Below are 90807 nucleotides of genomic sequence, written 5' to 3'. Positions count from 1 at the left end.
TGGTTACTTTCTTTTGGCGAAGCAAAAGAAAGTGACTCGCCCGCCGGGGCGAGACCCGGCCAACAGCCTCAACAAAAAAACTGACAACCAGCCCGCCAAACGCAATTCAAATCATCGGCGTAACCGCCCCATCCATAGCCACGATAGCCCCCGTCACATAACTAGCCTTCCCCGAAGCCAGAAACAGCACCGTATTCGCCACCTCCTCCGGCGTAGCGATGCGCCCCAGCGGCAGCCGAGCGGTGGCCCGCTTCAGCGCTTCGTCGGTATCGATGCCCTGCAGCTTCGCGTCAGCCTTCATCCCTTCGGCAAGCCGCGCAGTCAGCGTGAGGCCAGGATTCACCGCATTCACGCGCACCCCCTTGGCGGCATAAGCCGCAGCCATCCCAGCACTGACCAGCATCAGCGCCGCATTGGCGGCCCCACCGGCCATGTGCACGGGGCTCGCGACCTTGCCGCCCTGCCCGATGACATTGACGATGGCGCCGCTGCCGCGCTGCCCCATGCGCTTGACCACCGGGTCGATCATGTGGATGTAGCTGAAGTACTTCGCGTCCATCGCGTCGTGCCAGGCGGCGGGCGTGAGGTCGTCGGGCGGGGTGCGGCGCGCGGCGCCGGCCGAGTTGACGAGCACGTCGACCGGGCCGAAGGCCTGCTCGGCGGCGTCGAGGGCGGCCAGGGCGGCCGCCGGGTCCTTGAGGTCGGCGGCGTGCAGCGAGACGCGGCCCTCGGCCTGCGCGTGGGCCGCGAGCAGTTCCTGGCGGCCCTGCTCCAGGTTGGCCGGATCGCGCGACACCAGGCTCACGCGGGCGCCCTCGCGCAGGAAGCCGAGCGCGCAGGCCAGGCCGATGCCCTTGCTGCCGCCGGTGATGAGTACGTGGCGGTCCTGGAGTTCGAGATCCATGAAGGTGTCCTTGGGTTGGTTGGCGGAGTCGCGTGGATTGAATCACCGCTCTAAGATCGCCGGATGAACGCTCCCACGGTATCCCTGCCCCGCTTCTGGTCACAGCTGTCCACGCGCGACTTCGCCGCGCTCGATGTGGCAGCCACGGTGGCGGTGCTGCCGCTGGGCGCTACCGAGCAGCATGGGCCGCACCTGCCGCTCGGGGTCGACACGGTGCTGGCCGACGGCATCGTCGCGGCGGCGCTGCCGCTGCTGCCGCCCGAGCTGCCCGTGCTGTTCCTGCCGACCCAGCAGATCGGCCTGAGTCCCGAGCACGCGCGCTTCGCGGGCACGCTCACGCTGTCGGCCGAGACGCTGATCCGCATGTGGAGCGAGATCGGCGCCGGGGTGGCGCGCGCCGGGGTGAAGAAGCTGGTGCTGTTCAACGCGCATGGCGGCCACGTGGGCGCGATGGACATCGTCGCGCGCGAGCTGCGCGCCGCGCACGGGCTGATCGTCTATTCCGCGAGCTGGTTCAACCTGCCGCTGGGCGAGGCGGGTGCCCGGTTCAGCGCGCACGAGCACCGCTTCGGCGTGCATGCGGGCGAGATCGAGACCTCGATGATGCTGGCGCTCGCGCCGGGTCAGGTGCGCATGGATGCGGCACAGGATTTCCGCTCCAGCTCCGAGCAGCGCGCGGCCGACTACGCGATCCTCGGCAACGGCAGGAGCGCGAAGCTCGGCTGGGCGATCGAGGACTACAACGCGCAGGGCGCGGCGGGCAATGCGGCGGCGGCCACGGCGCCGGCGGGGCAGGCGGTCGTCGATGCCGCGGCGGCGCAGCTCGCGCTGCTGCTGGCCGAGGTGTCGCGCCTGCCATTGAGCACCGCGAACACCGGCCCACTGCCCTGAAAAAGAGTGAGGGAAGAGCGGCGGCCGCTCAGTCCTTCGCCAGCACCTCGGCGAACATGCCCGAGTCGACGTTGCCGCCGGTCAGGCTGATGCCCACCGTCTTGCCGCGCCAGCGTTCCCGCTGCTGAAGCGCGCCCGCGAGTGCGGCGGCGCCCGCGCCCTCGGCCACGTTGTGGGTGTCGCTGAAGAGGATGCGCATCGCCTTGCCGACCTCCTCGTCGCTGACCGCGATCACGTCGTCGGCCTCGCGCAGCAGCACCTCGAGCGACTCGGGCACCGGCACGCGGCAGGCCATGCCGTCGGCCAGGCGCGTGCTCACCGGCGACTCGACCGGATGGCGCGCGCGGAACGAATCGAGGTAGGCGGTGGCATGGGCCGACACCACGCCGACGATCTTCGTGGCGACGCCGCAGTGCGCGCGCGCCGCGGCCGCGCCCGCGAAGCCCGAGCCCAGGCCGATGGGCACGAACAGCACGTCGGGCGGCGCGTGCTTCAGCGCCTCGAAGAACTCGACGTAGGCGGTCGACACGCCGCGCACCAGCTCGCGGTGGAACGAGGGCACGCGGTGCAATCCGTCGCGCTCGGCCAGCACGGCCGCATGCTCGGACGCGGCCTGGAAGTCCTCGCCGTGCTCGACCAGTTCGACGCCGAGCGCGCGCATGGCGGCGTTCTTCTCGACCGAGTTGCCGTGCGGCACCACGATGGTCGCGGCCAGGCCGTGGCGGCGCGCCGCGAAGCCCAGCGACTGGCCATGGTTGCCGCGCGTGGCGCTGATCACGTGGCGCGCCCCGGGCTGCTCGCGCGCCAGCGTCTCGAAGTAGGTCAGGCCGCCGCGGATCTTGAAGGCGCCGACCGGCGTGTGGTTCTCGTGCTTGGCCCACAGCTTCGCGCCCAGGCGCCGCTCGAGCAACGGCCAGGCGTACTGCGGCGTGGGCGGCATGGCCGCGTGCACGGTGGCGAGCGCGGCTGCCATTTCTTCGCGGGTGAATCGCATGGGGGTCACTTTCTTTCGGTCAGGGCCACGCGCACCGCCAGCGCGGCCAGCACGCTGCCCATCACGTAGCGCTGCGCGCGCAGCCAGCCTTCGCTCTTCGACAGCACGGCCGTGATGCTCGCGGCGCCGACGATCATCGTGGTGTTGACCACGGCGCTGCTGGCCATCTGCGCGGCGCCGAGCTGCAGGCTCTGCAGCAGCACCGAGCCGCGCTCGGGATGGATGAACTGCGGAAAGAACGAGAGGTAGAACATCGCCACCTTCGGGTTCAGCAGGTTGGTGAGGAAGCCCATGCGGAACAGCTTGCCCGGCGGGTCGGCCGGCAGCGCGCGGGCCTCGAAGGGCGCCGCGCCGCCGGGGCGCACCGCCTGCCAGGCGAGCCACAGCAGGTAGGCCGCGCCCGCGAAGCGGATCGCGTCGAAGGCCAGCGGCACCGCGAGCAGCAGCGCCGTGAGCCCGAGCGCGGCGGCGCACAGGTGCACCAGGAAGGCCATCAGCACGCCGCCCAGCGAGATCAGCCCGGCGCGGCGGCCCTGGATCAGGGTGCGCGAGACGCAATAGATCATGTTCGGCCCGGGCGTGAGCGCGAGCAGCAGCGAGGCGAGCGCGAACCAGGCGATTTCGGTCAGGGTCAGCATGTCAGAGTCCTCGGGATTCCAGGGTGACGGGGCCGCGCGGCGTGTCGAACACGGCCACGAGGTTCGGCGCCCCGGCCTCGACCTTCAGCGCGCGCAGGCCGATGGCCGAGAGCGCGGCCGACAGCGCCGGCGCGCGCGGATGGGTGGCATGCAGCGAGCGCAATGCGAGGCCCGAGGCCGGCACGGCGTCGACCGGATGCACCGGGCCCCACTGGATCAGCGTGGGCAGCGCACCGTAGAACAGCCGCTGGCCGTCGTCGCGCACCGCGATCTGCCATTCGAGCCGGCCGGCCGCGGTGTCGCGCGAGGCCTCGAGCAGGTGGCCGCGATCGATCTGCGCATGCTCCTCGCGCGCCAGGGCCTGGATGGCGGCGCGCGCATCGGGCACGCGCGCCACGAAGTGGATCAGCCGCGGGCCGTGCTGCGCGAGCCCGGCCTGCAGTTCGGCATCGTCGAGGTCGAACCAGCGGCGCGTGTTCGGGCGCGACGGCGCCTGGCCCGGTTCGATCGCGATGATCTCGGCATAGGCGCGCGGAAAGGCTTCGCTCGCGACGTTCAGCAGCCGGTTGTGCGTGCCCATCAGCGGATGCGCGCCGCCGGGCGCGGGCACGACGCCCAGCGTGGCCTCGCACCAGGCCACGCCCTCGGCCAGCGAGGCGGCGGCGATCACGAGGTGGTCGACTTCGGCATGCATCGCGGTGTCTCCGTTCAGAGCGCGACGCTGCCGTCGACGCAGGTCACGGCATCGCCGCCGACCCAGATCCGGCCCTCGGCGTCGCGCTCGATGTGGACGCGGCCCGCGCGGCCCAGGCACTGGCCCTGCGCCGCCAGGTAGCGCGCGGGCATGTGGCCGTCGGCGATCAACCATTCGGCCAGGCCCGCGTTGAGGCTGCCCGTGACCGGGTCTTCCTGCACGCCGATCGGCTCGGCGAAGGCGCGCACCTCGAGGTCGATCTTCGCGCCGTCGTCCAGCGGCACGGCGGGGCGGTTGCCGAAGGCGCGCGCCTCGCGGTTCGAGCGGCCGATCAAGAGCGAGGTGTCGTGCACCGTGGGCACGCCGGCCACGCCGGCCTTCACGCCCAGCTCCTTGAGCGCGCGATGGTCGGGCGAGAGCGCGAGCACCGCGTCGGCATCCTCGAGCAGCAGGCCGAACCAGACCGGGCCGTTGTCGAGCACCTGCGCGGCGATCACCTGCTGCGCCTTCAGGCCCAGCGCGCCGGCCACCTTGGCCAGCAGCGCGGGACTCGGCGCACTGCGCTTGAGCGGCGGCGCCGCGAAAGCCAGCCGCGTGCCCTCGCGCCGCAGCGGCACCAGGCCGGCGCCGCACTGCTGCACCACCTGGCCCGGGGCCTTGGGCTTGCCGCCGGCCTGCAGCCAGGCATGGCAGCTGCCGATGGTGGGATGGCCCGCGAACGGCAGCTCGCCGCTGGGCGTGAAGATACGCACCCGGTAGTCGGCCGCGGGATCGGTGGGCGGCAGCAGGAAGGTGGTTTCGGACAGGTTGGTCCACTGCGCGAAGCGCAGCATGGCCGCATCGTCGAGCTCGCTGCCATCGATCACCACGGCCAGCGGGTTGCCGAAGTAGGGATGGGCGGTGAAGACGTCGACTTGCTTGAACGGGCGGGTTTTCATTTCTTACTCGAGAGGGAGATCGAGCACGCCGCGCGCGCCCGGACGGATGAGCAGGTCGTTGAACCAGCGCTCGACATGGGGCCAGCCGGGCCGGCGGTATTCGGCGGCCGGCAGGTTGAACCAGCGGTGCGCCTCGCAGCCGATCGGGATGTCGGCCATGGTGAAGCGCTCGCCGGCGATGTAGGGATGGCGCGCGAGGTGGGCGTCGAGCAGGCCGAACAGTGCCTCGCTCTCGCGCACCGAGGCCTCGATCAGCGCCGGCTGGCGCTCGGCCGGCGGCGTGCGCACCCATTGCACGAAGGCATCGCGGCTCGCGCGGTTGAGCGTGGTCTGCTGCCAGTCCATCCAGCGCTCGGCGTCGAAGCGCGCGGGCAGGTCGGCCGGGTAGAAGGCACCGTGCGAGTACTTGGCGCAGAGGTAGCGCACGATCACGTTCGATTCCCAGAGCACCACGCGCTCCGCGCCCTCGCCGTCGTCGATGGTGGGCACCATGGCGTTGGGGTTCAGCGCCAGGTACTCGTCGGTTTGCACCACGCCGAAGCGGCCGCCGGCCTCGGTGCGCTGGAAGTCCAGCCCGAGTTCCTGCGCGCACCACACCACCTTGCGTACGTTGATCGAGCTGATGCGGCCCCAGATGTTGAGCATGTCGTCGTCTTTCCTTGAAGCTTGGGTGTTCGTGTTCGGGTCAGTCCCGCATGATGCGCGCGGTGCCCAAGACGCGGATCGAGCTGCCGGGCGCGGCCGGGATGTCGGCATGCAGGCGCGACAGCATGCCCATGTCCTCGCCCTGCACCACGTCGATCGCGCCGCCGTGCGGCCAGCCGATATCGCGCAGGTAGCCCGCCAGCGCGGCGGTGGCGGCGCCGGTCGCGGGGTCTTCGTAGACACCGCCCGAAGCGAAGGGATTGCGCGTGTGGAAGCGCTGCGCGCTCTCGGCATGCAGCAACACGATGGTCGTGAGATCGAAGCGGGCCATCAGCGCGCGGCCGGCCTCGAGCTCGTAGTGCATCGCCGCCAGCGCCGCGCGGCTCTCGAGCGCCAGCACCAGGTGATCGGCGCCCGCATGGGCGACGGCCGGTGGAATGCGCGCATCGAGCGCGGCCGCGTCGAGGCCGAACAGCGCCAGCGCGGCCGACAGCAGGGCCGGCACGGCGGCGGCGCTGCGCGTGGGCGGCGACTGCAGCGCGGCCTCGACGGTGGCGCCGTTGCGGCGGCCCTCGACCGTGATCCGCGCCTGGTTCAGCGTGAGCGGAAACACGCCGTCGCCCTGCTGCAGCGCGAGCGCCGCGCCGAGCGCGATCGTCGCGTGGCCGCAGAACGGCACTTCGGACTGCGGCGCGAAGTAGCGCACGCGCCAGCCGTCGCCGGTGCGCGCGGCGAAGGCGGTCTCGGAGAAGCCCACGTCGGCGGCGATGCGCTGCATCTGCGCCTCGGGCGGCAGGGCCTCGGCGATGACGACGCCGGCGGGATTGCCGCCTTGCTCGCCATCCGAGAAGGCCGCGATCTTCAGGACATTCATGAGGGATCTCTTCAGCGCGGCACGGGCCGGTCGAGGAACAGCAGGCGCACCGCGAGCGCCAGCATCACGGTGGCGAGCAGGCCGCGCTGGAATTTCTCGGCGCCGGGGCGGCGCTGCAGCCAGCGGCCGACCTGTCCGCTGCAGGCGCCCAGCAGGGTGTTGAAGCCCAGCGCGGCCAGCGACAGCACGATGCCGAGCTGCACGAGTTGCAGCGGCACGCTGCCGCGCGCGGGATCGACGAACTGCGGCAGGAACACCATGAAGAACAGCAGCGCCTTCGGATTGACCAGGTTGTTCAGCAGGGCCATGCGCACGATGCGGCCGAAGCCGGCCGGCCGCGCCTGCACGCCCGGGCGCAGGCCGCCGCCGCTGCGCAGCGCCTGCATGGCGAGCCACAGCAGGTACAGCGCGCCGGCATAGCGCAGCAGGTCGAAGGACGGCGGCCAGGCCGCCACCAGCGCGGTCACGCCGGTGGCGGCGAACAGCGTGTGCACCAGGTCGGCGGCCGAGATCCCGAGCGCCGCCGCGAAGCCGCCGCGCGGGCCATGGGCCACGCCGTGCGAGAGCACGAAGGCCATGTTCGGGCCCGGCGACAGGAACAGCGCCAGCACCGCGAGCATGAACAGCGAGAGCGTTGCGAGGCCGATCAAGGGAGGCTCCGGTGAATGCGCGCGCTCAGATCTGCGCGGCCGCGAGCTGCTTGTCGCCGGCCAGTGCGAGTTCCTCGCGCACGGTCTGCGCCAGCGCGGCGATCGCGGTGTCGATCTCCTCGACGCTCGCGGTCACGAACGACAGCCGCAGCGTGCGCGCATCGCCTTCGCCGGCATAGAAGGGCGCGCCCGGCACGAAGGCCACGTTGCGCTCGACCGCCTTGGGCAGCAGGGTCACGGTGTCGATGCCCTCGGGCAGCCGCGCCCACAGGAACATGCCGCCCTTGGGCGCGTTGAACTTCACGTCCAGGCCGGCCATCTCGCGCGTGAGCGCGGCGCTCATCGCATCGCGCTGGCGCTTGTAGAGCGCGCGGATGGTGGGCACGTGGCGCTCGAGGAAGTTGTCCTTCATCACGGCCGACACCATGCGCTGCGTGAAGATCGGCGTGTGCAGGTCGACCGCCTGCTTGGCCTGCAGCAGCTTCGGGTAGATGGACTTGGGCGCCACCAGGAAGCCCAGGCGCAGGCCGGGCGCCAGCACTTTCGAGAACGAGCCCAGGTAGATCACGCCCTCGGGGTTGCGCGCGGCCAGCGGCGGCGGCGGGGCTTCGTCGAACCAGAGCTCGCCGTAGGGGTTGTCCTCGACGATCGGCAGGCCGGCCGCGGCGGCGGCCGCCGACACGGCGGCGCGGCGCTCCTCGGTCATGGTGCGGCCGGTGGGGTTCTGGAAGTTGGGCAGCAGGTAGATGAAGCGCGCGTCCTTGGCCTTGGCGACCAGGTCCTCGACGATCACGCCGTCGTCGTCGCTGGCCACGCCCACGGGGTTGGGCTCCATCGGGCCGAAGGCCTGCAGCGCGCCGAGGTAGGTCGGCGTCTCGACCAGCACCTTGCTGCCCGGATCGATCAGCACCTTGGCGACCAGGTCGAGGCCCTGCTGCGAGCCGGTGGTGATCAGCACCTGCGAGGGATCGACGTTCCACGGCAGCATGTCGGCCACGGCCTGGCGCAGCGGCGCGAAGCCCTCGCTGGCGGCGTACTGCAGCGCGGCCTGGCCGTCGTTGTGCAGCACCTCGGCGCAGGCGTCGGCGAAGGCCTGGATCGGGAAGGTCTTGGGCGAGGGCAGGCCGCCGGCCAGGCTGATGATGCCGGGGCGCTCGGTGACCTTGAGGATTTCACGCAGCACCGACGGGTTCATCTTGGCGGCGCGGGCGGCGAGTTTCCAGTTCATGGGAGTCTTCTTTCTGACGGTGAGGGGCGATGCGAACGAACGGGGTGCGGATGCGAGGGTAAGACGGCGGGCGCGATCAGTCCACGGCGCCGATCGGCGCGCGCAGGACCGGGGCGGCGGGCGCCGCCGGCTGCGACAGCCGCTTGCCGACCACCACCGTGGCCACCACCGCGGCCGCGAAGCCCAGCGTGACCACGTCGAGCGGCTCGCCGAGCAGCGGGATCGACACCAGGATCGAGAGGAAGGGCTGCAGCAGCTGCGTCTGGCTCACGCGCAACGCGCCGCCGAGGGCCAGGCCGCGGTACCAGGCGAAGAAGCCGATCCACATCGAGAACATGCCGACGTAGACGAAGCCCAGCCAGGAGGCGGTGGCGATCGGCTGCGTGGGCCACAGCGCGAGCGTGGCCGGCAGGGTGACCGGCAGCGCCATCACGCAGACCCAGCAGATCACGCGCTCGGCGCCGAGCGCGGGCGTGACCTGCGCGCCGTAGATGTAGCCGAAGGAGGCGGCGATCACGGCGCCGACCAACAGCAGGTCGGCCCATTCGAAGCCGAAGCCGTGGCCGTTCTGGCTCGCGCGCACCAGCGAGAACACCACCACCAACAGGCTGCCCGCGATGGCGCAGAGCCAGAAGCCGAGCCGCGCGCGCTGGTGCAGCACCCAGGCCGCGACCGCGGCCGTGACCAGCGGCAGCAGCGCCGTCACCACCGCCGCATGGCTGGCCGTGACCACGCGCAGCGCATAGGCCAGCAGCAGCGGAAAGCCGACGCAGTTGCCGAGCACCGCGATGCCCAGCGGCTTCCACTGGTGGGGCGCCGGCCGCGGCGAGCGCGTGACCAGCAGGAACACGGCCGACAGCAGGCCCGCGAGCGCGGCGCGGCCGAGCGTGACGAACCACGGCGAGAGCTGCGGCTGTGCCTGCGTGCCGGTGGCCAGCCGCGTCATCGGCAGCGTGACCGCGAACAGCGCCACGCCGATCACGCCGAGCCACATGCCGAGGGTTTCGTCCTTGATCTTCATGGCGGCCCTAGACGCGCAGCATCCACCAGGCGGTGAGCACCAGCACGGCGGCCATCGCACGGTTGAACCAGGCGAGGCGCTGGCCCTTCGACAGCCAGTCGCGCAGCAGCGCGCCGGCCAGCGCATAGGTGAAGTTGCTCGCGAAGGCGTAGACCAGCATCACCGGCGCGACGATCGCGAAGCGGTGCAGCGGCTCGGCCTGGCCCGCGATCCAGCCGGCCACCAGCGTGAGCGCCAGCAGCCAGGCCTTGATGTTGAGGAACTGCAGCATCACGCCCTGCACGAAGCCGACCGACAGGTTCGCGTCGTCGGCGCGGCCCAGCGTGGTGCTGGTGGCGAGCTTGAACGCGAGGTACAGCAGGTAGGCGATGCCCAGCGCCTTGATCGCCCAGCGCAGCGCGGGCGCCGCCATCACCAGCGCGCCCAGGCCGGCCGCGCACAGCGCGAGCAGCAGGGTCCAGCCCACGGGCACCGCGATCACGAAGCGCATCGCGCGCGGCAGGCCGCCGTTGGCCGCGAGGGTGGTCGACAGCGTGGTGTTGGGTCCGGGCGAGAAGCTCATCGCCGTGGCCAGCACCAGCAGCGCGGTGAATTCTTGCCAGTTCATGACACACACTCTAAACTTTGGACCATTACAGTTCCAGTACAGATGGCCGTACACACAGTCAATCTGTATCGGCCTTGCGTACAACACAGATCGAACGTCGATGCTGACACGAACCTCGTCCCAGTCGCTGACCGCCCAGTTGGCCGATCGCCTGGCCGAACGCATCCGCAACCGCCTGCTGCTGCCGGGCGCACGGCTGCCCTCGGTGCGCGAATGCGCGCGCCAGCAGGGCGTGAGCCCCTACACCGTGGTGGCCGCCTACGACCAGCTGCTGGCGCTCGGGCTGGTGGAGGCGCGGCGCCAGCGCGGCTTCTTCGTGCGCGATTCGGGCCGCGATCCGGCGCGCGACCCGGCCCAGCCGGCCGGGGACCCGCTGCAGATCAGCGCGCTGTCGATGGTCACGCAGATGATGGCCTCGCGCACGCCGGCCGACGCCAGCTCGCTGATCCGCAGCATGTTCCACCGGCCGAGCGACAAGCCGCAGCCCGGCATGGGCGTGTTTCCGCCCGACTGGCTCGATTCCTCGTTCATGCCGACGGCGGTGCGGCGCATGACCAGCACCGCGATGCTGCAGGAGCTGTCGCTGCAGTACGGCGAGCCCGCGGGCGACGCGGCGCTGCGGCGCAGCCTGTCGCAGAAGCTGGTGGGCATCAACGTGCCGGCCGCGCCCGACCAGATCGTGACCACCATCGGCGCCACCCATGCGCTGGACATCGTGAGCCGCACCATGCTGCGCGCCGGCGATCCGGTGATGGTCGAGGAGCCCGGCTGGGCGCTCGAGTTCGCGCGCCTCGAGGCGCTGGGCATGCGCATCCTGCCGGTGCCGCGCCGCGCCGACGGGCCCGACCTCGACGTGATGGCGCAGTACTGCGCGCTGCACAGCCCGAAGCTGTTCGTCAGCGTGAGCGTGCTGCACAACCCGACCGGCTACAGCCTGTCGCCGAACAGCGCGCACCGCGTGCTCAAGCTGGCCAACGAGCACGACTTCCACATCGTCGAGGACGACACCTACAGCCACCTCGCGCCCGAGCACGCGACCCGGCTCAGCGCGCTCGACGGGCTGCAGCGCACCATCTACGTCAGCGGCTTCGCGAAGATCCTCGCGCCCAACTGGCGCATCGGCTTCCTGGCCGCCTCGCCCGCGCTCAAGGAGCGGCTGCTCGAGACCAAGCTGCTGGCCACCCTGACCTCGCCCGCGCTGTTCGAGCGGGCGCTCTCGTGGTGCATCGACCAGGGCCAGCTGCGCCGCCACGCCGAGCGCGTGCGCATCCGCCTCGAGGGCGCCCGCGCGCGCGCCGCCAAGCTGGTGCTGGCGCACGGCTGCACCTTCGCGTCCGAGCCCGCGGGGCTGTTCGGCTGGGTCGACACCGGCGTCGACACCGACATGCTGACCCAGCGCATGCTCGACCAGGGCTACCTGCTGGCGCCGGGCTCGCTGTTCCATGCGCGCCGGCCGCCCACCACGCTGATGCGCATCAACTTCGCGAGCTCGCAGGACGCGAGCTTCTGGAAGGTCTTCGCCAAGACGCGCGACGAGCTCTGATCCGGGGCGGGGCGGGCCCTGCCTTGGAGTAAGCTGGCAGCACAACACCCGCCAGACCGGAGACCTGCCGCATGAACAAAGCCAGCCAACCCTTCGATTTCAGCCAGTTCGTACCCGGCTTCGACTTCCTCAAGAACCTCGCGGCCGGCGCGAGCGGCGCCGGTTCCGTGCCCGGCATCCCGAGCCTGGCGAGCTGGGTGGCGCCCACCATGAGCGTGGAGGAGGTCGACAAGCGCATCCAGGAACTCAAGACGGTGCAGTACTGGCTCGAGCAGAACGGCCACGCGCTCAAGGCCACGATCCAGGCGCTCGAGGTGCAGAAGATGACGCTGTCCACCTTGCGCGGCATGAACGTGCGCATGGAGGACCTCGCGGGCGTGTTCACGCGGCAGGCGAATGCGGCGGCCGCTGCGGTCAGCCCGGCGCCGGCAGCCGCGCCGGCCGCGGCGCCCGAACCCGAGGTCGAGTTCGAGGACGAAGAGGAACTCGACGAGGAGGAGGAAGAAGAGGAAGAGGCACCGCCGCCGCGCCGCAAGGCCAAACCGGCCGCCAAGGCCACCTCGAAGTCCGCCGCGGGCGATGCCGCCGGCGGCGCGGTCGACCCGCTCAAGTGGTGGGGTTCGCTGACCGAGCAGTTCCAGCAGATCGCGAGCACCGCGCTGCAGGACGCGGCCCAGCTCAAGATGCCGGCCGTGACCCAGCCGCTGGCCGACGCCGTCGGCAAGGCCATGGGAACCCCGAGCGCCTCGCGCAAGTCCACCCCCCGCAAGGCCTCGACGGCCGCCAAGCGACCGGCGGCGAAGAAGCCGGCCGCGGCGCCCGCGGCCCGCAAGCGAACGGGCGGCCGACGCTGAGCCGCCTTGTCCTGAACATCGAACGAAGCAGGTTGGCACGATGAAGTTGTTTCCCTCCGGTCACGCCACCCATCCGCAATGGCGCATGGCGGCCGGCCTCGTGCTGGCCCAGCTGCGCGCGCAGATGGCGCTGCCCGACTACGCCTCGGCACCCACCCTCGGGCTGCTCTACATCACCGACCACTATGCGGTCGACGCGCAGGAGATCCTCGACCACCTGAGCGCCGAGCTGCCCGAGGTGACCGACTGGGCCGGCACCGTGGGCATCGGCGTGTCGGCCAACAATGCCGAGTACTTCGACGAACCCGGCCTGAGCCTGATGCTCTGCGCGCTGCCGAGCGACCAGTACCGCGTGTTCTCGGGCGTGGCGCCGCTCGCCAGCTCCGAGATGAGCGGTTTCGAGGCCCATACGGCGCTGGTGCATGCCGATCCCGCCACCCCCGACCTGACCGAGCTCATCGGCGAGATGGCCGGGCGCACCGACACCGGCTACCTGTTCGGCGGCCTCTCGTCGGGCCGCGGCGGCGCGCTGCAGTTCGCGGTCGGCGGCAACGGCAACATCCGCGGCCAGGGTGCGGCCGGCGGCGTGTTCTCGGGCGGCCTGTCGGGCGTGGTGTTCGGCGAGGGCGTGCGGCTGGTGTCGCGCGTCACGCAGGGCTGCCAGCCGCTGCGCTCGGGCAGCGCGCGCGAGCGCGAGATCACCGAGGCCGACGGCAACCTGGTGCTGCAGCTCGATGGCGAGCCCGCGCTCGACGTGCTGCTGGCCGACCTGCAGGTCTCGCTCGAGCGGCCGCAGGAAGCCATCGAGGCCGTGCGCGCCACCCTGGTGGGCCTTGTCGATGCCGGCAGCGACGGCATCCGCCGCACCGGCGACCTCGGCGCCGACGTGCTGGTGCGCCACATCATCGGCCTCGACCCCACGCGCCGCGGCATCGCGATCGCCGACGTGGCCGAGGCCGGCATGCGCCTGAGCTTCTGCCGCCGCAACGCCCAGGCCGCGCGCGCCGACCTGATGCGCATCTGCGCCGAGATCCGCGAGGAACTCGAACCCGAGGAACAGACCCTGGCCACCGCGCGCGCCGTCGCCGCCGGCGAGGCCGAGGCGGCGCCGCATCCCGCGCGCCGCATCGCCGGCGCCGTCTACGTGAGCTGCTCGGGCCGCGGCGGCCCGCACTTCGGCGCACCCGGCGCCGAGCTGCAGATCGTGCGCCATGCGCTGGGCGACGTGCCGCTGGTCGGCTTCTTCGCCGCGGGCGAGATCGCGCGGCACCACGTGTATGGCTACACGGGGGTGCTGACGGTGTTCACGGCGGACGACTGAGCGTCCGCCTTGCTTCGGAGGCTCAGCCCAGCGCGGGCTGGGCGACGCCCGCAACGCCCCTGGGCATCCCCGCGAACGCGAAATCCACCTCCGGCACCAGCCCGCTCACGATGCGCGCGATCGACTTGCCCGAGCCGCAGGCATGGGTCCAGCCGAGCGTGCCGTGGCCGGTATTGAGATAGAGGTTCGCGAGTTTCGTGCGGCCGATCAGCGGCACGTTGCTCGGCGTGGCCGGGCGCAGGCCGGTCCAGAACTGGGCTTGCGCGGTGTCGCCGGCGCCGGGGAACAGCTGCTCGACGCGGCGCACGATGGCTTCGCAGCGCACGCGGTTGAGGTCGCGGTCGTAGCCGTTGAGCTCGGCCGTGCCGGCGATGCGCATGCGGTCGCCCGATTCCGAGGTGTAGCGCGAGAACACCAGCTTGTATTCGTCGTCGGTCAGCGAGACCTGGTAGGCCTTGCTCGCGTCCTTGACCGGCAGCGTGACCGAATAGCCCTTGGCCGGATAGATCGGCAGCCGGATGCCCAGCGGTGCCGCCAGCAGCGGGCTCAGCGAACCCATCGCCATCACGAAGGCATCGCCGCGGATGCGCTGGAAGCGGCCCTCGGCATCGGTGACCTCGACGTGGTCGATCGCGCCGCCCACCTCGCGCAGGGCGGTGATGGTGTGGCTCATCAGGAACTTCACGCCGGCCTCGGCCGCGAGCCGCGCGAGTTCGCGCGCGAAGCGGTTGGCGTCGCCCGATTCGTCCTCGGCCGTGTAGGTGGCGCCGGCCAGCTGCGACCGGATGTGGGCCAGCGCGGGCTCGAGCTTCACGGCCTCGTCGGCCGAGATCACCTGGCGCTCGCAGCCCAGCGCGCGCATCTGCTCGGCGGGCGCGAGGGCGCCGTCGAACTCCTTTTGCGTCGTGTAGAAGTGCAGGATGCCCTGCGTGCGCTCGTCGTAGCGGATGCCGGTGTCGCGGCGCAGCTGCTGCAGGGTGTCGCGGCTGTAGGTGCCCAGGCGCACGATCTGCTCGATGTTGTGGCGCGTGCGCGCGGGCGTGCATTCGCGCAGGAACTGCAGGCCCCAGAGCCACTGGCGCATGTCGGCGCGGATGCGGAACAGCAGCGGGGCGTCTTCCTTGCCCAGCCACTGCAGCACCTTGAGCGGCGCGCTGGGATTGGCCCAGGGCTCGGCATGGCTCACCGAGATCTGGCCGCCGTTGGCGAAGCTGGTTTCGGCGGCCGGCGTGGCCTGCCGGTCGATCACGGTCACGTCGTGGCCGAGTTGCTGGAGGTAGTAGGCCGAGGTCACGCCGAGCAGGCCGGCGCCCAATACGATCACGCGCATTTCAAGTACCTTTCGAGGTTGAAGCGCTTGAACGGCGTGAAGGTCGTGCTACTGAATAGATAGCGCGCAACCGGACGACCGTCCAATTGCCGCTCCCCCTGTCCTCGGTACCTGAGAGTTTCATCCGCTGCACCTCGCAGCGGACTTGCTCCTTCGGCGCAGCACGGCCGCGATGGGCGATGTGCTGGCTCTCCAGACGGCGTTTCAGTGGTTGCAGTACAGGCCCCGCGCGAAGCGTGGAGCCGACCTGAGCGTTTATGGGAGTTTGCGCCTTCGGTGGGGCTGCCTGCGCGATGCATGCGGCCCGCTCTCCTGCAATGGGTGGCGATTGTAGGCGGGCCGCGGGCACCGGCCAACCCCGGGATTCGGCCTTGCGCACGGGTGGGATAATCCACGCCCGGCCGCGCCCGCGCGGCTTCGGGCTTTCGACCACGCGACTCAGCAATCACACAGCACAGGGGACTCCATGATCCTGGTTACCGGCGGCGCCGGCTTCATCGGCGCCAATTTCGTCCTCGACTGGATCGCGCAAGGCGACGAACCGGTCGTGAACCTCGACAAGCTCACCTACGCCGGCAATCTCGAGACCCTGGCTTCGCTCAAGGGCGATCCGCGCCATATCTTCGTTCAGGGCGACATCGGCGACAGCGCGCTGCTCGACCGCCTGCTGGTCGAGCACAAGCCGCGCGCGGTAATCAATTTCGCGGCCGAGTCGCACGTGGACCGCTCGATCCACGGCCCCGAGGATTTCGTGCAGACCAACGTGCTCGGCACCTTCCGGCTGCTCGAGTCGGTGCGTGGTTACTGGAACGCGCTGCCGGCCGACCAGAAGGCGGCCTTCCGCTTCCTGCACGTGTCGACCGACGAGGTCTACGGCTCGCTCTCGAAGACCGACCCGGCCTTCACCGAGGAGAACAAGTACGAGCCCAACAGCCCGTACTCGGCCAGCAAGGCCGCCAGCGACCATCTCGTGCGTGCCTGGCACCACACCTACGGCCTGCCGGTGCTCACCACCAACTGCTCGAACAACTACGGCCCCTTCCATTTCCCCGAGAAGCTGATCCCGCTGATGATCGTCAACGCGCTGGCCGGCAAGCCGCTGCCCGTGTATGGCGACGGCATGCAGGTGCGCGACTGGCTCTACGTCAAGGACCATTGCAGCGCGATCCGCCGCGTGCTCGAGGCCGGCCGGCTCGGCGAGACCTACAACGTGGGCGGCTGGAACGAGAAGCCGAACATCGAGATCGTGAAGACCGTGTGCGCGCTGCTCGACGAACTGCGCCCGCGCGCCGACGGCAAGGGCTATGCCGAGCAGATCAGCTACGTCACCGACCGTCCCGGCCATGACCGCCGCTATGCCATCGACGCGCGCAAGCTAGAGCGCGAGCTCGGCTGGAAGCCGGCCGAGACCTTCGACACCGGTATCCGCAAGACGGTCGAGTGGTACCTCGCCAATGGCGACTGGGTGCGCAACGTGCAAAGCGGCGCCTACCGCGCCTGGGTCGAGAAGCAGTACGACGCGAAGGCTTCCGCATGAAGCTGCTGCTGCTGGGCAAGGGCGGGCAGGTCGGCTGGGAACTGCAGCGCAGCCTCGCACCGCTGGGCGAGCTGGTCGCGCTCGATTTCGACAGCACCGACTTCCACGCCGACTTCAGCCGGCCCGAACAGCTGGCCGACACCGTGCGGCAGGTGCGCCCCGACGTGATCGTCAATGCCGCCGCCCATACCGCCGTCGACAAGGCCGAGAGCGAGCCCGAGTTCGCGCGCAAGCTCAATGCCACCTCGCCCGGCGTGGTGGCGCAGGCCGCGCAGGAGATCGGCGCGCTGATGGTCCACTACTCGACCGACTATGTCTTCGACGGCAGCGGCAGCAAGCCCTGGAAGGAAGACGATGCGACCGGACCGCTGAGCGTCTACGGCCGCACCAAGCTCGAAGGCGAGCAACTGGTGGCGCAGCACTGCGCCAAGCATCTGATCTTTCGCACCAGCTGGGTCTATGCGGCGCGCGGCGGCAACTTCGCCAAGACCATGCTGCGGCTGGCCAAGGAGCGCGACAAGCTGACCGTCATCGACGACCAGTTCGGCGCGCCCACCGGCGCGGAACTGCTGGCCGACATCACGGCCCATGCCATTCGCGCCACCTTGCAGGACCCGTCCAAGGCCGGGCTCTACCACGCGATCGCGGGCGGCGAGACCACCTGGTACGGTTACGCGCGCTACGTGCTCGAACTCGCGCAGCAGGCCGGCGTCGAGCTCAAGGCCGGGCCGCAGCAGGTCGAGGCCGTGCCCACCAGCGCCTTTCCCACGCCGGCCACCCGGCCGCACAACTCGCGCCTCGACACCTCGAAGCTGCAGGCCGCCTTCGGGCTGGTGCTGCCGCCGTGGCAGAACGGCGTCGCGCGCATGCTGCGCGAGATCCTCTGAGTCCGGCATCCGTGCCGAACACGACACCCGAAGAGAAGAGACACCAACGATGACCATCCAGACGACGCAGCGCAAAGGCATCATCCTGGCCGGCGGCTCGGGCACGCGGCTGCATCCGGCCACGCTCGCGATCAGCAAGCAGCTGCTGCCGGTGTACGACAAGCCCATGATCTATTACCCGTTGAGCACGCTGATGCTCGGCGGCATGCGCGACATCCTCGTCATCAGCACGCCGCAGGACACGCCGCGCTTCCAGCAGCTGCTGGGCGACGGCAGCCAGTGGGGCCTGAACCTGCAGTACGCCGTGCAGCCCAGTCCCGACGGGCTGGCGCAAGCCTTCATCATCGGCGACAAGTTCGTCGGCAATTCGCCGAGCGCGCTGGTGCTGGGCGACAACATCTACTACGGCCACGACTTCGTGCACCTGCTGTCCGACGCCGATGCGCAGGCCAAGGGCGCGACCGTCTTCGCCTACCACGTGCACGACCCCGAGCGCTACGGAGTGGTGGCCTTCGATGCGCAGGGCAAGGCCAGCAGCATCGAGGAGAAGCCGCTCGAGCCCAAGAGCAGCTATGCAGTGACCGGGCTCTACTTCTACGACAACCAGGTCGTCGACATCGCCAAGGCCGTCAAGCCCAGCGCGCGCGGCGAACTCGAGATCACCGCGGTCAACCAAGCCTACCTCGACCTCGGCCAGCTCAACGTGCAGATCATGCAGCGCGGCTATGCGTGGCTCGACACCGGCACGCACGAGAGCCTGCTCGAGGCCGGCCAGTTCATCGCCACGCTCGAGCATCGCCAGGGCCTGAAGATCGCGTGCCCCGAGGAGATCGCGTGGCGCAACGGCTTCATCGATGCCGCGCAGCTCGAGAAGCTCGCCGCGCCGCTGGCCAAGAGCGGCTACGGCAAGTACCTGCAACGCCTGCTGAAGGACGAGGTGCGCTCGTGAAGGCCACGCCCACCGCCATTCCCGAAGTCCTCGTCATCGAGCCGAAGGTGTTCGGCGACGCGCGCGGCTTCTTCTTCGAGAGCTTCAACGGCAAGGCCTTCGACGAGGCCGTGGGGCGCCACGTCGAGTTCGTGCAGGACAACCATTCGCGCTCGGCCAAGGGCGTGCTGCGCGGTCTGCACTACCAGATCCAGCAGCCGCAGGGCAAGCTGGTGCGCTGCGTGCACGGCGCGGTGTTCGACGTGGCGGTGGACATCCGCAGGTCGTCGCCGACCTTCGGCCAGTGGGTGGGCGAGGAGCTCAGCGAGGACAACCACAAGCAGCTGTGGGTGCCCGCGGGTTTCGCGCATGGCTTCCTGGTGCTGACGGAGACGGCGGAGTTTCTGTACAAGACGACCGATTACTACGCGCCGGCGCATGAGCGGGCGATCGTCTGGAACGATCCCGCGCTCGGTATTGTCTGGCCCGACGTCGGGGTGGTGCCACAGCTTTCGGCGAAAGACATGGCTGCCCTTTCGCTCGGTCAGGCGGAAGCCTTCGCCTGATCTGCGGCTGCGGCGAGCATGCGCCGCAGCGTGTCCTCGAGCGCCGGCTCGGCCAGCGTGCGGCCATGGCGAGCCAGGAGTCCATGCAGCTTGGCGGGATCGCCGCACAGCCGATGGACTTCGTTAGCTCTCACGAAAGCCGGATTGACCTCGATGCGCGGGTTGTGCGAGGTCATCTTCGCCAGCATCTCGATCACCGACCGAAGCGCGTAGGGCCGGCCCGAGCAAATGTTGTAGGCTTGGCCCGCCTCGCCGACGGTCAGCAACTCCAGGTATGCATCGCACACCATCTGCACGTCGTTGAATTCTCGCTCGACGTCCAGGTTCCCGAGGGAGATCGACTCCGAGCGGCGGGCGAAGTGCAGGGCCAGCTTGGGAATAAGAAAGTTGGCGTCTTGTCCGGGGCCCGTGTAGTTGAAAGGCCTCGTGACCAGCAGGTTGAGTCTGTCGCCGTAGGTGCTGGCCATGTATTCCATGGCCAGCTTGCTCATGCCGTAGTGGTTGACCGGCGCCGGAGGCTGGGCTTCCGAGATGGGTGAAGTGGCCGCGTTGCCGTAGATGTTCGCGCTGCTCGCCAGCAGGACTCGGCGCGGCGCAACGGCAAGCCGCGTGAGTGCATTCAGCAGATTCGTCGTTCCGACCACATTGACCGCATAGAACGCGCCATCGTTGGCGTGCCCCACGAAGCTGATCGCCGCGAGATGGACAACGGCATCTGGTGCCGTGGCGCCGACCTCGGCGTTCACCGCATCCGGATTCGTGAGATCGGCGCGCAGCGGGATCACCTCGTGGCCCGCCGACTCGGCGTGGCGAGCGAACGGGCGGCCGGTGAATCCATCCGCGCCGGTCAGCAGAATCCTCAAAACGAAAACCCCTGTTCGTTGCGGCGCAAGTCGGCCTCCACCATCATCTGGCAGAGTTGCTCGAGTGTGGTAGCCGGTTCCCAGCCGAGCTTGGCCTTGGCCTTGGCCGGGTTGCCGATCAGCAGGTCGACTTCCGCGGGGCGATGGAACTTGGGATTCACGCGCATCACGGTCTTGCCGGTCGCAGTGTCCACGGCCGTCTCGGCCTCGTTGGAGCCCTTGAAGTCCACGTCGATGCCGGCGCCCTTGAATGCCATCCGCACGAAATCGCGGACGGTTTCGGTCCGGTTGGTTGCCAGCACGTAAGTGTCGGGTTCGTCGACCTGCAGCATCCGCCACATGCCCTCGACGTATTCCTTGGCGAAGCCCCAGTCGCGCTTGGCGTCGAGATTGCCCAACTCGAGCACGTCGAGCTTGCCGAGCTTGATCTTCGCCACGCTGTCCGTGATCTTGCGGGTAACGAATTCGCGGCCACGGAGAGGGCTCTCGTGGTTGAACAGGATGCCGCTGCAACCGAAGATGTCGTAGCTTTCGCGGTAGTTGATGGTCATCCAATGCGCATACAGCTTCGCCACGCCGTAGGGGCTGCGCGGATAGAACGGGGTTTCCTCGATCTGCGGGATGGCCTGGACTTTGCCGAACATCTCGGAGGTGGAGGCTTGGTAAAAGCGGATCTTGGGGTTGACTAAGCGGATGGCCTCGAGCAGATGCAATGCACCCACTCCGGTGATCTGGGCCGTGGTGGCCGGCTGATCAAAGCTCACGCCGACGAAGCTCTGGGCCGCGAGGTTGTAGACCTCGTCGGGTTGCGAACGATTGAGCAGGCCGATGGAGCTGCCGAGGTCGGTCAAGTCGTATTCGACCAGATGCAGATTAGGGGCACCCTGGATGCCGAGTTCCTCGATGCGCCAGAAGTTGACCGAACTGTTTCGGCGATAGGTGCCAAAGACCACATAGCCTTTTTCGAGCAGTAACTTCGCCAAGTAAGCGCCGTCCTGTCCTGTAATACCAGTTACCACTGCACGTTTTTGCATGTAAATCCTTCTGCGCCGATAAGCTCGTGGCTCTTTCAATGATGGATCGATTCTGCCCTACTGGGAGTCGGTCTTTCATGGTGGCGAGCACGCGAGTGCGGAAAAACTCTTCCCTGTCATCAGCACTGTGGCGCGCGTCGAGATTCATTCATTTCGCAATCCGAAAAGAAGATTGGAAAAGCGGTGTCCCAGCTTTGAATAGACATGGGCGTCCACCCATCGACTCGCTTGGCGTTCGATGGTTGCCATGCGGTCATCGCCGGACTTGATGCGCGTAACCAGATCTTCCAAGCCCCTCGCTAGGTCGGCTACGGAGGCTCCCGGCAGCCTATGTACAGCTTGAGCGAGGTCGTCAAAGATGGAGATAGGTGTTACGGCAACCGGACGGCGACTCGCAAGTCCATAACGCACTGCTCCGCTGGCCGACTCCCCGGTGTTCTGGTAGGGGAATACGACCAGATCGGATTGATCAAGAAGCGACAGGCTCTCGCTGTCCGAGAGAAAAGAGGAATGGAACTCGACTACCTTTTTCAATCCTAGTTCTGCAACTAATTTCCGCAGTTCGAGGAGCAACTGGCGAGAGGGCTCGGCGGGATACTCCGCATTGATCAGCTTGAGTTGCGCCGGAACTCCCTTTTTTCTTAGCAGGGAAAAAGCCTGCACTATTTCAGGCAGACCTTTGTGCGGAAGGCAGAAGCCGTAGGTCGAAATTGTGAATAAAGAGCTCGCAGGGCTTGTCTTCTTGGTTGGGTGGTGATCGAGGAGTCCGTGGGGAAAAAGTAGGGTGTTGCTTGCTACTCCAAGAGCTTTTAGCCGATTGAGATCGTTGACTGAATGAACAATCACGCGTTGGCATTTCCGCAATGCCTCCACCAGGGTCCTCAACTCCTTGTTTTGAGCCTGCGCGTCAGGTGGATCCTGGGTCGAGTGCAGTACAACGACGATACGTCGGCCTCGCTGATCGACCTGATGCGCGATAAATGCGGTCAACTGATCGAAGTCGAAGAATCCGTAGTTGAATTGAATAACGAGTGTGTCTAGGTCAAGCTTGTCGATCTGACCTTGAAGTCGTGAGAGGTTGGGCGAAGCATACTGGTCCCAGCAACGAACTACATTTGCTGTATCTTCCTCGGTCAATTCCTGTGCATCGGGGGCCAGGATGGCAACCGACGACGGCATGTGCCCGACCAGATGTGCAGAATAAGTGGCTATTCCGCAGCGGGTATTCCAAGTGCTGATCCATCCCACCCGCGGTTCGAAGCGGCTGATTCCGGATGCGATACGCAAGGCACCCGTCTTCATCCGATCCGCCACGTGTTTCCATTGAAACCTCTCCTCGAGAAGCAGCCGACCATGTCTCGAACGACGGCCTCTCTCTTCACCAGTCAACGACCGAACATCTTTCATGAGCGCCGCCAAGTGTCTTCTGCTCGGACGTGCCCACACCGAATCGAAGGCGCCGAGGTGAGAGTTCGCACTCTCGAAATCGTAGTCAAGTATCCAAGCGGTCTGATCGGTGCAGAAATCCAACTGGCCGCTCCACCCAGTAACAATCACTTCCATTCCGCACAGCATGGCTTCTGCCAAAGGAAGTCCGAAGCCTTCGGCCTTGCTCGGCGCCACGAGACAGTCGCAAGAGAGGTACAGCGCCTTTAATTCTTCGTCCGAAAGATCTTGTTCAATCACGATGACCTGGGGAAAGCCGGGCTTTTCAGCCCTAGCCTCACGAAGCCAATCATGGATTCGGTTGTGAGGGTTCGCGAAGGTCTTGATGATGAGGCAGACATCGTCATTGATCGAGAACGCGTCGCCGTAGGCCTGAAGCAGAATGTCCGCCCCTTTGCGCGGAAAACAGGAAGAGACGTGCAGAAAGCGGAATCCGCTACCAGGTGCCGAAAAATTCGCAGTTGCCCTGATGCGCTCCCAATGATCGGTTCCGGCACCGACGACCCACGCCGGCACTCTCAAGCCATTGTCGACGAGTGTCTTGCGGACGTGTTCCGAAACGCACGCGACCCCCTGGAGGTTTTCATTGAAGTCGTCTATCCATTCCGCTGGAAATCCGCTTTCCTCCCAGCCGTAGGCGTGCAGCAGATTGATGCGGCTGTGCATGTCCGCAACCCTTGGCGGGAAGAGATTTCGACTGCAGATCACGCAGTCTTCTGGGGGATACAACGGTTCCCGCTCATGGAGCCGTTGAATTTCGGGGTTGTGCTCAAGGAAATCTGGGTTCGGAGCAAAATCTCCAGGGCCTTCGGTCGAGTGAAGCACAACGCTGAATCCCGAATCATCGATGGCTCGCGCGAGTTCCCGGTTAACCAACGCCAAGCTGTAACTGCTGTCGAATGGCCCTTCGAGGCGCCATTGATCGGTACTCGATGCCTGCGTCTCGCAAAGCATCCAGCGTGTGGATTCGTTGTCGGTCGCGATGACGCGCGCCAACTGCTGCAAGTCATTCGTACTGGGACGAACCGTGGTTGAGATCGCGGCCACTCGAGCGACCAGTGCGCCACTTTCGTGTCGCCAATTCTCAAGGGCCCGTGACCATTTAGGCTGAAAAGTCGCGTGCGTCTTTCCTGATCCATCCGCATGAAGGCGGTCCAGGGCGTTGAGCACGATATCTGCCGAGCGACTCCAAGAGAACTTGGAGGCCTGATTGGTGGCGTGCTCCCGAAGCGCGTCGTGGAAGCCTCGATCGCTCAGCGCCCTTTCCATCGCCGCACTGATTGCAAGCACATCGGTTGGATCGAAAAGTGCTTCTGACCATCCAACGACCTCGGGCAGGCTGGTCGTATTGGAAGCAATGGTTGCTGTTCCGCAAGCCATTGCTTCTAATGGAGGAAGGCCGAATCCCTCTATGAGCGAAGGAAAGACAAACAAGGAGGCGGCATTCAGCAGGAGAACGAGGTCATCGTCGGATACATGGTCCAAGACCAATACTCTGCCAGCGATTTGCAGTTTTTCGGCAATGCTCCTTATCTGGTCCGCCTCGCTCGAATTCCATTTTCCGGCCAGAGCAAGTTGATAGGAACCAATGATGCTTCTAGGAAGCCGGGCATATGCTTCGATCAGGCGGGACAGGTTTTTCCTCTCGTCCATTGCGCCCGTGCAGAAGATGAACTTATCTTCGATGCCATGTCGATACCTAATTGTCAGGAGGCCTGAGTCACCCGGAGGAAGCTTGCGGAACTTCGAGTCGACCGCGGCAGAAATTGTTGTGATGCGATCGGATGGCAGACCCAGAAGCCGCTGCGCTTCGGTAGTCGAGTAGTTCGAGATCGAAAAAAGCATGTCCGCTCGCTGCAGATCTGCCACTTTCTCGTCATACCAAGCCCGAGACCAGTGGCTGGGCAGGTACTTCGCGGGATCGGTGAACGGAATCAGGTCGTACAGAACCGCTGATGTCTTGTGAGCGGTCGACAGCCGGCCGATCGAAAGGACTGCATCATCGAGGCCGCCTTCGAAGAGGCTGGAAACAAATACCGAGTCGGGTTGCAAGCGCTGGATGAAGCTTTCCCGTGAGATCTCCATCGCCTCGCGTCGCCAACTGTTTGCCATGTCATGCCAACTGACGGCATTTGCGCAGGCGAAGTACTTGATCCGGTCTGGAGAGATATCGAGTTCCGACTGAAAGTACTCGGGTGGTCCCGAAAGACCCTGATTGGCAACGACCCAAATGTCGTGATGATTGGCTTGCCGGATAAGAGCTTTGGCAATTGCCAGTGAATAGCGACCGATGCCTCTGAAGCGGCTGCCGGTCTGGGCGCCCTGCAAATCTACAACAATTCTCATCCCATTCCCTTAATCCGTTATTTCCGATGTTCTGGAGGTATCAGTTTGGACAGTTGATCAAAAATTTCCGCAGCGGCGGGATTCAAGGCGTGCCCATCAAGAGTTACCGGCCGAGGCGAATGCGCCTGAGCGGGCTCCAGTTCCGTTTTTAGTTTCATGTGCAATTTAGGAGCTATTCGAAGCAAGAGGCGTATAGCTTTCTGGGTGCCGGGACTTTTTTGGCTTGCCAAGGCCGCAAGCCGAATGAGTCCGATGCCACGACGCCGCAGGCCAGATAGAACCCTATCTTCTCGAAGAGCACTGCTAATCCGGCGAAATGGGTGCCCCGCCATGCGCATTGGAGCAGTAATGCGCCACGAAGTGCTTCGATAGATGCTCTGGGCTTGCAGCGCCAGCGCGCTCGCGTGGGCTTCTGCTTGCGAGGCCCTTTGAATGAGTTGCCGTTCCCTTGATTCGAGTCGCTTTAAATTGAGCGTGGACTCCTTCAATAGATCGCGCAACGCGCTCAGGCTTTCGTTCGAAACGCTCAACTCCCCCTCGAGGCGTTCTCGATCCGCCTGTGCCTGATCGAAGCGACCAACCCAGTGTTCGCACCAAGAGCCCGCCCGTGTCCCGATCCGGACTTGATCGAACACATTCGGAGGCGTACTCAGCGCCGCGGCCAATTCCTGATGCTCGACGGCGACATAGAATCTGTTCAGTCCGTCAAAGTACGCAAATGCATAGTCAGCATCCAGAAGAATGGATTCCCAGCTGTGGTACGAAGGAGTCTGGGACATCGGGACCGTCGCCTCGATAACCATGATCCATGGACGCAGGCGAGCGGGATCCCATCCTCTTAGGACGAGCTCCTCGGCGCCCTCCACGTCTATCTTCATCCAGTGAATGTCGCGGCCTTCGTAGGCGGAAAATGCACTCCGAATTGGTCGCGTCGGAACGCGCAACACTTGGTGACCGAATCCGTGCTCGACTTCATGCGAATTCGCGTAGCCTTGCATCAGAGTGCTCAGTCCTGTGTTGGAGATCACATGAAACTCGACCTCGCCCTCTTTATCTGAAAGTGCCAGCTGCAGTACCAATTCATCTGGACGGTCGTCCCTCAGCAGCGAGGCATACGCGGGCACGGGTTCTACATGAATGCCGCGCCATCCCCGTTCGTAAAACGCCTTGCTGACCGAGTCGTCGATGGGGTGCTGCGCACCGATGTCGATGTAGAAACCGTCGCTGACATGTTGGAGGGCTCGCCACAAAACAACGTCCTCGAAGTTTTGAGCGTAGGACAGGAAAGCCATGTTTTAACCTTGTATGATTTTGACGCCGCCTCTGGAGAGCCGTGCGTGCGCGTATCGCCACGGTGGCTGAGATTGTAGAAGCCCCTACATGTGCGGGCAGGGGCACGTCGGCGCCGTCAGCAGGTTCGTAACAAATAAACATGATAGTTTCAGATGCCGACTCTACGAACCCCATGAGACATGCTGTACGTCAACAGATGAGGCGTGCTTTTAAGGCTATTTGGTGGTTGATCACACCTTGGCAGATTCCGCAGAGGCTTCGCTTCCTGAGCACGCGCAGACTCGCGGCAACCCGGGAGCAAAGGATTCAGTCGTTGCTTCATCGGGCAGAAGCGGTGCAGCGTCAAGGCGGCAATGGGCACAACGTCGGAGTCGGGTCCTCGGCACCTCGATGGGATTCGCGCATTGCCTTGAAGCGCCTGGGACATCTGGGCGAACACTTCCTGCTGCCGAGGCAGCGGGCAGATCAGATTGAGGATGTTGGCGGAGCGGTGCGGTTTTGCTTGGACCTGCTGTCGCGGCGGGAAGATTTGCGACTTGCCTTTCCAGACGCGACGACAGGCGGAGTTGACTCCGCTTTCGCGCAGTGGATAGCAGGCGAGTCGGGTAGCGAGCTTGGCCTTACACATGAAGGGAAGGCTTGCGTTGGCAAGCTGCTCGCTTCTGAATTTGGAGCCAGGGCGAGGCAAGCATTTCTGAATAGTGGCCGCGTTCGAGATGTGATGCCTCACGGCCTTGTTATTCCGGGTCATCCGGTGTTGTTCGAATGGTTTGTTGAGTTCGAGAGACATGATTCGAGTCTTTCGCTAGAGGAGATCTGGTGGCTTTTCTGGCAAGCCTCCGAGCAGCCACGGCTCGAGCTTGTTCGGGCCTTGGTTTTTACGCCGGAATGGCAAAAGCAGTTTCCAGACGGTGCCACGGTTTTTGGTCGAGCGCGGCTCGTTGAATGGTTCAGGCGGACCTATGGAGAGTCCGGCGATTGGCTCGATTCGCATGATTGGCCCGAACCCTATAGCGCGGCGAATTCGATAAGGCTTGCCTACCTCGCGCGTTCCAGTTGGCAGGCGGAACACCCGCATGCACTTTGGGATACGAAAAGTGCGGAGGTTTTTCTTTTATGGCTGACATCGGGGCACGCTGGCCTGCACGATGAAGCCATTGCCTGGTGCCGACTCTTGGATGTGGAAAAGACGGTAGTCGAATTGCTGCGGCCGGGTGTCAATGTGCTCGGTCACTTCTGCTATCCCTCCGGCCTTCGGGTATCGGTGGAGTCGCTCGTCAATGGCCTCAATGCCGTTGGCGTTCAGACGTCATTGCGAGATGTCCGGACGCATCCCAAGGACGATCCGCATCATCTGGCGTTCGATGGACTCGAATGCTTTGATATCACGATCGTGCATGTGCAGCCGGATCCATTCTTTGCTGAGGCCTTTCAGCGAGCCGATCTTTTCCCACGAGACCCTCGAACTTTTCGCATAGCCTACTGGTACTGGGAGTTCGATACGATTCCTTCGAAATGGATTGATCGCCTGGAGGAGGTGGACGAAGTTTGGGCTGCAACCGAATTCGTCGCTCAGGGCATGCGCAAGACCTTGACGAAGCCGGTGAAAACGATTTTCCCGGGGCTTTCGCTGGCCGAGCATGAAAAGGCGGATTCGAAGAGCTTCGGCGTTCCCGACGAACACTTCATGTTTCTCTTCACGTTCCATATGGCGAGCGTGATGGAGCGAAAAAATCCTCTGGGTTTGGTGCGTGCATTTCGTCGGGCATTCGCTCCATCGGAACTGGCGACATTGGTCATCAAGACATCTTATGGAGACAAGCACCCTGATCAGCTTGCCGAGTTGCAAGCTGCGATAGAAGGCCACAATATTCTGTTGATCGACGAGATATATGCCGCCGATCGAATAATGTCCCTGATGAGTGCTTGCAATGCTTATGTTTCGTTGCACCGAAGCGAAGGATTGGGGCTTACGATGGCGGAAGCAATGCTGATGGCAAAACCGGTCATCGCCACGAGATTTTCGGGAAATGTCGACTTCATGAATGAAGACAACAGCCTCCTAGTTGATTGCGAACTGGTGACCTTGCAAGCCGATGTTCCGCCTTATAGCGCGGGCATGGAGTGGGCAGAACCCTCCGAAGCGCATGCCGCACAGCTGATGCGAAGGGTCTTCGATGATCGCCTTTTCGCCGCGGAGATTGGATCAAAGGCTCGCGAAAGCGCCTTGCATACATTGTCGGTGGAGGTGGCCGGGAAGAGGGCCGCGACCAGGCTCGCGGAGATTCAGGAGGCTCTTATCTGCCGCGGCGATCGCAAGTAGCTGTTCTCGTCGGTCGGCATCCAAGCGGGCAATGGCCCAGAAGAGGCCATCGAATCGTTAGGATGCTGCCACGATTCGTCCATGTTCCAGGTGAATCACGCGGTTGCACTCCTTTGCGATGAGTTCGGGGGAGTGAGATGCCAAGACCAATATGCCTGATTTAGCGACGACATCGCGCATCCGTTTTTCGGCTTTTTCGGTGAATTCGGCGTCGCCCACCGAAAGCCATTCATCCATCAGCAGAATGTCTGCCTGAACACTTGTGGAGATCGAGAACGCCAAGCGCATCAGCATGCCCGTCGAGTACGTTCGCACCGGCATGTTCACGTACTCGCCAAGGCCGCTGAACTCGCAGATATCCCTAGTCAATTGGTCCACCTGCTTCCTGCTCATACCCATTACGAGGCCACGCAGCATGATGTTCTCGAGGCCGCTGGCATCCACTTCAATGCCTAGCACCGGATCGATCAAACTGGAGACGGTGCCCTCGCGCGTGAATTCTCCGGATGATGGTTCGTAGACGCCCGCCAGGGTGCGAAGTAGGGTCGATTTGCCGGCACCATTGTGGCCAACGAGCCCGAGTCGGTCACCGCTGCGCAGTTCGATATTAATAGTGTGTAGCGCCTGCACGACCGTGACGCCCGTCTCCTTGCCGAGACGGCCGCCGGTTACGGACGCTGCCAATGTGCTTCGTAGAGAGCTGGCTCCAGCCCCGTAGATCGGGAAATTGACCGAGACATTCTTGAGTGAGATCAGTGCCATGAGTTCTCAGAGCCAGTAGACGACGCGACGGCGGTATTTCATGAAAAGCAGCCCGGCGACCACGGTGGTGCCTATCGTCCAACAGAGAATGCCGAGCCAATCATGCATGCTGGCCACCCCGCCCATCAGCGGCGTGCGGAGTAGATCGAGCATCTGTGCGAGGGGATTCCACAGTACGTACCTTGCGCGACCGGGAAGACTTTCCGGTAGCCAGAACACCGGCGTGAGGAACATCAGCATCTGCATCAGGCTGGTCACGATCTGGGTGATATCGCGAAAGCGCGTGCAGATCAGGCCAAGCAACAAGCCAACCATGTGCGCGTTGATGATTAGCAGCAGAAATGCGGGGAAGAACAGCAGCGCATGCCAGGAAAGCGCGATGCCGGCCCAAAGTGCGACCGGTATGTAAAGTACTATCTGGTGTGCGAACTGGATGACGTTGCGCGCCAAGGCGCGCCAGACAAACAAGGTGATGGGGAAGTAGCCCTGTTTTAGATAGTGCGATGAATTGACGAACGTATGGCAGGCGTCGGTCACAATGTTGGAGAAGAAGCCCCAGAAAATCACCCCAAGCGCGAGATGAGGAAAGAATCTCGAGAGCTCCGTGCCGAAAAGCGCGCTGTACAGCGGACCCATGCCGCCGATCATGACTCCCATGCTCAAAGTCAGCCACAGTGGGCCGAGAAGCGAGCGGCGGTATCGAAGGACGATATCAAACCAAGCCAGGGTCCACCAGATGTCGGGTCGCCGGGTACCTTCCCACCAGTCCGCCCAAGCATTGCGATGTAAGTTTGAATGCGCGGTACTGCTCATGCTCGTCCATAGGTGTCCGCGAGGCGGACGATGTCGTCTTCTCCCAGGTAGTTCCCGCACTGCACCTCGATCAGCACCAGTTCTTCGCTGCCGGTATTCGTGAGGCGATGTTTTTCCTGGAGTGGAATGTAGCGGTACTGGCCGCGCACGGTCTCGTGCTCGACTTCGCCAATCTGCACGATGCCCTTGCCCTGGACCACGACCCAGTGCTCTGCTCGCTGATGGTGGTATTGCAGCGAGAGCGACTGGCCGGGCTTGACCGTGATGCGTTTGACTTTGTAGCCATCCTCTTCCTTGAGCGACGCATAGGTGCCCCAGGGGCGGTGGACCGTGGCCGGCAACTCGACGGTTTCGTGCTTGCGCGACTTCAGCATATCGACGATCTTCTTGACCTGCTGCGCGCTGTTTTTGTGCGCGACCAACAGGGCGTCGGGGGTGTCGACGATCACGAGATCGTGGACGCCGAGGGTTGCGACGACCTTCGCGCCGTGGCTCTCGACCTGGACGTGCGTGCCTGTAGTGTCCACCGCCACCACGTCGTCAGGCAGTGTGTTGCCGTTGGCATCAGCCGGCAGGGCGCCCGCCACGGCAGGCCAAGAACCCACGTCGTTCCAGGAAAACTTGGCCGGTACCACGTGGACGTTGTCTGCGCGCTCCATGACGGCGTAGTCGATGCTGATGTCGGGTTGAAGGCCGAAGCTGTGGAGGTCGAAATCCACGGCCTGCCCGTTGCGCCTGGCGTTGACCATCGCGTAACGGGCGGCACGCAGCACTTCGGGCGCCTGCTTCTCGAGCGCCCCGAGGATGCTCGCGGCGGTGAAGCAGAACATGCCGCTGTTCCAGTAGTAGCGACCGGTTGCCAGGTACTCCTGGGCCGTCGTGAGATCGGGCTTCTCGACGAAGCGCTTGACCGGCTGGCTCTGGCGCGAGACGCGCTCGACCTCGACATAGCCGAACCCGGTTTCGGGTGTGGTCGGCGCGATGCCGAACAGCACCAGGGAGCCTTCGCTGGCGAGGCGGAAGGCCTCGCTTGCGCTCGCGACGAAGGCCTCGACGTCGGGGACGAGGTGGTCGGCCGATAGAACCAGCATCACCGTGTCGCTACTGAACTGCTGCTCGCATTGCAGTGCAGCAAGGGCGATGGCCGGAGCGGTATTGCGCCCCTTCGGCTCGAGCAGGTAGGTGGTGTCTGGCGGATCGCTCATGCCGTCGAGCACGTCCTTGGTCAGGAAGAAGTGGTCCTTGTTGGTCACGATCATCAGGTCGCCCGTGCCACAGGCCTGGCCCCGCTCGATCGCCTGCTGAAGCAGCGTCGTGCCCCCGAGCTTCATGAATGGCTTGGGGAAGGCCTGTCGCGAGGCAGGCCATAGTCTGGATCCGGCGCCTCCCGACAGCACCACTGAAAGCACCTGCATTTTTTCGAACCTTGTTTCTTTATGGAGGAGCGATAATTTTACCGGCCCCTGCCGGGGCGAGCCGTGAGCAGGCGTTCGTTGCGACGCCCGGCGCTGAATGCGCACCACCGGCCTTTTCTTCGCGCGGCCATGGCCTCGGCGCGAGTTTTCGGGATGATCGACCGTATTTTATGAGGCCCACGCTGCCCGCCGCACCCACAGGGAGACGCCCACCCGTACGCCCCGCCGAGCTGACCAAGGCCCAGTTGCAGGCTCGCGTGCATGCGCTCGAGCAGCAGGTGGCCGCCATGGAGCGCTCGACCAGCTGGCGGCTCACGACCCCGGTGCGCTGGGCCAGCCGGGTGGTGCAGCGCCTGCGCGGCGGGCCGCCACTGCCGGCGGGCATCGCGGGCGGCAACTACGCGGAATGGATCGCGCAGTCTGCGGCCCTGCAGGCAGCGCCGTTGGCGGCGCTCGCGGCCGGGGCCCGAGGCTGGCCCGAGCGACCGCTGATCTCGGTGCTGATGCCCACCTACAATCCCCGGCCGGCCTGGCTGCGCGAAGCCATCGCCTCGGTGCGCGCCCAGACCTACGACCACTGGGAGCTCTGCATCGCCGACGATGCCTCGACCGATCCCCAGGTGGCGGCCCTCCTCGAGGCCGCGGCGGCCGAGGACAGCCGCATCCGCTGGGTGCGCCGGCCGGTCAATGGCCACATCTCCGAGGCCTCGAACAGCGCACTGGCGCTGGCCGGCGGCGACTGGGTGGCGCTGATGGACCACGACGACCTGCTCGCGCCCGACGCGCTGCTGCGCGTCGCCCACGTGCTGCATGCCGATCCCGCGGCGCGCATGGTCTATTCGGACGAGGACAAGATCGACGCCACGGGCCGGCGCTACAACCCCTACTTCAAGCCCGACTGGAACCCCGAGTTGTTCCGCTCGCAGAACATGTTCTCGCACCTCGGCGTCTACCAGCGCGCGCTGGTGCTCGAGGTCGGCGGCTTCCGCAAGGGTTTCGAGGGCGCGCAGGACTACGACCTCGCGTTGCGCTGCATCGAGCGCATCGACCCCCCGCGGCAGGTGCGGCACCTCCCGCACGTGCTCTACCACTGGCGCGCGCACGCCGAGAGCACGGCCCAGTCGGCCGGCGCCAAGCCCTATGCCGAGATTGCGGGCGAACGGGCCCTCGACGAGCACTTCGAGCGCATCGGCCTGGCCGCGCGCAGCGAGAGCACGCCACACGGCTACCGCACCCGGCTGGCGGCGCCTGCCCGGTGGCCGAAGGTGTCGCTGGTGATTCCCACGCGCGACGCGCTGGGCCTGGTGCGCCAGTGCCTCGAGAGCATCGTCTCGCTCTCGACCTATCCCGACTACGAGATCCTGCTGGTCGACAACGGCTCCACCGATCCCGAGGCGCTGCGCTACTTCGCCGAGCTGCGCGAACAGCCGGGTTTCCGGGTGCTGCGCGACGACGGCGAGTTCAACTACGCGGCGCTCAACAACGCGGCCGTGGTGCAGGCGCGCGGCGAGGTGGTGGCGCTGATCAACAACGACATCGAGGTCATCACGCCCGACTGGCTCGAGGAGATGGTGGCGATCGCACTGCAGCCCGATGTGGGCGCGGTGGGCGCGAAGCTGCTCTATCCCGACGGCACGGTGCAGCATGCGGGCGTGGTGCTGGGCATCGGCGGCATCGCCGGCCATGCCCACAAGCACCTGCCGCGCGCGGAGGGCGGCTACTTCAACCGCGCCCAGCTGATCCAGTCCTTCGAGGCCGTGACCGCCGCCTGCCTGGTGGTGCGCAAGGCTGTCTACGAGCAGGTGGGTGGGCTCGATGCCGCCAACCTCAAGATCTCGTACAACGACATCGACTTCTGCCTGCGGCTGCGCGAGGCCGGCTACCGCAACGTCTGGACGCCGCATGCGGAGCTCTACCACCATGAATCGGCCACCCGGCCACGCGACCTGGACCCGGCCCAGCGCGAACGCGCGGCGCGAGAAGAGAACCACATGAAGACCCGCTGGGCCGCCGTGCTCGAACGAGATCCCGCCTACAACCCGAATCTGAGCCTGGCTTCGGAAGATTTCGCGCTGGCCTGGCCACCGAGGCCGTTGCCGGAGGTGCGGCCATGAACCGTCTCCTGCGGGCCTTGAGCTTCATCCCCAACGCCCTCTACAAGGGCGGCGGCCTCGGCGGCACCGCGCGCCGCGCCGTGAAGATCCTGCGCCAGTCGGGCCTGCGCGGCGTGGTGCGCTCGGTCAGCGTGCTGCTGCGCAACGACGGCCCGCCGCTGATGGCCGATGCCTCGCGGCCCGACCGCTTCCAGTACCGCGAATGGGTCAAGCGCCATGATGCGCCGCTCGCGCCGGCGCAGCGCCAGGCGCTCGAAGCGCGGGCCGCGGGCTGGCCGCGCCAGCCCGGCTTCGTGCTGGTGATGGCGCTCGATGGCGCCGATGCGCAGCAGGCGGAGCGCGCCGTGGCTTCGGTGCGCGATCAGGTCTTCGCGCATTGGCGGCTGGTGCTCGCGGCCGGCCCGGGCACGGCGCAGGCGGTCAAGGCGCTGGCCGGCCGGCTGGCCGCGGCCGAGCCGCGCATCGAGTTCGCCGAGGCGACGCTCGCGCAGGCCTTCAATGCCGCCGACCCCGGTGCCGACGGCTGGCTCGCCGCTTGCGACGCGCGCGATGCGCTGGCCGCCGATGCGATGTGGCGCGTGGCCGAGGTCGCCGTGGCCCGGCCCGAGGCCGCGCTGATCTACACCGACGAGGACCGCATCGCGGCCGACGGCCAGCGCTCGGCGCCGTACTTCAAGCCCGACTGGAACCTCGACCTGCTGCGCTCGCAGGACTTCGTCTCGCGGCTGGCCTTCTTCGCGGCGCCGCTGCTGCGCGAGGTGGGCCGGCTCGACGAGCGCTTCGGCGACGCGGCGCGCTACGACCTGGTGCTGCGCGCGGCCGAGCGCCTCGATGCGGCGCGCATCGTCCACGTGCCGAAGGCGCTGTACCACCGTCATGTGGCTTCCGAAGAGGCGGTGCATGCGATGGACCCGGCCGAGTACGCGCCCGAGGGCGGCGAGCGCGCGCTGCAGGCGCACCTGGCGCGCGGCGGCATCGAGGCCACGGCCGAGCGCGCGGGCGCGGGCTTCCGCGTGCGCCATGCGCTGCCGGTCGAGCCGCCGCTGGTGTCGCTGTTCATTCCCACGCGCAACGGCCTGAAGCTGGTGCGCCAGTGCATCGAGAGTATCCTCGAGAAGACCCTGTACCCGCGCTACGAGATCATCCTGATCGACAACGGCTCGGACGATCCCGAGGCGCTGCGCTACTTCGAGGAGATCTCGGCGCGTGCGGGCGTGCGCGTGCTGCGCGACGACAGCCCCTTCAACTACTCGGCGCTCAACAACCAGGCCGCGGCGGTCGCCAGGGGCGAGGTCTTCGGCCTCATCAACAACGACATCGAGGTGATCTCGCCCGACTGGCTCGGCGAGATGGTCTCGATCGCGCTGCAGCCCGGCGTGGGCGCGGTGGGCGCGCGGCTCTGGTACCCCGAGAACACGCTGCAGCATGCGGGCGTGGTGCTGGGCTACCGTGGCGGCGTGGCCGACCATGCGCACCGCCGGCTCGGCCAGGGCGACGCCGGCTACTTCGGGCGCGCGGCGCTGCTGCAGGGCTTCTCGGCCGTGACGGCCGCCTGCCTGATCGTGCGGCGCGCGCTCTACGAACAGGTGGGCGGGCTCGACGAGAAGAACCTCAAGGTCGCCTACAACGACGTCGACTTCTGCCTGCGGCTGCGCGAGGCCGGCTACCGCAACGTCTGGACGCCCCATGCCGAGCTCTACCACCACGAATCGGCCACGCGGCCCTCGGACCTGTCGGAGGCGCAGATCCAGCGCTTCCTCGGCGAGGAGGGCTACATGAAGCAGCGCTGGGGCGAGTTGCTCTTCAACGACCCGGCCTACAACCCGAACCTGAGCCTCGCGATCGAGGACTTCAGCTATGCCTGGCCGCCGCGCGCGGCGAAGGTGGCGGCGCCATGAGCGCGGCCCCGGCCGCCGCCGCCGAGGCGCTGACCGTCTCGGTCGCCCTGTGCACCTACAACGGCGAGCGCTTCGTGCGCGAGCAGGTCCGCAGCATCTGCCTGCAGACCCGGCCGCCGATGGAGATCGTGCTGTCCGACGACGCCTCGCGCGATGCCTGCGTCGAGGTGGCGCGCGCCACCGTCGAGGAATGCCTGCGCGAGCGGCCCGGCCTCGCGATCGCGCTGCGCGTCAGCGTCAATCCCGTCGGCCTGCGCGTGGTCAAGAACTTCGAGCAGGCGGTGCGCGCCTGCAGCGGCACGCTGATCGCGCTGTCGGACCAGGACGATGCCTGGGTGCCCGAGCGGCTCGAGCGGCTGGTGGCCGAGTTCGAGCGCCGGCCCGAGCTGCGGCTGCTGCACTCGGACGCGCGCCTCGTCGACGCCCAGGGCGCGCCGCTGGGCGGCACGCTGTTCCATGCGATCGAGGTCACGGCCAGCGAGCTCGCGCGCATGCATGCGGGCCAAGCCTTCGACGTGCTCCTGCGCCGCAACATCGTCACCGGCGCGACCACGGTGTTCCATCGCGAGCTGCTCGACGCGGTGCTGCCGTTCCCGGTCGAATGGGTGCACGACGAGTGGATCGCCACGGTGGCCTCGGCCTTCGCGCGCATCGACACCGTCGAGGCGCAGCTGATCGATTACCGCCAGCATGGCGGCAACCAGATCGGCGCGCGGCGCGACACCTTCATGGAGAAGGTGCGCAAGGCCCTGGCCTCGCGCGGTACCACCCACGTCGAGCGCGCGCGCAAGGCCGAACTGCTGCTCGAACGCCTCGAGCAGGTGGCGCGCGCCGGCCGCCCGGTGGCCCCCGACACCCTCGACAAGCTGCGCGGCAAGATCGTGCACCAGCGCTTCCGCACCCAGCTGCCGGCCTCGCGCTGGGCGCGCGTGCTGCCGATCCTGCGCGAGGCCCGAACGGGTCGCTACGACCGGTTCGGCCGCGGTTTTCGCGGCGTGGTGCGCGATCTGTTCGAATCCGTCTGATCCATTCCAGAGCCATCCGTGAGCCACATCCCCCAGACCTCCGTCCCCGTGCCGCCGACCGTGGTGGTCGTGATCCCGTTCTACAACGGCGCGGCCTTCATCGAGCGCTCGGTGGCGAGCGTGTTCGCGCAGTCGATGCCGGCCAGCGAGGTCATCGTGGTCAACGACGGCTCGCGCCCCGAGGAGCGCGCCAGCCTCGACGCGCTGGCCGCGCGCTTCCCGTTCCGCATCCTCGACAAGGAGAATGGCGGCCAGGGCTCGGCGCGCAACGCCGGCGTGGCGGCCTCGACGGCCGAGTACATCTGCTTCCTCGACCAGGACGACTTCTACCTGTCGAACCACATCGAGATCCTGGTCAAGGGCATTCCGGCGGACGACCCGCGCCTGGGCTTCGTCTACGCCGACCTGGCCGAGGCCGACGGCGAGGGCAACATCATCCGCGCGACGATGGTCAAGGACCACACGCTGCACCATCCGAAGACCAACATCTTCGAGATGCTGCGCCACGACATCTTCGTGCTGCCCTCGGCCGCGATCGTGACGCGCAAGGCCTTCGACGCGGTGGGCGGCTTCGACACCCAGTTCATGGGCTTCGAGGACGACGACCTGTTCCTGCGCATCTTCCGCAAGGGCTTCACGAACCATTACATCGACAAGGTGGTCACGGTCTGGTGCATCCACACCGGCAGCACCTCGTTCGACATGCGCATGATCCGCAGCCGCTTCAAGTACTTCAAGAAGCTGGTCGGCATGTTCCCCGACGAACCGAAGCGCAACCGCTACGTGCTGCGCGACTGCCTGATGCCGCGCTTCGGCCGCTTCTTCATGGACCACGTGATCGAGGCGGTGAAGGCCAACGACCCGAACCGCGCCGAGATGAGCGCGGTGCTCGCCGAGTACGCGGCGATCGTCTATGCGAGCCCGGCGGTCAGCGGCCGCAAGAAGCTCGAGCTGCGCGCCACCGTCTTCATGGCCGAGCACAGCCCGCCGGGGCTGATCCGCGCCATCGGCAAGCTGACGCGGCTGCCCGGGGTGCGCTCGCTGCGGCGATTGCTGGGCTGAGGGTCGAGGCCGATCAGGCTGCCTGGCGGCGCAGCCGGCGATAGCGCCAGAACGCGCCCGAAGCCCAGATCTTCAGCAGGCTGGTGACATGCCAGTAGAGGTACTTGCTGCTGCGGTGGCTCGCGCGCTGCGCGTCGTGCCGCGCGCGCAGCTGCTCGCCGACCTGCAGCCGCCAGCCGGCCAGCTGCACTCGCGCGCAGATGTCGAAGTCCTCGCCGTACATGAAGAAGCGCTCGTCGAAACCGCGAACGGCGGCATAGGCCTCGGCGCGGAACAGCATGAACAGGCCCGGCACCCAGGCCGGGACGGCCGGGCGCGCATAGCCGGGCTTCTTGCGCGTGAGGATCTCGAGCGGCGTCAGGATGTCGCGGTGCTGCTCGGGCTCGCGCTTGCCGGGCTCCATGATGCGCGGCGTGAGCAACCCCGCGTCGGGTGCCGCCAGCGCCATCAACGGCGCCAGCACGTCGGTATCGAAGCGGATGTCGGGGTTGAGCACCAGGAACCATGGCGTGGCGCAGCGCTCGAAGGCCTGGTTGTGGTTGGCGCCGAAGCCCTTGGGCTGCGCGTTCTCGATGCGTTCGAGCGCGAAGCCCCAGGCGGCGCCAGCCAGTGGCGCGTCGGACTCGGGGATGTTCAGCGTCAGCACCACCTTGGCCACCTGTTCGCGGCTGAAGCGGTCGATCTGGTCGAGCAGGGGGCGCACGAGTTCGAGCTGCCCGTGGCTCACGATCGAAATCGTGACGGCGGGGGAGGTCGTAGCGGGGGTGGCCATGGTCTAATTTCGCCCGGGGATTCTAGGGGCCCCGCTACCACCCATGATTGCCCTGATCGTCATCAGCTTCTTCGTCGCCGCCTTCGCGGTCCAGATCTTCATGCGCCGCGCGCGCCGCCATGCGCGGCTGTACGGCGCCGACATGCCGCAGCGCTTCCACAAGGGCCATGTGCCGCGCCTGGGGGGCGCGGGCATCATCCTCGGCATGGGCGTGGCCTGGCTCGCGGCCGGCATCACCGGCACCGACCCGTTCAACGTCTCGTGGCCCGCCTCGGCCTCGATGCTGATGCTGGTCTGCATCCTGCCGGCCGTGCTCGGCGGCATCGTCGAGGACGTCACGCAGCGCGTGCAGGTGCGCTGGCGGCTGATGCTCACCCTGGGCGCGGCGCTGCTGGTGTGCTGGGTGCACGGCCTGAGCCTCGCGCGCACCGGCATCCCGCTGGTCGACGGCTGGCTCGCGGCCGTGCCCTATGCCTCGGTGCTGTTCGCCGCGCTCGCCATCGGCGGCCTGCCGCATGCCTTCAACATCATCGACGGCTACAACGGCCTCGCGGGCACGGTGGCGGTGCTGGTCTGCCTCGCGATCTCGCACGTGGCGCTGCAGCTCGGCGACCGCCAGCTCGCGGCCATGATGGTCTGCCTGGTCGGCGCGACCTTCGGCTTCCTGATCTGGAACTACCCGCGCGGCAAGATCTTCGCGGGCGACGGCGGCGCCTACGTCTGGGGCATGGTGATCGCCGTGGCCTGCGTGACGCTGGTGCAGCGCCACCGCGTGGTCTCGCCCTGGTTCCCGATGCTGCTCTTGATCTACCCGGTGTGGGAGACCCTGTTCTCCATCTACCGCAAGCTCGCGCGTGGCCAGTCGCCGGGCACGGCCGACGCGCTGCACTTCCACCAGCTGATCTTCCGCCGCATCGTGCGCGTGGCCTTCGCCGACGACGAGGCGCGCCAGCTGCTCGCGCGCAACAACCGCACCTCGCCCTACCTGTGGATCTTCGCCGCGATGTCGGTGGTGCCCGCGGTGCTGTTCTGGAACAACACCTGGGTGCTGATGTTCTTCTGTCTTCTGTTCGTCACGACCTATGTCGGCGCCTACCTCATGATCGTGCGATTCAAGGTGCCGCGCTGGCTGCGGCCCTGATCGTTCGTCTTTGCGAGAATCCCGTCCCATCGTCCACCGTCCCGGAGCCTGACCGCCCATGACCGACCCCGTCCTCAACATTCCCCCGCGCGACAAGGCCGAGATCCTGGCCCAGGCGCTGCCGTACATCCGCAAGTTCCACGGCAAGACCATCGTCATCAAGTACGGCGGCAACGCCATGACCGACCCGGCGCTGCAGGCCGACTTCGCGGAAGACGTGGTGCTGCTCAAGCTGGTCGGCATGAACCCGGTGGTGGTGCACGGCGGCGGCCCGCAGATCGAGGCCGCGCTCAACCGCCTGGGCAAGAAGGGCAGCTTCATCCAGGGCATGCGCGTGACCGACGCCGAGACCATGGAAGTCGTCGAATGGGTGCTGGCCGGCGAGGTGCAGCAGGACATCGTGGGCCTGATCAACCAGGCCGGCGGCAAGGCCGTGGGCCTGACCGGTCGCGACGGCGGCCTGATCCGCGCGCAGAAGCTCAAGCTGGCCGACCGCGCCGATCCCAATGTGCATCACGACGTGGGCCAGGTCGGCGACATCGTCTCGATCGACCCGAGCGTGGTCAAGGCGCTGCAGGACGATGCCTTCATCCCCGTCGTGAGCCCGATCGGCTTTGGCGAGGAGAACGAGAGCTACAACATCAACGCCGACGTGGTGGCCGGCAAGCTGGCCACCGTGCTCAAGGCCGAGAAGCTGATGCTGCTGACCAACACGCCCGGCGTGCTCGACAAGGACGGCAAGCTGCTCACCAACCTGAGCGCGCGCGAGATCGACGACCTGTTCGCCGACGGCACGATCTCGGGCGGCATGCTGCCGAAGATCGAGGGCGCGCTCGACGCGGCCAAGAGCGGCGTCAATGCCGTGCACATCATCGACGGCCGCGTGCCGCACGCGATGCTGCTCGAGATCCTGACCGATCAGGCCTACGGCACGATGATCCGCGCGCGCTGAGCGCGTGGGGGCCGGCCCCGAGGCGGGCTGGCGGCCAGCGGGCGCGCGGGGAGGCGCGCGCTCACTGCTGTGCGAGAATCAATTGTTTACATCTTCCGCACGCGCCTCCCATGCAAAACGAAGAGACAGTCGTCCCCGGTGCAGAGACCCAGGCCGAGACCGCGCCGGCCGCTCCGGCGCGCAAGCGTCCCAAGCCCGGCGAGCGGCGCGTGCAGATCCTGCAGGCCCTGGCCGCGATGCTCGAGCAGCCCGGCGCCGAGCGCGTGACCACCGCGGCGCTGGCCGCCCGCCTCGAGGTCAGCGAGGCCGCGCTCTACCGCCACTTCGCGAGCAAGGCGCAGATGTTCGAGGGCCTGATCGACTTCATCGAGCAGAGCGTGTTCACCCTGGTCAACCAGATCCTCGAGCGCGAGGCCACGGGCAAGGAGCAGGCGGCCCGCATCATCGCGATGCTGGTGCAGTTCGCCGAGCGCAACCCCGGCATGACGCGCGTCATGGTCGGCGATGCGCTGGTCTACGAGAACGAGCGGCTGCAGCAGCGCATGAACCAGTTCTTCGACAAGATCGAAGCCAGTATCCGCCAGGCGCTGCGCGAGGACCGCGCCGCCGAAGGCTCGGCCACGCCGAGCGTCGATGCGCAGGTGCGCGCCTCGGCGCTGACCTCGCTGGCGGTCGGCCGCCTGCAGCGCTTCGCGCGCTCGGGCTTTCGCCGCGAACCCTCCGAACACCTCGACGCGCTGCTCGCGCTGGTGCTCTGAACCGCTGAGGACAGGGTCGCGCAGCGGGCATGGCTTATCGTCGGCATAGGTAATCGCAATCGAAACTGGTCATTCGATTGCTGAAAATAAACGGGCTCCCACAACCGATAGGAAAAGCCCAATGACCGATCCCCGCAAGCTCACCACCGAGAACGGCGCGCCCGTCGAGAACAACCAGCAGTCGCAGACCGCCGGCGTGAACGGCCCCGTGCTGATGCAGGACCATCACCTGATCGAGAAGCTCGCGCGCTTCGACCGCGAGCGCATCCCCGAGCGCGTGGTGCATGCGCGCGGCTCGGGTGCCTTCGGTACCTTCGAGGTGACGGCCGACGTCACGAAATGGACCAAGGCGAAATTCCTCGGCCAGGTCGGCAAGAAGACCGAGGTGCTGGCGCGCTTCTCGACCGTGGCGCTCGAGCTGGGCTCGGCCGACACGGTGCGCGATCCGCGCGGCTTCGCGCTCAAGTTCTACACCGAGGAAGGCAACTACGACCTGGTCGGCAACAACACGCCGATCTTCTTCATCCGCGATCCGCTCAAGTTCCCCGACTTCATCCATTCGCAGAAGCGCGACCCCTACAGCCACGTGCAGGAGCCGAACAACGCCTGGGACTTCTTCTCGCACTCGCCCGAGGCCACGCATCAGTTCACCTGGCTGTTCGGCGACCGCGGCATTCCGAGGAGCTACCGCCACATGGACGGCTTCGGCTCGCACACCTTCCAGTGGGTCAACGCGCAGGGCGAGGCCTTCTGGGTCAAGTACCACTTCAAGACCAACCAGGGCATCGAGACCTTCGTCGCGGAAGAAGCGCAACGCGTGGGCGGCGAGAACCCGAACCACCACCACCTCGACCTGCTGCATTCGATCGAGCGCGGCGAGTTCCCGAGCTGGCGCGTGCAGGTGCAGATCATGCCGGTGGCCGAGGCGCAGACCTACCGCTTCAATCCCTTCGACCTGACCAAGGTCTGGTCGCACAAGGACTACCCGAAGATCGACATCGGCATCCTCACGCTGAACCGCAACCCCGACAACTACTTCGCCGAGATCGAGCAGGCCGCGTTCAACCCGGCCAACTTCGTGCCCGGCATCGGCCCCTCGCCCGACAAGATGCTGCAGGGCCGCCTGTTCAGCTACGGCGACACGCAGCGCTACCGCCTGGGCATCAACCACACGCAGCTGCCCGTGAACCGGCCGCACGCGACCACGGCGCAGAACTACGGCCGCGACGGCGCGATGCGTGGCGACGGCAACGGCGGCCGCGGCCCGAACTACGAGCCCAACAGCTTCAGCGATGCGCCCAAGCAGAGCAACGAGCCGGTCTACGCGCCGCTGCAGATCCACGGCTGGACCGGCAGCCACCAGTGGCAACAGCACCCGGAGGACACCGACTTCGTGCAGGCCGGCGACCTCTACCGCCTGATGGACGAGGCCGCGAAGGAGCGCCTGGTCCAGAGCATCGCGGGCGGCCTGGGCGCGGTCACGCGCCAGGACATCATCGACCGTTCGGTGAGCTACTTCCGCCAGGCCGATGCCGACTACGGCGCGCGGCTCGAGAAGGCGATCAAGGCCGTGCAGGCCAGGATCAAGGGCGACGACAACAGCGTGCAGGTCGGCAAGCCGGCGCACGACGCGAGCAGGAGCTGAGCGGCAAGGTGCGCGGTGCGGCGCGCTCCCGCTTCGGTGGGGCGCGTCGCTCGTTCATGTCGCAGGAAGTCGCTAAGCTCGCACGGGCCGCATTTCCAACATGAACCATCCAGGGACGACCTCGCCATGCGCTCGCTGATCCTCGTCTTCACGCTGCTGTGCCTCCCGCCGTTCGCTTCGGCGGCGGTGTTCGAGGATGCGATCGGCGTGTCCTTTCCCGACCGGGTCGGCGGCTTGCAGCTCCAGGGCAGGGAGACCTTTGCGCAGAAAGCGCTGGGCAGCGCTACGCGCTACCGCAGCGATGGCCATCTGCTCGCTTCGACGTATGTCTACACCGGTGGCCTGAGCAGCATTCCCGAGGGCACCGAATCCGCTGTGGTGCGCAAGCATTTCGCCCAGGTGATCGACGAGGCGAAGCAGATGGAGGCCATGGGCCATGCAAGCAAGGTGACGGTGCCCGCCACGCCCGGGCAGGTCACGCAGTTCGCAGGCTGCGGCCCGCAATTCATCTGGAAGGCCTTCGAGATGGACCTCGATGGCAACCTGATCGTGTCGAACACCTACCTCACGGCCGTGCGCAACAACTTCGTGAAGCTGCGGATCAGCTACCCCAAAACCGACATCACCGGCCGACAAAGCGCCGATCGCTTCATCGAAGACATCCGCAAGGTGCTCGGGCGCTGCTAGCGTCCGCCGGGCCAGTCAGGCGACCTGCACGCCCACCTTCGCCCCCGCCGCCACGATCTCCCCCCAGGTCGCATCGTCGACCCAGATCCCGTCGCGCTGGCGCGCCGCGCGCGCCTTGCGCTCGGGCTCGCCCGCGATCTGCACCGCGTCGAAGCCCTGGCCCGGCGGGCTGCGGCGCAGCCACTCGACGAACTCGCGCGACTCCTGGTCGAAGCTGGCCTGGGTGCCCAGGCGCTCGGGATCGATCAGCACGGTGAGCATGCCGTTGAGCACGCTGCGGCTGGTGTCGGCCGGCCGGTGCCAGGTGCCGCCGCCGGTCAGCGCGCCGCCCAGCAGCTCGCAGGCCAGCGCCATGCCGTAGCCCTTGTGCTCGCCGAAGGTCATGAGCGCGCCGAACAGGCCGTTGCCCTGCGGCACCACCACCACGCCGGGGTCGTCGGTGGGCGCGCCCTTCTCGTCGATGAGGTAGCCCGGGGGCACGCGCTCGCCCTTGTTGTGGGCCACGCGCATCTTGCCCTGCGCCACGCGGCTGGTGGCGTAGTCGAGCACGAAGGGCTCGGCGCCCGCGAGCGGGATGCCGATGCAGCAGGGGTTGGTGCCGAAGCGCCCGTCGCCGCCGCCCCAGGGCGCGACCACCGGGCGCGAGAGCACGTTGACGAAGTGCATCGACACCAGCCCGTGCGAGGTCGCCATCTCGGCGAAGTGGCCGATGCGGCCCAGGTGGTGCGCATGCGCGAGCGTGAGGATGCAGCTGCCGTGGCGGCGCGCGCGCTCGATGCCGAGCTCCATCGCCTGCACGCCCACCACCTGCCCGTAGCCGTGCTGGCCGTCGAGCGAGAGCAGGGTGCCGATGTCGAGGTTGATGCGCACCGAGGCATTGGGATGCAGCCCGCCTTCGGCCACCGCGTCGATGTAGCGCGGCAGCATGCCCACGCCATGCGAGTCGTGGCCGCTGAGGTTGGCCATCACGAGGTTGGCCGCGACTTGTTCGGCCTCGGCCTGCTGGCTGCCCGCGGCGCGCAGGATGCTCGCGACGGTGGATTGCAGGCTGTCGGCCTGCAGTGTTCTCGGCATGGTTCAGATTCCTTTGGCGTTCACGGTGATGGCGTAGAGCGAGGTGGTGGCGCAGACGAACAGGCGGTTGCGCTTGGGCCCGCCGAAGCAGACATTGGCCACGCGCTCGGGCACGCGCAGCTTGCCCAGCAGCGTGCCGTCGGGGTGGTAGACATGCACGCCGTCGGCGGCGCTGGTCCAGATCCGGCCTTCGGTGTCGAGCCGGAAGCCGTCGAACAGGCCCGCGGTGCATTCGGCGAACACCTCGCCGCCACGCAGGCTCCTGTTGTCGGGGTTGACGAAGAAGCGGCGGATGTGCCGCGGCCCGTCCGGGTCATGGCTCGCACCGGTATCGGCGATGTAGAGCAGGGATTCGTCGGGCGAGAAGGCCAGCCCGTTGGGCTTCACGAAGTCGTCGGCCACGCGCTCGACCGCGCCGCTGGCCGGATCGATGCGATAGACATGGCAGGCCCCGATCTCGCTGTCGGCGCGCAGGCCCTCGTAGTCCGACAGGATGCCGTAGCTCGGGTCGGTGAACCACACGCCGCCGTCCGAATGCACCACCACGTCGTTCGGCGAGTTGAGCCGCCGCCCCTGCCAGTGCGAGGCCAGCACGGTGATCGAGCCGTCGTGCTCGGTGCGCACCACGCGGCGCGCCAGGTGCTCGCAGCTCACGAGCCGGCCCTGGCGGTCGACGGTGTTGCCGTTGGTGTTGTTCGCGGGTTCGCGCAGCACCGCGGCCTGGCCGTTGCGCTCGTCCCAGCGCAGCAGGCGGTCGTTCGGAATGTCGGACCACACCAGCGTGCGCAGCGCGCCGAACCAGGCCGGGCCCTCGCACCAGCGCCCGCCGGTCCATAGCCGCTCGAGCCGCTCGGGCTTGGGCACCAGGCCCGTGAAGCGCGGGTCCAGCGCCTCGAAGCCGAAGCCTTCCAGTGCACCGAAGGGGAGTGTCGTCATCGGCCGTGCGCTCCTACATCACCGCGCCGACCTGCCAGGGCACGAACTCGTTCTGCCCGTAGCCGTGCTGCTCGCTCTTCGAGGGCGTGCCCGAGGCGGTGGCCAGCACCAGCTCGAAGATGCGCTGGCCCATCTCCTGGATCGAGGCCGTGCCGTCGACGATCTCGCCGCAGTTGATGTCCATGTCTTCCTCTTGCCGCTTCCACAGCGCCGAGTTGGTCGCGAGCTTGAGCGAAGGCGAGGGCGCGCAGCCGTAGGCCGAGCCGCGGCCGGTGGTGAAGCAGATCAGGTTGGCGCCGCCGGCCACCTGGCCCGTGGCACTCACGGGGTCGTAGCCCGGCGTGTCCATGTAGACGAAGCCATGCGCCGTCACCGGCTCGGCGTATTCGTAGACCGCCTCGAGATTGCTGGTACCGCCCTTGGCCACCGCGCCCAGCGACTTCTCGAGGATGGTGGTGAGGCCGCCGGCCTTGTTGCCCGGCGAGGGGTTGTTGTTCATCTCGCCCTCGTTGATGGCCGTGTAGTGCTCCCACCACTTGATGCGGTCCACCAGCTTCTGGCCCACCTCGCGCCGCACCGCGCGCCGCGTCAGCAGGTGCTCGGCGCCGTAGACCTCGGGCGTCTCGCTGAGGATCGCGGTGCCGCCGTGCGCCACCAGCAGGTCGACCGCCACGCCCAGCGCGGGGTTGGCGCTGATGCCCGAGTAGCCGTCGGAGCCGCCGCACTGCAGCCCGATCGTGATGTGGGCCGCGCTGCAGGGTTCGCGCGTCACGGCATTGGCGCGCGGCAGCATCTCCTCGATCAGCGCCACGCCCTTGTCGACCGTCTTGCGCGTGCCGCCCGTGTCCTGGATGTTGAAGACGCGCAGGTTCTCGCCCTCGGCGAGGTTGCCGGTCGCGAGCCAGGCGTTGATCTGGTTGGCCTCGCAGCCCAGGCCCACCACCAGCACGGCCGCGAAGTTGGCATGCGTGGCATAGCCGGTCAGCGTGCGCTCGAGGATCTGCATGCCCGTGCCCTGCGTGTCCATGCCGCAGCCGGTACCGTGCGTCAGCGCGATCACGCCGTCGACGTTGGGATAGGCCGCGAGCGCCGCCGGGTTGGTCTTGCGCGAGAAGTGGTCGGCGATCGCGCGCGCGGCCGTGGCCGAGCAGTTCACGCTGGTCAGCACGCCGATGTAGTTGCGCGTGGCCACGCGGCCATCGGCGCGCTTGATGCCCATGAAGCTCGCCTCGCGCTTCGCGGGCGCGGGCTTCACGTCGGCGCCGAAGGCGTAGTCGCGCGCGAAGTCGCCCTTGTCAGGGCCCATGTCGAGGTTGTGCACATGCACCTGCTCGCCGGGCGCGATCGGCTTGCTCGCGAAGCCGATGATCTGGTTGTAGCGGCGCACCGGTTCGCCGGCCGCGATGGCGCGCATCGCGACCTTGTGGCCCGGCGGTATCAGGCCATGGACCTTGACGTCCTCGACGACGGTGCCGCCGAGCAGTTGCGAACGCGCGATGACGACGTCGTCGGCGGGGTGGAGTCTTATGTAGGGATTCATCGTGTGGGGGCCGGCGCGGGATCGCCGGTCGGGGTCATTGCATGATCTTCGGCAGCCACAGCACCGTGGCGGGCCAGTAGGTGATGATGCCCAGGCTCAGCAGCAACGGCACCAGCCAGGGCAGGATCGCCATCGTCGTGCGCTCGATGCTGAGATTGGCGATGCGCGCGAGCACGAACAGCACCATCCCCATCGGCGGATGCAGCACCCCGATCATGAGGTTGAGCACCATCACCACGCCGAAGTGCACCGGGTCGATGCCGAGCTGGTTCGAGATCGGCAGCAGGATCGGCACCAGGATCGTGATCGCGGCCGTGGTCTCGAGGAAGCAGCCGACGAACAGCATCAGCAGGTTCGCGAGCAGCAGGAAGACCCAGGCGTCCTTCGTGAAGTTGAGCACCCAGCTCGCGATGTCGGCCGTGACGCCGGTGGCGGTCAGCATCCAGCCGAAGATCGAGGCGGCCGCCACGATGAAGAGCACGGTCGAGGTCGATTCCACCGTCTCGAGGCAGACCTTGACGAACATCTTCCACTTGAGCGTGCGGTACCAGAAGAAGCCCAGCACCATCGCCCACACGCAGGCCGCGATCGCGCCCTCGGTGGCGGTGAACAGGCCGGTCGCCATGCCGCCGATCAAGAGCACTGGCGTCATGATCGGCAGCACCGCCTCGAACCTGAAGACCTTGTCGGCCACGAACAGGATCGCCAGCGCGATCAGCACCGCGGGCTGCGCGGGCGCGCCGAACTTGTCGACCGCGAACCACAGCAGCGTGGGCCACAGGCACACCACCAGCAGCTCGACCAGCGCCTTCATGAGCCGCGGCCACTGGAACTTCACGTCGGCGCCCCAGCCGTTCTTGTGCGCGTAGTAGGCCACCGTGAGCATCATCAGCAGGGTCATGATCAGGCCCGGCATCAGGCCCGCGATGAACAGCGCCCCCACCGACACGTTGGCCATCATCCCGTAGATCACGAAGGGCAGGCTCGGCGGAATGATCGGGCCCAGCGTGGCCGAGGCCGCGGTCACGCCGACCGCGAACTCGGTCGAGTAGCCGTGTTCCTTCATGGCCTTGATCTCGATCGTGCCCAGGCCCGCCGCGTCCGCGATCGCGGTGCCGCTCATGCCCGAGAAGATCACCGAGCCGAGGATGTTGACGTGGCCCAGCCCGCCCTTGAGCCAGCCCACCAGCGCGAGCGCGAAGTTGTAGATGCGGTTGGTGATGCCGGCGTTGTTCATCAGGTTGCCGGCGAGGATGAAGAAGGGAACAGCCAGCAGCGGGAAACTGTCGACGCCGCTCACCATGCGGTGGATGACGACGAAGCCCGGCAGGTTGCCGCTCCAGAGGATGTAGACCAGCGAGGCGCCGGCCATGGCCACGGCGACCGGGATACCGGCGCTCATGAACAGCAGAAAGACGATCTTCAGCATGTCGTGGGAATGGTTCTGACCTCAGCGGTCGTCGATCGTGGATTCGGGCCGTTCCAGCACGCAGTAGCCGCGGCGCCAGTGCACCACGCTGACCTGCACCGAGCGGACCAGCATGGCGGCGAAGCCCAGCAGGCAGACGCCGTAGACGATGTTCATCGGCAGGTCGACGATGGTCATGCTCGCGTTGTTGCCGATCTTGATCATCATCTGCACCGTCATCACCACGGCGGCCGCGAAGAAGGCGGTGCGCAGCACGTCGACCAGCAGGCCCAGCGCGCGGCCCACCTTGAGCGGCAGGTGGCGGTAGAAGAAGTCGACCTGGATGTGGTTGTTGCGCGCCACGCCGATCGCGGCGCCGACGAACACCGTGCCCACGAGCAGGTAGCGCGCGATCTCCTCGGTCCAGGAGGCCGAGTCGTTCAGCACGTAGCGCGTGATGAACTGGTAGAGGACGGTCAGTCCCAGCACCCAGAACAGGCCCAGCGCGACCCAGCCCTCGATCGTGGTGCCGGACAGGTCGACGGCCTCGTCGGTGACGTGGAACTCGCCGTCGTCGCCCAGCAGCTTTTCATCGCTCATCGTGTCTCCTCGTTGTCGTGCAAGGGCGGCCGGCCATGGCGGCCGGCCGCGCGCGGCTTCACTGGATGGCGATGATCCGGTCGTAGTCCTGCTGGCGGTAGCCGTGGTCGGTCGGCTTGGTGTTCTTCAGCACGGCCTCGCGGAACGCGTTCTTGTCGACCACGATCACGTTGTTGCCCTTCTTCTTGAACTCCTCCACCAGCCGGGCCTCGGAGGCGATGATCTCGCGGCCGGTCTTCTCGGCCGCTTCCTGCATCACGTCGCTGAACATCTTCTTCTCGTCGGCGCTGAGCTTGCCCCAGAGCTGGCCCGAGACCACCGTCAGCAGCGAGTCGACGATGTGGCCGGTCAGCGAGATGTTCTTCTGCACCTCGAAGAATTTCTTCGCCTCGATGGTGGGCAGCGGGTTCTCCTGCGCGTCGACCGTGCCGCTCTGCAGCGCGAGGTAGACCTCGGCGAAGGCGATCGGCGTGGCGTTGGCGCCCAGCGACTTGGGGAAGGCCAGGTAGGCCGGCGCATCGGGGACGCGGATCTTCAGGCCCTTCATGTCTTCCGGCTTGCTCACGGGCCGCGCCGCGCTCGAGGTCACGTGGCGCGCGCCGTAGTAGTTGAGCGCCGTGATGTGGTTGCCGGTCTTGTCGTCGTAGCCCTTGGCGAGTTCCCTGAACACGTCGCTCTTGGCGTACTTGAGCTGGTGCTCGGCGTCGCGGAAGATGAACGGGAAGTAGGTGATGGCCAGCGGCTTGTAGCTGTTGCCCGCGAAGCTCGCGCCGGTCAGCACGATGTCGACCGTGCCGAGCGTCAGGCCCTGGTTGATGTCGGCTTCCTTGCCGAGGCTGGAGGCCGGGAAGACCTGGATGTCGTACTTGCCGTTGCTGCGCTTCTTGATCTCCTCGGCGGCCCACACCGAGTACTTGTGGAAGGGCTCCGAGGTCTCGTAGACGTGGGCCCACTTGAGCTTGGTCTGGGCCGAGGCGAGGCCCGACACGCCGAGCGCGCCGGCCGCGAGCGCGCAGGCGGCCAGGGCCTTGAGGGCGGTGCGCTTGCTGTTCTTGCTGTCTCTGATCATGTGGCTTGTCTCCGTTGTATTAGTTGGCAGTGGCAGGAATGCTGGCGAGGTGTCAGGAAGGCTTCGCGCGTCGCCAGCTCGCGCTGAATCGCTGGTGGGACTTGTCCATGTGTTCGTGCATCGCGGCGCGCGCGGCCTCGGCGTCGCGCGCGGCCACCGCGTCGCGGATCGCCTCGTGCTCGGCGATGGCCGAGCGCCACGAGGACACCGTCTCGAAGTAGCCGCCCAGGCGCGTGAAGATCGGGCCCTTGCGCGAGTCCCAGAAGTTCTGCACCGTCTCGATCAGCACCGCGTTGCCGCTGGCGCCGACGATCGCGAGGTGGAAGGCGCGGTCGCCCTCGAGCGGCATCACCGTGCGGTCGGCCAGTTCGCGCATGACCTCGATGGCGCGCGTCATGGCGTCGACGTCCTTGCGCTTGCCCATCTGCGCCGCGATGGCCGCGGTCTCGCCCTCGATCACGCGGCGCGCGCGGATCAGCTCGAGCGGGCCCCACTCGGTGGGGGCCACCGGCGCGCTCGCGCGGTGCGAGCGGTCGAGCACGTACACGCCCGAGCCGGTGCGCACCTCGACCCAGCCCTCGACCTCGAGCGCGATCAGCGCCTCGCGCACCGAGGGGCGGCTCACGCCGAGCTGCTTGGCCAGGTCGCGCTCGGCCGGCAGGCGCGCGCCCACGGCGAACTCGCCCTGGCCGATCAGCGCACGCAGCTGGTCGGCGATCTGGCGATAGAGGCGTTGGGGTTCGACGGTCTGCAGGGGCACGGAGAAGAGAAGGTGAGCAGGTTTAAGGGTTGTCCTGAATTGGACAAGTGGTAAGGCCAATTCAGAATACGATGCGCGGCCCGTGCCACCCATCGGGCCAAACCCGAATCGGAGACACCATGAGATTGAAGGGAAAGACCGCGCTCGTCACCGCGGCCGGCCAGGGCATCGGCCATGCGAGCGTGCTCGCGCTCGCGGCCGAGGGCGCGCAGGTCTGGGCCACCGACGTCAACGCGCAATTGCTCGAGCGCTACGCCGGCGTGCCGAACGTCACGGCCACGAAGCTCGATGTGCTCGACAAGGCCGCCATCGGCGCGCTGGTGTCGACCCTGCCGCCGCTCGACGTGCTGTTCAACTGCGCGGGCGTGGTGCACAACGGCACCATCGAGCAGGCCAGCGACGACGACCTCGCCTTCGCCTTCGCGCTCAATGTGCGTGCCCAGATGTGGACCATCCAGGCCGTGCTGCCCGGCATGCTCGCAGCGGGCCGCGGCAGCATCATCAACATGGCGAGCGTGTGCTCGAGCATGAAGGGCCTGCCCAACCGATTCGTCTACGGCACCACCAAGGCCGCGGTGCTGGGCCTCACCAAGAGCGTGGCGGCCGACTACGTCACGCGCGGCATCCGCTGCAATGCGGTGTGCCCCGGCACGGTCGACACGCCCTCGCTGGGCGAGCGCATCAACGCCAATGCCGATCCCGAGGCCGCGCGCAAGGCCTTCGTCGCGCGCCAGCCCATGGGCCGGCTCGCGCGCGCCGAGGAGATCGCGCCCGTGGTCGTGTTCCTCGCCAGCGACGAATCCATCTTCGCCACCGGCCAGGCCTTCACCGTCGACGGCGGCATCACCATATGAACCAGCTCGACTTCGCCGGCCGCCACGCGGTGGTCACCGGCGGCGCCACCGGGCTGGGCTTCGGCATCGCGCAGCGGCTGGTCGCCTCGGGCGGCACCGTCACGCTGTGGGACCGCGACGAAGCCGCGGCCGCGCGCGCCGCCGAGTCGCTGGGCCCGGGCAAGGCGCGCGCGCTCAAGGTCGACGTCTCGCAGCAGCCCTCGGTGGCCAAGGCGGTGGCGGCCACGCTCGCGCATGCGCCGCGCATCGATGCGCTGGTCAACAGCGCCGGCATCACCGGCCCCAACGCCAAGCTCTGGGACTACCCGGTGGACGACTGGCGCCAGGTGATGGAGGTCAACGTCAACGGCGTGTTCCTGTGCTGCCGCGAGGTGGTGGCGCAGATGCGCGCGCAGGGCGGGCAGGGCCGCATCGTCAACATCGCCTCGGTGGCCGGCAAGGACGGCAATCCCAATGCCAGCGCCTACAGCGCCAGCAAGGCCGCGGTGATCGGCCTCACCAAGTCGCTCGGCAAGGAGCTCGCCGACACCGGCATCCGCGTCAACTGCGTGACGCCGGCCGCGGTCAAGACCGCGATCTTCGACCAGATGACGCCCGACCACATCGCCTTCATGCTGTCGAAGATCCCGCAGGGCCGCTTCGGCACCGTCGAGGAGGTCGCGGCGCTGGTAGGCTGGCTGTGCACCGACGACTGCTCGTTCTCGACCGGCGCGGTGTTCGACCTCTCGGGCGGCCGCTCGACCTACTGATCGCCCCTTCCCACAGAACCATCCAACCACCCAAGGAAAAGCAAGCATGAAACTCGTCCGCTACGGCAACCCCGGCAAGGAGAAGCCGGGCCTCGTCGACGCCAACGGCCAGCTGCGCGACCTGAGCGCCGTCGTCAAGGACATCGGTCCCGAGCAGCTCGGCGATGCCGCCATCGCCAAGCTGCGCAAGCTCAAGACCGACAAGCTGCCGCCGGTCAAGGGCAAGCCGCGCTACGGCAGCCCCGTGGCCCGCGTCGGCAAGTTCATCGCCATCGGCCTCAACTACGCCGACCATGCGGCCGAGTCCGGCCTGCCGGTGCCCAAGGAACCCGTGGTCTTCATGAAGGCCACGAGCTGCATCCAGGGACCGAACGATCCCGTGATGCTGCCCAAGGGCTCGGTCAAGAGCGACTGGGAAGTCGAGCTCGGCGTGGTCATCGGCACGCGCGCGCGCTACGTCTCGCAGAAGAGCGCGCTCGACCACGTCGCCGGCTACTGCGTCATCAACGACGTCAGCGAACGCGAGTTCCAGATCGAGCGCGGCGGCACCTGGGACAAGGGCAAGGGCTGCGACACCTTCGGCCCCATCGGCCCCTGGCTGGTGACGCGCGACGAGGTCGAGAACCCGCAGAAGCTCGCGATGTGGCTCGACCTCAACGGCCAGCGCGTGCAGACCGGCAGCACCAAGACCATGATCTTCAGCGTGGCGAAGATCGTGAGCTACGTGAGCCAGTTCATGACGCTGGAACCCGGCGACGTGATCACCACCGGCACCCCGCCCGGCGTGGGCATGGGCATGAAGCCGCCGCTGTTCCTCAAGAAGGGCGACGTGATGGCGCTCGGCATCGAGGGCCTGGGCGAGCAGCGCCAGGAAGTGGTGCCCTTCAAGCTCTGAGTCCGGCGGCTGCTGAGCCTCTCGCTTCTTGCCATCGACGGCCCCCGCGGGGGCCGTTTTTCGTTTCCGCGCGCCTTTAAATGTCCCATTGACAGAACATTGAAACTGCAAAAACATCGCCTGCATGTCGCAGATGCCCTTGCCCAAGTACCACCAGATCTACCTGGTGCTGCGGGAGCAGTTGCATGAGGGCCGCTTCGCCGCCGACGGGCTGCCGGGCGAGCTCGCGCTCATGCAGCAGTTCGGCGTGGCGCGCGTCACCGTGCGGCGCGCGCTCGAGCAGCTCGCCGCCGAAGGGCTGATCTCGCGCACGCCGGGCCGCCGCACGCGGCCCATCGGCCCGGTCGCGGGCGAGGCGCCGACCGCGCCGGCCAGCGAGCGCGCCAACCTGCGCGGCCTGCTCGAGAACCTCGTCACCATGGGCCTGCACACCTCGGTCAAGGTGCTCGAGGTCGCGACCATCACGGCCTCCTCGCAGGTGGCCGAGGCGCTGCAGCTGCAGCTCGGCGACCCGGTGCAGAAGGCGGTGCGCGTGCGTTCCACGCGCGAAGGCCCGCTCTCGCACATCACGACCTACGTGCCCGACACGATCGCGCGCCGCTTCGGCCGCCGCGAGCTCTCGAAGAAGCCGATCCTGGTGCTGCTCGAGGAGTCGGGCGTGAAGGTGGGCCGGGCCCACCAGACCATCTCCGCGCGCCTGGCCGACAACGTGCTCGCGCAGCACCTCGACGTCTCGGTCGGCTCGGCCCTGCTCGCGGTGCGCCGCCTGATCTACGACGAAGCCGAGCGCCCGGTGCAGTGGCTGCACGGCTTCTACCGCCCCGACCGCTACACCTACGAGATGCAACTGTCCCGCGTCGGCAGCATCGACGCCAAGGTCTGGGTCAGCCGGGACGTGTCGGCCAAGTTCAACTGAAGACAAAGAAAAGGAAACGCCCCATGCAGACCCGCCGCCGCTTCGTTTCGCAGTCCGCCACCCTGGCCTCCGCGCTCGCCTTCCCGCTGATCGGCGGGGCCCAACCCAAGCCGCTGAAGGTGGGCGTGCTGCACCCGGTGACGGGCGCGCTCGCCTACTCGGGCCAGCAGTGCCGGCTCGGCGCGCAGCTCGCGATCGAGGACATCAATGCCGCGGGCGGCATCAAGTCGCTCGGCGGCGCGAAGCTCGAGGCCCTGCTGGGCGACGCGCAGTCGCAGCCGCAGGCGGGCGCGGCCGAGGTCGAGAAGATGAACGAGGCCGGCGTCAGCGCCATCGTCGGCGCCTACGCCTCGGCGATCTGCCTGGCCACCACGCAGGCCGCGGCCAAGTACAACCTGCCGCACGTGGTCGACGTTGGCGTGGCCGACCAGATCGTCGAGCGCGGCCTGAAGAACACCTTCCGCTTCGGTCCCGGCTACCGCAAGTCGACCGAGGTCGCGATGGCCAACCTGCTGGTGCTCAACAAGGCCGCGGGCAACCCGGCCAAGACCGTGATGGTGATCCACGAGGAGTCGCTGTTCGGCGCCGGCACCGCGCAGCTGCTGGCGCGCGAGCTGCCGGGCTACGGCTTCGAGGTGAAGGAGGTGGTGAAGCACGCCAACCCCACGCGCGACTTCAACAACATCGTGCTGCGCATGAAGTCGATCACCCCCGACATCGTGATCCCGGCCAACTACTACAACGAGTACGCGTTGCTGGTGCGCACCATGCAGCAGCAGAAGGTGGTGCCCAAGGCGATCTTCTCGGTGCTCGGCGGCGCGGCCTCGAGCTACAAGTTCGTGAAGGAGTTTCCCGACGCGGCCAACGGCATCATCGACTGCAACCACTGGTTCAACCCCAGGGACAAGCGCGCGCAGGAGCTGCGCAAACGCGTCGAGGCCAAGGGCCAGTTCTTCAGCTACGAGGTCTTCATGACCTATGCCTCGATGTGGCTGCTGGCCGATGCGCTGGAACGTGCCAGGTCGGGCGAGCGCGCCGCGATCGTCGACGCGCTCGAGAAGAGCACCTTCTCGAACCACTTCATGCCCTATGGCCCGACCAAGTTCGTCAATGGCCAGAACGAGGGCGCGCAGCCGCTGATGACGCAGGTGGTGAAGAACGACATCAAGGTCATCATCCCGCGCGACTACCGTGAGGTGGAGCCGCTGTTCCCGCTGAAGGCATGAGCGTGCAAAAAGTGATCCCCTGGGGCCCCTGCAGCCGTCGAACAGGCGCGGAGCCCGGCATGTGGTGCGGGGCGGGCGATCCCCTCTGCGCCGCCGAGGAGCGCAGCGTTTCGCGGATCAGGGCTCGCAGCTGTCTGAGCGAAGCGAGTTCTGCGAGACCCCGCGAAACGCGAGCACCGCAGGGCAGCCGCGAAGCGGCCGGCGCAGTGGGGTCGCTCGACCCGCACCGCATGCCGGGCGGCCTCCATCCCACGCGCGACGACAAAAAATGCTAGACCCCAGCATCCTCTTCCCCTCGGTGCTCAACGGCCTCACGACAGGCGCCGTCTATGCACTGATCGCGCTGGGCCTCACGCTGATCTACGGCGTGCTGCACATCATCAACTTCGCGCACGGCGCCTGCCTGATGGTGGCACTGTACGCGGTGTACTTCCTCAAGGAGCGGCTGGGCATCGATCCCTACCTCGCGCTGCCCGTGGTGGTGCTCGGCATGTTCGCGCTCGGCTATGCGCTGCAGCGCGTGGTCATCAACCGCGCGGGCCACGGCAAGGACGAGAACATCCTGCTCGCCACGCTCGGCATCGCGATCGTGATGGAGAACCTCGCGCTGCTGTTCTTCAAGTCGGACACGCGCAACATCGACACCGCCTATTCGCTGAGCACCGTGGCCATCGGCCCCGCGATGATCGCCGTGCCCAAGCTGGTGGCCTTCGCGGGCGCGCTCGTGGTCTCGGGCATCCTGTTCTGGATCATGGGCCGTACCGACCTCGGCCGCGCCATCCGCGCCGTCGCCAAGGAGAAGGAGGGCGCCAAGCTCATGGGCATCGACGTCGACCATGTCTACGCCATGAGCTTCGGCATCGGCCTGGCCTGCCTCGGCGCGGCCGCCTGCTTCCTGCTGCCGGCCTACTACGTCAACCCGCAGGTCGGCGGCGGCTTCGTGCTCGTGGCCTTCACCATCGTCGTGCTCGGCGGCATGGGCAGCTTCGTCGGCGCGCTGATCGGCGGCTTCCTGGTCGGCGTGGTGGAGTCGCTCGGCGGCCTCTACCTCGGCGAATCGCTGGGCCAGATCGGCATCTTCGCGATCTTCATCGGCGTGGTGCTGTTCCGGCCGCAGGGCATGTTCGGAGCCAAGGCATGAGCGCCGCAAAGCAACTCGCGGGCATCGCGCTGTTCGCGGTATTGGTGGCGTGCGTGCCGCTGGTCACGACCTCGGGCGTCACGCTCAACTTCGTGATGATGGCGCTCTACGCCACGCTGATCGCGCAGGCTTGGAACATCCTCGGCGGCTTCGGCGGCCAGTTCTCGTTCGGCCATGCGCTGTTCTTCGGCACCGGCGCCTACATCCAGGCCATCGCGCAACTGCAGGGCGGCATCAATGCCTGGATCGCGCTGCCGCTGGCCATCGCCGGTGCCGCGCTGGTGGGGCTCTTCATCGGCGCGCTGAGCTTCCGCTACGGCCTCAAGGGCTCGTACTTCGCGCTGGTCACGCTGGCCTTCGCCGAGGTGTTCCGCATCCTCGCGCTGTCGGTCGACTTCACGGGCGGTGGCGTCGGCCTGATGGTGCCGCTGCGCGAATCGGTCGCCAACCTGCAGTTCGCCACGCGCGCCGGCTACCTGTGGGTGGTGCTCGCGATGGTCGTGGTGGCGCTGCTCGTCACCTGCTGGCTGCGCAACGGCCGCTTCGGCGCCTACCTGCAGGCGGTGCGCGACAACGAGGACGCGGCGCGCGCCGTCGGCGTGAATCCCTTCCGCATCAAGCTCGCGGCCATCGGCCTGTCGGCCGCCTTCATGGGCGCGGCCGGTGCCTTCTACGTGCAGGTGTTCCAGTACATCGATGCCGGCATCGCCTATGGCCCGGCCGTGTCGGTCGAGGCGCTGGTGGCCGCCATCGTCGGCGGCATGGGCACGGTGTGGGGCCCGGTGCTCGGCGCGGTCGTGTTGCACCTGCTGTCGGACTTCACGCGCAACCTGTTCGGCGAGCTGCCGGGCATCAACATGGTGATCTACGGCACCGTGCTCGTGCTGATCGTGATCTTCGTGCCGCGCGGCATCGCGGGCATCGGCCAATCGGTGCGGCAGCTCTGGAGCGCGAAGGGAGGCCGCGATGAGTGACGCTTCCCTGCTGGTGCTCGAGGGCGTCTCGCGCTCCTTCGGCGGGCTCAAGGCGGTGCAGAACGTGAGCCTCGCCGTGCGCGAGGGCAGCCTCAGCGCGCTGATCGGGCCGAACGGCGCGGGCAAGACCACGCTGTTCGCGCTGATGTCGGGCTTTCTCAAGCCCGACGCCGGCAGCGTGCGCTTCGCGGGCCAGGACATCACCGGCCGCGAGCCGCACCGCAATGCCGCGCTCGGCATGACCCGCACCTTCCAGATCGTGAAGCCCTTCGCCGCGCAGACCGTGCGCGAGAACATCGCGGTCGGCGCGCACCTGCACCTGCGCGGCCGCACCGAGGCCCTGCGCGAGGCCGAGGCCGTGGCGCAGCGCGTGGGCCTCGCACCGCAGCTCGACAAGCCGGCCTCCGACCTCACCGTGGCCGGCCGCAAGCGCCTCGAGCTCGCGCGCGCGCTGGCCACCCGGCCGCGCCTGCTGCTGCTCGACGAGGTGCTCGCCGGCCTCAACCCGCAGGAGATCGCCGAGATGATGCCGGTGGTGCGCGGCATCGCTGCGAGCGGCGTGACCGTGCTGATGATCGAACACGTGATGCAGGCCGTGATGAACCTCGCCGAGCATGTCTGGGTGCTGGCGCAGGGCCAGCTGATCGCCGAGGGCAGCCCGGCGCAGGTGACCTCCGACGACCGGGTGGTCGAGGCCTACCTGGGCCATGGCACCGCGGCACGGCTGCGCAAGGCCGCAACGGGAGCCGCAGCATGAGCGCACTGCTGGACATCGAAGGGCTGCGCGGTGGCTATGGCCGCGTCGAGGTGCTGCGCGGCGTCGACCTCAAGGTGAATGCCGGCGAGATGGTCGCGCTGCTCGGCAGCAACGGCGCGGGCAAGTCCACCCTCAACAAGATGGTCTGCGGCCTCTGCCCGGCCTGGGGCGGCACGGTGCGCTTCGACGGCAAGGACCTGAGCGGCGCGCACTACCGCGACGTCGTCAAGGCCGGCCTGATCCAGGTGCCCGAGGGCCGCAAGGTGTTTCCCAACCTCAGCGTGCGCGAGAACCTCGAGCTCGGCTCGTTCACGCGGGCGCGCGAGCGCCGGGCGCAGAACCTCGAGAAGTCGTTCGCGCTGTTCCCGCGCCTGCGCGAGCGCATGGACCAGCATGCCGGCACCATGAGCGGCGGCGAGCAGCAGATGCTGGCCATCGCGCGCGGCCTGATGGCCGAGCCGGTGCTGCTGATCCTCGACGAGCCTTCGCTGGGCCTCTCGCCGCTGCTGGTCGAGGAGATGTTCACGCTGATCCGCGAACTGCGCGACGGCGGCCTGGCCGTGCTGCTGGTCGAGCAGAACGTCGGCCAGTCGCTCGAGATCGCCGACCGCGCCTACGTGCTCGAGAACGGCAGCGTGCGCTTCTCGGGCCTGCCCGGCGAACTGCTCGTGAGCGACGAACTGCGGCGCGCCTACCTGGGACTCTGAGGCGCGCGTTCCCCCCACGATCTTCCGGAGAACAACACATGAAAAGACGCGACATCCTCCTCTCGTCGCTGGCCGCCGCATGGGCCGGCCACAGCCTGGCGCAGATCGGCGGCGCGCCGGTGCGCATCCTGGTCGGCGCGCCCGCGGGCGGCTCCACCGACACGCTGGCGCGCTCGCTGGCCGTGAGCATGGGCCCGGCGCTGGGCCGCAACGTCATCGTCGAGAACAAGCCCGGCGCGGGCGGCAACATCGCGGCCGATGCCGTGGCCAAGGCCGCGCCCGACGGCAACACGCTGCTGATGAGCTTCACCAGCCATGCGATCAACGCCACGCTCTATCCGAGCCTGCCCTTCGATCCGGTCAAGGACTTCACCGCGCTGACCTGCGTCGCGACCTCGCCCTCGATCCTGGTGGCCCATCCCTCGCTGCCCGCGAAGGACGTGCGCGAGCTGATCGCGCTCGCCAAGGCGAAGCCGGGCCAGCTCAACTTCGCGATCGGCGCCGTGGGCTCGTCGCTGCACATGGCGGGCGAGGCCTTCAAGATGCAGTCGGGCGTGGACATCGTGAACATCCCCTACAAGGGCACCTCGCCCGCGGTGCAGGACGTGCTCGCGGGCCAGGTGCAGCTGATGTTCGCGGCCGTGGGCAACGTCAAGGCCCACATCCAGGCCGGCAAGCTCAAGGCGCTGGGCGTGACCACGGCGAAGCGGCTGCCTGCCTTCCCCGAGGTGCCGGCCATCGCCGAGGCGCTGCCCGGCTACGAGTCGAGCGCCTGGTTCGGCCTGTTCGGCCCGGCGCGCATGCCGGCCGAGCGGATCAAACAGATCGGCGATGCCGCGCGCCATGCGCTGCAGCAGGCCGACATGCGCCAGCGCCTCGAGATCGAGGGCGCGATCCCCGTCGGCAATTCGAGCGAGCAGTTCTCGGCCTTCGTGCAGAGCGAGATCGTGCGCTGGGCCAAGGTGGTCAAGTTCTCGGGAGCCAAGCCCGAATGACCTCGACGGCTTCAGCACAGACCCTGGCGCAGAAGCTCATCGCGCGCGCCAGCGGCCGCGAGCGGGTGGCGGTGGGCGAGATCGTGACCTGCGGCGTCGACCTCGCGATGTTCCACGACTCCTCGGGACCGCGCCGCCTGCAGCCCATGCTCGAGGAACTGGGCGCGCAGATCTGGGACCGCTCGCGCGTGGTGCTCGTGATGGACCACTACGTGCCCGAGCGCGACGACGACTCGCGCCGCATCGTTCGCATCGCGCGCGACTGGGCACGCGACCAGCAGCTGCCGCACGTCTACGACAGCCAGGGCATCTGCCACGTGGTGGTGCCGCAGCACGGCCACATCCGCCCCGGCATGCTGTGCGTGGGCGGCGACTCGCACTCGCCCACGGGCGGTGCCTTCGGCGCCTACATGTTCGGCGTCGGCAGCACCGAGATGCTCGGCGTGGTGGTCACGGGCGAGATCTGGCTGCGCGTGCCCGAGACCCTGCGCATGTGGTGGGACGGCGCGCTGCCCGCGGGCGTGACCGCCAAGGACATGATGCTGCACATGATCGGCCGCTTCGGCATGAACGGCGGCCGCTACCAGGCCGTGGAGTTCGCGGGGCCGGCGGTGGTCGCGCTGTCGATGCAGGAGCGCATGACGCTCTCGAACATGAGCGCCGAGCTCGGCGCGCAGGCCGGGCTGATCGCGCCCGATGCCACCACGGCCGCGTTCCTGGCCGGTGCCGGCGCGCCGCCGGTCGACATGGCGCCATGGTTCACCGACGCCGATGCCGCGCTCACGGACCACCGCTTCGATGCCGCCACGCTCGAACCCCATGTGGCCGCGCCGCACAGCCCGGCCAATGCGCATGGCGTGAGCCGCTTCGTCGGCACGCCGGTCGACGTGGCCTATATCGGCGCCTGCACCGGCGCCAAGCTCGACGACCTGCGCGCCGCCGCGCAGGTGCTGCGCGGCCACAAGGTCGCGAACGGCATCCGCCTGATCGTGGCGCCCGCGAGCCTGCGCGACCAGGAACAGGCACGCGAGGAGGGCGTGCTGCAGGTGCTGATGGAGGCCGGCGCCGAGCTGTTCCCCACCGCCTGCGGCGCCTGCTCGGGCTATGGCGATCCGATGGGCGACGACATCACCGTCATCTCGACCACCGCGCGCAACTTCAAGGGCCGCATGGGCTCGCCGACCGCGCAGGTCTACCTGGGCTCGCCCTACACGGTGGCGGCCGCCGCGCTGCGCGGCTGCGTGACCGATCCGCGCGAGGTGCTGGCATGAGCGGTCAGGACCTGAATCGGCTGCACCGTGTCTGGCGCCTGGGCGCCGACATCGACACCGACGCGCTCGCGCCCGGCCATGCGATGAAGCATGGCATCGACCGCATCGCGCAGCACTGCCTCGAAGCCATCCGCCCCGAGTTCGCGCGCGAGGTGCGCTCGGGCGACGTGATCGTGGCCGGCCCCAACTTCGGCATCGGCTCCTCGCGCGAGCAGGCCGCGGCCGTGCTGGTGCAGCTGGGCGTGGCCGCGGTGATCGCGCCCTCGTACAGCGGGCTCTTCTTCCGCAATGCCTTCAATGTCGGCCTGCTGCTGCTGACCTGCGCCGAGGCCGAGTCGCTGCACGACGGCGAACAGATCGCGCTCGACATCGGCACGCCCGCGCTGCGCGGCGCCGACGGGCGCACGCTGGCCTGCGAACCCGTGCCGGGCTTCCTGACCGAGATGGTCGAGGCCGGCGGCCTGTTGCCGCTGTTGCGCCGTCGCATGGCGGCGAAGAAGGAAGCCGATGCCGCCTGACATCGATCCACGACGCGCGGTGCTGCAGGCCGTGGTGGCGCTGCACGCAGTGCGGCCGGCCGACGCCGAAGGCGCCTCGCAGGCGCGCCGGCTGCTGGTCGACACCGTCGGCTGCGCGCTCGCGGGCCGGCAGGCGGGCGAGGTGCGCCGGCTCGAGGCTGCGCTCGCCGCCTGCGAACCCGGCGGCTTCGCGTTCCCCGCCGGTCCGTCGCTGGCCGTGCAGGCGGCCGCGCAGGTGCTCGCGATGGCCGCGACCTGGGACGAGGCCTGCGAAGGCCATGCGCTCGCGCACGGCCGGCCCGGCGTGCCGCTGGTGGCGGCGCTGCTGCCGCTCGCGCTGCGGCGCGGTGCCAGCCTCGGCGACTTCGTCGATGCCTTCGTGCTCGGCTACGAGGTCGGCGCGCGCTGCGGCGCCTGGCTGCGCATCCGTCCCGGCATGCACGTCGATGCCAACTGGCCCGCGCTCGGCGTGGCGGCGGGCGCGGCGCGGCTGCTGGGCCTGGCGCCCGAGGCCATCGTGCAGGCCATCGACATCGCGGCCTGCCAGCTCGCCACCAGCCTCTACCTGCCGGTGGCGCAGGGCCGCACCGCCCGCAACACCTACCTGGGCCACAGCGCTTCGCTGGGGTTGCAGGCGGCCTTCGCGAGCGCGGCCGGCATCGACGCGCCCGAGGGGGCGCTGGCCCACTACGCGGCGAACCATGCGGCGGCCGCCGCGCAGCCCTTGCCCGATGCATCGACGCTGCTGCTGCGCGACGCCTACCTCAAGCCCTTCGCGGCCGTGCGCCACGTGCACTACGGCGCGACCGCCGCGCGCGCCATCCGCGAACGGCTGGGCGGCGACACCACGGGCATCCGCCGCATCGTGCTCACGGTCTACGAGGAGGCGATCGTCTATTGCGGCAACCGCGCGCCGCGCACGCCGATCCAGGCGCAGTTCAGCCTGAGCTTCGGCCTCGCGGCGATGCTGCGCTTCGGCGACGTCGATCCCTCGGTCTATGCCGCGCCGCGCTTCGACGACGCCGAGCTGCGCCGGCTCGAGGCGCTGGTCGAGCTCGAGGTCGATGCCGGTCTCACGGCGCGCCGCGAGCGCGGTGCCACGCTCGCGCTGACGCACGACGGTGGCACGCACGAAGAGAGCGTGACCACCATCGCGGGCGACGCTCAGAACCCGCTCGACCGCGCAAACTTGCTCGCCAAGTTCACGCACTACGCCGCGCCGTCCGTTGCGCCCGCGCGCGCCCAGGCCTTCTGCGACGGCGTGCTCGACGCGCCCGCCGGCACCGCGCTCGGCGCGCTGTGGCAACGGCTCTGACCCGATTCCTCTTCACCACCTTCACGCCCACCCCATCATGAAACTCCTGCGCTACCTCGCCAGCACGCTGCTCGTGTGCCTGCCGCTCGTCGCCGCCGCCCAGGCCGGCGGCTTTCCCGACAAGGCGATCCGCATCGTCGTGCCCTTCCCGCCGGGCGGTGCCACCGATGCCGCGGCGCGGCTGGTCGCGGTGAAGATGAGCGAGCACTGGGGCCAGCCCGTGGTGGTCGACAACCGCGCGGGCGCGGGCGGCAACGTGGGCTCGGACCTCGTGGCCAAGGCGCCGGCCGACGGCTACACGCTGGTGATGGGCGTGACCGGCTCGCATGCCATCAACACCTCGCTCTACAGCAGGATGCCCTACGACCCGGTGGCCGACTTCGTCGCCATCAGCCAGGTGGCCGTGGTGCCCAACGTGCTGGTGGTGCATCCCTCGGTGCCCGCGAAGAACCTGGCCGAGCTGGTCGCGCTCGCGAAGAAGGAGCCCGGCAAGCTCAACTACGCGTCGCTGGGCAACGGCACGGCCGCGCACCTGGGCATGGAGATGCTCAAGGCCGAGGCCGGCGTCGACATCACGCACGTGCCCTACAAGGGCAGCGCGCCGGCGGTGTCCGACCTGCTGGCCGGCCAGGTGCAGATGATGGTCGACGGGCTGCCCTCGGCGCTGCCGCACGTCAAGGCCGGCAAGCTGCGCGCGATCGCGCTCACCAGCCTGCGCCGCTCGCCTTCGCTGCCCGATCTGCCGACCATCGCCGAGAGCTACCCGGGCTTCTATGCCGATGCCTGGTCGGGCCTGTTCGCGCCCAAGGGCACGCCGCAGCCGGTGGTCGACAAGCTCTCGGCCGAGGTGCAGCGCATCCTCAAGCTGCCCGAGGTGCGCGAGAAGCTGGCCGCGCTCGGCGCCGAGCCGGTGGGTTCCACGCAGGCGGAATTCGCCGCCCACGTCAAGAAAGAAATCGAAAAATGGGCCAAGGTCGTGAAGACCAGCGGCGCGAAGGTGGACTGACCATGAACGACACACTCGACCCCGTCACGCTCGCCGTGCTGCGCGGCCGCCTCGAGCAGGTGGCCGACGAGATGGACGCCACGCTCTACCGCAGCGCGTTCAATCCCATCATCGCCGAGGCGCACGACGCCTGCCACGGCCTGTACGACGCGACCAGCGGCGACACGCTGGTGCAGGGCAAGTCGGGCCTGCCGGTGTTCGTGGGCGCCATGGCCTTCGCGGTGCGCGCCACCGTCGCCGCGGCCGAGCCGCGCGGCGGCATGAAGGACGGCGACATCTGGATCAGCAACGATGCCTACGACGGCGGCACGCACGCCAACGACTTCAAGCTGGTCAAGCCCTTCTTCCGCAACGGCAAGCTCTACTGCCACATGGCCTCGGCCGCGCACTGGCACGACGTGGGCGGCGCGGTGCCCGGCAACTACAACCCCGCGGCCACCGAGTGCTGGCAGGAGGCGGTGCAGATCCCGCCGGTGCGCATCGTGCGCGACGGCAAGCTCGATGCCGACGTGCTCGCGATCCTGCAGGCCAACACGCGCCTGCCCGACAGCCTCTGGGGCGACCTCAACGGGCAGCTCGCGGCGCTAGAGCTCGGCGCCAAGCGGCTGCACGGCCTGCTCGACGAGTACGGCGATGAGCTGGTGCTGGCCGCGCTCGGCGAACTGCGCGGCCGCGCGCTGCGGCTGATGCGCTCGCATATCGCCTCGCTGCCCGACGGCCGCTACAGCTTCGAGGACCTGCTCGACAACGACGGCATCGTGAACGAGCCGCTGACCATCGCGCTCGACATGACGGTGGCCGGCGACCGGCTGCTGCTCGACTTCTCGCGCACCTCGGCGCAATGCGCGGGGCCGGTCAACATCTCGCGCGCGACCGCCGTGGCGGCCTGCTACGTCGCGCTCAAGCACCTGTTCCCCGACGTGCCCGCCAATGCCGGCGTGCTCGACGCGGTGGAGTTCGATATCCCCGACCGGCTGGTGATCAGCGCCGAGCGCCCGCGCCCGGTCGGCGGCTACACCGAGACCATCCTGCGCATGATCGACGTGATCTTCAGCGCCGCCGCGCAGGCCGATCCCACGCGCGCCGTCGCGCAGGCCTACGGCACCATCAACGCGCTGTCGATTGCGGGCCACCGCAGCGACAAGGGCCGCGAGGGCCAGCGCTGGGTGATGTTCAGCTTCTTCGGCGGCGGCCATGGCGGCCACTCGGGCGGCGACGGGCTCTCGCACGGCAACGCGCCGATCTCGACCGCGACCATCCCGCCGCTGGAGATCCTCGAGGCGGCTTATCCGGTGCGCTTCACCGAATGGTCGCTGCGCGCCGATTCGGGCGGCGACGGCCGGCACCGCGGCGGCCTCGGCGCCGTCTACGAGATCGAGCTGCTCGAGCAGGACGCCGAGGTCTTCGTGTTCGGCGAGCGCGGCACCTCGCCGCCCAAGGGCATCGCGGGCGGCGGCGCAGGCGCGGTCAACGTGTTCCGCTACGAGAACGCGGGCGAATGGCACGTGCCGCCGATGGTCTCGAAGATGCGCGGCATCCGGCTCGAGCGCGGCGAGCGCGTGCGGCTCGAGACGCCGGGCGGCGGCGGCTGGGGCGAGGCCGCCGAGCGGCCCGCGGCGCAGCGCGCGGCCGACCGCGCGATGGGCTATGTGACGACCGGCAACGACAAGAACGACAAGGACGAGGCATCCGAATGAGCTCCCCTGGCAACTCCCGCAATTCCCTGGTCGTCGGCGTCGATGTCGGCGGCACCTTCACCGACCTGTTCGTGCTCGACGAGGCGAACGGCACGGCGCGCATCGTCAAGGTGCCGTCCACGCGCGGCGAGGAAGCGCGCGGCTTCATGAACGGCGTGGCACGCGTGGCCGATTCGGCCGCGGCCATCGCCACCATCGTGCACGGCACCACCGTCGGCACCAACGCGCTGCTCGAGCGCAAGGTGGCGCGCACCGGCATCATCACCACGCGCGGCTTCCGCGACGTGCTCGAGATGCGCCGCCGCGACCGGCCCCAGACCTGGGGCCTGCGCGGCAGCTTCCTGCCCGTGGTGCCGCGCGACCTGCGCCGCGAGGTCGACGAGCGCGTGCTGGCCGACGGCACCCTGCACACCGCGGTCGATCTCGACCAGGTGCGCGCCGAGGCGCGCGCGCTGCTCGAGGCCGGCTGCGAGGCGGTCTGCGTGTTCTTCATCAACACCTACGCCAACCCGGCGAACGAGCGGCTCGCGGTCGCGGCGGTGCGCGAGCTCTGGCCGAATCCGCACGTCACCTCGGCGAGCGAGGTGCTGCCCGAGATCCGCGAGTTCGAGCGCTGCTCGACCGCCACGCTCAATGCCGCGCTGCAGCCGGTGGTGGGCAGCTACCTCGGCCGGCTCGAGTCGGACCTGCGCGCGCAGGGCTTCGCGGGCGAACTGCTGGTGGTGCAGAGCAACGGCGGCGTGATGTCGCGCCAGACCGCGAGCGACCTGCCGGTGCGCACCGCGCTGTCGGGCCCGGCGGCCGGCGTGATCGCCTGCGCGGCCATCGCGCGCGCGGCCGGCTTCCCGAACGCGATCACCGGCGACATGGGCGGCACCTCGTTCGACGTCTCGCTGGTGGCCAACGGCGAGGCCGCGCTGGCGGCGCAGACCGCGATCGAGTTCGGCATGGTGATCCGCTCGCCGATGATCCAGATCGAGACCATCGGCGCGGGCGGCGGCTCGATCGCCTCGGTGGATGCGAGCGGCATGCTGCAGGTGGGCCCCGAGTCGGCCGGCAGCGTGCCGGGCCCGGCCTGCTACGGGCGCGGCAACACGCGCCCCACGGTGACCGACGCCAACGTGCTGCTGGGCCGCATCGCTGCCGACCGGCCGCTCGGCGGCGGGCTGCTCGCGGCACTCGACGGCGAGAAGTCGCGCCAGGCCATCGAGGAGCACGTCGCGCGCCCGTTGGGCCTGGACGTGCATGCGGCCGCCGAGGCCATCCTCACGGTCGCCAATGCGCGCATGGCCGGCGCCATTCGCCTGGTGTCGATCGAACGCGGCCACGACCCGCGCCGCTTCGCCTACATGCCCTTCGGCGGCGGCGGCGCGCTGCACGTGTGCGCGATGATGCGCGAGGTCGGGGTGGCCACCGGCATCGTGCCGCGCTATCCCGGCGTGACCTCGGCGCTGGGCTGCGTGATCGCCGACATGCGCCACGACGCGGTGCAGACCCTCAACAAGCCGCTGGCCGAACTCGACGTGGCGGAGGTCCAGCGCCGCATCGACGAGCTGTCCGCGAGCTGCCAGCAGCGCCTCGACTCCTCGGGCGTGCGCTTCGACGAGGTGCGCGAGGTGATCGCGCTCGACATGCTCTACGCGGGCCAGACCCACACGCTGCCCGTGGTGCTGGGCAGCGCTCCGCTCACGGCCGCGGCCATCCGCACTGCCTTCGAGGCCAGCTACACGGCCGCCTTCGGCCGCGTGCTCGAGGGCATCGCGATCCGCGTGATGAACCTGCGCTATGCACGCATCGGCGTGCGGCCCAAGTTCGACCTCAAGGTGCTCGCGCCCGAGGAGCAGGGCAGCACCGCGCCGCTGGGCACGCAGCGCGTGTTCCACGACGGCCGCTGGCACGAGGCGCAACGCTATGCGCGCCTGGAGCTGCCGGTGGCCGCGCGCATCGAGGGGCCCGCGATCCTCGAGCAGGCCGACACCACCGTGTGGCTCGAACCCGGCTTCCATGCCGAGGTCGATGCGCACGGCAACCTTCTCGTGAGGCTGTCATGAGCGAAACCAGGCAACCGATCGCGGCACGCACCGCGCTGGTCATCATCGACCTGCAGAACGACTTCCTCGATGCCCGGGGCGCCTATGCGCGCGGCGGCGATACCAACCCGCCGGCGCTGCTGCTGCCGGCGCGCGTGGCCGCGGTGGCGCGCGCGCTCAAGGCCGCGGGCGGCATGGTGGTGGCGAGCCAGTTCACGCTGTGGCCCGATGCCTCGGGCGAGCCGATGGTGTCGCCGCACCTGAAGGCGCTGCGCCCCTACCTCGCCAAGGGCGACTTCGCGCCCGGCAGCTGGGGCCAGGCCAACGTCGATGCGCTGGCCGGGCTGGTCGACGTGAACGTGAGCAAGGTCGCGTACTCGGCCTTCTTCAACACCCAGCTCGACTGGGTGCTGCGCCGCGCGGGCATCGACACGGTGGCGGTCTGCGGCATCGTCACCAACGGCGGCGTCGCGAGCACGGTGCGCGATGCGCACATGCGCGACTACCGCACGCTGGTGCTGGCCGACGGCTGCGCGGCCTTCGGCGAGGAGCGCCACCAGACCTCGCTGGCCGACATGCGCAACGTGGCCGAGGTGACGGACTGCGCGGCCTTCGCCGCGTCGCTCGCATGAGTTCGAACCCGTCGCGACCGGTGCGCCGCGCGGCGTCGGTCGAGGCCGAGGTGCGCGTGCCGGTGGCGATCGTCGGCGGCGGCGCCTGCGGGCTCACGGCCGCGCTGATGCTGGCCGACGCGGGCGTGGACTGCGTGGTGCTCGAGCGCGATGCGCTGCCGAGCGGATCGACCGCGCTGTCCTCGGGCTTCATCCCCGCGCCCGGTACGCTCGCCCAACGCGCGCACGGTGTGCTCGACGACAGCGCCGAGCGCTTCGCCGCCGACATCCAGGCCAAGGCCCACGGCCGCGCGGCACCCGCGCTGGTCGCGGCCTATGCGGGGGCCATCGGCCCGGCGCTCGATGCGCTGCAGGCGCGGCACGGGCTGCGGTGGCTGCTGCTCGATGGCTTCCTCTACCCGGGCCATGGCGTGCACCGCATGCATGCGCTCGAACAGAAGACCGGCGCCGCGCTGATGGCGGCGCTGCAGTCGGCCGCCGAGGCGGCCGGCATTCCGGTGCTGACGCAGGCGCTGGTCGACACGCTGGTGCTCGATGACGGCGACCGCGTGGTCGGCGTCGAGTACGCGCGCCCCGACGGCAGCCGCGAGACGCTGGGCTGCGATGCGCTGCTGCTGGCCTGCAACGGCTTCGGCGGCAATGCGCGGATGGTGCGCGCGCTGCTGCCCGAGATGGCCGAGGCCGCGTTCGGCGGCCATGTGGGCAACGACGGCAGCGCGATCCTCTGGGGCGAGGCGCTGGGCGCGCGGCTGCGCGACCTCGGCGGCTACCAGGGCCATGGCTCCTGGGTCACGCCGCAGGGCGCGCTGATGTCCTGGGCCGTGATGATGGAAGGCGGCGTGCAGCTCAATTGCGAGGGCCGGCGTTTCCATGACGAGACCCAGGGCTACTCGGAAGCCGCGGTGCATGTGCTCGCGCAGCCGGGCGGCATCGCCTGGAACGTGTTCGACGCGCCGCTGCTCGCGCTGGCGCGCGGCTTTCCCGACTTTTGCGAGGCCGAGGCCGCGGGTGCCGTGCGGCGCTGCGAGTCGGTGATAGCGCTCGCCGACTGCATCGGCTGCGAGGCCGCGGTGCTGCAGGCCACGCTCGACGCGATGCGTACCGGCACGCCCACGCCCGACGGCCGCGTGTTCGCGCGCGGCCTCGAGGCACCGTACTTCGCGGTCAAGGTCACGGGCGCGCTGTTCCACACCCAAGGCGGCCTCGACACCGCGCCCGACATGCGCGTGCTGCGCCACGACGGCACGCCCTTTCACAACCTGCTGGCCGCGGGCGGCGCGGCGGGTGGCGTGTCGGGCGACGCGGTCTGGGGCTATCTCTCCGGCAACGGCCTGTTGAGCGCCGTGGCCGGCGGCTACATCGCGGCGCGCACGCTCGCCGCATCCATCCCAACCAGGACGAACTCCGCATGACGAATCCTTCCTTCAAGACCCGGCTCGCGCGCAACGACATCGTGCTCGCGCCCGGCGTGTACGACGCGCTCAGCGCGCTGGTGGCCGAGCAGGCCGGCTTCGAGGCGCTGTACCTCTCGGGCGCCTCCATCGCCTACACGCGGCTCGGCCGTTCCGACGTCGGCCTCACCACCTTCACCGAGGTGGCCGACACGCTGGCGCGCATCACCGAGCGCGTGCGCGTGCCGGTGATCGTCGATGCCGACACCGGCTTCGGCAATGCGCTCAACACCCAGCGCACCGTGCGCGGCTTCGAGCGCGCGGGCGCGGCCATGGTGCAGATCGAGGACCAGACCTTTCCCAAGCGCTGCGGCCATCTCGACGGCAAGGCCGTGGTGTCCGAGCGCGAGATGGTCGGCAAGCTCAAGGCCGCGCTCGACGCGCGCAGCTCGAGCGAAACCCTGATCCTCGCGCGCACCGACGCGGTGGCGGTCGAGGGCATGGAGGCCGCGCTCGATCGCGCCGAGGCCTATCTCGCCTGCGGCGTGGACGCGCTCTTCATCGAGGCGCTGCGCTCGCCCGAGCAGATGGACGTGGCCTGCCGGCGCTTCGGCGACCGCGTGCCGCTGCTGGCCAACATGGTCGAAGGCGGCAAGACGCCGATCGAGGATGCCGACGCGCTGCAGCGCCACGGCTTTCGCATCGCGATCTTCCCGGGCGGCACGGCGCGCGCCGTGACGCACACGCTGCAGGGCTACTACGCGAGCCTGCACCGCCACCGCACCACGCAGCCGTGGCGGCCGCAGATGCTGGACTTCGATGCGCTCAACGCGGTGATCGGCACGCCCGAGCTGATGCTCGAAGGACAGAAGTACGAATAGGCCTCAGCGCAGCGCGCGCACGAGTTCGTCGTAGACCAGCCGCACGCGCGCCGGCACCGGCGCGCGCTGCGAGCGGTAGACATGGATCGGCCAGGATTCGGGCGCCTCGGCCTCGAGCACCTCGACCAGCTCGCCCGACGCGATCAACGGCTCGGCCAGCGGCCCCGCGAGCTGGCCGAAGCCCAGGCCCGCGCGCACGGCGGTGCACTCGGCCTCCACGTCGTCGCTGATGAAGGCCGGCGCCGCCACCGGCATCTGCCGCCCCTTGCTGAAGAACCAGGACCAGGGCCGGCCCACGCTGCGGTCGAGCAGCGCGGTGAGCGGAAAGCCCGGCAGCGCCTCGATGTTCTCGGGGATGCCGGTGCGCGCGATCAGCGCCGGCGCCGCCACCACGCGCAGCTGCATGCGCCCGACCGTGCGCGCGACGAAGCGCGCATCGCGGATCGGGCCGGCGCGCACGCCGATGTCGATCTGCTCGTCGACCACGTCGGCATGTTCCTCCGACAGCCGCAGGTCGAGCACCAGCCCTGGATGCGCCGCCAGCATCGGCGCCAGCGCCTCGGGAATCAGCCGCCGGCCGTAGACGTTGGGCGCGGTGACGCGCACCGTGCCCGCGTGCTGCGACAGCGCGCGCCGGTCGGTGCGGTGGAACAGCGCATCGACGCCGCCGACGGCGGTACGCGCGCGCTGCGCGAGCTGGCGGCCGAAGTCGGTGAGCTGCACGCCGCGCGTGCTGCGGTGGAACAGCGGCTCGCCCAGTTCCTCCTCGAGCTCGCGCACGGCGCGCGTGACCACCTGCGGCGAGACCGCCAGGCGCACTGCGGCATCGCGGAAGTTGGCCGCATCGGCGGCGGCGCAGAACACGCGCAGGGCTTCGAGCCGGTTCGACATGGGTGGGTTGATTGGGGTTGAGTGTTCCTGAATCAGGAATTCTGAAGTCGTGAGAGTTTCATTTACGGGAACGCCCGGATTTTCCACACTGCATGCACTTCTTCAAGTTCTTCAACGCCCACCCCAAGGAAAACACCATGACTTCCGTTCAAGACAACATCCGCGGCAAGGTTGCCATCGTCACCGGCGCCAGCAGCGGCCTCGGCGAATCCACCGCCCGCCACCTGGCCGCCCGCGGCGCGAAGGTGGTGCTGGCCGCGCGCCGCACCGACCGCCTCGAGAAGGTGGTCGCCGAGATCCGCGAAGCCGGCGGCGAGGCCATCGCCGTTGCCACCGACGTGGCGAAGCGCGAGGACCTCGAGCGGCTTGCCGCCGCGACGGTCGAGGCCTTCGGCCGCATCGACGTGCTGGTCAACAACGCGGGCGTGATGCCGCTGTCGCCGCTCGAGAAGCTCAAGGTCGACGAATGGGACCGCACCATCGACGTCAACATCAAGGGCGTGCTCTACGGCATCGCCGCCGTGCTGCCGCGCATGCAGGCGCAGGGCAGCGGCCACATCGTCAACGTGGCCTCGATCGCCGGCATCAAGGTGTTCACGCCGATCGGCACCGTCTACAGCGCCACCAAGTACGCGGTGCGCGCCATCTCGGAAGGCCTGCGCGTGGAGGTCGGCAACACCGGCATCCGCGTGACCATCGTCTCGCCCGGCGCGGTCGAGTCCGAACTGAAGTTCGGCACCACCGATGCCGAGACCGCCGCGGGCGTGCAGGCCTTCTACGAGGCCAGCCAGATCCCCTCGGACTCGGTGGCGCGCGCGGTGGTGTACGCGGTGGAGCAGCCGGCGAACGTGGACATCAACGAAGTCGTGCTGCGGCCGGTGGCGCAGGACTTCTGATCCTGGCACCGGGATGGCGCGGATGCCGCTCAGAACGGCATCTGCGCCGAGAAGGCCACGCTGCGCGGCGTCCCCACGTAGTAGCTGTTGAGCCAGTAGCTCTTGTTGGCGACGTTGTTCACGTTCAGCCGCAGGATCAGCGGCCGGCCAGAGAGCTTCATGGCGTAGCGCAGGCCGAGGTCGGCGGTGGTCACGGCGGGCAGGCGGTCGGTGTTGTCGGCATTGGCCCATTGGCGGCCCGTGTAGTAGAGGCCGCCGGTCAGCACCAGGCCGGGCACCGGCAACTCGTACTCGGCATAGACCTTGGCCACCACCTTGGCCACGTTCATCGGGGACTTGCCGTCGAAGTCGGAGCCCTTCACCTTGGCGTCGAGCGCGGTGATGCCGCCCACCACCGTCCATCTGTCGGCTGGCTTGCCCGAGACGTTGAACTCGAGGCCCGTGTGCTTCTGGCGGCCGTTCTGCGTGTAGGTGTTGGTTGCGTCGGTGTATTCGTAGGCCTTCTCGATGTCGAACAGCGCGGTGGTCAGCAGCAGCTCGCCGACCGTCGCCTTCAGGCCGATCTCCTTCTGGCGGCTGACCATCGGCGCCAGCACGGTGCCGAAGTTGGCGGCGGTGTCGGGCGCGGTGCCGCCCGGCTCCAGGCCCTCGATGTAGCTCACGTAGGTGGTCAGCCAGGGCACGGGCTTGTACATCAGCGAGACCGATGGCGAGTTGCGGCTCTTGTCGTAGTCGGGCTGCGGCTTGGCGCCCTCGCCGTCGAGCGTCACGGTGCGGATGTTGCTGCGCGTGATGCCCAGCAGCATCGACCACTGCTCGCCGAACTGGATGTGGTCGCCGATCACGTGGTTGCGGTTCATCACCCGGCCCGCGTAGTAGGGCATGTAGGCCACCCGGGGAAAGTACGGCTCCGGCACGTAGGTCGGCTGCGAGAGCGGATACGGGCCCTGCCAGCCGGTGTTGGGGTTGTTGTCCGTGGTCCACGACTTGTCGGAGTACATGTAGTGGCCCAGCGTCAGCTTGTGCGAGAGCACGCCGGTGTCGAAGCGGATGTCGGCCAGCACCGAGCCGGCTTCGAAGGTGTCCTCGGTGCGTCCCGAGCGCAGGCGGATCTGCGTGAACTCGCCGGGCGTGCTCACGCTGTTCATCGAATGGTCCTGCACGCGGCGATCGATGCCGTCGCGCATGTAGGCGCCGCGCAGCGTGATGTTGTCGTTGAGCCGGTAGGTGGCCTTGGTCATCAGCTTGGTGTTGACGAACTCGTCGCGCACCCAGGGCTGGCTCCAGTTGCGGCGCGCATCCGGCGCCCGGCCGTGCGGCACGTCGTAGAACCAGTAGGCGGAGGTCCCGGCGGTGCGGTACTTGTTGTAGACCGCGTTGAATTCGAGCAGCAGGCGGTCGGTGGCCTGCCAGTCGAAGGCCGCGCTGACGAGCGTCCGGTCGATCTTCTGGTCGTCGATCGCGGTGTTGCCGTTCTGCCGGACCACGTTCAGCCGATAGCCGGCGCGGCCGGCTTCGTCGAAGCGGCCACCGAAGTCGCCGTGCACGTAGGCCTGGCTGCCGCCGTAGTTGCCGACCGTGAGGCTGTTGAGCCGCTCGAGCGTCGGGCGCTTGTAGACGTAGTTGATCATCCCGCCCGGCGAGGCCGCGCCGTAGAGGAAGCCCGAGAGGCCGCCGAGGATCTCGACGCGCTCCTTGTCCTCGACCACCGCGGCATGGTTGTAGGCGCGGCGCAGGCCGTCCTCGGCCGTGTCCGAGCTGTTGAAGCCGCGGATGCTGACCACCGGCGTCCAGCTCGTGATCTGTGGCGTGGCGGTGCGCGTGGAGGGGTTGAGCTTGTAGATGTCGTCGGGCGACTGGCCCTGGATGTTCTGTATCAGCTCGCGCGGCACCACGCTGATCGAGAACGGCGTGTCCTGCAGCGCCATGCTGCCGAGCGCGCCGACCGACGAGACGGTCTTCGCGCGGTAGCCGTCGGCGGCGCTGCCGTCCTGCTGCAGCTCCGTTGTCGCGTCGATGGCCGAAGCGTTCACCACCACCGGCGGCAGCGTCGCGCCACCCGCCGCCGCGGGCAGTGCGCGGACCACCGCCGCGTTGCCGTCGAGGCTCGCGCCCAGGCCGCTGCCCGCGAGCAGCCGCTCCAGGGCCTGGCCGGCCGTGAGGCTGCCCGACACCGCCGGCGCCTGCTTGCCGGCGACCAGGTCGGGATGAACCATCAGCTGCAGCCGGGCCTGGCGCGCGAGTTCGTTGAGCGCCGAGCCCAGCGGCTGGGCGGGCAGGGCGATCGGGTAGACCGCTGCCGCCTGCACGGCGGGCGCGGGCTGGGCGTGCGCGGGCGAGGTGCCCCAGGTGGCGAGGGCAAGGGCCGCCGCGAAGGCGGTGGCGGCGGGACGGAAGCGCGGGTGCGGCATGAAGGCGGACTCCGGAAGATCGATGGGTAGATGGAAAGAACTACCCATGCAGACGCATCAGTTCCGGCGCAGTGGAGGTCCGTCGCGAATTTTTTTGAAGAAATTTCGGCGCGGGCCTGGCGGGGCGTCAGCGCGGTGCGATCTCGGTCGTGCCGTCGCGCGGCTGCAGCCGTACCGGCAGCACCTGCGGCAGCGCCTTGGCGAAGGCGCCGAACTGCCGCAGGTCGAAGCTGCCGTTGATCCGCATCGCGGCCACCGCGGGGTCGCGCACGGTGAGGCCGGTCGGGCCGTAGCGCTCGAACTCGGCCAGCGCCTGCGCGAGCGGCGTGTTCTCGAAGTTGGCGCGGCCTTCGCGCCAGAGCAGCGCGTCCGCGGCTGGGGCGGGCGCGGCGGGCGCGCTGCGCAGGCGGCCGCCCGCGTCGGCGGCGACGGCTTCGCCCGGGCCCAGCAGCCGCGACTCGGCGCCGGCCGCGGGGTCGGCCGAGGCCACGCGCACGCGGCCTTCCTCCACCGTCACGCGCACGCCGCCGGCGTCGAGCCCGGTCTGCGTGTGGCGCACCGCGAAACGCGTGCCGACCACCGTGATGCGCAGCGGGCCGGCCAGCACGTCGAAGGGACGGTCGGCATCGGCCTGCACGCTGAAATGGGCCTGGCCTTCGGGCAGCCGCACCTCGCGCCGCTGGCGGTAGAGCGTCACCTCGGCGCGCGTGGCGGTGTCGAGCCTGAGCACGCTGCCGTCGGGCAGCTGTACGTCGAGTTGCTGGCCGCGCGCGGTGGCGAAGCTGTTGGCATAAACCGGCTGCTGCTGCCACAGCACCCAGCCGCCCGCCACCACGAACAGCGCGCAGGCCGCCGCGGCCAGCGGCATCCAGCGGCGCGTGCCCTGCCAGCCGCGGCGCGGTTGCGTGGCGGCCTGCGTGCGTGCGCGCAGCGCGGCCAGCTCGGCGGCGGGCAGCGTGTCGAGCCGCCGCCAGGTGCCTTCGAGCCGCTCGAGCGCGGCGCGGTGCGCGGGCGCGGCCGCGAGCCAGGCCTCGAATTCGGTCGCCTCGTCCGGCGCCAGCCCGTCCTGCCGGCGCACCAGCCAGCGCGCGGCCGCCTGATCGGCATCCGGCGCGGGATCGGTGGTCGGGGTGGCTGTCATGCGGGGAATTTCTCTGTTCTGGATGTAGACGCGCGGGCCGCCTCGAAGTGGAGGTCGGCACGACGCCGCGCTATCGATTGTGGTCGCTGGTCCCCGTGCCGAAGGCGTCCTCGCAGGCCTTGCAGGCCAGCACGCCGCGGATCACGTGCTGCGCCACCATGTTCTTCGAGATGCCCATGCGCTCGGCCACTTCCTGGTGCGACAGGCCCTCGAAGCGGTTCAGCACGAAGGCCTCGCGGCAGCGCGGCGGCAGGGCCTCGATCGCCGCCAGGATGGCCTGGGCATGCTGGGCCGACGCATAGGCCTCCTCGGGCTGTGCATGCCGGGGCGCGATCGCGTGGTCGGCATCGGCCAGCGCGTCGATGTCCTCGTGGTCGCGCAGCACGGCGCGGCGGTGCCGGTCGATCACCAGGTTGCGCGCCGTGCGGTAGAGCAGCGCGCGCACGTTGGAGATCGCCTCGCCCGACTGCCGCAGCGCGAGCACGCGCGCATAGCTCTCCTGCGCCAGGTCGGCCGCGGCATCGCGGTCGTTCACCGAGCGGGAAAGGAAGTTCAGCAGTTCGCGGTAGTAGCGCTCGAGCACGATCGACCCATGCCATGGAAGGAAGCGTTCCGTCGACAGGCTGGCTTGGGATGTGGCGGCGGCTGACCTTGCGCGCATCGTGGATGGGAACTCTTCTCATTATCGGCGAAGCCCCGCGCGGCGGGCCTTGGGCGCCGGTTGTCATCGGCGGGTTGCTTTTCGTTGATAACCTTTTCCGGCTCAAGGTCTTTGCCGGCCAAAAATCGAAAGCCCCTGCAAAATAGAACGACCGTTCGTTTTTGTCTGGAACCCCACGATGTCCGTCAATGCCGTTTCCGCCAAGCCGGCCCGCGCCGCCCAGAAGGGCCAGCAGACCAAGGCCGTGATCGTCGACGCCGCATTGGCGCTCGCCGCGCAGATCGGGCTCGAGGGCCTGTCGATCGGCGCCGTGGCCGAAATCACCAAGATGAGCAAATCGGGCGTGTTCGCCCACTTCGGCTCGCGCGAGGAACTTCAGATCTCGGTGGTGCGCGAGTACCACGTACGCTTCGAGCAGGAAGTGTTCTTCCCCGCGATCGAGGCCGGCCGCGGCATGCCGCGGCTGCGCGCGATGTTCGCCAACTGGATGAAGCGCACCTCGACCGAGATCGACTCGGGCTGTATCTACATCAGCGGCGCCTCCGAATTCGACGACCGTCCGGGGCCGGTGCGCGACGCGCTGGTGGAGTCGGTCTCGATCTGGCAGGCCGCCGTGCTGCGCGCGATCGTGCAGTCGAAGGAGGAGGGCCACCTCGACGCCGACGCCGACGAACGCCAGGTCGCGTTCGAGATCCACGGCCTGATCCTCGCGCTGCACTACGAGGCCCGCTTCCTGCGCGTGCCCGGCTCCATCGGCCGCGCCAACACCGGCTTCGACAACATCCTCGGCCGCTATGCGGCGGCCGGGACGCCCGCACCGACCACGACCGCCGCCGCGCCCTCGCGCGTGCGCCGCCTCAAGACCGTGCGCTGAGCGCGCGGCACCGTTTTCCCTTTTTCTTTTCCCTTTCATCTTTCAGTTCGACCAGGAGAGTTCCGGATGCCCAGCTACAACCCACCCGTGCGCGACATGCAGTTCGTGCTGCACGAAGTGCTCAACGTCGCCGAGGAACTCAAGGCACTGCCCGCGCATGCCGAGACCGACGCCGACACCATCAACGCGGTGATCGAGGAGGCCGGCAAGTTCGCGGCCGAAGTCACCTTCCCGCTCAACATCAGCGGCGACGAGGAAGGCTGCGTGCTCGACAAGGCCACGCACGAAGTGAAGACGCCCAAGGGCTTCAAGGAGGCCTATGCCAAGTACGTCGAGGGCGGCTGGCCCGCGCTGTCGTGCGACCCGGCCTTCGGCGGCCAGGGCCTGCCCTTCGTGGTCAACCAGTGCCTGTTCGAGATGCTCAACAGCGCGAACCAGGCCTGGACCATGTACCCGGGCCTCTCGCACGGCGCCTACGAGGCGCTGGTGGCGCACGGCACGGACGAGCAGAAGAAGACCTACCTGCCCAAGCTGGTGAGCGGCGAATGGACCGGCACCATGTGCCTGACCGAACCCCATTGCGGCACCGACCTCGGCCTGCTGCGCACCAAGGCCGAACCGCAGCCCGACGGCAGCTACCGCATCACCGGCAACAAGATCTTCATCTCGGCCGGCGAGCACGACATGGCCGGCAACATCATCCACCTGGTGCTGGCCCGCCTGCCCGACGCGCCCAAGGGCAGCAAGGGCATCAGCCTGTTCGTGGTGCCGAAGTTCAAGGTCAAGGCCGACGGTTCGCTCGGCGAGCGCAACCCGATCTTCTGCTCCGGCCTCGAGCACAAGATGGGCATCCATGGCAACGCCACCGCGCAGATCGTGATCGAGGGCGCCACCGGTTCGCTGGTGGGCGAGCCCAACAAGGGCCTGGCCGCGATGTTCGTGATGATGAACGCCGCGCGCCTGGGCGTGGGCAACCAGTCGCTGGGCCTGACCGAGGTGGCGTTCCAGAACGCGCTGGTCTACGCCAAGGACCGCCTGCAGATGCGCTCGCTGTCGGGCGTGAAGGCCAAGGACAAGGAAGCCGACCCGATCATCGTGCACCCCGACGTGCGCAAGATGCTGCTGACCGCCAAGGCCTATGCCGAGGGCGGCCGCGCGCTGCAGGTGTTCTGCACCCTGCTGCTCGACAAGGAGCACCACCATCCCGACGAGAAGGTGCGCAAGGACAGCGGCGAACTCGTCGCGCTGCTCACGCCGATCGTGAAGGCCTTCATCACCGACAACGGCCACATCGCGACCAACGCCTGCATGCAGGTCTTTGGCGGCCATGGCTTCATCAAGGAATGGGGCATGGAGCAGTACGTGCGCGACAACCGCATCAACATGATCTACGAAGGCACGAACACCGTGCAGTCGCTCGACCTGCTGGGCCGCAAGGTGCTGGGCAACAACGGCGCCTCGCTGAAGAAGTTCGGCAAGCTGGTCGCGAAGCTGGTGGAAGAAGAGGGCGTGAACGAGAAGATGGCCGAGTTCATCAACCCGATCGCGGGCCTGGGCGACCAGCTCACCAAGTTCACGACCGAGATCGGCTTCAAGGGCTTCCAGAACCCCGACGAAGTCGGCGCCGCCGCGGTGGACTACCTGCGCGTGGCCGGCCACTTCGTGTTCGGCTACCTGTTCGCCCGCATGGCGCAGGTCGCGCTGCGCGAGATCGCGGCCGGCAACACCGACCCGTTCTACGTCGCCAAGCTGCAGACCGCGCGCTTCTACTTCGCCAAGCTGTTCCCCGAGACCGCGACGCTGATGCGCACGGCCCGTGCCGGCAGCAAGGTGCTGATGGACACCGACGCCGCGCTGGTCTGAGTCCGCGCTTCCCCTCTTCGACCACTTCCCGGAGCCGACCATGAAAGCAACGCTTGCAGCCCTCGTCCTCGTCGCGACCTCGGTCACGGCCCTGGCCCAGACCACCCCGGTGGGCCTGTGGCGCAACGTCGACGACAAGACCGGCGAGGCCAAGGCCGAGATCCGCATCGGCGAGGCCGGCGGCGCGCTGCTGGGCCGCATCGAGAAGTCGTTGAAGAAGGACGGCAAGCCCGATGCGGTCTGCGACGAATGCTCGGACGACCGCAAGGGCCAGCCGATCGCGGGCCTGGAGATCATCCGCGGCGGCAAGAAGGCTGACGGCAAGGACGTCTGGGAGGGCGGGAAGATCCTCGACCCCGAGAACGGCAAGGAATACCGCGCGAGCTTCACGCCGATCGACGGCGGCAAGAAGCTGGAAGTGCGCGGCTATCTGGGCCCCTTCTGGCGCACCCAAACCTGGAACCGTGTGCAGTAAGCCTGCGCGCAACCTATCCAAGAAATACCAAACATGTCCCGATTTCAAGTGAAGAAGGTCGCCGTGCTCGGCGCCGGCGTGATGGGCGCGCAGATCGCGGCCCACCTCGTCAATGTGCGCGTGCCGGTGGTGCTGTTCGACCTGGCGGCCAAGGAAGGCCCGAAGAACGGCATCGTCACGCGCGCCATCGACAACCTCAAGAAGCTCAAGCCCGCGCCGCTGGGCGACGTGGCCGATGCGGGCCTGATCCAACAGGCCAACTACGACGACAACCTCGACCTGCTCGGCGAGTGCGACCTGGTGATCGAGGCGATCGCCGAGCGCATGGACTGGAAGCTCGACCTCTACAAGAAGATCGCGCCGCACGTGGCCAAGCACGCGATCCTGGCCTCGAACACCTCGGGCCTGTCGATCACCAAGCTCAGCGAGGCATTGCCCGAAGCACTGAAGCCGCGCTTCTGCGGCATCCACTTCTTCAATCCGCCGCGCTACATGTTCCTGGTGGAGCTGATCAACACGCCCACCACGCAGCCGCAGGTGCTCGACGACCTCGAGGCCTTCGTCACCAGCACGCTCGGCAAGGGCGTGGTGCGCGCGCACGACACGCCCAACTTCATCGCCAACCGCGTCGGCATCGCCGGCATGCTGGCCACGCTGAAGGAAGTCGAGAAGTTCGGCCTCACGCCCGACGTGGTGGACGACCTCACGGGCAAGAAGCTGGGCCGCGCGAGCTCGGGCACCTTCCGCACCGCCGACGTGGTGGGCCTGGACACCATGGCCCACGTGGTGAAGACGCTGCAGGACAACCTCAACGCCGAGACCGATCCCTTCTACGCCAACTTCGTGACGCCGCCGGTGCTCGCCAAGCTGCTGGAACTGAAGAACCTGGGCCAGAAGACCAAGGCCGGCTTCTTCAAGAAGGTGGGCCGCGACATCCTGCGCTTCGACCTCCAGAGCGGCGACTACGTGCCCGCCGGCGCCAAGGCCGACGAGGTCTACGGCCGCATGCTCAAGAAGCCCGCGGGCGAACGCCTGAAGCTGCTGCGCGAGAGCGAAGGGCCGCAGGGCCAGTTCCTCTGGGCGATCCTGCGCGACGGCTTCCACTACGCCGCCGTGCACCTGGGCGACATCGCCGAGAGCGCGCGCGACATCGACTTCGCGATGCGCTGGGGCTTCGGCATGAAGCAGGGCCCGTTCGAGCTCTGGCAGGAAGCCGGCTGGGCGCAGGTCGCGAAGTGGGTGCAGGAAGACATCGACGCCGGCAAGGCGCTGAGCAGCGCGCCGCTGCCGAAGTGGGTGTTCGAAGGCCCGGTGGCCGAGGCCGGCGGCGTGCACACGCCCGAAGGCTCGTGGAGCGCCTCGCAGAACAAGTTCGTGCCGCAGCGCAAGCTGCCGGTGCACGACCGCCAGCTGTTCCCCGAGAGTGTGCTCGGCGCGAACGCGGCCGATGCCAACAAGGCCGGCACCACGATCAGCGACGAAGGCGACGTGCGCGTGTGGACGCTCGACGGCGAGGTGCTGATCGCGAGCATCCACTCGAAGATGCACGCCATCAGCCCCGACGTGGCCGAGGCGCTCGGCGCCGCGGTCGACCTGGCCGAGGCCGAATACAAGGGCCTGGTGATCTGGTCGCCCGACGAGATGTTCTCGGTCGGCGCCGACCTGCAGGCGATGCTGCCGGCCTTCGTGGTCGCGGGCATCGGCGCGGTCGAGGGCGCGGAGGAAGAGCTGCAGAACGTGATGCTCAAGATCCGCTATGCCAACGTGCCGGTGGTCTCGGCCGTGCGCGGCCTGGCGCTGGGCGGCGGCTGCGAACTGGCCGTGTACTCGTCGAAGCGCGTGGCGGCGATGGAAAGCTACATCGGCCTGGTCGAGGTCGGCGTGGGCCTGATCCCCGGCGCCGGCGGTCTGACCTACATCGCGCGCCGCGCGGCCGAGAACGCCTCGGCCTCGACCGGCACCGACCTGCTGCCCTTCCTCACCGAAGGCTTCACGGCCGCGGCAATGGCGAAGGTGGGCACGGGTGCGCTCGATTCGAGGAAGCTCGGCTACCTGCTCGACAGCGACGTGATCGTGCCGAACAAGGACGAGCTGCTCTACGTGGCGCTGCAGCAGGCCAAGGCCATGGCCGACGCCGGCTACCGCCCGCCGCTGCGCCGCAGCTTCCGCGTGGCGGGCCGCAGCGGCGCCGCGACGATCAAGGGCCAGCTCGTGAACATGCGCGACGGCGGCTTCATCAGCGCGCACGACTTCCACATCGCGAGCCTGATCGCGAACGTGGTCACCGGCGGCGACGTGGACGCGGGCTCGCTCGTGACCGAGGAATACCTGATGGCGCTGGAACGCAAGGCGTTCTGCTCGCTCATCGTGCACCCCAAGACGCAGGAGCGGATCATGGGGATGCTCAGCACCGGCAAGCCGGTGCGCAACTGAGGACGGATTTCATGAGCAAGCAAGTACAAGACGCCTACATCGTCGCGGCCACCCGCACCCCCATCGGCAAGTCGCACCGCGGCTACTTCCGCAACCACCGTCCCGACGACCTGCTCGCGACCACGCTGAAGGCCGCGCTGGCGGCGGTGCCCGGTCTCGATCCGAAGGCCATCGAGGACATCATCTGCGGCTGCGCGATCCCCGAGGCGCAGCAGGGCCTGAACGTCGCGCGCATCGGCGCGGTGCTCGCGGGCCTGCCGACCAGCGTCGGCGGCATCACGGTCAACCGCTTCTGCGCCTCGGGCCTGTCGGCGGTGCAGATGGCGGCCGACCGCATCCGCGTCGGCGAGGCCGACGTGATGATCGCGGCCGGTGTCGAGAGCATGAGCATGGTGCCGATGATGGGCAACTCGCCTTCGCTGTCGCCCTCCATCTTCGAGCGCGACGGCGACGTGGGCATCGCCTACGGCATGGGCCTGACGGCCGAGAAGGTCGCGCAGCAGTGGAAGGTGAGCCGCCAGGCCCAGGACGAGTTCGCGCTGGCCTCGCACCAGAAGGCGCTGGCCGCTCAGAAGGCCGGCAAGTTCGCGGACGAGATCACGCCGATCGAGGTGACCGACCGCGCGCCCGATCTCGAGAGCGGCGAAGCGATCGCGACCACGCGCACCGTGAACCTCGACGAAGGCGCGCGCCCCGACACCTCGATCGAAGGCCTCGCCAAGCTGCGCACCGTGTTCGCCGCGCGCGGCACGGTCACGGCCGGCAACAGCTCGCAGACCTCCGACGGCGCGGGCGCGCTGATCCTGGCGAGCGAGAAGGCGGTCAAGCAGTTCGGCCTGACGCCGCTGGCGCGCTTCGTGAGCTTCGCGAGCAAGGGCGTGCCGCCGCACATCATGGGCATCGGCCCGATCGAGGCGATTCCCGCGGCGCTGCGCTATGCAGGCCTGAGCCAGCAGGACATCGACTGGATCGAGCTCAACGAAGCCTTCGCGGCCCAGTCGCTCGCGGTCATCAACACCCTGGGGCTCGACCCGTCGAAGGTCAACCCGATGGGCGGCGCGATCGCGCTGGGCCATCCGCTGGGCGCGACCGGCGCGATCCGCTCGGCCACGGTGGTGCACGCGCTGCGGCGCGAGAAGCTCAAGTACGGCATGGTCACGATGTGCGTGGGCATGGGGCAGGGCGCCGCCGGCATCTTCGAGCGCGTCTGATCGATCACGCACCAGGCAACGCGACGAGTGCCGGTGCAACCAGGAGACAGGACAGTGATGGAACAGACGCAGCAGCAGCTTCCGGTCGACGGTGGCGCGCAGCAACTGGCGGTGCGCCGCTACGAACCCGCGGGCGCGCCGCGCGCCAGCATCGTGATCGGTGGCGCCATGGGCGTGCGCCAGTCCTTCTACGAAGCCTTCGCACGCTGGCTCGCGGGCCAGGGGCTGCGCGTCTGGACCTTCGACTACCGCGGCTCGGGCGACTCGCGTGGCGCCGCCTCGCTGCGCGGCTTCGAGGCCGACCTGTTCGACTGGGCGCGCGACTACGAGGCGGTCATCGACGCCGCCAAGGCCGCGCTGCCCGCGCAGCCGCTCTACCTGCTGGGCCACAGCCTCGGCGCCCAGCTGCCGGGTTTCCTGCAGCGCCCCGAGCAGGTCGACGGCCTGGTGAGCATCGCGGCCGGCAGCGGCTATTGGCGCGAGAACGCGCCGCGGCTCAAGCGCAGCATCCTCTACTTCTGGTTCGTGCTGGTGCCGCTGGTCACGCGGCTGTGCGGCTACTTCCCGGGCCGCAAGCTCAGGAAGGTGGGCGACCTGCCGCGCGGCGTGATCCTGCAATGGCGGCGCTGGTGCCTGAACCCGCGCTACAGCGTGGGCGCCGAGGGCGAGCTGGCGCAGAAGAGCTACAGCCGCGTGCGCTTCCCGGTGCTCGCGCTGTCGATGACCGACGACGAGCTGATGACGCTGGCCGGCACGCACAGCCTGGTGAGCTTCTACGACCAGGCGCCGCGCGCCATCGAGCGCATCGCGCCGGCCGACGTGCAGGCGCGGCGCATCGGTCACTTCGGCTTCTTCCGCGAGCAGTTCAGCCAGAGCCTGTGGCCCGCCACGGTCGACAAGCTGCATCGACTGGGCGCGCTGACAGCATCGGGCACGGCGCCCGGCGTCCCGCACACGACTGCCTGAGGCCGCGCGCCGGAGCACACTGCGGCCATGAGCACGAGCACCTCCCACCCCTTCGACAAGGCCATCGCGCTGCAGCACAGCGACCTGCGTGCGGGCCATTTCACGGGCACCACCAGCCCCGACTACTGGAACATGGTCGGTCCCTTCGGCGGCACCACCGCGGCGGTCGCGCTGCAGTCGGTGCTGCAGCATCCGGACCTGCTGGGCACGCCGATCGCGCTGACCGTGAACTACGCGGCCGCGCTCGAGGCCGGTGCCTTCGACGTGCAGGCGACCGCGGTGCGCACCAACCGCTCGACCCAGCACTGGACCGTGCAGATCACGCAGCCCGGCGCGGGCGGCGCGCCGAACATGACGACCACCGCCACCGTGGTGACGGCCGCGCGGCGCGAGACCTGGAGCCGGAGCGACCTCGCCATGCCCGAGGTGCCGAAGCCCGAGGCGGTCGAGCCGATCCGCATCGGCCCGGCCGGCGTGGCCTGGGTGCAGCAGTACGAGATGCGCCCGTTCAGCGGCGGCATTCCCGCGCAGTGGGACGGCAGCCTGCAGCACAGCGAGACCCGCATCTGGGTGCGCGACGCGCAGGCGCGGCCGCTCGACCTGCCCTCGCTCGCGGCGATGAGCGACGTGTTCTATCCGCGCATCTGGCTGCGCCGCGCCAAGCACGTGCCGGCCGGCACGGTGTCGATCACCACCTACTTCCACGCCGACGTGGCGCAACTGGCCGAGGTCGGCACCGGCTTCCTGCTCGGGCAGGCGACGGGGCAGCAGTTCTTCAACGGTTTCTTCGACCAGACCGCGCAGCTGTGGAGCGAGGCCGGCGTGCTGCTCGCGACCTCGAACCAGATCGTCTACTACAAGGAATAGCCTCCGGTTTCGCAAGGCCCGCGGCCGCCCGGAGAGAATCCAGCCCACCCAGGAGACAACGCCGCATGACGAAGACCGTCGAGTTCTATTTCGATTTCGGCAGCCCCGCCGCCTACCTCGCCGCGACCCAGCTGCCCCACGTGTGCGCCGACACCGGCGCCGAGCTGGTCTGGAAGCCGATGCTGCTGGGCGGCGTGTTCCAGGCCACGGGCAACCACTCGCCGGCCGAGATCGCGCCCAAGGGTTCGTACATGACGACCGACCTGCAGCGCTTCGCCAAGCGCTACGGCGTGCCCTTCGTGCACAACCCGCATTTCCCGATCAACACGCTGCTGCTGATGCGCGGTGCCACCGCGATCCAGCTGCAGCAGCCGGCGCGCTTCGATGCCTACGTCGACGCGATCTACCACGCGATGTGGGTCGAGCCGCGCAACCTCAACGATCCGGCTGAGGTGGGCGCGGTGCTGCAGGCGGCGGGCTTCGATCCCGCGGCGCTGCTCGCGGCCGCGGGCCAGCAGGAGGTCAAGGACCGCCTGAAGGCCGTCACGCAGGAGGCCGTGGCGCGCGGCGTGTTCGGCGCGCCCACCATGTTCGTGGGCGACGACATGTTCTGGGGCCAGGACCGGCTCGACTTCGTGCGCGAGGCGCTGGCCGCCTGATCCCTTCCCTCTTTCTTCTTTCCACAGGACACAAGCCATGAGCGACATCCTCGTCCACGCCGAAGCCGGCGTGATGACCATCACCTTCAACCGCGTCGACAAGAAGAACTCGATCACCAGCGCGATGTACGCCGAGCTGGCCGATGCGCTGGCCAGGGCCGAGGGCGACGCGGCCGTGCGCTGCGTGCTGATCCAGGGCGACCCGACCATCTTCAGCGCCGGCAACGACATCGGCGACTTCCTCAACGCGCCGCCCGCGGGCAAGGACTCGCCGGTGTTCCGCTTCCTGCGCGGCATCGCGACCTTCCCGAAGCCGATCGTCGCGGCGGTCTGCGGCCCGGCCGTGGGCATCGGCACCACGATGCTGTTCCATTGCGACCTGGTCTACGCGGGCGACAACGCGGCCTTCTCGATGCCCTTCGTCAACCTCGGCCTGTGCCCCGAGGCGGCCTCCAGCCTGCTGGTGCCGCAGATGCTCGGCTACCACCGTGCGGCCGAGGCGCTGCTGCTGGGCGAACCCTTCATGGCCGAGGCCGCGCTCGAGGTCGGCCTGGTCAACCGCGTGGTGCCGCCGACCGAGGCCAACGCCATCGCCCAGACCCAGGCGCGCAAGCTCGCGGCCAAGCCGCTGAGCGCGCTGGTCGAGACCAAGCGGCTGCTCAAGAAGGCGCAACTGCCCGCGGTCATCGAGCGCATGGACGAGGAGGGCGCGAGCTTCGGCCGCATGCTGCGCGAGCCCGCGGCGCGCGAGGCCTTCGGCGCCTTCATGGAGAAGCGCAAGCCGGATTTCTCCAAGCTCTGAGCACGGCGCGGGTCCGTACCTACAACCTGCGTTCTACGGGCTTTCCACAAGCCGCCGAGGCCCCTTCGGCGGGGTCGCACGCGTACACTGGTCCGCGTGCCAGTCCTCCAGTTACACACGCCAGCAGCCCGCACCCAGCGGTCGTTCGATGCTACTAAAAAGGTAGCAATTCGGCCGACGCGCAGGCAGGCGCTGGGCCTGCTCGGCGCCACCCTGGCGGCACCGTCGCTGGTGCTCGCGCGCGTGCGGCCGCTGCGCATCGGCGTGCTCGGTCCCTGGTCGGGTGCCTACGTGGGCGGCGGGCGGCAGTTCGATGCCGGCATGGCGGTCTGGCTGGCCGCGCACAACCAGCAGATCGCGGGCCGCCCGGTCGAGCTGCTGCGGCGCGACGTGCCCGTGAGCGCGCCCGACATGGCGCGCCGGCTCGCGCTCGACCTGGTGGAGAACGAGCGTGTCGACCTGCTGACCGGCCTGCACTTCAGCTCCAACGCCTACGCGGTGGCGGCCGTCGCCACGCAGGCCAAGGTGCCCACGGTGATCATGAACGCGGCCTCCTCGGGCATCACCGCGCGCTCGCCCTACACGGTGCGCGTGTCCTTCACCATCGCACAGGTCACGCTGCCGCTGGCGCGCTGGGCGCTCAAGGAGGGGCTGCGCGAGGTCTGCACCGTGACGGCCGACTACGCCTCGGGCGTCGATGCCGAGACCGCCTTCGTCTCGGGCATCACGGCCGGCGGCGGCAATGTCGGCGCGATGCTGCGCGTGCCGCTGGCCACGCAGGACTACACGGCCTACATGCTGCGGCTGCGCGAGCTCAAGCCGCAGGCGGTGTTCTTCTTCCTGCCCTCGGGCCAGATGCCGGCCGGCTTCCTGCGCGCCTGGCGCGACCGCGGCATGGCCGACACCGGCATCCGGCTGCTGTCGACCGGCGAGGCCACCGACGACCACTACCTGCAGAACATCGGCGAGCTGGCCGAGGGGCTGGTCACCAGCCACCACTACTCGTACGCGCACGAGTCGCCCGAGAACCGCCGCTTCGCCGCGGCCTTCGAGACCGAGTACGGCTCGCACCTGCGGCCCGGCTATTTCGCGGTGGCCGCGCACGATGCCTTCGCGGCGCTCGACCTCGCGATGGCCTCGCCGCTGATGCGCGGCGGCGGCAGCCCCGAGAAGCTGATCGACGCCTTCCGCGGCCTCAAGCTCGAGAGCCCGCGCGGCCCGATCGAGATCGACGCCTACACGCGCGACATCGTGCAGACGGTCTACATCCGCCGCACCGAGCGCCGCGACGGGCGCTGGATCAACAGGGAGTTCGAGCGCTTCGAGAAGGTGCGCGATCCGGCGCTGTGAGGCTGCCCGGGCCGATCAGGCCGCCGGCTGCTCGATCGCCCGCGGCCGCCCGCTGTCGTCGATCGCCACGTAGGTGAAGGTGGCCTGGGTCACCTTGATGTACTCGCCCTGGGCCCGGAAGCGCTCGGCGAAGACCTCCACGGTCACGGTGATCGAGGTGCGGCCGATGCGCACCAGCTTCGAATAGAAGGACAGGATGTCGCCGATGCGCACCGGCTGCTTGAAGATGAATTCGTTGACCGCCACCGTGGCCTGGCGCCCCTTGGCGTAGCGCGCCGGGATCACCGAGCCGGCCAGGTCGCACTGCGCCATGACCCAGCCGCCGAAGATGTCGCCGTTGGCATTGCAGTCCGCCGGCATCGGGATCACCTTGAGCACCAGCTCCATGTCGGTGGGCAGGCTCTTCAGGGTGGCGGCGGCGTCGGCACTGGGGGAATCGGACATGGGCAACAATCAGGGCAGAAAAACGACCACGATTGTCCCTCATGCGCCGCGCCGGCGAAGCTGTTTCCACCCCCACCTCCTCCCCACCGCATGCCGGCGGCCACGCACCCGCGCGCGCCGACCGCTCCGACTGGGCCACGCTGCGGCGCCTCTTTCCCTACCTCTGGGACTACAAATGGCGCGTGCTGTTCGCGCTGGGCTTCATGGTGGCGGCCAAGGTGGCCAACGTCGGCGTGCCGCTGCTGCTGAAGAACCTGGTCGACACCATGACGCCCAAGCCCGACATGGCGCAGGCGCTGCTGGTGGTGCCGATCGCGCTGCTGGTGGCCTACGGGCTGCTGCGCTTCAGCACGTCGCTGTTCAACGAGCTGCGCGAGCTGATCTTCGCCAAGGCCACCGAGGGCGCCGCGCGCCGCATCGCGCTCGAGGTGTTCGGCCACCTGCATTCGCTGAGCCTGCGCTTCCACCTCGAGCGCCAGACCGGCGGCATGACGCGCGACATCGAGCGCGGCACGCGCGGCGTGCATTCGCTGATCTCGATGTCGCTCTACAGCATCGTGCCGACCATCATCGAGCTGGTGCTGGTGCTCGCCATCCTGGGCGTGAAGTTCGATGCGCTGTTCGTCTGGATCACGCTGGCGGCACTGGTGCTCTACATCGGCTTCACGGTCACCGTGACCGAGTGGCGCACCCAGTTCCGCAAGACCATGAACGAGCTCGACTCGCTGGCGCAGAGCCGCGCGGTCGATTCGCTGTTGAACTACGAGACCGTCAAGTACTTCAACAACGAGGCCTTCGAGGCGAAGCGCTACGACGCCAGCCTCGACCGCTACCGCAAGGCCGCGATCACCAGCCAGCGCACGCTGAGCATGCTCAACGCGGGCCAGCAGGCGCTGATCGCGGTCAGCCTGGTGCTGATGCTGTGGCGCGCCACCTCGGGCGTGGTCGAGGGCCGCATGACCCTGGGCGACCTGGTGATGGTCAACGCCTTCATGATCCAGCTCTACATCCCGCTCAACTTCCTGGGCGTGATCTACCGCGAGATCAAGCAGAGCCTGACCGACCTCGACAAGATGTTCGTGCTGATGGAGAAGGAGCGCGAGGTGCGCGACGCGCCCGACGCGAAGCCGCTGGCCGGTGCCGACGCCACGGTGCGCTTCGAGGACGTGAGCTTCGCCTACGAGGCCGCGCGGCCGATCCTCAAGCACGTGAGCTTCGAGATCCCCGCGGGCAAGACGGTGGCCGTGGTCGGTCCTTCGGGCTCGGGCAAGTCCACGCTGGCGCGGCTGCTCTACCGCTTCTACGACGTGCAGCAGGGCCGCATCACCATCGGCGGCGAGGACATCCGCACAGTGCAGCAGGCCAGCGTGCGCCGCGCGATCGGCATCGTGCCGCAGGACACGGTGCTGTTCAACGACACGGTCGAATACAACATCGCCTACGGCCGCCCGGGCGCCACGCGCGAGGAGGTCGAGGAAGCGGCCCGCGCGGCGCGCATCCACGACTTCATCGCCGCCACGCCCCAGGGCTACGCGACCACGGTGGGCGAGCGCGGCCTGAAGCTGTCGGGTGGCGAGAAGCAGCGCGTGGCGATCGCGCGCACGCTGCTGAAGAACCCGCCGATCGTTATCTTCGACGAGGCCACCTCGGCGCTCGACTCGGCCAACGAGCGCGCGATCCAGGCCGAGCTCAAGAGCGCGGCGCAGGACAAGACCACGCTGGTGATCGCGCACCGCCTCTCGACGGTGGTCGACGCGCACGAGATCCTGGTGCTCGAGGCCGGCGTGATCGTCGAGCGCGGCACCCATGGCGAGCTGCTCGCGAAGCAGGGCCGCTATGCGCAGATGTGGGCTTTGCAGAAGAGCGAGGCGGCGCCGCTGCTCTAGGGCCTGTTAACACTATGCAAGGGGTCGCGAAGCTCGCCAAAGCCCGCCCATCAAGGCGCGTGACGACGCGTGTGCGTCCGCACACGCTAGGAGCGCAACGCCGAGGGGCGGGCTTTGGCGAGCTTCCCTCCGGGTTGCCCCGCAAAGGGGCCGTCTGCAGCGTTGCCCGCGCTTGCAAGGCGGACGCCTTGCTGCGCGCGGGCGCCTTGCATCCAGCCCCTTGGCGAAGCAGCGCG

The 90807-nt window shown here is 68.3% G+C and carries 81 protein-coding genes and 1 riboswitch; of the genes, 49 read left to right on the top strand and 32 right to left on the bottom strand.

Features of this window, described 5'->3' with window-relative positions; genetic code table 11:
* Window positions 1-106: 106 nt before the first annotated feature.
* Complete coding sequence (locus AC07RM_RS38670; RefSeq protein ID WP_093353852.1) at window positions 107-904, bottom strand: SDR family oxidoreductase; 798 nt, start codon at window positions 902-904, stop codon at window positions 107-109.
* Window positions 905-967: 63 nt separating this feature from the next.
* Here AC07RM_RS38670 and AC07RM_RS38665 point away from each other — a divergent pair, with 63 nt between their 5' ends.
* Window positions 968-1795, top strand: a complete 828-nt coding sequence (locus AC07RM_RS38665) for a creatininase family protein (RefSeq protein ID WP_398498687.1) — start codon at window positions 968-970, stop codon at window positions 1793-1795.
* A gap of 28 nt (window positions 1796-1823) precedes the next feature.
* Here AC07RM_RS38665 and AC07RM_RS38660 read toward each other — a convergent pair whose 3' ends face one another.
* From AC07RM_RS38660 to AC07RM_RS38615, 10 genes are all read right to left on the bottom strand, one after another.
* Window positions 1824-2789, bottom strand: coding sequence for a threonine dehydratase (locus AC07RM_RS38660; RefSeq protein WP_495337859.1), 966 nt, complete (start codon window positions 2787-2789; stop codon window positions 1824-1826).
* A 5-nt stretch (window positions 2790-2794) separates the two neighbouring features.
* The gene (locus tag AC07RM_RS38655) at window positions 2795-3427 is read right to left on the bottom strand and encodes a LysE family translocator (RefSeq protein WP_057590900.1); all 633 of its coding nucleotides are present in this window, start codon (window positions 3425-3427) and stop codon (window positions 2795-2797) included.
* A 1-nt stretch (window position 3428) separates the two neighbouring features.
* Complete coding sequence (locus tag AC07RM_RS38650; RefSeq protein ID WP_495337858.1) at window positions 3429-4121, bottom strand: VOC family protein; 693 nt, start codon at window positions 4119-4121, stop codon at window positions 3429-3431.
* A gap of 14 nt (window positions 4122-4135) precedes the next feature.
* Window positions 4136-5059, bottom strand: a complete 924-nt coding sequence (locus AC07RM_RS38645) for a PhzF family phenazine biosynthesis protein (RefSeq protein ID WP_398498685.1) — start codon at window positions 5057-5059, stop codon at window positions 4136-4138.
* Between the two features lie 3 nt (window positions 5060-5062).
* Complete coding sequence (locus tag AC07RM_RS38640) at window positions 5063-5704, bottom strand: glutathione S-transferase family protein (protein ID WP_495337857.1); 642 nt, start codon at window positions 5702-5704, stop codon at window positions 5063-5065.
* 40 nt (window positions 5705-5744) lie between these two features.
* Window positions 5745-6578: a PhzF family phenazine biosynthesis protein gene (locus AC07RM_RS38635; RefSeq protein WP_495337856.1), complete on the bottom strand. Its 834-nt coding sequence runs from the start codon at window positions 6576-6578 to the stop codon at window positions 5745-5747.
* 11 nt (window positions 6579-6589) lie between these two features.
* Window positions 6590-7228 (bottom strand): LysE family translocator, encoded by a 639-nt coding sequence (locus AC07RM_RS38630; RefSeq protein ID WP_495337855.1) that lies wholly within the window; start codon window positions 7226-7228, stop codon window positions 6590-6592.
* Between the two features lie 25 nt (window positions 7229-7253).
* Complete coding sequence (locus AC07RM_RS38625) at window positions 7254-8456, bottom strand: aminotransferase-like domain-containing protein (protein ID WP_261214937.1); 1203 nt, start codon at window positions 8454-8456, stop codon at window positions 7254-7256.
* 76 nt (window positions 8457-8532) lie between these two features.
* A complete protein-coding gene (locus tag AC07RM_RS38620; RefSeq protein WP_495337854.1) occupies window positions 8533-9477 on the bottom strand; it encodes a DMT family transporter in 945 nt (314 codons plus the stop codon).
* A gap of 7 nt (window positions 9478-9484) precedes the next feature.
* The gene (locus tag AC07RM_RS38615; RefSeq protein WP_495337853.1) at window positions 9485-10084 is read right to left on the bottom strand and encodes a LysE family translocator; all 600 of its coding nucleotides are present in this window, start codon (window positions 10082-10084) and stop codon (window positions 9485-9487) included.
* A gap of 100 nt (window positions 10085-10184) precedes the next feature.
* On the opposite strand from AC07RM_RS38615, the gene AC07RM_RS38610 reads away from it, so the two are divergent.
* The 3 genes from AC07RM_RS38610 to AC07RM_RS38600 all read left to right on the top strand — a co-directional run bounded on the left by AC07RM_RS38610 (window position 10185) and on the right by AC07RM_RS38600 (window position 13802).
* Window positions 10185-11627, top strand: coding sequence for an aminotransferase-like domain-containing protein (locus tag AC07RM_RS38610; protein WP_495337852.1), 1443 nt, complete (start codon window positions 10185-10187; stop codon window positions 11625-11627).
* 71 nt (window positions 11628-11698) lie between these two features.
* Window positions 11699-12481: a PhaM family polyhydroxyalkanoate granule multifunctional regulatory protein gene (locus AC07RM_RS38605; RefSeq protein ID WP_495337851.1), complete on the top strand. Its 783-nt coding sequence runs from the start codon at window positions 11699-11701 to the stop codon at window positions 12479-12481.
* A 40-nt stretch (window positions 12482-12521) separates the two neighbouring features.
* Window positions 12522-13802, top strand: coding sequence for an FIST signal transduction protein (locus AC07RM_RS38600; RefSeq protein ID WP_093353884.1), 1281 nt, complete (start codon window positions 12522-12524; stop codon window positions 13800-13802).
* A 22-nt stretch (window positions 13803-13824) separates the two neighbouring features.
* Here AC07RM_RS38600 and AC07RM_RS38595 read toward each other — a convergent pair whose 3' ends face one another.
* Window positions 13825-15132 carry a D-amino acid dehydrogenase gene (locus AC07RM_RS38595; protein ID WP_495337850.1) on the bottom strand — a complete coding sequence of 436 codons (1308 nt, stop codon included), beginning with the start codon at window positions 15130-15132 and terminating at the stop codon, window positions 13825-13827.
* A gap of 88 nt (window positions 15133-15220) precedes the next feature.
* Window positions 15221-15338: riboswitch (glycine riboswitch) on the bottom strand.
* 260 nt (window positions 15339-15598) lie between these two features.
* Here AC07RM_RS38595 and rfbB point away from each other — a divergent pair.
* From rfbB to rfbC, 4 genes are read left to right on the top strand one after another with little or no spacing between them, the layout of a single operon-like run.
* The gene (gene rfbB / locus AC07RM_RS38590; protein ID WP_495337848.1) at window positions 15599-16669 is read left to right on the top strand and encodes a dTDP-glucose 4,6-dehydratase; all 1071 of its coding nucleotides are present in this window, start codon (window positions 15599-15601) and stop codon (window positions 16667-16669) included.
* On the top strand, window positions 16666-17556 hold the full coding sequence (rfbD, locus tag AC07RM_RS38585; RefSeq protein ID WP_495337847.1) for a dTDP-4-dehydrorhamnose reductase: 891 nt from the start codon (window positions 16666-16668) through the stop codon (window positions 17554-17556). Before rfbB ends, rfbD begins: the two co-directional genes overlap by 4 nt.
* 49 nt (window positions 17557-17605) lie before the next feature.
* A complete protein-coding gene (gene rfbA, locus AC07RM_RS38580) occupies window positions 17606-18505 on the top strand; it encodes a glucose-1-phosphate thymidylyltransferase RfbA (RefSeq protein WP_057590915.1) in 900 nt (299 codons plus the stop codon).
* The gene (gene rfbC, locus AC07RM_RS38575) at window positions 18502-19050 is read left to right on the top strand and encodes a dTDP-4-dehydrorhamnose 3,5-epimerase (protein ID WP_495337846.1); all 549 of its coding nucleotides are present in this window, start codon (window positions 18502-18504) and stop codon (window positions 19048-19050) included. Before rfbA ends, rfbC begins: the two co-directional genes overlap by 4 nt.
* Here the strand turns inward: rfbC and AC07RM_RS38570 are convergent.
* The 4 genes from AC07RM_RS38570 to AC07RM_RS38555 all read right to left on the bottom strand — a co-directional run bounded on the left by AC07RM_RS38570 (window position 19029) and on the right by AC07RM_RS38555 (window position 26031).
* On the bottom strand, window positions 19029-19913 hold the full coding sequence (locus tag AC07RM_RS38570) for a GDP-mannose 4,6-dehydratase (RefSeq protein WP_495337845.1): 885 nt from the start codon (window positions 19911-19913) through the stop codon (window positions 19029-19031). The two genes, rfbC and AC07RM_RS38570, sit on opposite strands and share 22 nt — an antisense overlap.
* The gene (gene gmd / locus AC07RM_RS38565) at window positions 19910-20947 is read right to left on the bottom strand and encodes a GDP-mannose 4,6-dehydratase (protein WP_495337844.1); all 1038 of its coding nucleotides are present in this window, start codon (window positions 20945-20947) and stop codon (window positions 19910-19912) included. Before gmd ends, AC07RM_RS38570 begins: the two co-directional genes overlap by 4 nt.
* Before the next feature lie 144 nt (window positions 20948-21091).
* Window positions 21092-24739, bottom strand: a complete 3648-nt coding sequence (locus tag AC07RM_RS38560; RefSeq protein WP_495337843.1) for a glycosyltransferase — start codon at window positions 24737-24739, stop codon at window positions 21092-21094.
* A gap of 17 nt (window positions 24740-24756) precedes the next feature.
* Entirely contained in the window at window positions 24757-26031 is a 1275-nt protein-coding gene (locus tag AC07RM_RS38555) for an FkbM family methyltransferase (RefSeq protein ID WP_495337842.1), read from the bottom strand.
* 227 nt (window positions 26032-26258) lie between these two features.
* On the opposite strand from AC07RM_RS38555, the gene AC07RM_RS38550 reads away from it, so the two are divergent.
* On the top strand, window positions 26259-28355 hold the full coding sequence (locus tag AC07RM_RS38550; protein ID WP_495337841.1) for a glycosyltransferase family 4 protein: 2097 nt from the start codon (window positions 26259-26261) through the stop codon (window positions 28353-28355).
* Between the two features lie 57 nt (window positions 28356-28412).
* Here AC07RM_RS38550 and AC07RM_RS38545 read toward each other — a convergent pair whose 3' ends face one another.
* Genes AC07RM_RS38545 through AC07RM_RS38535 form a run of 3 tightly spaced genes read right to left on the bottom strand, consistent with a single transcriptional unit; the run spans window position 28413 to window position 31345 of the window.
* Window positions 28413-29117: an ABC transporter ATP-binding protein gene (locus tag AC07RM_RS38545; RefSeq protein ID WP_495337840.1), complete on the bottom strand. Its 705-nt coding sequence runs from the start codon at window positions 29115-29117 to the stop codon at window positions 28413-28415.
* 6 nt (window positions 29118-29123) lie between these two features.
* Complete coding sequence (locus AC07RM_RS38540) at window positions 29124-29930, bottom strand: ABC transporter permease (RefSeq protein WP_495337839.1); 807 nt, start codon at window positions 29928-29930, stop codon at window positions 29124-29126.
* Window positions 29927-31345 carry a mannose-1-phosphate guanylyltransferase/mannose-6-phosphate isomerase gene (locus tag AC07RM_RS38535; protein ID WP_495337837.1) on the bottom strand — a complete coding sequence of 473 codons (1419 nt, stop codon included), beginning with the start codon at window positions 31343-31345 and terminating at the stop codon, window positions 29927-29929. Before AC07RM_RS38535 ends, AC07RM_RS38540 begins: the two co-directional genes overlap by 4 nt.
* A 170-nt stretch (window positions 31346-31515) precedes the next feature.
* Here AC07RM_RS38535 and AC07RM_RS38530 point away from each other — a divergent pair, with 170 nt between their 5' ends.
* Genes AC07RM_RS38530 through AC07RM_RS38515 form a run of 4 tightly spaced genes read left to right on the top strand, consistent with a single transcriptional unit; the run spans window position 31516 to window position 37444 of the window.
* Window positions 31516-33459: a glycosyltransferase family 2 protein gene (locus AC07RM_RS38530; RefSeq protein ID WP_495337835.1), complete on the top strand. Its 1944-nt coding sequence runs from the start codon at window positions 31516-31518 to the stop codon at window positions 33457-33459.
* Window positions 33456-35357 carry a glycosyltransferase family 2 protein gene (locus AC07RM_RS38525; RefSeq protein WP_495337834.1) on the top strand — a complete coding sequence of 634 codons (1902 nt, stop codon included), beginning with the start codon at window positions 33456-33458 and terminating at the stop codon, window positions 35355-35357. Before AC07RM_RS38530 ends, AC07RM_RS38525 begins: the two co-directional genes overlap by 4 nt.
* Window positions 35354-36382 carry a glycosyltransferase family 2 protein gene (locus AC07RM_RS38520; protein WP_495337833.1) on the top strand — a complete coding sequence of 343 codons (1029 nt, stop codon included), beginning with the start codon at window positions 35354-35356 and terminating at the stop codon, window positions 36380-36382. Before AC07RM_RS38525 ends, AC07RM_RS38520 begins: the two co-directional genes overlap by 4 nt.
* An 18-nt stretch (window positions 36383-36400) precedes the next feature.
* Complete coding sequence (locus AC07RM_RS38515) at window positions 36401-37444, top strand: glycosyltransferase family 2 protein (protein ID WP_495337832.1); 1044 nt, start codon at window positions 36401-36403, stop codon at window positions 37442-37444.
* A gap of 13 nt (window positions 37445-37457) precedes the next feature.
* On the opposite strand, the gene AC07RM_RS38510 is transcribed toward AC07RM_RS38515, so the two are convergent.
* Window positions 37458-38216, bottom strand: a complete 759-nt coding sequence (locus AC07RM_RS38510; RefSeq protein ID WP_495337831.1) for a glycosyltransferase family 2 protein — start codon at window positions 38214-38216, stop codon at window positions 37458-37460.
* 43 nt (window positions 38217-38259) lie between these two features.
* Here AC07RM_RS38510 and AC07RM_RS38505 point away from each other — a divergent pair, with 43 nt between their 5' ends.
* The 5 genes from AC07RM_RS38505 to AC07RM_RS38485 all read left to right on the top strand — a co-directional run bounded on the left by AC07RM_RS38505 (window position 38260) and on the right by AC07RM_RS38485 (window position 43399).
* Complete coding sequence (locus AC07RM_RS38505) at window positions 38260-39357, top strand: glycosyltransferase family 4 protein (RefSeq protein ID WP_093353938.1); 1098 nt, start codon at window positions 38260-38262, stop codon at window positions 39355-39357.
* A gap of 58 nt (window positions 39358-39415) precedes the next feature.
* Window positions 39416-40309, top strand: a complete 894-nt coding sequence (gene argB, locus AC07RM_RS38500; RefSeq protein WP_093353940.1) for an acetylglutamate kinase — start codon at window positions 39416-39418, stop codon at window positions 40307-40309.
* Window positions 40310-40419: 110 nt separating this feature from the next.
* Entirely contained in the window at window positions 40420-41067 is a 648-nt protein-coding gene (gene slmA, locus AC07RM_RS38495; protein WP_093353943.1) for a nucleoid occlusion factor SlmA, read from the top strand.
* Window positions 41068-41188: 121 nt separating this feature from the next.
* Window positions 41189-42712 carry a catalase gene (locus AC07RM_RS38490; protein WP_495337829.1) on the top strand — a complete coding sequence of 508 codons (1524 nt, stop codon included), beginning with the start codon at window positions 41189-41191 and terminating at the stop codon, window positions 42710-42712.
* 126 nt (window positions 42713-42838) lie between these two features.
* Complete coding sequence (locus AC07RM_RS38485; RefSeq protein WP_296794449.1) at window positions 42839-43399, top strand: hypothetical protein; 561 nt, start codon at window positions 42839-42841, stop codon at window positions 43397-43399.
* A gap of 15 nt (window positions 43400-43414) precedes the next feature.
* Here the strand turns inward: AC07RM_RS38485 and AC07RM_RS38480 are convergent, their stop codons facing one another.
* The 7 genes from AC07RM_RS38480 to AC07RM_RS38450 are packed head-to-tail and all read right to left on the bottom strand — an operon-like array spanning window position 43415 to window position 50786.
* A complete protein-coding gene (locus AC07RM_RS38480; RefSeq protein WP_495337827.1) occupies window positions 43415-44473 on the bottom strand; it encodes a malate/lactate/ureidoglycolate dehydrogenase in 1059 nt (352 codons plus the stop codon).
* Window positions 44474-44476: 3 nt separating this feature from the next.
* Complete coding sequence (locus AC07RM_RS38475; RefSeq protein ID WP_495337825.1) at window positions 44477-45409, bottom strand: SMP-30/gluconolactonase/LRE family protein; 933 nt, start codon at window positions 45407-45409, stop codon at window positions 44477-44479.
* A 13-nt stretch (window positions 45410-45422) separates the two neighbouring features.
* A complete protein-coding gene (locus tag AC07RM_RS38470; RefSeq protein WP_495337823.1) occupies window positions 45423-46949 on the bottom strand; it encodes a UxaA family hydrolase in 1527 nt (508 codons plus the stop codon).
* A gap of 34 nt (window positions 46950-46983) precedes the next feature.
* Window positions 46984-48378: a TRAP transporter large permease gene (locus tag AC07RM_RS38465; RefSeq protein ID WP_208509332.1), complete on the bottom strand. Its 1395-nt coding sequence runs from the start codon at window positions 48376-48378 to the stop codon at window positions 46984-46986.
* Between the two features lie 21 nt (window positions 48379-48399).
* On the bottom strand, window positions 48400-48957 hold the full coding sequence (locus tag AC07RM_RS38460; RefSeq protein WP_203204266.1) for a TRAP transporter small permease: 558 nt from the start codon (window positions 48955-48957) through the stop codon (window positions 48400-48402).
* Window positions 48958-49015: 58 nt separating this feature from the next.
* The gene (locus AC07RM_RS38455; RefSeq protein WP_398496127.1) at window positions 49016-50026 is read right to left on the bottom strand and encodes a sialic acid TRAP transporter substrate-binding protein SiaP; all 1011 of its coding nucleotides are present in this window, start codon (window positions 50024-50026) and stop codon (window positions 49016-49018) included.
* Window positions 50027-50078: 52 nt separating this feature from the next.
* Window positions 50079-50786, bottom strand: a complete 708-nt coding sequence (locus tag AC07RM_RS38450; RefSeq protein WP_093353965.1) for a FadR/GntR family transcriptional regulator — start codon at window positions 50784-50786, stop codon at window positions 50079-50081.
* A gap of 119 nt (window positions 50787-50905) precedes the next feature.
* Here AC07RM_RS38450 and AC07RM_RS38445 point away from each other — a divergent pair, with 119 nt between their 5' ends.
* The 19 genes from AC07RM_RS38445 to AC07RM_RS38355 all read left to right on the top strand — a co-directional run bounded on the left by AC07RM_RS38445 (window position 50906) and on the right by AC07RM_RS38355 (window position 70741).
* A complete protein-coding gene (locus tag AC07RM_RS38445; protein ID WP_495337822.1) occupies window positions 50906-51640 on the top strand; it encodes an SDR family oxidoreductase in 735 nt (244 codons plus the stop codon).
* Window positions 51637-52389 carry an SDR family NAD(P)-dependent oxidoreductase gene (locus AC07RM_RS38440; RefSeq protein ID WP_261215006.1) on the top strand — a complete coding sequence of 251 codons (753 nt, stop codon included), beginning with the start codon at window positions 51637-51639 and terminating at the stop codon, window positions 52387-52389. Before AC07RM_RS38445 ends, AC07RM_RS38440 begins: the two co-directional genes overlap by 4 nt.
* A 46-nt stretch (window positions 52390-52435) precedes the next feature.
* Window positions 52436-53284 (top strand): fumarylacetoacetate hydrolase family protein, encoded by an 849-nt coding sequence (locus AC07RM_RS38435; protein ID WP_093353970.1) that lies wholly within the window; start codon window positions 52436-52438, stop codon window positions 53282-53284.
* Window positions 53285-53417: 133 nt separating this feature from the next.
* Window positions 53418-54200, top strand: a complete 783-nt coding sequence (locus AC07RM_RS38430; protein ID WP_093354113.1) for a GntR family transcriptional regulator — start codon at window positions 53418-53420, stop codon at window positions 54198-54200.
* Window positions 54201-54223: 23 nt separating this feature from the next.
* The gene (locus AC07RM_RS38425; RefSeq protein ID WP_495337820.1) at window positions 54224-55426 is read left to right on the top strand and encodes an ABC transporter substrate-binding protein; all 1203 of its coding nucleotides are present in this window, start codon (window positions 54224-54226) and stop codon (window positions 55424-55426) included.
* Window positions 55427-55694: 268 nt separating this feature from the next.
* Window positions 55695-56567, top strand: coding sequence for a branched-chain amino acid ABC transporter permease (locus AC07RM_RS38420; RefSeq protein ID WP_203204273.1), 873 nt, complete (start codon window positions 55695-55697; stop codon window positions 56565-56567).
* Window positions 56564-57541 carry a branched-chain amino acid ABC transporter permease gene (locus tag AC07RM_RS38415; RefSeq protein WP_495337818.1) on the top strand — a complete coding sequence of 326 codons (978 nt, stop codon included), beginning with the start codon at window positions 56564-56566 and terminating at the stop codon, window positions 57539-57541. The genes AC07RM_RS38420 and AC07RM_RS38415 overlap by 4 nt, the downstream gene beginning before the upstream one ends.
* On the top strand, window positions 57534-58298 hold the full coding sequence (locus AC07RM_RS38410; RefSeq protein WP_093353983.1) for an ABC transporter ATP-binding protein: 765 nt from the start codon (window positions 57534-57536) through the stop codon (window positions 58296-58298). Before AC07RM_RS38415 ends, AC07RM_RS38410 begins: the two co-directional genes overlap by 8 nt.
* Window positions 58295-59005, top strand: a complete 711-nt coding sequence (locus AC07RM_RS38405; RefSeq protein ID WP_495337816.1) for an ABC transporter ATP-binding protein — start codon at window positions 58295-58297, stop codon at window positions 59003-59005. The genes AC07RM_RS38410 and AC07RM_RS38405 overlap by 4 nt, the downstream gene beginning before the upstream one ends.
* Window positions 59006-59043: 38 nt before the next feature.
* A complete protein-coding gene (locus AC07RM_RS38400) occupies window positions 59044-60000 on the top strand; it encodes a tripartite tricarboxylate transporter substrate binding protein (protein ID WP_208509323.1) in 957 nt (318 codons plus the stop codon).
* On the top strand, window positions 59997-61271 hold the full coding sequence (locus AC07RM_RS38395) for a 3-isopropylmalate dehydratase large subunit (RefSeq protein ID WP_208509322.1): 1275 nt from the start codon (window positions 59997-59999) through the stop codon (window positions 61269-61271). The genes AC07RM_RS38400 and AC07RM_RS38395 overlap by 4 nt, the downstream gene beginning before the upstream one ends.
* Window positions 61268-61789, top strand: a complete 522-nt coding sequence (locus AC07RM_RS38390; protein WP_495337814.1) for a LeuD/DmdB family oxidoreductase small subunit — start codon at window positions 61268-61270, stop codon at window positions 61787-61789. Before AC07RM_RS38395 ends, AC07RM_RS38390 begins: the two co-directional genes overlap by 4 nt.
* Entirely contained in the window at window positions 61779-63104 is a 1326-nt protein-coding gene (locus AC07RM_RS38385) for an MmgE/PrpD family protein (protein WP_495337812.1), read from the top strand. Before AC07RM_RS38390 ends, AC07RM_RS38385 begins: the two co-directional genes overlap by 11 nt.
* A gap of 37 nt (window positions 63105-63141) precedes the next feature.
* Complete coding sequence (locus AC07RM_RS38380; protein WP_495337811.1) at window positions 63142-64110, top strand: Bug family tripartite tricarboxylate transporter substrate binding protein; 969 nt, start codon at window positions 63142-63144, stop codon at window positions 64108-64110.
* 2 nt (window positions 64111-64112) lie between these two features.
* Window positions 64113-65807, top strand: coding sequence for a hydantoinase B/oxoprolinase family protein (locus AC07RM_RS38375; protein ID WP_495337809.1), 1695 nt, complete (start codon window positions 64113-64115; stop codon window positions 65805-65807).
* Window positions 65804-67858 (top strand): hydantoinase/oxoprolinase family protein, encoded by a 2055-nt coding sequence (locus AC07RM_RS38370; protein WP_495337808.1) that lies wholly within the window; start codon window positions 65804-65806, stop codon window positions 67856-67858. Before AC07RM_RS38375 ends, AC07RM_RS38370 begins: the two co-directional genes overlap by 4 nt.
* Window positions 67855-68469, top strand: coding sequence for a cysteine hydrolase family protein (locus AC07RM_RS38365; RefSeq protein WP_208509319.1), 615 nt, complete (start codon window positions 67855-67857; stop codon window positions 68467-68469). Before AC07RM_RS38370 ends, AC07RM_RS38365 begins: the two co-directional genes overlap by 4 nt.
* Window positions 68466-69881 (top strand): FAD-dependent oxidoreductase, encoded by a 1416-nt coding sequence (locus AC07RM_RS38360; RefSeq protein ID WP_495337806.1) that lies wholly within the window; start codon window positions 68466-68468, stop codon window positions 69879-69881. The genes AC07RM_RS38365 and AC07RM_RS38360 overlap by 4 nt, the downstream gene beginning before the upstream one ends.
* Window positions 69878-70741: an isocitrate lyase/PEP mutase family protein gene (locus tag AC07RM_RS38355; protein WP_057590959.1), complete on the top strand. Its 864-nt coding sequence runs from the start codon at window positions 69878-69880 to the stop codon at window positions 70739-70741. Before AC07RM_RS38360 ends, AC07RM_RS38355 begins: the two co-directional genes overlap by 4 nt.
* A gap of 3 nt (window positions 70742-70744) precedes the next feature.
* Here the strand turns inward: AC07RM_RS38355 and AC07RM_RS38350 are convergent, their stop codons facing one another.
* Entirely contained in the window at window positions 70745-71632 is an 888-nt protein-coding gene (locus AC07RM_RS38350) for a LysR family transcriptional regulator (RefSeq protein ID WP_203204284.1), read from the bottom strand.
* Window positions 71633-71769: 137 nt separating this feature from the next.
* Here AC07RM_RS38350 and AC07RM_RS38345 point away from each other — a divergent pair, with 137 nt between their 5' ends.
* Window positions 71770-72528 (top strand): SDR family oxidoreductase, encoded by a 759-nt coding sequence (locus AC07RM_RS38345; RefSeq protein WP_296794388.1) that lies wholly within the window; start codon window positions 71770-71772, stop codon window positions 72526-72528.
* A gap of 29 nt (window positions 72529-72557) precedes the next feature.
* Here AC07RM_RS38345 and AC07RM_RS38340 read toward each other — a convergent pair whose 3' ends face one another.
* From AC07RM_RS38340 to AC07RM_RS38330, 3 genes are all read right to left on the bottom strand, one after another.
* Window positions 72558-74939, bottom strand: a complete 2382-nt coding sequence (locus AC07RM_RS38340) for a TonB-dependent siderophore receptor (protein WP_495337804.1) — start codon at window positions 74937-74939, stop codon at window positions 72558-72560.
* A 127-nt stretch (window positions 74940-75066) separates the two neighbouring features.
* Window positions 75067-76080, bottom strand: a complete 1014-nt coding sequence (locus tag AC07RM_RS38335; RefSeq protein WP_495337802.1) for a FecR family protein — start codon at window positions 76078-76080, stop codon at window positions 75067-75069.
* Window positions 76081-76150: 70 nt separating this feature from the next.
* A complete protein-coding gene (locus tag AC07RM_RS38330) occupies window positions 76151-76663 on the bottom strand; it encodes a sigma-70 family RNA polymerase sigma factor (protein WP_431512860.1) in 513 nt (170 codons plus the stop codon).
* A gap of 256 nt (window positions 76664-76919) precedes the next feature.
* On the opposite strand from AC07RM_RS38330, the gene AC07RM_RS38325 reads away from it, so the two are divergent.
* The 10 genes from AC07RM_RS38325 (at window position 76920) to AC07RM_RS38280 (ending at window position 88241) form a co-directional block, all read left to right on the top strand.
* Window positions 76920-77615 (top strand): TetR/AcrR family transcriptional regulator, encoded by a 696-nt coding sequence (locus AC07RM_RS38325; protein WP_495337800.1) that lies wholly within the window; start codon window positions 76920-76922, stop codon window positions 77613-77615.
* A 66-nt stretch (window positions 77616-77681) separates the two neighbouring features.
* Complete coding sequence (locus AC07RM_RS38320) at window positions 77682-79478, top strand: acyl-CoA dehydrogenase C-terminal domain-containing protein (RefSeq protein WP_495337798.1); 1797 nt, start codon at window positions 77682-77684, stop codon at window positions 79476-79478.
* A 40-nt stretch (window positions 79479-79518) separates the two neighbouring features.
* Window positions 79519-79953, top strand: coding sequence for a DUF2147 domain-containing protein (locus AC07RM_RS38315; protein ID WP_093354021.1), 435 nt, complete (start codon window positions 79519-79521; stop codon window positions 79951-79953).
* A gap of 33 nt (window positions 79954-79986) precedes the next feature.
* Window positions 79987-82386 (top strand): 3-hydroxyacyl-CoA dehydrogenase/enoyl-CoA hydratase family protein, encoded by a 2400-nt coding sequence (locus tag AC07RM_RS38310; RefSeq protein ID WP_495337796.1) that lies wholly within the window; start codon window positions 79987-79989, stop codon window positions 82384-82386.
* An 11-nt stretch (window positions 82387-82397) separates the two neighbouring features.
* Window positions 82398-83597, top strand: coding sequence for an acetyl-CoA C-acyltransferase (locus tag AC07RM_RS38305; protein ID WP_495337794.1), 1200 nt, complete (start codon window positions 82398-82400; stop codon window positions 83595-83597).
* Window positions 83598-83654: 57 nt separating this feature from the next.
* The gene (locus AC07RM_RS38300) at window positions 83655-84563 is read left to right on the top strand and encodes an alpha/beta hydrolase family protein (RefSeq protein ID WP_398497107.1); all 909 of its coding nucleotides are present in this window, start codon (window positions 83655-83657) and stop codon (window positions 84561-84563) included.
* A 27-nt stretch (window positions 84564-84590) separates the two neighbouring features.
* A complete protein-coding gene (locus AC07RM_RS38295) occupies window positions 84591-85430 on the top strand; it encodes an acyl-CoA thioesterase (protein ID WP_495337793.1) in 840 nt (279 codons plus the stop codon).
* A 65-nt stretch (window positions 85431-85495) separates the two neighbouring features.
* Window positions 85496-86089, top strand: a complete 594-nt coding sequence (locus tag AC07RM_RS38290; protein WP_296794364.1) for a 2-hydroxychromene-2-carboxylate isomerase — start codon at window positions 85496-85498, stop codon at window positions 86087-86089.
* A gap of 37 nt (window positions 86090-86126) precedes the next feature.
* Complete coding sequence (locus AC07RM_RS38285) at window positions 86127-86891, top strand: enoyl-CoA hydratase (protein WP_203204294.1); 765 nt, start codon at window positions 86127-86129, stop codon at window positions 86889-86891.
* 243 nt (window positions 86892-87134) lie between these two features.
* A complete protein-coding gene (locus AC07RM_RS38280) occupies window positions 87135-88241 on the top strand; it encodes an ABC transporter substrate-binding protein (RefSeq protein WP_398497115.1) in 1107 nt (368 codons plus the stop codon).
* A gap of 15 nt (window positions 88242-88256) precedes the next feature.
* Here the strand turns inward: AC07RM_RS38280 and AC07RM_RS38275 are convergent, their stop codons facing one another.
* Entirely contained in the window at window positions 88257-88685 is a 429-nt protein-coding gene (locus tag AC07RM_RS38275) for an acyl-CoA thioesterase (protein ID WP_057590974.1), read from the bottom strand.
* Window positions 88686-88726: 41 nt separating this feature from the next.
* Here AC07RM_RS38275 and AC07RM_RS38270 point away from each other — a divergent pair, with 41 nt between their 5' ends.
* Window positions 88727-90571 carry an ABCB family ABC transporter ATP-binding protein/permease gene (locus AC07RM_RS38270; RefSeq protein ID WP_495337792.1) on the top strand — a complete coding sequence of 615 codons (1845 nt, stop codon included), beginning with the start codon at window positions 88727-88729 and terminating at the stop codon, window positions 90569-90571.
* Window positions 90572-90807 lie beyond the last annotated feature (236 nt).

Source organism: Variovorax sp. GW821-FHT09B05, from assembly GCF_059418265.1.
This window is presented reverse-complemented; position numbering and strand designations above follow the sequence as displayed.

Bases quoted from the DNA above. Each gene is read 5' to 3' on its own strand.
- AC07RM_RS38410 (WP_093353983.1), top strand. From the start codon at position 57,534: ATGAGTGACGCTTCCCTGCTGGTGCTCGAGGGCGTCTCGCGCTCCTTC.
- AC07RM_RS38270 (WP_495337792.1), top strand. From the start codon at position 88,727: ATGCGCCGCGCCGGCGAAGCTGTTTCCACCCCCACCTCCTCCCCACCG.
- AC07RM_RS38555 (WP_495337842.1), bottom strand. From the start codon at position 26,031: ATGGCTTTCCTGTCCTACGCTCAAAACTTCGAGGACGTTGTTTTGTGG.
- AC07RM_RS38525 (WP_495337834.1), top strand. From the start codon at position 33,456: ATGAACCGTCTCCTGCGGGCCTTGAGCTTCATCCCCAACGCCCTCTAC.
- AC07RM_RS38665 (WP_398498687.1), top strand. From the start codon at position 968: ATGAACGCTCCCACGGTATCCCTGCCCCGCTTCTGGTCACAGCTGTCC.
- AC07RM_RS38415 (WP_495337818.1), top strand. From the start codon at position 56,564: ATGAGCGCCGCAAAGCAACTCGCGGGCATCGCGCTGTTCGCGGTATTG.
- rfbA (WP_057590915.1), top strand. From the start codon at position 17,606: ATGACCATCCAGACGACGCAGCGCAAAGGCATCATCCTGGCCGGCGGC.
- AC07RM_RS38505 (WP_093353938.1), top strand. From the start codon at position 38,260: ATGATTGCCCTGATCGTCATCAGCTTCTTCGTCGCCGCCTTCGCGGTC.
- AC07RM_RS38655 (WP_057590900.1), bottom strand. From the start codon at position 3,427: ATGCTGACCCTGACCGAAATCGCCTGGTTCGCGCTCGCCTCGCTGCTG.
- AC07RM_RS38465 (WP_208509332.1), bottom strand. From the start codon at position 48,378: ATGCTGAAGATCGTCTTTCTGCTGTTCATGAGCGCCGGTATCCCGGTC.
- AC07RM_RS38625 (WP_261214937.1), bottom strand. From the start codon at position 8,456: ATGAACTGGAAACTCGCCGCCCGCGCCGCCAAGATGAACCCGTCGGTG.
- AC07RM_RS38350 (WP_203204284.1), bottom strand. From the start codon at position 71,632: ATGTCGAACCGGCTCGAAGCCCTGCGCGTGTTCTGCGCCGCCGCCGAT.
- AC07RM_RS38285 (WP_203204294.1), top strand. From the start codon at position 86,127: ATGAGCGACATCCTCGTCCACGCCGAAGCCGGCGTGATGACCATCACC.
- gmd (WP_495337844.1), bottom strand. From the start codon at position 20,947: ATGCAAAAACGTGCAGTGGTAACTGGTATTACAGGACAGGACGGCGCT.
- AC07RM_RS38475 (WP_495337825.1), bottom strand. From the start codon at position 45,409: ATGACGACACTCCCCTTCGGTGCACTGGAAGGCTTCGGCTTCGAGGCG.
- AC07RM_RS38430 (WP_093354113.1), top strand. From the start codon at position 53,418: ATGCCCTTGCCCAAGTACCACCAGATCTACCTGGTGCTGCGGGAGCAG.
- AC07RM_RS38325 (WP_495337800.1), top strand. From the start codon at position 76,920: ATGTCCGTCAATGCCGTTTCCGCCAAGCCGGCCCGCGCCGCCCAGAAG.
- AC07RM_RS38610 (WP_495337852.1), top strand. From the start codon at position 10,185: ATGCTGACACGAACCTCGTCCCAGTCGCTGACCGCCCAGTTGGCCGAT.
- AC07RM_RS38335 (WP_495337802.1), bottom strand. From the start codon at position 76,080: ATGACAGCCACCCCGACCACCGATCCCGCGCCGGATGCCGATCAGGCG.
- AC07RM_RS38375 (WP_495337809.1), top strand. From the start codon at position 64,113: ATGAACGACACACTCGACCCCGTCACGCTCGCCGTGCTGCGCGGCCGC.
- AC07RM_RS38545 (WP_495337840.1), bottom strand. From the start codon at position 29,117: ATGGCACTGATCTCACTCAAGAATGTCTCGGTCAATTTCCCGATCTAC.
- AC07RM_RS38420 (WP_203204273.1), top strand. From the start codon at position 55,695: ATGCTAGACCCCAGCATCCTCTTCCCCTCGGTGCTCAACGGCCTCACG.
- AC07RM_RS38540 (WP_495337839.1), bottom strand. From the start codon at position 29,930: ATGAGCAGTACCGCGCATTCAAACTTACATCGCAATGCTTGGGCGGAC.
- AC07RM_RS38440 (WP_261215006.1), top strand. From the start codon at position 51,637: ATGAACCAGCTCGACTTCGCCGGCCGCCACGCGGTGGTCACCGGCGGC.
- AC07RM_RS38315 (WP_093354021.1), top strand. From the start codon at position 79,519: ATGAAAGCAACGCTTGCAGCCCTCGTCCTCGTCGCGACCTCGGTCACG.
- AC07RM_RS38435 (WP_093353970.1), top strand. From the start codon at position 52,436: ATGAAACTCGTCCGCTACGGCAACCCCGGCAAGGAGAAGCCGGGCCTC.
- rfbB (WP_495337848.1), top strand. From the start codon at position 15,599: ATGATCCTGGTTACCGGCGGCGCCGGCTTCATCGGCGCCAATTTCGTC.
- AC07RM_RS38455 (WP_398496127.1), bottom strand. From the start codon at position 50,026: ATGATCAGAGACAGCAAGAACAGCAAGCGCACCGCCCTCAAGGCCCTG.
- rfbD (WP_495337847.1), top strand. From the start codon at position 16,666: ATGAAGCTGCTGCTGCTGGGCAAGGGCGGGCAGGTCGGCTGGGAACTG.
- AC07RM_RS38400 (WP_208509323.1), top strand. From the start codon at position 59,044: ATGAAAAGACGCGACATCCTCCTCTCGTCGCTGGCCGCCGCATGGGCC.
- AC07RM_RS38485 (WP_296794449.1), top strand. From the start codon at position 42,839: ATGCGCTCGCTGATCCTCGTCTTCACGCTGCTGTGCCTCCCGCCGTTC.
- AC07RM_RS38595 (WP_495337850.1), bottom strand. From the start codon at position 15,132: ATGCGCGTGATCGTATTGGGCGCCGGCCTGCTCGGCGTGACCTCGGCC.
- AC07RM_RS38635 (WP_495337856.1), bottom strand. From the start codon at position 6,578: ATGAATGTCCTGAAGATCGCGGCCTTCTCGGATGGCGAGCAAGGCGGC.
- AC07RM_RS38340 (WP_495337804.1), bottom strand. From the start codon at position 74,939: ATGCCGCACCCGCGCTTCCGTCCCGCCGCCACCGCCTTCGCGGCGGCC.
- AC07RM_RS38490 (WP_495337829.1), top strand. From the start codon at position 41,189: ATGACCGATCCCCGCAAGCTCACCACCGAGAACGGCGCGCCCGTCGAG.
- AC07RM_RS38385 (WP_495337812.1), top strand. From the start codon at position 61,779: ATGCCGCCTGACATCGATCCACGACGCGCGGTGCTGCAGGCCGTGGTG.
- AC07RM_RS38605 (WP_495337851.1), top strand. From the start codon at position 11,699: ATGAACAAAGCCAGCCAACCCTTCGATTTCAGCCAGTTCGTACCCGGC.
- AC07RM_RS38645 (WP_398498685.1), bottom strand. From the start codon at position 5,059: ATGAAAACCCGCCCGTTCAAGCAAGTCGACGTCTTCACCGCCCATCCC.
- AC07RM_RS38360 (WP_495337806.1), top strand. From the start codon at position 68,466: ATGAGTTCGAACCCGTCGCGACCGGTGCGCCGCGCGGCGTCGGTCGAG.
- AC07RM_RS38535 (WP_495337837.1), bottom strand. From the start codon at position 31,345: ATGCAGGTGCTTTCAGTGGTGCTGTCGGGAGGCGCCGGATCCAGACTA.
- AC07RM_RS38310 (WP_495337796.1), top strand. From the start codon at position 79,987: ATGTCCCGATTTCAAGTGAAGAAGGTCGCCGTGCTCGGCGCCGGCGTG.
- slmA (WP_093353943.1), top strand. From the start codon at position 40,420: ATGCAAAACGAAGAGACAGTCGTCCCCGGTGCAGAGACCCAGGCCGAG.
- AC07RM_RS38275 (WP_057590974.1), bottom strand. From the start codon at position 88,685: ATGTCCGATTCCCCCAGTGCCGACGCCGCCGCCACCCTGAAGAGCCTG.
- AC07RM_RS38390 (WP_495337814.1), top strand. From the start codon at position 61,268: ATGAGCGGTCAGGACCTGAATCGGCTGCACCGTGTCTGGCGCCTGGGC.
- AC07RM_RS38300 (WP_398497107.1), top strand. From the start codon at position 83,655: ATGGAACAGACGCAGCAGCAGCTTCCGGTCGACGGTGGCGCGCAGCAA.
- AC07RM_RS38560 (WP_495337843.1), bottom strand. From the start codon at position 24,739: ATGAGAATTGTTGTAGATTTGCAGGGCGCCCAGACCGGCAGCCGCTTC.
- AC07RM_RS38365 (WP_208509319.1), top strand. From the start codon at position 67,855: ATGAGCGAAACCAGGCAACCGATCGCGGCACGCACCGCGCTGGTCATC.
- AC07RM_RS38395 (WP_208509322.1), top strand. From the start codon at position 59,997: ATGACCTCGACGGCTTCAGCACAGACCCTGGCGCAGAAGCTCATCGCG.
- AC07RM_RS38520 (WP_495337833.1), top strand. From the start codon at position 35,354: ATGAGCGCGGCCCCGGCCGCCGCCGCCGAGGCGCTGACCGTCTCGGTC.
- AC07RM_RS38345 (WP_296794388.1), top strand. From the start codon at position 71,770: ATGACTTCCGTTCAAGACAACATCCGCGGCAAGGTTGCCATCGTCACC.
- AC07RM_RS38295 (WP_495337793.1), top strand. From the start codon at position 84,591: ATGAGCACGAGCACCTCCCACCCCTTCGACAAGGCCATCGCGCTGCAG.
- AC07RM_RS38600 (WP_093353884.1), top strand. From the start codon at position 12,522: ATGAAGTTGTTTCCCTCCGGTCACGCCACCCATCCGCAATGGCGCATG.
- AC07RM_RS38290 (WP_296794364.1), top strand. From the start codon at position 85,496: ATGACGAAGACCGTCGAGTTCTATTTCGATTTCGGCAGCCCCGCCGCC.
- AC07RM_RS38355 (WP_057590959.1), top strand. From the start codon at position 69,878: ATGACGAATCCTTCCTTCAAGACCCGGCTCGCGCGCAACGACATCGTG.
- AC07RM_RS38530 (WP_495337835.1), top strand. From the start codon at position 31,516: ATGAGGCCCACGCTGCCCGCCGCACCCACAGGGAGACGCCCACCCGTA.
- AC07RM_RS38370 (WP_495337808.1), top strand. From the start codon at position 65,804: ATGAGCTCCCCTGGCAACTCCCGCAATTCCCTGGTCGTCGGCGTCGAT.
- argB (WP_093353940.1), top strand. From the start codon at position 39,416: ATGACCGACCCCGTCCTCAACATTCCCCCGCGCGACAAGGCCGAGATC.
- AC07RM_RS38305 (WP_495337794.1), top strand. From the start codon at position 82,398: ATGAGCAAGCAAGTACAAGACGCCTACATCGTCGCGGCCACCCGCACC.
- AC07RM_RS38615 (WP_495337853.1), bottom strand. From the start codon at position 10,084: ATGAACTGGCAAGAATTCACCGCGCTGCTGGTGCTGGCCACGGCGATG.
- AC07RM_RS38620 (WP_495337854.1), bottom strand. From the start codon at position 9,477: ATGAAGATCAAGGACGAAACCCTCGGCATGTGGCTCGGCGTGATCGGC.
- AC07RM_RS38480 (WP_495337827.1), bottom strand. From the start codon at position 44,473: ATGCCGAGAACACTGCAGGCCGACAGCCTGCAATCCACCGTCGCGAGC.
- AC07RM_RS38640 (WP_495337857.1), bottom strand. From the start codon at position 5,704: ATGCTCAACATCTGGGGCCGCATCAGCTCGATCAACGTACGCAAGGTG.
- AC07RM_RS38510 (WP_495337831.1), bottom strand. From the start codon at position 38,216: ATGGCCACCCCCGCTACGACCTCCCCCGCCGTCACGATTTCGATCGTG.
- AC07RM_RS38670 (WP_093353852.1), bottom strand. From the start codon at position 904: ATGGATCTCGAACTCCAGGACCGCCACGTACTCATCACCGGCGGCAGC.
- AC07RM_RS38650 (WP_495337858.1), bottom strand. From the start codon at position 4,121: ATGCATGCCGAAGTCGACCACCTCGTGATCGCCGCCGCCTCGCTGGCC.
- AC07RM_RS38320 (WP_495337798.1), top strand. From the start codon at position 77,682: ATGCCCAGCTACAACCCACCCGTGCGCGACATGCAGTTCGTGCTGCAC.
- AC07RM_RS38445 (WP_495337822.1), top strand. From the start codon at position 50,906: ATGAGATTGAAGGGAAAGACCGCGCTCGTCACCGCGGCCGGCCAGGGC.
- AC07RM_RS38380 (WP_495337811.1), top strand. From the start codon at position 63,142: ATGAAACTCCTGCGCTACCTCGCCAGCACGCTGCTCGTGTGCCTGCCG.
- AC07RM_RS38405 (WP_495337816.1), top strand. From the start codon at position 58,295: ATGAGCGCACTGCTGGACATCGAAGGGCTGCGCGGTGGCTATGGCCGC.
- AC07RM_RS38425 (WP_495337820.1), top strand. From the start codon at position 54,224: ATGCAGACCCGCCGCCGCTTCGTTTCGCAGTCCGCCACCCTGGCCTCC.
- AC07RM_RS38460 (WP_203204266.1), bottom strand. From the start codon at position 48,957: ATGAGCGATGAAAAGCTGCTGGGCGACGACGGCGAGTTCCACGTCACC.
- AC07RM_RS38660 (WP_495337859.1), bottom strand. From the start codon at position 2,789: ATGCGATTCACCCGCGAAGAAATGGCAGCCGCGCTCGCCACCGTGCAC.
- AC07RM_RS38470 (WP_495337823.1), bottom strand. From the start codon at position 46,949: ATGAATCCCTACATAAGACTCCACCCCGCCGACGACGTCGTCATCGCG.